Origin of the sequence: Algihabitans albus (assembly GCF_003572205.1) — a bacterium.
Lineage (GTDB): Bacteria > Pseudomonadota > Alphaproteobacteria > Kiloniellales > DSM-21159 > Algihabitans > Algihabitans albus.
In genome coordinates this window covers 615,023-727,252 of the sequence record NZ_QXNY01000004.1, presented here as the reverse complement: position 1 = coordinate 727,252, position 112,230 = coordinate 615,023, and the positions used below count along the sequence as shown (strand labels likewise).

Here is a 112,230-nt window from a genome sequence, read left to right as displayed (position 1 = left end):
CGCCAGCGTATCGCCCTGCGCAAGACCCGCTGCGAGACGCTCGGCGGTCTGGCCGTCGAGGGCGAGCGGCAACAGCGGATTCTGGAATCGCTGGGCTGCGACATCGGCGACGCCGGCGAGACCCTGCAGGTCACCACTCCGACCTGGCGTCCCGATCTGGAAGGCGAGGCCTGTCTGGTCGAGGAAGTGCTGCGCATCGTCGGCTACGACCAGTTGCCGATCACCCCGCTGGAACTCGACACCACTCTACCGTTGCCGGCGCTGAGCCAACGCCAGAGACGGGTAGCCGCCGCGCGGACCGCGCTGGCCTGGCGCGGCCTGGAGGAGGCGGTGACCTTTTCCTTCCTGTCCGCCAAGCAGGCTGTCCTGTTCGGCTGGACCGACGCGCAGTTAAGACTGCTCAACCCGATCTCCAGCGAACTCGACATCATGCGGCCCAGCGTATTGCCGACGCTGGTCGAGGCCGGCGTTCGCAACAGCGACCGTGGTTTTCCCGACGTCGGGCTCTTCGAGGTCGGTCCTCAGTACGACGACAACACGCCGGAGGGCCAAACCCTGGTCGCGGCCGGCTTGCGCAGCGGTCAAGCCCAGGCCCGGCACTGGGCAATTGAGGCGCGCGCCCTCGACACCTTCGATGCCAAGGCGGATGCCCTGGCCGTTCTGGAGGCGGCGGGCGCGCCCGTGGAGAATCTTCAAACCACGGCGGACGCCCCGGCCTGGTACCATCCCGGCCGCTCCGGCCGTCTGCGTCTCGGACCGAACGTCTTGGCGGCCTTCGGCGAGCTCCATCCACGGGTGTTGCAGGCCTTCGACCTGAAAGGCCCCGTGGCCGCCTTCGAAATCTTCCTGGAGCGAATTCCCGAGCCGAAGCGCAAGGATGCCGGAAAGACAAGACCGGCCCTCATCCTGTCGCCGTTTCAGCCGGTCGAGCGCGACTTCGCCTTCCTGGTGGCCGAAGAGGTGCCGGGCGAGAAGCTGTTGCGCGCGGCCAAAGGGGCCGACAAGCAGTTGGTCACCGCTGCCCGAATCTTCGATGTCTATCGCGGTCAGGGCGTCCCGGATGGTCAAAAGTCCATTGCGCTTGCGATCACCCTGCAGCCGACGGAACGGACCTTGACCGACGACGACCTGGAGGCAGTGGCGAAGAAGATCGTGGCCGCCGTCGAGAAGCAGACCGGCGGTAGCCTGCGCGGCTAGCGCGGATAGCGCCGCGGCTCACCGAGCCTTTGGGCCGTGCGCGATCAGGAACAGGCGAACCGCCGCTTCCGCAATCCGGTCGATATCGGCTCCGCTCGGCGCCTCTATGACGCCGAAAAGTACCTTGTGAAAGAGCTCGGCACGACAAAGTTCGGCGAACTGGCAGGCTGCCAGGTCGGCGTCTTCCACGACGAGTTCGCCCCTCTCCCTCGCCGCCGCCAGAAAAGCTGCGAGACGCGCCGTGCCGAGCTCCGGACCGGAAGCGTAGAAGACACGCCCCACCTCCGGAATGCGCTGCGATTCGGCCACGGCGATCCGGTACATGCCCAGAGCGAAAGGCGAAACGACGAAGCGCACGAACGACGTGGCGATTCTCGTCAAAGTCGCTTCGACGCTCTCACCATCGGTCTCGATGGTAAAGAGTCGCTGAGACAACTCCCGACATTCCTCATCGACGACGGCGGCGAAGAGCCTGCGTTTATCGGGGAAATAGTTGTAGAGCGTTCCCTTCGAGACTCGTGCCCGGCGCGCGATTTCGTCCACGCTCGCGCCCCCGTAGCCGCATTCCAGGAAGGTCGCGCGGGCACCTGCCAGAATCTGCCGGACCTTCGGATGACCAGGGTCGATGGGATGACCGGAATCGATTGGATGAACGGGGTCGGCGAGATGACCGGGGTGGGCCAGGCGGCCCGAATCGGCGAGACCGGAAGCATCGAGGTCACCGCTTGGCATCGTAGGAGCTCCAAAGCCGCAAAAAGCCGGAGGTCGTTCTTGACCTCTCGGGTTCTACCACCAATCTAATTACTGACTAAACAGTTCGGTTTATAAAACCGTTAAGGCGAAAGCTGCTGCGGAACCGGGCAGCCGGTCCCCAGCGCAAACCTCAATGGCCCGCGTTGCAGTCCATTTTTGGATGAGGCGCGCGTCATTGGCCGGCCCCGCCCCCAGTGGCCCCCTCCCCCCGCAGTCCCAGGGGCGGGACCGGCATCGTTCTCGGACGAGATCCTCATAAAGGGGCAAGGCGTTGCCCGCCGACGTCAGTTCCGGCTGGAGCCGAGGAGCCCGCGCGCGATGACGTGCGCCTGGATCTCGGCCGCACCCTCGAAGATATTAAGAATGCGGGCGTCGCAGAGCACGCGCGAGATCTTGTACTCGAGGGCATAGCCGTTGCCGCCATGGATCTGCAGCGCGTTGTCCGCGTTGGACCAGGCGACGCGGGCCGCCAACAACTTGGCCATCCCCGCTTCGATATCGCAACGCCGGTCGCTGTCTTTCTCGCGCGCGGCGAAAAGGGTGAGCTGACGCGCCACCATCGTTTCGACCGCCATCCAGGCAAGCTTGCCGGCGACCCTCGGAAAGGCCTGCAGCGCCTTGCCGAACTGCTTGCGTTCCTGGGCGTAGGACAGGCCCAGCTCCAGGGCATTCTGCGCAACGCCGACGGCGCGTGCGGCGGTTTGAATGCGGGCGGGCTCGAAGGTTTCCATCAGTTGCTTGAAGCCCTGCCCCTCCGCCTCGCCGAGCAGATTGGCGGCCGGCACCTCGAAACCGTCGAACCCGATCTCGTACTCCTTCATGCCGCGGTAGCCGAGTACCTCGATTTCGCCGCCGGTCATGCCATCGGCAGGGAAGGGTTCGGCATCGGTCCCGCGCGGCTTCTCCGCCAGGAACATGGAGAGTCCCTTGTACCCCGCCTCCTCCGGATTGGTGCGAGCGAGCAGGGTCATCAGATCGGTTCGGGCGGCGTGGGTGATCCAGGTCTTGTTGCCGGTCACGCGGTAGGCGTCGCCCTCCCGCACCGCCCGGGTGCGCAAGGCGCCGAGGTCGGAGCCGGTGTTGGGTTCGGTAAAGACTGCGGTTGGCAGGATCTCGCCGCTCGCAATCTTAGGTAGGTAAGCCCGCTTTTGAGCGTCGGTGCCCCCCAGGCGGATCAGCTCGGCCGCAATCTCGGAGCGGGTGCCGAGCGAACCGAGGCCGATGTAGGCACGGCTCAACTCCTCCGTCACAACGCACATGGCGGTCTTGCCCATGCCGAGGCCGCCCCATTCCTCCGGCACGGTGAGGCCGAAGACGCCGAGCTCGGCAAGCTGCCCGATCACCTCCAGCGGAATCAGCTCATCGGCTAGGTGCCAATGATGGGCGTCGTCGGCATAGGAGTCGGCCACCTTGCGGAACTGTTCGGCGATCATGGCCTCGGTTTCGTCGTAGCCGCGCGCTCCGAAACCTCCGTCCGCGATCAGCTCGGCGAGACGCAGGCGCACCGCGGCCGTGTTACCGCGCTCGATCAGCATCTCGACGGCCGGCGTCCGCAAGGCCAGCACCTGCTCCGCCGAAACACCGAGATCGTTCGGGCGGACGACCTCAACCTGGCTCATCGCCAGACCGCCGGTCATCTGCTGTAGGTACTCGCCGAACGCCGCCTGCAGCATCAACTGCTCGAGTTCGCCGAGGCCGCCCTCGTCCTGCAGCCGACGGGCCCAGCGGTCCATCTCCCGCAGGCTGGCGACATAGGTCGAAAGCCAGGCCAGACCATGGCCGGCAAACTGTTCGCGCTCGAGCGCGGCGGCGTCCACCTTGCCGGCGGGCGCAACGCGGCGCGCCAGCGCGTCCCGCGCAGCCGCCTCGAACGCTTCGGCGGCCGGAATCGCTTCGGCCGTCAGCGTCAGGAGATCGGGCAGCGTGAGAACGTCGTCTTCAGTCTGGGCAAGGGCTGCATCGGTCATGGGAGTCTTCCGTGCTCTTCCGTTAAGTCGTTCGTCGGTGCGGGTGTGTCGGTGCCGAAGTCTGAAATCTAGCACGTCCGCCGGAGAGACAAGAGACGCGGCGCTCTCAAGGCGATTCGAGGGGGCCACCTTTATGCCGGCGACCCCCTCGATAACGCACTCCCGCGTGAAATCTACGCCTCGATCGCATCCTCGAGGGTGCGGAGACCGGGGCGTTTGGCCTGCACCAGAACCGACATGTTGCCGGGCTTGTGCTCGTTCCTCAGCATCTTCATGTGCGCTTCCGGGATCTCGTCCCAACCGAAAACCTCGCTCATGCAGGGATCGATGCGCCGCTCCACCATCAGAGTATTGGCCTGGCTGGCCTGCATCAGGTTGGCGAAGTGGCTGCCCTGGATACGCTTTTGATGCTGCCAGACGTAGCGGGCGTCGAAGGTCAGGTTGTAGCCGGTGGTGCCCGCACAGAAGACGACCATGCCCCCGCGCTTCACGACGAAGGCCGAGACCGGGAAGGTCGCTTCGCCCGGATGCTCGAACACGAAGTCGACGTTGTTGCCCTTGCCCGTAATCTCCCATATCGCCTTGCCGAACTTGCGGGTCTCGGTGAACCAGGTCTTGTAGTCGTCGCTGTTCACCTGGGGCATCTGACCCCAGCAGTCGAAGTGCTTCCGGTTGATCACGCCCTTGGCGCCGAGCGACAGCACGAAGTCGCGCTTCGACTCGTCGGAAATCACACCGATGGCGTTGGCGCCTGCGGTCGCGATCAACTGGATCGCCATGGTGCCCAGGCCGCCCGACGCGCCCCAGACCAGAACGTTGTCGCCCGGACGCAGAATGTGGGGCCGATGGCCGAACAGCATACGATAGGCCGTCGCCAGGGTCAGCGTATAGCAGGCCGACTCTTCCCAGGTCAGGTGCTTCGGCCGTGGCATAAGCTGACGATCTTGCACGCGGCAGAACTGTGCAAAGGAGCCGTCAGGCGTCTCGAAGCCCCAGATCCGTTGACTCGGCGAGAACATCGGATCGCCGCCGTTGCACTCCTCGTCGTCGCCGTTGTCCTGGTTGCAGTGCACCACGACCTCGTCGCCGACCTTCCAGCGCTTCACCTTGCTGCCGACCGCCCAGACGATGCCGGTGGCGTCCGACCCGGGCACATGATAGCCCCAGTCGTGATAGTCCAAGACGGAGACGGGCTTGCCCAGGCAGGCGAAGACGCCGTTGTAGTTGACGCCGGCGGCCATCACCATGACGAGGACGTCGTGACTGTCGAGCTCCGGCGTCGGCACGACTTCGACCTGCATCGCCTTGTCGGGATCGCCGTGACGTTCCTTTCGGATCGCCCAGGCGTGCATCTGTTTCGGCACGTGGCCGAGCGGAGGAATCTCGCCGAGTTCATAGAGTTCCTTGGCGGACTGTCCGGGGTGCAACTGCACGACCTCCGCCGCCTCCGATGATGTCTGAGTCATGGGTGTGAAAGGTCCTCTGCCTAACTGGTTGGCCCGAATCGGTTATCGTCCGCTCGGTTGGCGCGGGGCCGCTCGCTTCGCTGGCGTGCCCTCGGCCGGGTCGTCGGTCCTCCGCTGTCGCTCCGTCACCACCGCCATGGAAACCGCCGGAAAGGGCGCCGCAGGGGTCACTCTCTCGACAGCTTGTACGACACCGGTGGTCTGGCTAGCATACCATTACTTCCAGCGGGGACTTGACTCTTACAAGCCAAACATGGCTTTTGCAATGCACAATAACACGTTTCTTTCGGATCTGGTCGTTCTGTAGCAACTTTAGGTCTGAAAAATATGCATGTAGGTAATTTGGTGACATTCCGGAGGATTGCATGACCGTTCAGAGGCTTAGCGCCGATGCAGCGCAGCAAGAATCCTCCCGCAAAAGCGAAGAGCAACGCGAGCGGGACAAACCCTGGCTGATGCGCACCTACGCCGGCCATTCGACGGCCCAGGCTTCGAACGCGCTTTATCGACGCAATCTGGCCAAGGGGCAGACGGGTCTGTCGGTCGCCTTCGATCTGCCGACCCAGACCGGCTACGACTCCGACCATCCCTTGGCCAAGGGCGAAGTCGGCAAGGTCGGCGTACCGGTCGGCCATCTCGGCGACATGCAGGCGTTGTTCGACGAGATCCCGCTCGACCGCATGAACACCTCCATGACGATCAACGCGACGGCTCCCTGGTTGCTGGCGCTCTATATCGCCGCCGCCGAACGCCAGGGCGTGCCCCGCGCCGAGCTGCAGGGCACGGTGCAGAACGACATCGTCAAGGAGTATCTCTCGCGCGGGACCTATATCTTTCCGCCCAAGCCCTCGCTCAGGCTGACCGCCGACGTGGTCGCCTTCACCTATCGCGAGGTGCCGAAGTGGAATCCCATGAACGTCTGCAGCTACCATCTGCAGGAGGCCGGCGCGACGGAGGTTCAGGAGCTGGCCTTCGCGCTCTCCACGGCCATCGCGATCCTGGATTCGCTGCGCGAACGCATCGACCCCGGCGACTTTCCGCGCGCGGTCGGACGCATCTCCTTCTTCGTCAATGCCGGCATCCGCTTCATCGGCGAGATCTGCAAGATGCGCGCCTTCACGCGCCTATGGGACGAGATCTGCCGCGAGCGTTACGGTGTCGAGGAGGAGCGCTACCGCCGCTTTCGCTACGGCGTGCAGGTCAACTCCCTGGGCCTGACCGAGCAGCAACCGGAGAACAACGTCTACCGGATCCTGCTCGAGATGCTGGCCGTCACCCTGTCGAAGGACGCGCGGGCGCGCGCCGTGCAACTGCCGGCCTGGAACGAGGCGTTGGGTCTGCCGCGTCCCTGGGACCAGCAGTGGTCCCTGCGCCTGCAGCAGATCGTCGCCTATGAGACCGACCTGCTGGAATTTGGCGACATCTTCGCCGGCAACCCGGAGATCGAGGGGCGGGTCGAATCGCTCTGCGCCGCCGCGCGCGAGGAGATGGCCCGGATCGAGGCGCAGGGCGGCGCCATCGCAGCGGTCGAATCGAGCTACATGAAGGAACAGCTCGTCGCTGCGGCGACGGCCCGCTTCCAAGCCATCGAGAGCGGCGCGCAGACCGTAGTCGGCGTCAACAAGTTCGTTGAGAGCGAGCCTTCGCCTCTGCTTGAAGGCGTCGACGGCGGCATCATGACGGTCGACCCGGCGAGCGAGCGCGCCACGGTCGAAGCCCTGCGGGCCTGGCGCGCCCAACGCGACGAAGCGGCCGCCCATAAGGCTCTGACTGAGCTGAGAGACGCCGCTGCCGAGAGCCGCAACATCATGGAGCCCTCGATCGCCTGCGCCCATGCGGGTGTCACCACCGGCGAGTGGGGCGATGCGCTGCGTCAAGTCTTCGGCGAATACCGCGCTCCGACGGGAGTCGGCAAGGCCGCTGCCCGTCCCGAGGCGGGAGAAGGCCTGGAGAGCCTGCGCGGACGCGTCGCTGAAGTTTCCGAGCGGCTCGGCCGTCGGATCAAGATGCTGGTCGGAAAGCCCGGCCTCGACGGCCATTCGAACGGCGCCGAGCAAATCGCCGTGCGCGCCCGCGACAGCGGTTTCGAGGTGGTCTACGAGGGCATTCGCCTGACCCCCCAGCAGATCGTCAACGCCGCCCTGGAGGAGGGCGTCCATGTGATCGGCCTCTCGATCCTCTCCGGCAGCCACGTGGCGCTCGTCCAGGACACCCTGACCGAGTTGAAGGCACAAGGCCTGGGCGACCTGCCGGTCGTCGTCGGCGGCATCATCCCGCCGGAGGACGCCAAGCTGCTGGGCGACGCCGGCGTCGCCGCCGTCTATACGCCCAAGGACTACGATCTGACAGCAATCATGGCCGATATCCTGAAGATCGTAGAAGGCAATTGCCGCGAGGCGGCCTAACTGCGATCGTTTCCTCAGACAAACTCTGGCGAACAGAGCGTTTCCAGATGCGCGGCTAGCGCGCGCGCCGCGGCGGGCCATATGAATGGCAAGGAGGACGCGCGCCCATGGCCAGCAACTCGCCCGCCGCCCAAGGACCCCCAACGTCACGATCCCCCGCGTCGGAAGACAGGACCGCCGCGGTGCAGACGACGCAGGACGACGCAGCGGGCTATACGGCCGGCGCGAAGATCTTCCACTGGCTGACCGCTCTACTGATGACCGGCAGTTTCCTTCTGGCTGTCATCATGGTCGAGCTGCCGCTCGGTCCGCTCAAGATCGATCTCTACAACTGGCACAAGACCGTGGGGCTGACGATTCTGGCTCTCGCCGTTCTGCGGCTGGCTTGGCGCCTCCGTCACCCTCCGCCCCCAATGCCGGCCAACATGGCAACCTGGGAGCGTCTGGCCGCCCACGCCGCCCACCTTGGCCTCTACCTCTTCCTCTTCAGCCAACCGCTGGTCGGATTGGTGATGTCCTGGGCTTCGGGTTTCCCGACCATCCTCTTCGGCAGCTTCATTCTGCCCAACCCGATCGGGACCGACCAGGCGCTCTTCGACACGCTCTCCGCCGTCCACTTCTGGTCGGCCTGGGTTCTCCTGACGCTGATCGCCCTGCACGCCGGTGCCGCCCTGCGCCACCATTTCATCAAGAAAGATACGGTGTTGCGCCGCATGTTGCCGCAGGCACGCCGGTAGCCTTTCCCGAACAGTAAGCGAGATCCGCCGCCCATGCCGTTTCTTACACCGTTGTTTCCCGTCGTCGCCGTCCTGGTGTTTCTGCTCGCCCTGCCGGCAGCCGCCCAAGAGGCGCCCATCTGGGTGGCGAACCATGACGAGAGCCGGGTCGGCTTCATCGCCATCCAGTCGGGTAGCGACGTGGAGGGATACTTCGACGAGTGGAGCGCCGACATCGCGTTCGATCCCGAGACCGCGACCGGCCGCGTGGAGATCGTCGTCCAGACGGCCAGCGTCGACAGCGGCGCACGCGACCGCGACGATTCCGTCAAGGGCGACGGGCTGCTGCATGTCGAAGCCTTCCCGGAAGCCCGCTTCCTGGCCGAACGCTTCGAGGCGACCGGAGAGGGAAGCTTCGAAGCACATGGCGATCTGACGCTGCGCGACACGACACGCCCGGTCGTTCTGCCCTTCACCCTCGCGGTGACCGGCGAGACGGCCGAGGCGGCCGGCGGGCTGGCCCTCGACCGCCTGGACTACGGCGTGGGACAGGGCCTGTGGGCCGACACCTCGATGATCGCGGCGGAAGTTCGCATCGTCTTCGAGATTCTGGCGACGCGGCGATAGCCGTCCGGAGCCGAAGTGCAAGATTTTCAATCAAGAGAAGGAGTCAAATCGATGATCCCTATCGCCTTTCCGACCGGCGCTCTCCTGGGCGCGACCGCCGTCGCGGTGCTCGCCGTTTCGTCCGTGCCGGCCATCGCCGCCGATACTTATGCCTTCGACAAGAGCCACACGGACGTCGTCTTCCGCATCGACCATCTTGGCTTCTCCGACACCATCGGCCGCTTCAACGATGCCGATGGCGTCATCGTGCTGGATGAAGCCAACCCCGACAACTCGCGCGTGGAGGTGACCATCCAGGCGGCCAGTCTCGATACCAACCATGAGGAGCGCGACGGTCATCTGCGCGGCGCCGACTTCTTCAACGTCGAAGCTCATCCGACCATCACCTTCGTTTCGACATCGGTCGAGCGCACCGGCGATGAGACAGCGATGGTGACGGGCGAACTCACGCTTCTCGGCGTCACGCAGACGGTCGTTTTAGAGACAACCCTAAACGCCCTGAAGGCGCACCCGATCCCCAGCTACGACGGTGTCATGACCGCCGGTTTCTCCGGCACTACGACAATCAATCGGTCCGACTTCGGAATGAATGCCTTCGTCCCAGCCGTCGGCGACGAGGTCGCGATCATCTTGGAGATCGAAGCCTTCAAGCAGTAGTCGAGCTGTCGGAGAGCCAGGAAACGGCGGCCGCCGGCGCGCGGCTGCCTTTCTACTTCGAGGTGACTTCCTAGTCCGAGGTCGTGTCGGCAGGCATTTCCAAGACAGGCATCTCCGCTTCTTTCGTCGTGTAGCCCGTTTCTTCGAAGCTGCTGTGGCCGACACTATGCAGCAGCATGTGGGCCGTTCGGTCGTCCAGGGCGCTCATCCGAAGAAACACCTGAGCCGACAGCAGCATATCGACACGCTCGCCGTCGTTCGACAGAGGCATCATCACCCGTTTGGTGAAGAGCGGACAATCGCGGTCCACACCGCCATAGCGCGACGTGGAGAAAATCGGACGCTTCTCGAAGACGGCGCGATGGTAGAGACCGGTCATGTAGACGAGGTAGTCGCCGAACATCAATTCCTCGAGTGTGCGACCGGTCATGGGTGCGCCGAAGCTGCGTTCGACTTCGGTGCCGACAAGGCGGTAGCGGTAGTGCCCGGACTCCAGAACGTCGGTCAACATCAGGTAAGGCAGCAGGTGCGGGATGTCGGCCGGATCGATATCCGCACGAGCCGGCATCCGGCGCCCTCTCAGATGGCGGCTCCAATATCCGTGGATTTCCGACAAGACCTCCTCGCCCATGGTCTTCCTGTAACCCTCTTCCGGGAACCCGTCGCCGCGATCCGCTTGCCGCTCCTTCGACCGCTTCCACGACCAGCCCGTCATACTATTAATTGGTATTTTATATTAGGTTAACTTATTCAAGGTTGTGGCCAGGGCCTGTTCAAGAGGGCGACGGCGGGGCCTCCGGAAAGCCGGCCCGAGCGCGGACCTCGGCAGGACTGAGACCCGCCTCGCGCAATGCAGCCAGAGAGAGGGCGTCGTGGCGTTTGGCCAGACGCCGGCCCTTGGCGTCGGAGAGCAGGTCATGGTGATGCCACCGGGGAACCGGGAGATCGAGCAGCGCTTGCAGCAGGCGATGGAGATGCGTGGTGACGAAAAGGTCGGCGCCGCGGGTCACGAGGGTGACGCCCTGAGCCGCGTCGTCCAGCACGACGGCCAGGTGGTAGCTGGTCGGGACATCCTTTCGCGCCAACACCGCGTCGCCCAGAAGTTCCGGCTGCGCTCTCTGCGTGCCTCTGCCGCAATCGTGCCAGGTCAAGGCGGGCGTTTCCGCGACGGCTCTAACCAGATCGAGACGCCAGGCATGAGGGTCTCCGGCGGCAAGACGCCGGCGACGCTCGGACGCGCTGCGGCTGCGGCAGGTCCCGGGATAGAGCGGCCCTTCGGGACCGTGCGGCGCGGCGCCCGCGCCGGCAATCTCGGCGGCGATCTCCTTGCGGGTACAGAAGCAGGGATAGACCAGGGCTCGCTCTTCGAGCCGGCGGAGCGCCGCATCGTAGACTGCGAAACGCTCCGACTGGCGCAGGACCGGCTGCGCCCAGTGGAGGCCTAACCAGGCCAGATCCTCGTAGATCGCCGCCTCGAATTCGGGCCGGCAGCGGCCGGCATCGATATCCTCGATGCGCAGCAGAAAGCGGCCCTGCCGGCCGGCAGCGCGCGCCGCGAAGAGCGCGGAGTGGGCATGGCCCAGATGCAAGCGTCCGCTCGGCGAGGGGGCGAAGCGACTCACGTCGCTACCGGTCGATGAGAAACTGGCGATCATATTTCGGAGAGACACGCCCTGGCTCAAGGTCGGATAATCTGCCGCGGAGCTTAGAGCAAGAGGACATCGTAGCTATCCCTTTGCTCTAAGCTCCGCGGCTGCGGGGCAGCCGACCGGGATCGAAACGAGTTGCCATGAAAAGAGACAGAGCTTTGATCGTCACGCAAGAGACCTTGCCCGCAGCGCTGGAGGCATTGGGCCGGATCGACGCGGATTTCCTCCGCGCCCTGGAAGAGGTCGGGCTACCGCCGCTGCGGTACCGGGCACCCGGTTTTGCGACGCTTCTGCGTATCATCATCGCCCAGCAGGTTTCGCTCGCTTCGGCCCAGGCAATCGCGGATCGGCTGGCCGCTCGGTGCGACCCCATCACGCCAGAGACCTTTCTGGCCCTGACGGACGAGGACCTGCGCGCAATCGGCCTGTCGCGTCCGAAGCAACGCTACGCCCGTGCGCTGGCCGAGACGGTCGGCCAAGGTGCCATCGATCTGGAGCAACTGACCACGCTCGACGACGAGGCGGCAATCGACTCCTTGACGCGCGCGAAGGGCATCGGCCGCTGGTCGGCTCAGGTCTATCTGTTGTTTTCTCTCGGTCGCGCCGACGTCTTTCCGGCCGACGATATCGGTCTGATGACGGGCGCACAGCTCCTCAAGGGACTGGAGGTGCGGCCGGACGCCAGAACCCTCGCGGGCCTGGCCGAAGCTTGGCGTCCCTATCGCGCCGTTGCCGCCCGAATGCTCTGGCACTACCGGCGCCAGGCCGATGCGATCCCCGACGACTGGGGATGAATTGGCGGCGGCGCAGGAAGCCTTCCGCGACCGCAAGGCGGTCCAAAAGGAATGGCGACGTCCCTCTTGTCCACTAGCGCGACCGGGTTCGGGATAAAGGGCTGACGCGCCTGACCGCATGCAGTAAGACTCGGCAACCGCGGCCTGAAGCCTCGGACCGATTGGCCATCGCTTGTTGTCGGACGGGCGATCGAACTTCGAAGATGGCGTGAGTCGCCACCATGGGACAGGCGCCAGGGGACAATCATGACCACCGCGAGTGACGACATCACGCTCGACGGACCGCGCGAAGGCCCACGCAGCGGCGCCACGCCGCGCCAGTTGGTGGTGCTGTTGCATGGCCTGGGCGCGAACGGCCAGGATCTGATCGCGCTGGCGCCCGTTCTCGGGACAGTCCTGCCGGATGCCGTCTTCGTGGCACCGGACGCCCCAAGTCCTTGCGATATGGCACCTTTCGGCTACCAGTGGTTCAGCCTGCAGGTTCGCACGCCCGAGTCGCTCTATGTCGGCGCCGAAGAGGCCCGGACCCTGCTCGACCGCTTCCTGGACGACGAACTGGCCCGCTACGGACTAGGTGACGAGAGCCTGGTGCTCGCCGGCTTCAGCCAGGGCACAATGATGGCGCTCCACACGGCACTCCGGCGGCGGAAAGCCTGTGCCGGCGTGATCGGCTACTCCGGCCTGCTGGTCGGCGGCGAGCGGCTGATGCAGGAGATCGTAAGCCGGCCGCCGGTCCTTCTGGTTCACGGCGACCAGGACGAGGTGGTGTCGCCGGAAGCCCTCGACGCCGCGGCCCAGGCCTTGAGGGCGGCGGGGGTCGAGGTGACGCCCGACCTGCGCCCCGGCCTGGGGCACGGCATCGACGAGGCAGGCGTTGCGATGGCCGCGAACTTCCTTCAAGAGCTGTTCGGCGAAGTCGAAGACTGACGCCAGGCCGGTGACCACAAGTCGCAGTGCGGTCTCGGCTTGTCCAAGGCAGGCGATCGCACAATCAAATCAGTATCTTCGCGCAGGCGCTTATGACAAGAGCATGAAGATTCCCGGCTAACCCGCACCACATCTTGTGTTCTGTCCGGGGCTGCTTTATGTAAAGACAGTCATTGCGGCCCGGGTGTCGCGATACTTCGACCGATAGGGAGACGGGCCTCAGATATGGCCGACAGTTATCCGTCCTTGGTCTTGAATGCGGATTTCCGTCCGCTCAGCTATTTCCCGCTTTCGCTATGGTCCTGGCAAGACACCATCAAAGCGGTCTTCCTCGACCGGGTGAACATCCTCGCGAACTACGAGCAGAAGGTGCACTCGCCCTCGATCGAGATCCAACTCCCCAGCGTGATCGCGCTGAAGGAATATGTTCATCTGGATCGCCGGCCCGCCTTCACGCGCTTCAACGTGTTCCTGCGCGACCGCTTCGCCTGTCAATACTGTAGCGACCGGCGGCGGACCGAGGAACTGACCTTCGACCATGTCGTCCCGCGCTCGCGCGGCGGGCGCACGACCTGGGACAACATCGTCACGGCCTGCCAAGGATGTAACCTGGTCAAGGGCAACCGCTTGCCGCGCGAAGTCGACATGTTCCCGCTCAATGCGCCGCATCAGCCGAGCACCTGGCAGCTTCAGGAAAACGGCCGCGCCTTTCCGCCCAACTTCCTCCACGAAAGCTGGTCGGACTTTCTCTATTGGGATTCCGAGCTGGAGTCCTGACGTCAGTCCAGACGCAGCCACTGCGGCGCGGCGGGCTCCTTCGGATCCTGGCGCGCGCGCTCGGCGGCGGCGCGGGCCAGAAGCTCGCGGCGTTCGGCCTGCTCCTCGCTATGTAAGAGATCATAAAGGAAGCCGGTCAGCTCCCGCCACCAACTTTTGGGACCTGAGGGGTCTTGTACGATAAGGGCCATGACATCCTGCCAGCCGCTGCGAAATGCAAGGCCGACAGACTGCGCCCCAGGTCGTAAAAAAATCGTATCTCGCGGATGAACCTTGCGGCCTTCGCGCCAGGCCAGCAGGACTGCGCCGATCACGACCGGCAGTGCCCTCGCAGATGCGACCGGCCCCCTCCGCGACGGGACCCATCCGCTCGCCGAGAATTGCCGGATCGTAAAGCGCAGCGAAGACCGGCGTGGCGCAGAAGACGGGGATGACGAAGCCAGCGTTGACCCGCTTCAGGGCCTGAATGAAGAAGGATTGGGCGATCACCGGTAGGACACGGTGTTGCCGGAGCCAACCGACGGGGTCTTGCAAACGGGCGGTCGCGCGCCGCAGCGCGGCGGTCTCAGTAGCGCTCGCTCAACCAAATGGCCAAGCGCGAACCGGTTTTGATGATGCCGGTCAGGCCTTCGTAGGCGACGGTTTCCTCGGCGCCATGGGCGATGCCGGTGTTCCGGTGCTCGATTTCGTCTTCGCGGAACTCGAGGATCGCCTGCTTCAGTTCGCCTTCCTCACCGTCGTCGGAGAGCTGCTCGGCCTGCCGGGCATAGTGCTCGTCGATCACTTCCTCGACCGCGACGGTACAGGCCATCGCCGCCTTCTCACCCATCAAGGCCGTCACCGCGCCCAAGGCGAAGCCGGCGACATGCCAGGCCGGCTGGAGGGCAGTCGGACGCACCCTATGCTTCGGCAGGGCCTTCTCAAAGTAGTCGAGATGCTTGGCCTCCTGCTCCCACATCTCGCGGATCGTGGGGCCAGCCCTGGAGCGGCCAAGCACCGCAAGTTGCCCTTCGTAGATCCGCCGGGCACCGTATTCGCCAGCCAGATCGACGCGCAGGAGCCGCTCGAGCCGCTCGCGGCGGTCGGGATCGCCCGGCAGGGCGCGCCGTCTTTCGGGTCGCTCGGGCTTTGCGGTTTCGCTCATGCTTCGCTCCTACGTTCTCCGAAGGCCGTGAGCCAAACAATGGCCGCCCCGGTGAAGGCCGACAAGAGCAGGTTCCAGCCAGCCATCGAGATCCCTATCAGGGACCAGGCGATCTCGTCGCAAGGAACCACCTCGGCCTGCATCAGAAGCTCGCGGAGCTGGGTCACATCGAGCCCCTGGATGTCAGGCGCACTGCAGCCGGGCAGGCCTGTCCACCAGCCCTGCTCGACACCGACATGAAAACCGGCGATGCCCGCCCCGACCAGAAAGGCCAGGGCCGAGGCGATCGTGGCAAAGCGTCGCGCCTGGCCCGTAAGCGGCAAGGCTGCCAGAGCCAGACCCAAGGCGGCGATATGGGCATAGCGCTGCCAGTGACAGAGCAGGCAGGGGGGATACCCGCCGATATACTCAAAAGCGAGGGCGCCAAGCAGTGCCGCCGCCGCCACGGCGGCGGCGAGCCACGGCGTGAACCGGGTCGCAATCTGGGGCGCGAAGCTCGAAGAGCGCGTACTCATGACCCGGAATATGGTCATGGCCGCGACCTCACACCAGGAAACGGGCTACCAGGAAGCCGCCCAGCAGCAGGGCGAAGAACAGCCAGGTAAGCAGCGGCAGGTTGTTCTCGATGAATCGGCGGATCGGCTGGCCGAACCACCAGAGCAAGGCGGCGACCAGGAAGAAGCGGCCACCGCGCGAAACCACCGACGCGATCATGAAAGTGCCGATATCGAGCTGCGTCACGCCGCTGGCGATGGTGATCAGCTTGTAGGGAAAGGGCGTGAAGCCGGCGCCCGCGACGATCCAGGCGCCCCACTCGTTATAGGACTCGGCAAAGGCCTCGAACCGGTCGATGTAGCCGTAGAACTCGAGGATCGGCTCGCCGATCCCCGTATAGAAGTAATACCCGATGGCATAGCCGGCGACCCCGCCCAGCACAGATGCCACGGTGCAGACGCCGGCGATCAGCCAAGCTCTGTCGCGTGCAGCCAAGACCATGGGGATCAGCAACACGTCCGGTGGAATTGGAAAGACCGAGGATTCGATGAAGGAGACGGCAAAGAGGACCGATAGCGCATAGCGCCGCTCGGCCTGCGCCATGGTCCAGTCGTATAGGCTGCGTACCCAGCGCACTGCCGAAGCCCCTCCCAGTTAAACTGCCGCCGCGCTGCTATAGCCGCACCGGCGGTGTTCCTTCAATCGCCGTCTGCCGTTCGGCCTGTTAGGGTGTTGTGACAGAGGGGGGATAGGCAACGAGGAAGAAACGGGAGACGCGATGAATCCGCTGGCCGAACTGCTGGAGGCGAACACGCGCTTCTATGACGCCTTCAACGACCGCGACCTTCTGGCCCTGGCCGAGCTTTGGGACGATTCCGGGCCTGTCGCCTGTATCCATCCGGGGTGGCGCGCGCTGACGGACCGTCACGAAGTCCTGGAGTCCTGGCGTGCGATCTTCGAGGGCGGCGGCCCCGCCAACATCGACTGCCGGGCCCCCGAGGCGCTGCTGATCGCAAGCGGCGACGGCGAACCGCTGGGCATGGTGGTCTGCTACGAGGCCATCGGCAACGCATTGCTGGTGGCCACCAACATCTTCCGAAAGTCGGAAAGCGGGTGGCGCCTGGTCCACCACCAGGCCGGTCCCTGCAACGAACCCCCCGCCGAAGCGCATACGAAACCGCCGCTCAGCCCCTTGCAGTAGCGTGGCACTTGCACCGCGCCCGAGAGCGACTATTCTGCGCCCCACGGTGCCCCTGTGGCGGAACTGGTAGACGCGCGCGACTCAAAATCGCGTTCCGAAAGGAGTGGGGGTTCGATTCCCTCCAGGGGCACCAGCGCGGCGATAGCTGCCGCCAAGCAATAAAGAGTCAGGTACGGCGGGCGGTTAACGGACGTGGGAAAATCAGGGTTTTTGATAGCCGGGCTGGCGGCGACGGCTCTGCTGGCTGGCTGTGGTTCGTCCGATTCCGAACTGCCGCAGGGCCTGGGACAGACCGCGAGCTACCAATGCGGCTCCGTTCTTCTGAAGACACAGCCGATCGACCGGGATCTGCTGGTGACGATCGACGACCGTGCCTACCGCCTGTCGCCCGGCCTGGCCGGGCAAGGCGTGAAGTATAGCGGCGGCACGACAGCGGCCCCGGTGGTGTTTCACACGGAGGATCGCGCGGCCAGCTTCAGCATCGGCTTCCGCCGGCTGCCCCCTTGCACGCTGATGACCACCGTAGATGCAGATGCCGATGGCGGGACCGCCGTCGCGAGCGATCCGACCGGCAACGCGGAGAGCGGCAGGGTCAGCACCGCCGTCACGCCCGTACAAGCCGCAACCCCGGCGACCTTGAGCGGGCCGCAATGGCAGGTCGAAGAGATCGCGGGCGTTCCTCTACTGGACCGCTCTCGCGCCACCCTGGAGTTCGGCGAGAACGGCTCTCTCGGCGGCTTCGCCTCCTGCAACAGCTATCGCTCGAGTTTCGAAAGCGCGGAGGGCGGCGAGCTGTCACTCGGCGAGATTGCAGCCACCCGGAAAGGCTGCCCGCTTCCGCTGATGCAGCAGGAGCGCAGCTTCCTTAGTCTGCTGGCGGGGGCCGCCCGCTACCAGATCCGCCCCGACGGCAAGTTGGCGATCGAAACTGTCGATGGCGAGACTCTGGTCGCGAACCGAAACTGATCGCCACGGAAGACTCGACAGAAGTCTGAGACGAGAGGTCCCCGGACGCGGGTGACCGCCGCAGGCGCAGGCTTGCTTGGGGGTCATCGGGGATCTAGCGTAGCGGGCAGTGTTATGAAATAACATAACGTGATACCTCCTACCTGAGATGGACGACGGCCCGCGGTCACGCCGGGCGCGTTGCTGGACAAGAGATGGCGCAAAGAGGGCTCTCGGACCCAAGACCCGACCCGTTGCCGGTCCCCGCCCCGGCCGCGGCCGACTCGCTGCTGACGCTCGCAGGCCTCGGCATTCGGCGCGGAGCGCCCGGACGCGAACGCTGGCTGCTGCGGAACGTCGACCTCTCCGTCGGACGCGGCGAGATCGTGACCCTGATCGGACCCAACGGTGCCGGCAAGTCGACGCTGGTCCGGGCCGCCATCGGCGTCCTGCGACCCGACAGCGGTCGAGTGATCCGCGCCCCGGGACTGCGCATCGGCTACGTGCCGCAGCGCCTTTCGATCGATCGCACCCTGCCCTTGACCGTCCATCGTTTCATGACGCTGACCGAGCGCCACCCTCCGGCGGAGATCGACCGGGCCCTCGCCGAGGTCGGCGTCGACCATCTCGCCGAGGCCGAACTGCAGACCCTGTCGGGTGGGGAGTTCCAGCGGGCCCTGATCGCCCGCGCGCTGGTGCGTCGTCCCGACCTGCTGGTCCTGGACGAGCCCGTCCAGGGCGTCGACTTCGCCGGCGAGATCGCTCTCTACGACCTGATCCGGAAAATCCGCGACCGGCTCAACTGCGGCATTCTGCTGATTTCCCACGACCTGCACATCGTCATGGCCGCAACCGATACGGTGGTGTGCCTGAACCATCATGTCTGTTGCAGCGGCACGCCTCACGCCGTTGCCGAGAGTGCCGAATACCGCCGACTGTTCGGCGCGCGGGCGGCCCAGGCGCTGGCGGTCTACGAGCACCAGCACGATCACGCGCACGACCATGAAGGCCGCGTCGTGCCGCTGCCGCTTCGCCCGGATGCGGAGCGGGAGCTGGACTGACGCCATGCTCGACGACTTCTTTCTGAGGGCCCTGCTGGCAGGCGTCGGGGTCGCCCTGGTCGCCGCGCCGCTGGGCTGCTTCATCGTCTGGCGGCGCCTCGCCTACTTCGGCGACACCATGGCCCATTCGGCCCTGCTCGGGATCGCCCTGGCCGCGCTGCTCGATCTCAATCTGATCCTGGGCGTCTTCTTCGTAGCCGCCGGCGTCGCTCTGGCCCTGGTGCTGCTGTCGCGGAGCGAAATCGTTCCGGCCGACTCCCTGCTCGGCATCCTGTCCCATTCGACCCTGGCGCTCGGCCTGGTTCTGATCGCCTTCATGACCTGGCTGCGGGTCGACCTGACGGGCCTGTTGTTCGGCGACATTCTCGCGGTCTCGCGCCAAGACCTCCTGCTCATCTACGGCGGCGGGCTGGCGGTGATCGCGGTGCTGATCGCCATCTGGCGGCCGCTGCTGGCGGGCACCGTCAATGTCGAACTGGCGGCCGCGGAGGGCTTGGCGCCCGAGCGCGCGCGTCTGATCTTCATGCTGCTGATGGCGGCGGTGATCGCCACGGCCATGAAGGTGGTCGGCATCCTCCTGATCACCGCGCTCCTGATCATCCCGGCCGCGGCCGCCCGGCGCTTCGCGACGACCCCGGAGGCGATGGCCGTGGTCGCCGCCGGTCTGGGCGGGCTGGCCGCCCTAATGGGCCTGTTCGGCTCGCTGCGCTTCGACACGCCCTCGGGCCCGTCGATCGTGGTCGCGGCCTTGGCGATCTTTCTTGTCAGCCTCACCGCCACCCAGCTTCGCCGGCTCGATAAACCGGCTGAGCCGAGTTAGAGCGTCCGAGACCTTCGATCGTTCGGCCAAGCGGTTGCGCCGCGCCCATACCTCCTTTATCAAGCGCTCGCCGTCTTCCCCGAAAAAGCAAGTCTGCCAGCGACCCATGAGCCTGCGCATCCAGCCGATTTCCGGCTTTCCCGAGTTCCTGCCCGAGCAGCAGATCGCCATCAACCGGGCGGTCGACGTGATTCGCGCGACATACGAGTCCTTCGGCTTTCTGCCGATCGAGACGCCGGCGGTCGAGCGCACCGAGGTCCTGCTGGCCAAGGGCATCGCGGAGAAGGAGGTCTACGGCCTGCGCCGCGTCCAGGAGGAGGGGGCCGAGGACAGCGCAAAGGAACTCGCGCTGCGCTTCGATCTGACCGTGCCGCTGGCACGCTACGTGGCACAGCACTACGGCAAGCTGCGCTTCCCCTTCCGGCGCTATCAGATCCAACCGGTCTGGCGCGGCGAGCGCGCCCAGGCCGGGCGCTACCGCCAGTTCGTGCAGTGCGACATCGACGTCATCGGCGACGAGGCGCTGAGCCTGGAGTACGACGCCGAGATCCCGGCCGTGATCTTTCAGCTCTTTCGCCGTCTCGGGATCGGCAAGTTCACCATCCGCGTCAACAACCGCAAGATCCTGACCGGCCTGTTCCAGTCGGTCGGGCTGACCGAGGACGTCGCGGTCCGCGCCGCGCTGAACGTCGTGGACGATCTGGAGAAGATCGGCGCCGGCAAAGTCCTGCATAAGCTGGGCGAACTCGGCCTCGCCGCCGAGCAGGCGGAGCGCATCCTGCATTTCTTCGATACCAAGGGCAGCAACGAAGAGATTCTGGCTCAGCTGAAGGCCCTGGACGTCAACGCCGGCTTTGCCGAGGGCGTCGCGGAACTGGAGGCCGTCGTCCGCTCCGCACCGGACAATGTTCTGCCGCGCGTCGACGACGGCGAACTGGTCGACGTTACCGACGAACGCGCCCTCTTCCCCGACTACTTCAAGATCGATCTCTCGATCGCCCGGGGCCTCGACTACTACACCGGCACGGTCTACGAGACGCGCCTGGACGACTTCCCGCAGGTTGGCTCGATCTGCTCGGGCGGTCGCTACGACGATCTGGTCGGCACCTTCGTCGACAAGACCTTTCCAGGGGTGGGGATCTCGATCGGGCTGACCCGGCTGATGAGCCGCTTGTTCGAGGCCGGCATCGTGACGCCGGAGGCGGCGGCCATCGCGCCGGTGCTGGTCACGGTGCAGGACCGCAACGCCCTGCCGGCCTACAAGGAGCTGGCCGCCCGGCTGCGCCGCGCCGGCATCGCCACCGAAGTCTTCCTCGACGACCGCAAGCTGAAAGCGCAGCTCCGCTACGCCGACCGGCGTGGTTTTCCCATCGTCATCATCGCCAGCCCCGAGGAGCTGGAGGCCGGCCAGGTGGTGGTCAAGAACATGCGCTACAACCAGGAAGACCGCGTCGCCATCGCCCAGATCGGCCCGGTCGTCCGCAGCCTCGTTCCGGTCGGCTTCGACTAGATCTCAATTGAGATCCACGTAGGGACCCACCGCTTGCAGGATCTCGCCGTCCAGCAGGGCACGGCCGAGCGATTGCAGCTCCCCCGACAAGACCCTGTCCTCGATGACCGGCGGGACATGGCGCTGTACGGCGGCGACGGCGGCCTCGCCGGCCGGGCTGAGGCGACGCGCTTCCGGCGGAATCGGGTGCCAGTCCACGGGCGTCTTGCCGGCCGCCGGATCGTCGCGGCCGGCGCGCGAGGGCAGATGCCGCATCTCCCGGCGCAACGCCGCGGCCTGGCTGGCATAGGCCAGTTCGACGGCCAGCGCTTCGGCCGCACGCGGCAGGGCCTCGTAGGCACGGATCGCGACGTTGACGCCCATGGAGACGTGATCCTCCTGCCCGCTGTCGGTCGACAGGCTCATCAGATGGCTGGGCAGCGCCTGACCCCAGATCCAGTTGGTCAGCGCCGCCGTCGCATACTCCGGAAGCATCATGCCCGAGCGAGTCGCCCGCTCGGCCAACAGCTCCGGCTTCTCGCTCAGGTCCCGGTCGGCCCCAGGCCACTTGAGCTGCGGCCCAAGGCCTTTGTTCCGATCCGCATCGACGTAGCGCTGGCAGCGCGCGTTGGTCAGGCTCGACAGAATTCCGAGCGCCTGCAGCAGGCCGTAGATGTCGACCGCCACTGGCATACCGTGAAAGTGGCCGCCGGAGACGATCTCGACCATCTGCCCGGCCCAGTCGCCCCAGCCCTCCCCGTTGTCCCGATGCTCGGCGGCCTGCAGCAGGATCGGGTTGTCGGTGACCGCGTTGATCTCGATTTCCAGGGTCTTGCGCGCGCGCTCAGCCAAGTCCCAGCAGGGACCAAGGATCTGCGCGGCGCAGCGCAGGTTGTAGGGGTCCTGGATTTCACCGTCGATCTCGTAAGGGCGATGCGCTTCGCGCAGCGGCGAGCCGGCCATCAGGGCATGGATCCAGCCGGCCAGCTTCACCGAACCGGGATGCGGTCTGAGCGCATGCAGATCAGCCCGGAAGGGCGTATCGGCCCCCAGCATGACCTGCGCCGACACCGCCGTGGACACCGCCGCGGTCCGCAGCAGCCGTTCCAGCCGCAGCGTCGCCAGGGCTCCGAAGGCAGCCGTGAACTGCACGCCGTTGTTGAGCGCCAGACCCTCCTTCATTTCCAGTTCGAGCGGCTCCAGACCGAAGCGGGACAAGGCCTCGGGGGTCGGCTGACGCCGACCCTCGACGAAGACCTCGCCCTCGCCGATCAAGCCAAGCGCCACGTGGCTGAGCGGCGTGAGGTCGCCGGAGGCGGAAACGCTGCCCAATTGCGGGACAACGGGCGCGAGGCCGGCATTGAGGAAGGCAACCAGCTGCGCGACCACCTGGGGGCGCACGCCGGAGTGACCCCGCACCAGGGACTGGGCCCGTAGCAGCATCGTGGCGCGAACGACCTCCACCGGCGCGGCCTCGCCCAGACCGATCGAGTGACTGCGGATCAGATTGACCTGCAGCCCCTTCAGGCGTGCCGAATCGACCTTGTCGCGCACGTTGCTGCCGAAGCCACGATTGAACCCATAGGCCGGCTCGTCGGTCGAGGTCACGTAGGCTTCGATCTGCCGCCGCCGCTGGGCCAAGAGGTCAAGCGTGGCCGAGCTCACCGAGACGGCCGCACCTTCGGCAACGGCGAATACCTCCTCAAGCGCCAGGCGCCGCTCGTGCCCGATCTCCACCGTCGCTGCCATCTTCGCCTCGCACCTCCTGCCCGACGTCTGCCGCGCACCCCGCAGCGACGCTACGCCAAGCGACCTAAAGAGGGAACGGGAAAGCACGCGACCAGGAAACGCCGCGAGACGCATCGATTCCGGTCCGATTGACGACGTCGTCGGCCGAGGACGGCCATCAGGCGGCGAAGGCACCCAAAGCCGGTGCCTCGCCGATAGCCTTGAACGTCAGGCGCATGGCCTCGACCTGTTCGGTCGCATCCTGCAGCACGGCAGAGCGCTCGAACAGCAGGCGGTCCGACAAGGCCTCGGCCCCGCCGTCGGACGGATCGAGGATCTCCGGGATATTGGACCAGGGCGCCTCTGCCTGCCGCGTCATCATCTGGCGGAAATCGACATAGCGCTGAAGCGAGTTGTTCATGGTTTCCTCCTGCCGAAGCGGCTGCCGCTGCTTTCGAACGCCCTATGGCCGCCGAGCAGCGTTTGGTTACGCTGCCCAGAGAACGGCGGAGTGCCCCGTTCTATTCCACGACGAGCGGACCACTCTGTCGGAAACCGCGATGGCGATCGGGAGGAAGGCCGTTTCAGCGATCTGTCGACCGTTCGACGCAAGCGCCGCACCGGACGCAAGCGGTGTCGCACCGCTTCCCGGAAACTTTTACGGACAGGCGCCGATCAGGGCCGAAACGGCGGGATGCGGGATGGAGATCGCAGGCAGGCAAGCGTGCCGGCACGACGATGGGCGCGTCGCCCGGGACGTTATGCCCCGCTTCACTATCCCGTTTCGGGCGCCGCTCCGTTTAAACGGCAGTCAGGCCCACGGGCAGTCAGGCCAGTTCCAGCGTTGCCGCCATGGGGCCCTTCTGACCCATGCGAGTAGTCACGCGAACCCGCTGGTCCGGCTCCAGGAACGCCAAGCCGCTCGACTGCAAGGTCCGCGCCGAGACGAAGATGTCCTGGGTGCCATCGTCGGGAACCACGAAACCGAAGCCCTTATCCGCGTTGAAGAACTTAACGGTTCCCTCGACGGGAGGGCCCGCCGGCGGAGGCGCCGGACGCCGCGGGCGATCGCCATACAAGCCACCGCCCCCGCCGCCAGCTCCATATCCGCCGCCGCCGAAGTCGCCGCCCGGACGGCCCTCCGGCAGGTGCTCTATCGAGGTGATCTGATGAACCTGAAGGCCCTTGCGGCCTTGGGCGAGGTCACAGATCACTTCCGTTCCCTCCGGCAGATCGGCATGACCGAGGCGCTCGATCACGGAGACGTGCAGGAAAGCGTCGGGTGAACCATCGTCGAACTGGACGAACCCGAAACCCTTCGTCGGGTTGAACCACTTGACCATGGCCTTGACGCCCGTGCGTTCGGGCGCCGAAGGAGCAAACTCACGCATGTCCGTTAACTAACTCCAAGAGGGTTGATCGCACCGGTCCTCCGGTGACAGTCCCGAAGTACCCGCAAGCTCCCCGCGCCTAACCGAAATAGCCAGATATTCTTCTACTCCCGGTCGAACCTCGGACGACAGGCTGTGCTCTCCTGATAGGCCGCAATCCCGCCTTGAAATGCGAACCAACACATCGATTTCCTGTACTGCAAGCACGGCAAACTCAACGATATCAGAGGGCCAGAGAGGGCGCACGCGATAATCTAATGACAGGCCCGCATGCACCCCGTAAGTGGTATTTCTCGGTGGACGGGACATAGCCGATAGCGACACGAACTGCTCGCCAACCGAGCAATTCTGTGTGCCAGGCTTCATATCTCCGATGAGACCTTCCCCTGACGGACGCACGTGGGACCCGGCTCGGTCCTGGTCGGCACAGCAATCTGGGAGTTCAACGGAGATCCCCGGAAGGTCACTGGTCCGTCTGGCGGATGCCTGTCCGACAAAGAGTCAGATGTCTGGGCGCGGATCCAGATCCGGCGGCGGCGGGTTGCTGCGCCTCAGATCGCTCTCCAGCCCGGTCACGCGCTGCAGATTTGCAATCTCCGGCTCGGCCTGCGCCGCCGATGCGGGCTCCGTGACGAAGCGGAAGCCCAGCACCCGCCACGCGATGTCCGCCTTCACGTAGATACGGTCGCCGGCTTTCAAGACAGCCTCGACCACATCGTCCTCCGCTCCGACGAGGTAGATGCGGTACCGCCCGGGCCGCGCATCCCGATAGAAGGTCTCGCCGTTGCGCAAGCGGCCAACGCGCTTTTCATTCACGATCACCTGGGGTTCGGCCGCCCACAGGAAAGCGGCCTCGGGCCGATAGAAGTGGATGCGCGCCAGTTCAGGCGCCTGAGCGCTCTCGGGCATCGGCTGCCAGTAGTCCCGGTCGGCCGAGGCGCAGCCTGAGAGCAGTACCAGGAGGGCACTGAGGACCGCGAGACGATACATGACCTGTTCCGCTTTCGGGTGGACACTCGGAAAGGCTAGCAACGCGCCGCGGGTCGGGTCCAGGCGTCGCGCCGACCAACTGGCCGAAACGAAGTACAAGGAACCGAAACCTACAGCGTCTCGAGATTGGCCAGCACGATTTCCCGCCAAACCCGCATCGGCGAGATCCAAGCGTCCCTCTTATTGTATCGTCCCGCGGTGATAACCGTGCAGAGGTCAGCCGAGGGCATGATCCAGAGTCGTTGACCGCCGTTTCCGAAGCCGGCGATCCAGCGTTGGGCAGCATCGAAAGCAGGAGCCCGGTCGCGACCAAGAAACCACTGGCGACCGTAGTCCAGCCCATCGCCGGTGGCGATCGCAGGCCGAAAAGACTCCAAAAGCCAAGCCTGGGACACGATTCGCCGGTCGTTCCAAAGGCCCTGCCGAAGAACCAGCGCTCCGATCCGTGCCAGATCGCGCGGACGCAGACGCAGCCCCGACGCGGCGGAGTGAACGCCGTCGCGACCCTGAGCCCACTCGAACTCCGAGATTCCAAGCGGCGCGAACAGGTTTTCGACAGCGAAATCGGCAAGCGTCTGTCCCGACCCTCTGGCGATCAGCAAACCCAGCAGGGCCGAGCAGCCGCCGTTGTAGGTCCAGCGCTGGCCGGGCTTATCCACCATGGGACGGTCGAGTACGAAGCGATACCGGTCCGCGGCACGCTCCATCATGAGCTCGCTGTTGGCAGGGTTCGTGTAAGGCGTCTGCTCGTTCCACTCGGTACCGAGCGTCATCGTCAGGACATGCTGGATCGTCAGGGCTGCCCGCTGCTCATCCGCCGCAAGATCGGCATACTCCAGGAACTGGCCGAGCAAGGGGGCCTCGGGCGGCGGGACCAAGTTCCTGTCCAGAGCGATGCCGTAGAGAATCGCGACGACACTCTTTGTGACCGAGCGCAGATCGTGCAGCGTCCACTTGTCGAAGACAACATGCCCCAGTGGGTCGCCCCAGCTCTCATCGGAGCCCTCGTAGTAGCGCTCTAACACCAGATTGCCGGATCGTACGACCAGAACGCTGTGAAGCTCACGCAGCAGGCCGGAGTTAATGCCGGCTTCCAGCTTCTCCCCCAGGTCTGTGGCAAAGCCAACCTCCGAGGGTGCAACGGATTTCCAGCTCTGGACCGGCAGTGCCGCAGCCATTGGCGAGAACATCAGGCCAGCGCCGACGCCAAAGACCACCTGACGTCGATCGAAGGTCCGTGCCAAGACGACCGCTCCCCGGATGAGTACCGACCGGTCTTCGCGCCATGGCCGATCTGTAGCAACAAAACTACAGCCTCGAAGAGAAGAAATAATAGCCGCAATCTGCAGGGTGCGGAGGTTGAACGCCAAACAGGCGCACATTGCCGCTGCCGAACGGCGCTGCTATGGTGCAGGTGCGAAGAGATTACGGCGCTGCAACAAGTGCGGTGCGGCAGAGTTGGGCTTGGGGAGCGGCGCGCGATGCAGGACTTGCACGGTTACTATCTCGAGGATTTGTCGGTCGGAATGTCGGCGAGCTTCGCGAAGACAGTGACCGAGGCGGACATCGTCAACTTCGCCGGCGTCTCCGGCGACACGAACCCGGTGCATCTGAACCAGGACTTCGCCGCAGGCACGATGTTCCGCGGCCGGATTGCCCATGGCATGCTCTCGGCCGGTTTCATCTCGACCGTCTTCGGAACTCGCCTTCCGGGCCCCGGCTGCATCTATCTGTCGCAGGACTTGCGCTTCAAGGCACCGGTCAAAATCGGCGAGACCGTGACCGCGACCGTCACGATCCGTGAACTCCTGCCGGAAAAGGCCCGCGTCGTTTTCGACACCGTCTGCAAGGTCGGCGAGACCGTGGTGGTTGAGGGCGAGGCCAAGCTGATGGTCGATCGTCGTGCGGATCTGAAGAAGGCGGCGGAGTAAGCGCGTAGAGAGCAGCCCAGCGCTACAGCCCGAGAGTAGCGCCCGCTGCCATAGCCGCTTATCTTTTCATCATGACGTCACGACTGCCTCACGGGCGACAGACCCTTCGCCGCTTTCCCGGGCGAATTATCGGCCCGGTCCTCTGAACGAGGGCCGGGACGCATCTGCTCGCCTGCGGCCTTGCGGATTTCAGAGATCCATCAGCTGACTGTCAGCGCGGGCTTTCCCCGAACGCCACGATCCGCTACCACAGCTTGCCTGCCACGCCCACGCGCCGAACAGATGCGCAAGAGGCCGTCCGTCGGGCACTGCAGCCGAAGGCCCAAATTCGATGAGCGTCGACTACCGCGAAACCGTTTTCCTGCCGAAGACCGACTTTCCCATGCGTGCCGGACTTGCGAAGCGCGAGCCGGAAATCCTGGCGAAGTGGGCGCAGATGGATCTCTTCGCCCGCCAGCGCGAAAGCGCGGAGGGACGCGAGAAGTTCGTGCTGCACGATGGGCCGCCCTACGCCAACGGCCACCTGCACATGGGCCATGCGCTCAACAAGGTGCTGAAGGACGTCATCAACCGCTCGCAACAGATGTTGGGCAAGGATGCCAACTACGTGCCGGGCTGGGACTGCCACGGCCTGCCGATCGAGTGGAAGGTCGAGGAGAGCTACCGCGCGCGCGGCGCCGACAAGGACGCCGTCGATAAGGTCGAGTTCCGCCGCGAATGCCGCGCCTTCGCCGAGAAGTGGATCGGGATCCAGATCGAGGAGTTCAAGCGGCTCGGGGTGATCGGCGATTGGCAGCGCCCCTATACGACCATGAACTACGCCGCCGAGGCGCAGATCGTGCGCGAGATCGGCAAGTTCCTGATCGGCGGCGGTCTCTATGCCGGCGCGCGGCCGGTGCTCTGGTCGGTGGTCGAGAAGACGGCGCTGGCCGACGCCGAGGTCGAGTACCACGAGCATAAGTCGGCCACCGTCTGGGTCCGGTTCCCCCTCATCGAGGCCCCCGCACGACTGCAGGGCGCGAGCGTGGTGATCTGGACCACGACGCCCTGGACGCTGCCAGGCAACCGCGCCGTCGCCTACGGAGAGGACGAGACCTATCTCTGCCTGGAGGTGGATGCCGTCGGCGAAAACAGCCGCGCGCAGCGCGACGAGCTGCTGATTGTGGCAGCCGATCTGGCGGAGGCTTTCTGTGAGGCGGCCGGCATTCTCGAACGGACGGTGATCTGGCAGGGTAAGGGGCAGGATCTGGCCGGTACGATCTGTGCCCATCCCCTGCGGGGCGAAGGCTACGACTTCGACGTCCCGCTGTTCCCCGGCGATTTCGTGACCATGGATCAGGGAACCGGCTTCGTGCACATCGCGCCGGGTCACGGCGCGGACGACTGGGCCTTGGGCCGCAAGAAGGGCCTCGAGATCCCGCAGACCGTCGATGCCGACGGCAGCTTCTTCGATCACGTCCCCCTGTTCGCCGGCACCCGCGTGCTGACGCCCGAGGGCAAGGACGGCGATGCCAACGGGGCCGTGATCCGCGCCCTGATCGAGGCTGAGAAACTGGTCCACAAGAGTAGCCTGCGGCACAGCTACCCGCACTCCTGGCGCTCCAAGGCTCCGCTGATCTTCCGCAACACGCCGCAGTGGTTCATCTCGATGGAGACGAACGAGCTGAGAGAAAAGGCGCTGAAGGCGATCGATCGGACACGCTTCGTGCCGGCGGGCGGGCAGACGCGCTTGCGGTCGATGATCGAGCAGCGGCCCGATTGGTGTATCTCGCGCCAACGCCTTTGGGGCGTGCCGCTGCCGCTCTTCGTGCAGAAGGCGACCGGAGAGCCGTTGCGCGATCAGGCGGTGATCGACCGCGTGGCCGCCGCCTTCGAGGAGGAGGGCGGCGATGCCTGGTTCGAGTCGCCGCCGCAGCGCTGGCTCGGCAACGACTACGATGCGGCCGACTACACGCAGATCTTCGATGTCGTGGAGGTCTGGTTCGACAGCGGCTCGACTCACGCCTTCGTGCTGGAGGCGCGCCCGGAACTGCAATGGCCGGCCTCGCTCTACCTGGAAGGCTCGGACCAGCATCGCGGCTGGTTCCACACCTCGCTGCTGGAGTCCGCCGGCACCCGGGGGCGGGCGCCCTACGAGGCGGTGCTGACCCATGGCTTCGTGCTCGACGAGGACGGCCGCAAGATGTCCAAGTCCCTGGGCAATGTCGTCAGCCCGCACGACATCGTCGGCCAGGACGGCGCGGATATCCTAAGGCTCTGGGTGGTCGCCTCCGACTATTCCGACGACATCCGCATCGGGCAACACATCCTGAAGCAGCTCAAGGACAGCTACCGGCGGTTCCGCAATACGCTGCGCTACCTGCTGGGCGCCCTGGAGGGTTACGACGAATCCGAAAGCCTGCCGCTCGACCAGTTGCCCGAGCTGGAGCGTTGGGTTCTGCACCGCCTGTGGGACCTCGACAAAGCGGTGCGCCGCAATGTCGAAAACTTCGACTTCCATGCTGTCTACCAGGATCTGCACAGCTTTTGCGCCGTCGATCTCTCCGCCTTCTACTTCGACGTCCGCAAGGACAGTCTCTACTGCGACCGGGCCGATGCGCTGCGACGACGGGCCTGCCGGACGGTTCTGGATCTGGTGTTCGATCATCTGACCGCCTGGCTGGCTCCGATCCTCTGCTTCACCGCCGAAGAGGCTTGGGAGCATCGCGGCAAAGCGCCGGACTCCATCCACCTGCGCCTCTTCCCCGACCTGCCGGACGACTGGCGCGACGAAGACCTCGCTGCCAAATGGGCGAAGATCCGACAGGTTCGCCGCGCCGTCACCGGCGCGCTGGAACTGGAGCGGGCGGAAAAACGGATCGGCGCTTCCTTGCAGGCGCACCCGAAGGTCTGGGTCGAGGAGGCCGCGGCCAAGGCGGCGGTCGACTCGATCGACTTCGCCGAGGTCTGCATCGTCTCGAACATCAAGGTGCTGGAAGGCGACGGACCGAGCGACGCCTACAGCCTGGAGGAAGTCCCCGGCGTCTGGGTCGTGTCGAAGCCGGCCGAGGGCGAGAAGTGCGAGCGCTGCTGGAAACTGCTGCCCGAGGTGGGCCGGGTGCCCGAGGCGCCGCAGACCTGTCGGCGCTGCGCGGACGCAGTCGCTCAGCTCAAGGCCGCGGAGTAACCACGCCGTGTCGACCAGCCTGCCCCACCAACCCGCGTGGAAGCGGCTCTTGCCGCCCGTGACCCTTGGACTGGCCACGGTGGTGATGCTGGCGGATCAGGCCACCAAGGGATGGGTGCTCGCGACCCTCGAGCATGGGGAGCGCGTGGCGGTCACCGGCTTCTTCAATCTCGTGCTCACCTATAATCGCGGGGTCGCCTTCGGTCTGCTGGCCAGCGACTACTGGTGGAAGCCATACCTTTTGGTCGGCATTGCCCTCCTGATCGTCGGCGGACTGCTGCTGTGGCTCCGCAGCCAGGCCCAGCTTCTGCCCCGGCTGGCCACGGGTTTGATCGTCGGCGGCGCCGTAGGCAATGTCATCGACCGCTTCCGCCAGCCCGGCGTGGTCGACTTTCTGGACTTCCACCTCAACGGATATCACTGGCCTGCCTTCAACCTGGCCGATTGCGCGATCGTGATCGGCGTCGGCCTGCTATTGCTGGACGGCTTGTTCACACCGGCCTCCAAGAGGTAAAAGAAGCGTGGCTGGAACTCATAGGGATACGAATCGAAGATGCGCAGAGCAGGAGTCTTCTGCCTAGCGCTGGCGGCACTGGCACTTGCCGGATGCGAAAGCGCACGTGAACAGTTGGGGCTCGAAAAGCAGGCACCCGACGAGTTCCGCGTGGTTTCGCGTGCGCCCTTGACGGTACCGCCCGAGTTCGCGCTGCGTCCGCCGCGCCCCGGCGCGCCCCGCCCGCAAGTGGGCACGCCGACAGACCAGGCCAGGCGCACCGTGTTCCGTTTGGGCGATCAGCAGCCCAGCGTTCAGGAAATCATGCCCGACGACGGTCGCTCCCTGGGCGAGCGTGCGATTCTGCTGGAGGCCGGAGCGAACCAGGTGCAGCCGGACATTCGCCAGGTGGTGGACCGCGAAACGCAGCAGGTCAACGAGGAGAGTCAAGACTTCCTGGAGGATCTGATCTTCTGGCGGGACAGCTTGCCGAGCGGAGACATCGTAGACGCCGAGTCCGAGGCGCGACGCCTGCGTGAGGCGAGTGCGATCGGTGAGCCGGTGACCGGTGCCGGAACCCCGACGATCGAACGTCGCCAGCGCGGGATCTTCGAAGGCATTTTCTAGAAACGCCGGCGCCCGAGCGAGGGCGGCCTGCGACGGACGATTTTTTACTGTCGCGAAGAGCAGAACAAACGCACCGAAGATTGCGTCGGTGGGCCTGATAACGCGGCGTTTCATCGCTTGGGCGAATTTCACACAATCACCCCTTGATCTTCGGCGGCAAAGACGTCATATCCGCCCGCTTGCTCGCCGGCCGGTCCGGCGAAGCTCATCTGCTGGTTGGGGAGGACGAGATGTCTCGCGATGCCGCCCTCTTCCAATTGGGGATGGACTTGGATCGAGGTTCAAGCACCACCCAGGAGGAAGTGTCCGTTTCTGCCGCTGTTTCCGAGACCGCCGTTGCGGCATCGGAGGAGCGCAAAGATCACTTCATTTTGCGTGACGGCCAGGAGTATGCCGGTACGCATTTGATTGTCGACCTCTGGGGTGCGAAGCGCATCGACGAGCTTGCACATGTCGAAGCGGTGCTGAAGCGCTGCGTCGAAGCGGCAGGCGCAACGCTGCTTCATATTCATCTGCACCATTTCACCCCGAACGACGGCATCTCCGGCGTCGCGGTGCTGGCCGAGTCGCACATCTCGATCCACTCCTGGCCGGAGCGCGAATATGCGGCGCTCGACATCTTCATGTGCGGCGACGCCCAACCGCACAAGGCGGTCGATGTCCTGCGCGACGGCTTTTCTCCCTCCTACGTCGCGGTCACGGAGCATCTGCGGGGCCGGGAGCTGTGAGCTCCTGGTTCCGGGAAACACTGCACCGGGACTACGAGAGCGGACTGAGAATCGAGGAGGTCCTGTTCGAGGCGAAGTCCGAGCATCAGCACCTCCTGCTGTTCCGCAACTCCACCTTCGGACGGGTGCTGACCCTGGACGGCGTCGTACAAACCACCGAAGCCGACGAGTTCATTTATCACGAGATGCTGGCCCATCTGCCGATCCTTGCCCATGGCGGGGTCGAGCGGGTGCTGATCATCGGCGGCGGCGACGGCGGCATGCTGGAGGAGGTGCTGAAGCACCGCGGCGTGACTCAAGCCGTCCAAGTCGAGATCGACGCCAGTGTGGTGGACTTCGCCAAGACCCATCTGCGCGCCATTTGCGGCGCAGCCTATGAGGACCCGCGCACCGAGCTGGTGATCGCCGACGGCCTGACGTACGTGGCCGAAACGGAGCGTCGCTTCGATCTGATCATCGTCGATTCGACGGACCCGATCGGCCCCGGCGAAGTCCTCTTCACCGAGCGGTTCTACGCCGACTGCAAAGGCTGTCTGGCCGCCGGCGGCGTTCTGGTCACGCAGAACGGCGTGCCCTTTCTGCAGCCCGAAGAGCTTAAGCAAACGCTCGGTTTCTTCCGCCGGCTCTTCGCCGATACGACCTGCTACCTCGCGACCGTGCCGACCTATGCCGGCGGGCCGATGGCCTTCGGCTGGGCGACCGACGACGCCAGCCTGCGCAAGGTGCCCCTGGAAACGCTGCAGGCGCGCTTTTCCGCCGCCGGGATCGACACCCGCTACTACACGCCGGCGGTCCACCTGGGCGCCTTAGCCCTGCCGCCTTACGTCGCCGAACTGGTCGGTTGAGCCAGGCTTGTCGGAGCTTCGGGCCGGAAAACTGGCGAAAGGTTGGAGCGGGTGATGGGAATCGAACCCACGACACGTAGCTTGGGAAGCTACTGCTCTACCACTGAGCTACACCCGCGCCGCGCCTTCATGTAAGCGGGCGGCGACCCTGCGCGCAAGCGTCGGATGTACGATCTTGCCAGGCTGGCTCTCCGGCCGCTGGATGACCCGATAATCATGAAGACGGTCACGCCTGCGTGAGACGACGCCTCCATGGGCTGACAGGGCCGGAGCAGGACCCTAGCTTGCCGGCTGGCTTCCGGCGCCGGGCGGTTTAAACTCCACCGGCCGGCTAAACAGCAGAGAGTCGCCGATGTTCCCACTCCGCTCGATCGCACTCCTTCTCGGTTGCGGGCTGCTCGCCGCATCCCCGCTTGCGGCCGAGCCACGGGCCGTTCCTCGGTTCGACGAGGCGATGACGGCGGCGCAAGGCCAGACCGTCTACTTCAACGCCTGGGGCGGAGACGAGCGGATCAACGCCTATCTCGACTGGGTCGGCGCGCAGATGGACGCGCGCCACGGCATCACGCTGGTGCACGTCAAGCTGTCGGACACCGCCGACGCCGTTGCCCGCGTGCTGGCGGAACGGGCAGCCGGAAACCTGGAGGCCGGCAGCGTCGACCTCATCTGGATCAACGGCGAGAACTTTGCCGCGATGAAGGAAGCCGATCTGCTGTTCGGACCCTTCGTCCCCGAATTGCCGAACTTCGCGCTGGTCGATACCGAGCGCAAGCCGACCACCGTGATCGACTTCACCGTGCCGACCGACGGGCTGGAAGCGCCCTGGGGCATGGCCAAATTCAACTTCATCTACGATTCGGACCGCATCTCCGCGACTCCCGCCAACGCCGGAGAACTGGCGGACTGGGCGGCGAGCCAGCCCGGGCGCTTCACCTACCCGGCGCCGCCCGACTTCATGGGCTCCACCTTTCTCAAGCAGTTGCTGATCGAGCTGACTGAGGACGCGGACCTTCTGCAGCGGCCGGTCGAGAGCGACGATCTCTTCGCGCAGGCCACCGCCCCGCTCTGGTCTTATCTGGACGGGCTCCATCCGCATCTCTGGCGCAGCGGACAGGCTTTTCCGACGAACGGTCCCGCACAGCGCCGTCTGCTCGACGACGGCGAGGTCGATATGGCCTTGTCCTTCCATCCCGGCGAAGCCTCATCGCTGATCGTAGCCGGGCAACTGCCGGACAGCGCGCGCACCTTCGTCTTTCCCGAGGGCACGATCGGTAACACCCACTTCGTGGCCATTCCCTTCAACGCGCGGTCGCCCGAGGCCGCGATGGTCGTCACGAATTTCCTGATGAGCCCGGAGGCGCAAGCGGAAAAGCAGAATCCCGAGATCTGGGGCGATGACACGGTGCTGGCCTTGGACCGCCTGAGCGACGAAGCTCGCGCGCTGTTCGAAGCCGTTCCGCGCGGTGTCGCGACCCTGGCGCCGGAAGCGCTGGGCCCCGTCCTGCTGGAGCCGCATCCGACTTGGATGACCGCACTGGAGGACGATTGGCGCCGGCGCTACCTGAGGTAACGCCCTGGTGCAACTGCGCCGGCTCGCCGCATCTCCTCTGGCCTTGGTTCCGACGCTGACCTTGGCCCTCTTTCTCTTGCCGATCGCAGCCGGACTGATCGGGACATGGTTGCCGGCCTTCGGCATTCTCCCCAGTCTCGGCGGGACGGGTCCGACGCTCGAACCTTGGGCGCGGCTGCTGGCAGACCCGGCTCTGCCCGGCGCCGTGACCGCCACTCTGGTCTCCGGGTTCGGCTCGACGCTGCTCGCCTTCGCACTCACCGTCGGCTTCGCGGCGGCGGCCCAGAAGACCTGGGCCTATCGTCAGGCGACTCGGCTGCTCGCGCCCTTGCTGGCCGTGCCGCATGCGGCGATTGCCATCGGCATTGCCTTCCTGCTGGCACCCAGCGGTTTCCTGCTGCGCCTCTTCTCTCCCTGGGCGACCGGCTTTGAGTTGCCTCCCGACGTCGCGACGACCCAGGACCGCTACGGCATCGCCCTGGCCCTGGCCCTGGCGGTCAAGGAAACGCCCTTTCTGCTGCTGATGCTCTTGGGCGCCTTGGGTCAGGTACAGAGCCCCCAACGCCTCGCCACCGCCCGCGCGCTCGGCTATGGCCCGGTGACGGCTTGGCTGAAGACAGTCCTGCCCGCCGTCTATCCCCAGCTGCGTCTGCCAGTCTATGCCGTGCTCGCTTTTTCACTTTCGGTCATCGATATGGCCCTGATCCTGGGACCGACGGCGCCGCCGACACTAGCTGTCCTGGTGTTCCGCTGGTTCAACGATCCAGACCTTGCCTTGCGCTTCGTCGGCGCCGCAGGCGCCACCCTGCAGCTCCTGGTCGTGGTGACCGGCATCGCACTCTGGAGGCTAGCGGAAATCTGTGTCGCCCGGCTCGGCCGGCGCTGGATCGCCGGAGGCGCCCGCGGCGGCACAGGAGGGGTTGCCCGAGGCGGATGGTCGGCCGGTATTTTCATCCTGTTGGGCCTGGGGCTCGCCAGCCTGCTGCTGATGGCCCTCTGGTCCTTCGCCGGCCGTTGGCGCTGGCCGGAGGCCTGGCCCGACAGCCTGACGGCGGCGACCTGGGCGCGGCAGCTCGAACCCGCGGCAGAGACCGGCTGGACCACGCTACTGCTCGGCCTGGCGGTCGCCGGGCTGGCCCTGGCGTTGGTGCTCGGTTGTCTGGAACAGGAACAGCGCAGCGGGCGCCGACCGACTCGTGCACTCTGGCTGCTCTATCTGCCGCTGCTGGTACCGCAGGTCGCCTTCCTCTTCGGCGCCCAGGTTCTGGCGATCCTTACCGGACTCGACGGCAGCTTCGCCGCCTTGGTTTGGAGTCATCTGTTGTTCGTGCTGCCCTACGTCTTCCTGGCTCTGGCCGAACCCTGGCGGCGGCTCGACAGCCGCTATCTGCGCAGCGCGCGCTGCCTGGGCGCCACGCCGCTCACGGTCTTCTGGCGGGTCAAGCTCCCGATGCTGCTGCGTCCAGTCCTCTTCGCCGCTGCGGTCGGATTCGCGGTCAGCGTGGCGCAGTACCTGCCCACCCTCTTCGCGGGCGCCGGCCGCTACAGCACCCTGACGACCGAAGCCGTGGCTCTGTCCGCCGGCGCGGCTCGGCGGGTGGTCGGCGTCTATGCCTTCCTGCAAGCCCTTCTGCCGCTCGCCGCCTTCGCTGCCGCCGTCGGCATTCCGGCCTGGTGCTATCGAAACAGGCGCGCCCTGCAATGACCCTGGAACTGCAGTCCGTGTCGTTGCGTCTCGCCGGACGCCGCCTCTTCGCACCGCTCAGCTTCACCGTGCCGGACGGAGAGATCGTAACCGTCATGGGCGCTTCGGGCAGCGGCAAGTCGAGTCTGCTGGGTTTTCTCTGCGGTACGCTCGAACCCGGCTTCACGGCCGAGGGGCGGGCCCTGCTAGATGGCGGCGATCTGGCCGCTCTACCGCCCGAACGCCGCGGCGTGGGCATTCTATTCCAGGACGACTTGCTGTTCCCCCACCTGAGCGTCGGGGAAAACTTGGCGTTCGGCTTGCCGTCGGAGGTGCGGGGACGGGCGGCACGCCGGGCCGAAATTCTCGGCGCCTTGGCCGAAGCGGGACTGGAGGGCTTCGAGCAGCGCGATCCGGCGACCCTCTCGGGCGGCCAGCGGGCGCGGGTCGCCCTGCTGCGAACTTTGCTGGCGCGGCCACGCGGTCTTTTGTTGGATGAACCTTTTGCCAAGCTCGACGTTAGTCTACGCGACAGGATACGCGCTTTCGTTTTCTCGCACGCCCGCGCTCGCGGTTTGCCGACCTTGTTGGTGACCCACGACCCGGACGATGCGGAGGCGGCGCGTGGACCCGTCGTGGCGCTCGCCGCTGTCGAGGGTGGCTCGGGACCCGCCTCCGCGATCTAACGAAGTGCCGGCGGCGCAGACTACGTCTTTAAGTGGAGAGAGGTCGGCAAACGACACTGCTGATGACCCCTAGGATCTCTACTCCGAAAGTGGTTAAAAGATGCCGCAAGCTCTCGATTTTGCGGCAAAAAATTGGCTTGGCGTCATAACATGGTCTTTTGACAATGCCGCGAAGCTCAACTATGGTTCGCGCCGAAGTTCTGACTTGGAGGGGGGCATTCCTCCAAAGGTTCAGGGCCCCATTATCAAGGACCGGGGCGCTTTTTGCGTACCCGGAGGTCGAAACAAGCCTTGAGACCCTCACCGCGTATGGAGGACTAGCTTTATGTTCCGCATGAAAGTGGTTGGCGCCTTTGCCGCCCTCGGCATGCTTGCTGGCTGCGCCAGCTTCTCCGATATGAATGACGTCGACGACCTGCGGGGAATGGATGCCGTCGGCGGCACGCCTTTCAACCAGGCGCTCTTTTCCGAGTATAAAGAGCTGACCCTGTTCGAAGCCGACCAGATGTACGATTGGCCGGACGCCGGCCTCTTCGCACGCAAGGCCATGGCGGCGGCGAACAACGACGTCGTTCTGCCCGAGGAGTTGGGCAACTGGGATCTGCCCGACGAAAGCATCGGCGAGTTGACGGCAGCGCGGGCGCGCTTGACGTCAGCCCTTGACGCGACCGCGCGCGTGCAGGCTCCGATGGAAGCCGCCCACGCACAGGGTCGTTTCGATTGCTGGGTCGAGCAGCAGGAAGAGAACCATCAACCCGATCACATCGCTGCCTGCCGTGAGGGCTTCTATGCTGCCATGGAAGCCTTGGAAGCCGCGATGCAGAGCGAGCCGGCGCCGATGGGAGCTCCCGAGCCCTACATCGTCTTCTTCTCGTTCGATAGCGCCCAGATCGATGCCGGTGGCATGGGCATCGTCGACGACGCCGTCGCCGCTGCTCAGCAGATGGGCATCATCGACTTCTCCGTCACCGGTCACGCTGACCGCGCCGGTGCCGAGGCTTACAACCTGGCTCTGTCGTTGCGCCGGGCCAATGCCGTCCGCGATGCGCTGGTTGCCAGGGGTATCCTGAGCCAGAACATCTCGGTTGCCGGTCGCGGTGAGGCCGAGCCGGCCGTGCCGACCCCGGACGGTGTGCGCGAGCCTGCCAACCGTCGTGTCGAGATCGTCATCCAGTAAACGATCCCGACATAGCCGTTACGATTGGGGCGTCGTGGGAAACCGCGGCGCCCCAAGTCGTTTCCGAGGTCTTATTCTTTGCGGGTTCTCGTGGTTTCGGGGCTCGCACGCCGCCGGCCGTGCAGCTCGCAGGCAGCGCTCTGCCGGGTAGGGCCCGGACCAAGCCCTAGGCTTGTGAAGCACCGACGTCGGTCAGGCGCGCATGGAGGGCCTTGCCTGCGTCCCGGATGTGGTCGCCCAGTCGCTCGCAAGCCAGGGCGCCATCGCCGGCGCGGAGAGCCGCCAGCAGTGCACGATGCTCCCGGTCGGAGCGGGGCTGCCAGTCCAACTCTTTCCAGGTCGCGTAGAGGTAGCGGGCGGCGGCCCTGTTCAGGTCGTCGAGCGTCGCCAGCAGGCGTGGCATCCCGCAAGGGCGCCAGAGCGCGGCGTGATAACGGCGATTGGCCGCTTCCCAAACAGCGATGTCGTCACTCGTCTCTCCCGCCTCCAGGGTGGCCTGGGCTTCCGCTAGATCCGCCTCGGTCAGTTTCGGGATCGCGTGGACCAGCGCCAGCACCTCCAGAGCCGCCCGCATCTCCGTGATCTCCAGCAGAGCGGCCGGGTTCAAGAGCGTCACGCGCACGCCGCGCCGGGGCGCGCCGGTCACGAGGCCCTGGGCCTCAAGCTTTCGAAAGGCCTCGCGTACCGGAACGTGGCTGGCCCTGAACTCGCCGGCGACATGGTCTTGGCGAAGCGGCGTTCCCGGCGCCAATTCGCCCACGACGATCCGTCGCGACAGTGTGCGTGCGATCTGTCCCGCCAGAGAGCGATCGTCCTCACCGTCGTCTTGCCCTTTGAGATTCGTCATGTTTTCATAGATTATCTATTATCTAGGAAATTGCCATGCCCCACACCGATCCATCGTCCGCTACCGCGACTCGCCGGCGTCCGGCACGCCTACAGTCTATCGCGGGAATCGGCGTCGACCGCATGGGATCGCGCGCCGACGGCGCTGACTGCGACGTCCTGCGGCTCGAAAATCTCGATGTCGACATTCCGCCCGATCCGGAGGTCGTCGCACGCACCCGCCGCGCCGCCGAAACCGATTCGGACAACAGCTACCTGCCTTTTGTCGGGCAAGAGCGGCTGCGTGAGGTGGCGGCTGATCATGTCTCGAAGATCGCTGGCGTGCCCTATGACGGCCAGCGCAACTGCGTGATCTGCGCCGGCGGGCTGTCCGGCATCCTGAACGTCCTGCTCGCCACCACCGAGGTGGGCGACGAGGTGATCGTCACCGACCCGACCTACGCCGGACTGATCAATCGAGTCCGGCTGGCCGGCGGCGAGCCGCGTTTCGTTCCCTTCGTCTTCAAGCCCGGCGCTGCGTGGAAGCTGGATCGAGAGGCGCTGCGTCGGGCCGTCGGCCCCAAGACCCGCTCCCTGCTGCTCATGTCGCCCTCCATGCCCAGCGGCGGTCTGCTGGACGAGGACGACTGGCGCCTCGTGGCCGAGCTTTGCGTTGCGCGGGATCTGCTGCTGATCCTCGACAGTGCCATGGAACGGCTGCTGTTCGACGGTCGGAAGCCTCTGCATCCCGCCGGTCTGCCCGGCATGGCGGAGCGCACCGTCACGGTCGGCTCGGCCTCCAAGGAGCTGCGGATGATCGGCTGGCGGATTGGCTGGATCGTCGCACCCGAGGCCTACCTGCCCGACCTGACCGCCGTCTCGCTCGCCAATGTGGTCGTCCCCGTCGGCATCGCGCAGGAAGCCGCGGCCATTGCGCTGGAGCGTTCGGCCGAAACCTTGCCACCCTATGTGGCCGAGCTGCAGGCACGCCGCGACCTTCTGATCGAGGAACTGAAGGGCTTACCGTTCGGCGTGCCGGCAGGCGGTTGGTCGCTGTTGCTGCGTGCCTCCGACTTCGGCCTCGACGGCGCCGAGCTGTCGGAGCGCCTTTTCGAGCAGGGCGTCTGCGCGACGCCCATGACCGGCTGGGGCATCGAACACGGCGCACAGTACCTTCGTTTCGTCTACGCCAACGAGCCGGTACCGCGACTGCGCGGCCTTGGCGAGAAAGTCCGCAGGGCGTTGCGCTGCTAAGGGGGCCCTGAACTGGCTAGGCGCTTTGCCGTCGACGCGACCTGCCCGCTTCCCGGACTCGCCGCAATTCTCTAGAACCCTCTTCCCATGGCATTGATCCGCGCTTTCGCCACGGTCGGGGGCTACACAGCGGTCAGCCGAGTGCTCGGCTTTATCCGCGACGTGCTGATCGCGGGCACGCTGGGCGCCGGTCCACTGGCCGACGCCTTCTTCGTCGCCTTCAAGTTCCCGAACCTCTTTCGCCGCCTCTTCGCCGAAGGCGCCTTCAACGCCGCCTTCGTGCCGCTCTTCGCCGGCAGGCTGGAGGCCGAAGGACAGGAACCGGCACGGCGGTTTGCCGAGGAAGCCCTGGCCTTTCTGCTGTTCTGGCTTCTGCTGCTGACCGCCGCCGCCATGGCCGCGATGCCCTGGCTCATGCCGGTGATCGCGCCCGGCTTCATCGGCGACGCGGAGCAGTTCGATTTGGCCGTCGAGCTGACGCGCATCTGCTTTCCCTACCTTCTGTTCATGGGACTGGTGGCACTGCTTTCGGGGCTGCTGAACTCCATGCAGCGCTTCGCGGCGGCGGCGGCGGCGCCGATCGTACTCAACCTTTGCTTCGTCATGGCGCTGCTCTTCGTCGTGCCGCAGGCCGAACAGCCGGCGCATGCGCTGTCCTGGGCGGTGGCCGTAGCGGGCGTGCTGCAATTCGGACTCTTGCTGCTGGCGGCGCGGCGCGCCGGCATGTCCCTGCGCTTGCCAGTTCCCCGCCTGACTCCCGGGGTCAGACGGCTACTCAAACTGATGGGGCCCGGCCTGCTGTCGTCGGGCGCCATGCAGATCAACCTGCTGATCGGCACCATGATCGCGACTCTCCAGGCCAGCGCCGTATCCTGGCTCTACTACGCCGACAGGGTCTATCAGTTGCCGCTCGGGCTGATCGGCATCGCCATCGGCGTCGTGCTCCTGCCCGACCTGGCGCGCAAACTGCGCGGCGGCGCGCCCGAGGCGGCTCTGCAGTCGCTCAACCGGGCGCTGGAGCTGGGTCTCTTCCTGACCCTGCCGGCCGCGGTTGCCTTGGCCGTCGTGCCGGGTCCGATTATCACGGTGCTGTTCGAACGCGGCGCCTTCGATCTGGCCGACGCCCAGAACACGGCACTGGCGCTGACCGCTTTCGCCCTCGGTCTGCCCGCCTTCGTGCTGGTCAAGATCCTGCAGCCCGCCTTCTTCGCCCGCGAAGACACGGTGACGCCGCTGCGTTTCGCGCTGGTCAGCGTGGCGGTCAACATCGTCCTCAGCCTGGCGCTGTTCTTCCTCATCGGCTTCCTGGGCATCGCGCTGGCCACCACGGTCTCGTCCTGGGTCAACACCGGGCTGCTGGCCTGGAGGCTGCGCCGCGACGGGCATCTCGCACTGGATGCCCGGGCCAAGCGGCGTCTGCCGCGCGCCCTTCTGGCCAGTGCCGCCATGGGCCTCGCCGTCTGGGGCGCCGCCCTGGGTTTGGAGACCTGGCTGGCCGGGCCGGAACTCGTGCGTTTCCTGGCCTTGGCGGGCTTGGTGGGAGCCGGCCTCGGGGTCTATGCCCTGCTGGCTCTGGCGACCGGTGCGGTGGAGCTGCAGGACCTGCGCGGCCTCCTGCGGCGCAAGCGGGAGAGACCGGCCTGACCTGCGTCGCTACCCCGATAGCTTGACCCGATCTGGTGCAGCGGCGATAAGGCGCGCCGCAGTCCTTGCTTCTCCTTGCTGAGCGAACCCAAGCACGATGAAACGCATCTTCTCGGGCGTCCAGCCCACCGGAAATCTGCATCTCGGGAACTACCTCGGAGCCATCCGACAGTTCGTAGCGCTGCAGCACGACTACGACTGCATCTACTGCGTCGTCGACCTGCATGCCATCACCCAGTGGCAGGAACCGGGCGAGCTGCGCAATCAGATCCGCCAAGTCGCGGCCGCCTACCTGGCCGCCGGCGTCGATCCGCAGCGCTGCATCATCTTCAACCAATCGCAGGTGCCGGCCCATGCCGAGCTGGCCTGGATCTTCAACTGCGTCGCGCGCCTCGGCTGGCTTAACCGCATGACCCAGTTCAAGGAGAAGGCGGGCAAGCACCGCGAGCAGGCCTCGGCCGGGCTCTATGTCTATCCCAACCTGATGGCCGCGGACATCCTGGCCTACAAGGCGACCCACGTGCCCGTGGGCGAGGACCAGAAGCAGCACCTGGAGCTGACCCGGGACATCGCGCAGAAGTTCAACCACGACTACGGAACAGAGTTCTTCCCGATCGTCGAGCCGCTGATCCTCTCCGCCGCCGCCCGTGTCATGTCCCTGCGCGACGGCAGCAAGAAGATGAGCAAATCGGACGCTTCCGACGCCAGCCGCCTGAACATGACCGACGGCCCCGACGAGGTCGCTCAGAAGATCCGCCGGGCCAAGACCGACACGGAGCTTCTGCCTGGCCCGGACGTGCTGGACCCGGAGGGCAATCTACCGGACGAACTCCGCAAGGCCCGGCCCGAGGCCTGTAACCTGCTGGGCATCTACGCGGCCTTGTCGGACCGCTCCTGGGTCGAGGTTCTGGCGGAGTTCGAGGGCCAGCAGTTCAGCCACTTCAAACAGGTGCTGACCGACCTGGCCGTGGCCCTCCTCGGGCCCATGGGCGAGGAAATGCAGCGCATGGCCGGCGACCCGGCCTATGTCGACGGCATCCTCAAGGCGGGTGCGGAGAAAGCCAACGCGATCGCCGCGCCGATCCTGCGCGAGGCCCAGGACATCGTCGGCTTCCTGCGGCCCTGAGCTTCGTTTCCGGCAGCCTGAGTCTCAAAAAAAAAGAGGCCCGGCAGGTGTCCCTGCCGGGCCAGTCAGGCGGAGGATCGCCGTTAAACTCGAGAAAACTCCGAAATCTCCGGGGCACCCTGCGTCCTGCGCGACACCCCGGAAATTTCTCGTGCTGCTTTACGAAAGGGTCTGAGAGCCGTGCCCGAATTCGGGGTAGGCCTCCATGCCCAGTTCCGACTTGTCGAGGCCCATTTCCTCTTCCTCGTCGGAGACCCGGATCCCAACGGTGTACTTGAGGGCCAGCCACACGGTGCTCGTGGTGACCACCACGAAGGCACCGATGGCGACGATGCCGACGATTTGCGTCCCGAGACCGCCGCTGCCGAAGATGCCGACGGCCAGAGTGCCCCAGATGCCGGCAACCAGGTGGACCGAGATCGCCCCGACCACATCGTCGACCTTGAGCTTGTCGAGAAGCGGCACGGCGAAGACCACCAGCCCACCACCGATCGCACCGATGATCAGGGAGACGAGGTGGTTGGTCTGATCCGGACCGGCGGTGATCGAGACCAGGCCGGCCAAGGCACCGTTGAGCGCCATGGTCAGGTCGATCTTCTTGAAGAGCACCTGGGTCAGGATCATGGCCGTCACCACACCGCCGGCCGCGGCGATGTTGGTGTTGGCATAGACCACCGCGATCGCGGCCGCATCCAACGCCGAGCCCAGCGCCAATTGCGAGCCGCCGTTGAAACCGAACCAGCCCATCCAGAGGATGAAGGTGCCCAGCGTGGCCAGCGGCAGGTTCGCCCCCGGCATCGCATTGACCTTCCCGTCGGGACCATACTTGCCCTTGCGCGCGCCCAGGATGATGGCGCCGGTCAGCGCCGCCCAGCCGCCCACGGAGTGCACGATGGTCGAACCGGCGAAGTCGCTGAAGCCCATCTCGCTCAACCAGCCGCCGCCCCAGGTCCAGGAGCCCTGAATCGGGTAGAGGATGCCGGTGAGGATCGCGACGAAGATCAGGAAGGGCCAGACCTTGATGCGCTCGGCCAGGGTGCCCGACACGATCGAGGCCGTAGCCGCGACGAAGACCATCTGGAAGAACCAGTCGGACATGATGGAGTAGGTGCCTTCGCCGACGATCGCGGCCGCGTCACCCGTGCCCTCCAGCAGAGCCAACTCATCGCCCGTCGTATTGTAGAGCAGGCTGAACGACCCGATGAACCCACTCACATCGGTGTACATGAGGTTGTAGCCGACCAGGTAGTACATGATGCCGGCGATCGAATAGAGCGCGATGTTCTTCAGGCAGATCGAGGCAGTCGACTTTGACCGCACCAGACCCGATTCCAGCATGGCGAAACCTGCGGCCATCCACATGACCAGAACGCCGTGGAACATGAACGAAAGCGTGTTGAAGACATACTGAGACTCGGCCGAAACCTCGGCATGCGCCGGGCCCGTCATCACCAGACCGGTCACGCCGGCCAAGGCTATCAAACCGAGAGACTTACGCCAGAGCTGCATCTCTAGCCCCTCCTTCATAGATCTGCTGCTTTACAGTGCTTCGGCGTTGGTCTCGCCGGTGCGGATCCGCACGACCGAGTTCACGTCGAGTACGAAGATCTTGCCGTCGCCGATGCGGCCGGTGTTCGCCGCCTTCTGGATGGCTTCCACCACCTGCTCGGCCTGATCGGCCGTCACGGCGACCTCGATCTTCACCTTCGGCAGGAAGTTCACCGAGTACTCCGCACCGCGGTAGATCTCGGTCTGGCCCTTCTGCCGACCGTAGCCCTTCACCTCGCTGACGGTCAGGCCCTCAACACCGAGTCCGGTGAGTGCCTCACGCACATCGTCGAGCTTGAAGGGCTTGATGATGGCCATAACCAATTTCATCGCGCCTCTCCCCCTGTTGTCTCCGTCGAACCTCGCGCCGTCTGTCGGAGACCGAAGCCGACGGCGCTTCTCAGTTTTCGGTACTACAGCCGCGGCCCCTTGCGGGTGGCGAGCTGTCCCAGACCGGATATTTTCAAGAACCATGCCAGTTTGCAGTGCAGCATCGAAGAACCCCAGGACTCCGCTGCGACTCGGGACGTTCGACGACAAGCGCGGCGCAGACGGACGAGGGGCAGAGCGGTCACGGAACAGTCATCGGCTGCCTAGATTTTGACCATAGAATGCTTGCTGGTCAGATTCCGTGCAGCACAATCGGTCGCAGTGTTCAGCGGGTCGCGAAGGCTGGACAGCGTCCCGACAAGCCTAGATCTTGGCGCTCATGGAGGGTGGCCTGCAGAGTCGAGACGACGGAGAGGTGGGCGGCGCCGACGCGCCGGCCAGGGCCGAAGTCGCGGTCGCCGGCGGTGGCCTCGTCGGGTTGACGCTCGGCATCGCGCTCGCCGAAGCCGGAGTCGAGGTGGCCGTTATCGACGCTCAGGCTCCCGAGGCGCTAACCGACGCGGCCTACGACGGTCGTTCTTCGGCTATCGCCGCCGGCTCGGCCAACCTGCTGCGCAGCCTTGGGGTCTGGGCGCATCTCGAGCCAGATGCCCAACCCATCCTGGACATCCGTGTGTCGGACGGACAAGTGGGGCGCCGCGCCGCGCCGCTGTTCCTGCATTACGACAGCGACGATCTGGGCCGCGGTCCCTTCGGTTGGATCGTCGAAAACCGCCGCCTGCGCCAGGCGCTCTTCGCTCGATCGAAAGAACTGGAGCCGCTACGGCTGATCGCGCCGGCCGGCGTGGCCGCCGCCGAGCGCGCCGATGCCCGCTATGGCGCGGGTAGTATCCTGGCGCGGTTGGCCGACGGACGCGGCATCTCCGCCCAGCTCCTGGTCGCCGCCGACGGACGCAACTCGCCCCTGCGTAAGGCGGCCGGCATCCGCACGGTGACCTGGGACTACCCCCAAATGGGCCTGGTGGCGACCCTGACTCACGAGCGGCCGCACGATGGGGTGGCGCACGAGCACTTTCTGCCCTCGGGACCCTTCGCGGTCCTGCCGATGACCGACTCGCCGGAGGGCCAGCATCGCTCCTCTCTGGTCTGGACCGAACGCAAGGATCTGGCCTCGGCGATGGTCGATCTGGACGACGCGGCCTTCGCCGCCGAGTGTCAGCGCCGCTTCGGCGACAGCCTGGGCCGGATCAGCCTGACGGGCCCCCGCTGGGCTTATCCCCTGTCGCTGCATCATGCCCAGCGCTATCGCGCCGGCCGCCTGGTGCTGGTGGGCGATGCCGCCCACGGAATCCATCCCATTGCCGGCCAGGGACTGAACCTCGGCCTGCGCGACGTGGCGGCTCTGGCGGAATGCCTGATCGATGCCCGTCGGCTCGGTCTGGACCTCGGCGCGGCCGAACCGTTGATTCGCTACGAGCGTTGGCGCCGCCCCGACACGCTGATGCTGATCGCGGTCACCGACGGGCTCAACCGCCTCTTCTCGAACGACCTGCCGCCGCTGCGCTTGCTACGCGACCTTGGCATGGCCGCGGTCGACCGCGCGGGGCCGCTCAAGCGCCTTCTGATGCAGCATGCCATGGGCTTGGTCGGCGACCTGCCGCGCCTGCTGAAAGGCGAGCGCCTCTAGAGCAGGATCGCCTGAGGTGGAATCGCTCCGGCGAGACCGCCTCAGGCGTGATTCACACTCTCTCATGAGATCGGAGGCGGGCATAAGTTCGGAGCCGGGATCGCAAATCCCTCAGCTCGAGGCGGTCTCCGCGTAGAGAGACTGGCCCGTCTGCAAGGTCCAGTGCACTAGGGCGCGGAGGGAGCTTCCCAAGGCTTCGTCGAAGGCGCGGACGATCGACGGCAAGGTATCGCTCTCGGCCGGGAACCGGACGTCGAAGCTCTCACTCGCCACGATCTCCCGCCGCGGCATCCGCACCAACTTGACGTTCAGCCCGACATGAGCCATCGGCACCGGTCCATCGAAGTATTCGGCCTGAAACTCGCGCAGTTCGCTCTTGATCACGAAGTCGGCGCGCAAACCGAGGGATTCACGGCCTACCGATACGATCCGCCGCGAGTTCTCGAAAGACTCGATCATCAGCGTCTGGACCATCTGCGGCGCCTGATCGGTCCAGTTGGCGCGCGCGTAGTACTCCACCTCCATGGGCTCGCGCATCAGCGCGATGCGCACGGTATCGAGTGCCGCATTGGCGATCGGCGGTTCCAGAATCAGCTGCCAGTCGACGGGCGACAGGTCGGGGTCGAAGGTGCTCTTCGGCGAGAGGCGAAAGAACTGCGGCGGCGGGCGCTGACCCGGTACCAACTGAGCACAGCCGCCGAGTGCGCCCAGTGCGGCAAAACCTCCGGCTGCGCGCAGCAGCCGTCGTCGCTCGGACTGGACGGGCGGCATGACATCATCGCGGCGCTTCATAGCCCTCCTGCTGATCTCCAAAGATAAAGCGGGCGGGATCCCGCTGAACCTCCAGCGAAACCCGGTTTAGGTTGGTGACCAGGCTGCGTGCCTCGGTCAAGAGATTGGCCAGTTCATACAATCCGGTAGAGGTGAAGTCGCGGATCGGCTCGCGATTCTCCTGAACCAACCCCTGCACCTCCAGCGACATCGCGTCGAGCGAACGCGCCGCCCCCCGCAGCTCGCCGATCATCTGGTCCAGACTGTCCGCCGAGGTATCGACCTCGCCTTCCAGGCGTTCCGCCAGTCGCTGAACGGCCACCAGGGTCGTGTTGGTCTGGGCGGTCAGCGTGCCGAACTGATCGCGCGCATCCCGCGCCAGATCGGCTGCCACTCCGCTCGCCTCGTTGAGATTGGCGAGCGTTCCGGACGCATCGTCGATCAGCCGCGCGACGTCCTCGCGCCGACCGGCCAGGGTCGTGGCCAGAATCTCCACACTGCTCAGCGTGTTCTCGATGCTCTGAAGATTGGTGTCGCTCAAGAGCAGATTGACCCGCCCCATGGTGCCCTGCAGCGCCGCGACCGCATCGGGCACGCCCTGCAGGACCTGGTCGAGCGACGAGGCCTCGGTCGTGATGGTCGGCACATCCGCCTCGGCCGTGTCGCGCAGGTCGGGCGTCCCCGCCGTACCGCCCTGAAGCAGCACGTAGCGCCCGCCTGTCAGACCCTCGAGTTCCAAACTCGCGATCGTGTCGGCCTTGACCGGCACGTCCGACTCCAGCTCGACCATGACGCGGACCGTGCCGGGATCGTCCGGCTCCAGCTGAATGTCGACGACGTCGCCGACCCGAACCCCCGAGTAACGGACCGGACTGCCGACCGCCAGGCCGGTGACCGAATCCGAAACGAGCAGATCGTAGCGTTGGAAGGTCGTATCGACCTGGAACTTCGCCAGCCAGATGATGAAGGCGAAGCTGCTAAGGAACAGCGCCAGAACGAAGCTGCCGACCAGGACGTAGTTGGCTCGGGTTTCCATCTGCCTCTAACGCTCGCTCGTTTCGGACAGGCTGCTCTCCGGACGAGAAGCCCAAGGCCTCCTCAGATATGAGGCTGCCGAGATGGTTGTGAAGCTTGAATCGTCCCTACCGCTCATCTTCGGACCTGCCATCTCAGCGCGCCTGCTGGTCCGCTTGATGCCTTGCCCCCGCAGCGGCCCGGCCGCGCGGACCGAGAAAGTAATCTTGGATCCAGGGGTCGGACTCGCGTTCCAGCTCCGCAATCGTGCCGACTTTAACACGCTTGTCGACCAGCACGGAGACCCGATCGCAGATGGCGTAGAGGCTGTCCAGATCGTGCGTGACCATGACCACCGTCAACCCCAGCGCCTTCTGAAGATCGCCGATCAAGAGATCGAACTGGTTGGCGCCAATCGGATCCAGGCCAGCCGTCGGTTCGTCGAGAAACAGGATCTCCGGGTCCAGAGCCAAGGCACGGGCCAAGCCGGCGCGCTTGCGCATGCCGCCGGACAGCTCGCTCGGATACTTGTGCGCGGCTTCGACAGGCAGGCCGACCAGATTCACCTTCAGTTCGCTGACCTCCCGGCGCAAACCGGACGGAAGCGCACTGTGTTCGGCCAGGGGAACCTCGATGTTCTGCGCCACGGTGAGCGATGAGAAGAGCGCGCCGTCCTGAAACAACATGCCGGACCGCCGCTGAAGGGTGCGCAGATCGGGGTCGCCGGCGCCTTCGATCCCGTGTCCCAGGATATCTATTCGGCCCGCCGCCGGACGCATCAGGCCGACAAGGCAGCGCAGCAGGACCGACTTTCCGGTGCCTGAGCCGCCGACCAGCCCCATAACCTCACCGCGCCGTACGGAGAAATCCAGGTCGTCGTGCACCACATGAGATCCGAATTGGGTCCTGATTCCCGTCGCCCGGATGACCAGATCCTGCGCACCGTTCCCCCTGCCGGCAGCTTCCATCATACCCCGATCACCGAATAGAAGACGGAGAAGAGAGCATCGAGCAGGATCACCAGGAAGATCGCCTCAACCACGGCCCGGGTGGTGCGGAGACCGACCGACTCCGCATTCGAGGACACCTTGAGACCCTCGTAGCAGCCGATCAAGGCGATGACGAAAGCGAAGATCGGCGCCTTGATCATGCCGACCCAGAAGGTGCTGAGTTCCACCGCATCGCGGAGCTGACGGGCGAAGGCCAGAAGATCGATGTCGAGAACCACTGTCGCCATCACGGCGCCGCCGAGCAGACCCATGACATTCGCATAGAACGTCAGCAAGGGCAGCGCGATCACCAGCGCCAGAACCCGCGGCAGAACGAGAACCTCCAACGGATCCAGGCCGATGGTGCTCATGGCATCCACCTCCTGATTCACCTTCATGGTGCCGATCTGCGCGGTGAAGGCCGAGCCCGAGCGGCCCGCGACGATGATCGCCGTAATCAACACACCCATCTCGCGCAAGACCGCGACCCCGACCAGATTGACAGTGAAGATCTCCGCGCCGAAGCGCGCGAGCTGATCGGCGCCCTGGTAAGCCAGCACCACGCCGATCAGAAAGGCCAGCAGGCCGACGATCGGCAGGGCGTCCAGGCCGGTTTTCTCGAGATGATAGACCAGCGAAGTGCCGCGCAGCCGCTTCGGCCGCGCCAAGCTGCGCAGCAGCACAACGACGGTTGCGCCGAGAAAACCGATCACCTCCCTGACGGTATGCCCCGTCTCCACGGTGGCTTTGCCCAGATCGGTCAGAATCGTGATCAAGGCGCCGGGACGTTTCGGCGGTTCCGGGCAAGGTTGGCGTTGCTGGATCTTTTGCAGCAAGGCCTCGCGTGCCGGCCCGACGCCGGCCAGCGACACCGCAAGCCCCTGCTGCGCGAGCTGCTTCCGGGTCCGGTCGACCAGCCAGGCACCGGCCGTGTCGAGTCGCTTGACGGCCGAGAGGTCCAGCACCGCTTCCGTCGCGCCGCCCGCACCCATCGCCGCCAGGGTAGCGTCCTGCGGACCGACGGTGGCCGTCACCCAGACGCCCGAGAGACGCACGGCCAGGACCGCGCCCTCCTGCGCCACGTCCAACCGCGCCGCCTCCAGCTCGCTCGAACCCTCTTCGACAGCCGCCATCCGGCTTCACAGACCCCCTCGGCAAGAAGAAGCTCGAGTTAAACATGCACGCGGCGACCGAGCCAGTGCCGGAGGCCGCCCGGCCGCGGTCACGCACGCCCCCACCAGGTCCAGGCCGCCTCCAATTCCGCACGATGGGCGGCGACGGCCTGTGGGCCGCGTTCGGCACCGGCATAGCGCCCGAGTTCCGTCAGAAGCTGGAAGAACCCCGGCGCGGGCGTTGCGTCGTCACGGCGGGAAACCGCGAGCGCCGAGAGCAAAGGCCGACCGGCCGCATGGTCTTCCCGCATCAGGTCCTCCAGCAAGTCCACCGTCTTATGGATCGTATGAGGCGCCGGCACCTGGGCCGCGCGGGCCAGATCGGCGTAACGCAGCGTCTCACGCCGGCGCGCAACCTCGGTCAGGAGGCGGCGCAGCTCCAGCTTCAGGGTCAGGCGGGCCAGATCGGTCATCGAGGGGCTTTCGGACTGCTGCCATGTCAAACTGTTGCGAGATCGAACGAGAGTCACATGACTCCACCCTAAATATCTGATGCCCAACCGAAGTCGTCGGATTATCCGGGATCGCTCTGGTTCCGAACCGTCGCGATCCGGTCTAGTCTGCGATCCCGTCCGGTCTGCGGCGGGGACATCGGCACCGGCAAACACGACGCCCGAAGGGCGTGACTTGGGGAGGAGATGGACGGCATGAGCGCGACGATCAACCATTTCATCGGCGGCAAGATCGTCGCCGGCACCAGCGGGCGCAGCAGTCCCGTATTCAACCCGGCCACCGGCGAGGAAAGCCAACGCGTTGCCCTGGCCTCCGCCGACGAGATCAATGCCGCCGTTCAGACCGCAAAGGCAGCCTTTCCAGGCTGGGCCGGGACGACCCCGCTCAACCGCGCCAGAGTGATGTTCAAATTCAAGGAACTGTTGGAGGCGAACCGCGACAAGCTGGCCACGCTGATCGGCAGGGAACACGGCAAGGTATTGGCAGACGCGGCCGGTGAAGTGACCCGGGGGATCGAGGTCGTGGAGTTCGCCTGCGGCATCCCGCAACTTCTGAAGGGCGAGTTCACCGAGAGCGTCGGCACCGGCGTGGACAGCTACTCGCTGCGCCAGCCGCTCGGTGTGGTCGCCGGAATCACGCCTTTCAACTTCCCGGCCATGGTGCCGATGTGGATGTTTCCGGTCGCTCTCGCCTCCGGCAACTGCTTTCTCCTCAAGCCCAGCGAGCGCGATCCCTCGGCCCCCCTTCTGATGGCGGAGCTGTTGCTGGAGGCGGGACTGCCGAAGGGCGTGTTCAACGTCGTCAACGGTGATAAGGAAGCGGTCGACGCCATCCTGCGGCACCCCGACATCGAGGCGGTCAGCTTCGTCGGCTCCACTGCTATCGCCGAGTACGTCTATCACCAGGGCACCGCGCACAATAAGCGCGTGCAGGCGCTGGGTGGCGCCAAGAATCACATGATCGTGCTGCCCGATGCCGATATGGATCAGGCGACCGACGCCCTGATGGGCGCGGCCTATGGTTCGGCCGGCGAGCGCTGCATGGCCATCTCGGTCGCCGTCGCCGTCGGCGATGCGGGCGACGCCCTGATGGAACGCCTCGCCCCCAAGGTGCGCGGCCTCAAGATCGGCCCCTACAGCGACCCCGAGGCGGAGATGGGACCGCTGGTGACCAAACAGGCGCTGGAGCGGGTCACCGGCTACGTCGACTCCGGAGTGCGGGAGGGCGCCAAGCTGGCGGTCGACGGTCGCGGGCTGCAGCTTCAAGGCTACGAGGAGGGCTACTTTCTCGGCGGTTGCCTGTTCGACCAGGTCGAGCCCGAGATGAAGATTTATAAGGAAGAGATCTTCGGACCCGTGCTCTCGGTGGTCCGCCAGCCGGACTACGAGTCGGCGCTGGCTCTCGTCAACGGCCATGAGTACGGCAACGGAGCCGCAATCTTTACCCGCGACGGCGACGCCGCGCGCAACTTCACCAGCCGCTGCAACATCGGCATGGTCGGGATCAATGTCCCGATTCCCGTGCCCATGGCCTTTCATTCCTTCGGTGGCTGGAAACGCTCGCTGTTCGGCGATCACCACATGCACGGGCCGGAGGGCGTCCGCTTCTACACGCGCATGAAGACCGTAACTTCCCGCTGGCCCACCGGCCTTCGCAGCGGCGCCGAGTTCGTCATGCCGACGATGAAGTAGCGCGGGGACGGGTGCGCTGTGCGCCGTCCTTATCGCAGCAGTGGGCTGACGTAGCCTGGCGGCTTGACCGCAACGACCGCGCAGTCGACCGCGTTCAAGACGTCTTCGGCGGTATTGCCGATGATGACGCCGGCCACACCGCTGCGCGCAAGCGTACCGATGACGAGCAGTTCGGCACCCAGTTCCTCGACCGCGCGCGGCAGCGCCTCGCGCGCCGAGCCGGCGACCAGATGCGGCAACAGTCGCACGCCGGACAAACCCTCCCCGGCCAGCCAGTCTTCCGCCGCAGCGATGAGGGCCTGGAGCTTGGCTTGAGCCTGAGCCTCGGCCGTCCGGGTCGAGTCGGCAACCCTCGCCTCCACCTCGCCGCCGGCCCACTGGCGGACGACAGCGGCCAAGGGGTCGCTCCAGGCATGCAGCAAGCGCAGCGGCCGTCCGCCCAGAGCCGCAATGCCCGCGGCAGTGCGCAGGATCTCCCGGTTCAGGCCGTCCAGCGCTCCGTTGTCGCCGCCGTCGTCCGGAAGATCGACCGCGGCGACAACGGCCACCGGCGCCGCCGCGGCGTCGCGCAACAACCAGACCGGACAGGGGCATTTGCGCAGCAGATGCTGGTCGATGCTCGCGAATAGCGGGATCGGCGGTCGGGGCGAGGGGTCGGTCGTCTTCATGACCAGATCGGCGCCAAGGCGATGAGCGGCCCGCACGATCTCCAGATAGCGCCGCCCGACGACGACCGTGACCTGCGGCAGGCGCGCAGCCGGCAGATCGGCGGCCAGCGCCGCCAGGTTCGCCTCCAGACGTTCGCGCTCGGCGGCGGTCTCGGCCTCGACATCTCCGACACTGAGGCCCTCCGGCGGTTCCAGCAGACCCAGCAAGCTGAGCGTTCCTTCTTGGCCGACCAGAGAACACGCCAGTTCGGCAAGGGAACGATCCTGCGCGCCGCCGCGGCAGATGACCAGGACATGCCGGAAGAGAGTCACTCGGCAAACTCCCGCTGACCTTCGGGTTCCGGCAACGGTCGGTCGGGGACCCGCACGGCGGTTTCGCCGAGCAGAAGATCGACGGCCTGATCGGCCGCGTCGCGGAAGGGCAGCAGCACCAGATCCGCCCCCTCGGCCTCCAGCCGTTTGGCGTCCTCCTCGCGATGCGCCGTCAAGGCGACACGGCCTTGGTAGCCGGCGTCGCGGAGGGCCGCCATCATGGCCAGACGCGGATCCATATGCGTCAGTCCGGTGTCGTGATCGGGCACGGCGGAAACCACCCACTTTACGCCGGAAAGCGGCAGGTGACCGACCAGTTCCGGGTCGGTGACATCGCCGTAGCGGGCCGGCAGACCTGTCTCGCGCCAATAGCGCACGGAGGCTGGGTTGAAGTCGACGCCAAGCACCCGGTGACCGGCCTCGGTCAAGTTCTGGGCGATTGCGCCGCCGAAGCGTCCGAGGCCGAAGATCAAGACATCGGCCTGACCGCCGGCGCCGCTCTGCGCTTCCGCCTCGGCCTCGCGATAGGGCCGGCGCCGCTCGAAGAGGCCGAGAAACGGCTCGCAGATAGCGTAGAGCCGATGCGAATAGGTGATCATGTAGGTCGAGAGCGAAATCGTGATCAAGCCGACCAAAGTGACCAGACCCAGCGCCTCCGGCACCACATGCCCGAGTTGGACACCGACCGCGATGAAGATGAGGGAGAACTCGCTGATCTGCGCCACCGTCAGTCCGGCCAGGAAGCCGGTCCGCTTGCGGTAGCCCATCAGCCCCATGATGACGAGAACGATCAGCGGATTGCCGATCAGAACGAAGAAGGCGAGGACCAGAGCCGGGATCAGGTTGTCGCCGAGCAGCCCCAGGTCGAGGCCGGCCCCCAGCGCGACGAAGAAGAACAGCAGCAGGAAGTCCCGCAGGCTAGCCAGCCGCGCCGCGATAGCCTCGCGAAACGGCGTCGAAGCGAGGCTGACACCGGCGAGAAGGCCGCCCAGCTCCTTGCCGAAACCGAGGTAGTGACTGACGGCGGCCAGGAGCGCAGCCCAGCCGATCGCGAAGCAGACCAGTAGCTCCGGGGCGCGGGCCAGGCGTTCGACCAAGGGATTGGCGGCATAAAGCACGAAGAGCGCGACGCTGCCCAAGAGCGCCGCGCCGGAGAGGAAGACCAGAGCGATATCGGCCAGGCCGGTCTCCTGACCCGCCCCGACTCCGGCGGCCGAGAGCGCGATCATGGCGATCACCACGACCAGGTCCTGCACGATCAGGAAGCCCAGCGCGATTCGACCGTGCAGCGCGTCGATCTCCTTCTTGTCGGAGAGCAGCTTCACGATGATGATCGTCGAGGAGAAAGTCAGGGCAACGGCGACGTAGAAGCTGGTGGTCGCATCCAGCCCCAAGGCAAGACCGAGCAGAAAACCGATCACCGAGGTGAAGAGCACCTGACCGAGGCCCGTCGTCAGCGCCACCGGACCCAGCGTGCGGACCAGCTTGAGGTCGAGCTTGAGCCCGACCAGGAAGAGCAGAACGGCGATCCCCAGTTCGGCCAGCAGATCGATGTGCTGGTCCGAGCGCGCGATATCGAGAACGCTCGGTCCGACCAGGATGCCGACCGCGATAAAGCTGACGATCAGCGGCTGGCGGGCCAGCAGACCGAGAAAGCCGATTGCCGCCGCCAGCACCAGAATCGCGGCGATCTCGTAGAATAGATAACCCGTGATGACTTCTTCCATCGCGGGCGCTCAGACCGTGACATCGATTTTATCATGCATGGCGGGATACTAGACGCCCTGCACGAGAGCGCGCCTTGCGACAAATCAACCTTACCGGCGCGCGTTTTGCCGCAATTTCCCGGACGGCGAACCTAGAGCTCCGGCTCCTCCGCCTCGGCCAGGGCCTTTGTATGGCGCACGGCGTCGCGCAGAACCCCCTGCAGATGCTCGCCGCCGCTGTTGGCGCCGCCGAACTCGCGCCAGTCGATGGTAAAGGTCAGGCGATTGGCTTCGCCGGCACGGCCGGGTTCGATGCGGTTGGTCACCGAACCGACATAGCTGGGGTGATCGACCAGCGTGAAGACGACCTCGAGCCGACGGGCATCGCGCGTGATCCGCTCGGTCAGATCGAGCTGCTCGGTGACCATATGCCGAACTACGTGATCGGCCGCGCGCTTTAGGATATCGACCGAGCGGACCCCCGGCACGTAGGGCCCGGGATTCTCGATCTTATCGACCAGCAAGCGCCAGATCGTCGCGACGGAAGCCGCGACCTCTTCCGTATGAGTCGCGTAGGGCATCGAGGCAACTTAGCGAAGGCCCGTTACAGAATGAACTTGCTGAGATCCGCATTCTTCGCCAACTCGCCGACCCGCTTGCGCACTTCCTCGGCGGTCACCGTGACGCTGTCGCCGGCGCGGTCGGTCGCGGTGAAGGACAGCTCCTCCAACAACTTCTCCATGACCGTCTGCAGCCGGCGCGCGCCGATGTTCTCGACGGAGCCGTTGATCTCCGCCGCCAGGTCGGCCAAGGCATCGATCGCATCGTCTTGAAACTCGAGGGTCACACCTTCGGTCTGCATCAGGGCCTGATACTGGCGGATCAGGGAGTTCTCCGGCTCGGTCAGGATGCGCTTGAAGTCGTCACGGGTCAGCGCCTGCAATTCGACCCGGATCGGCAGGCGGCCCTGGAGTTCCGGCAGCATGTCGCTCGGCTTCGCGATATGGAAGGCACCGGAGGCGACGAAGAGGATATGGTCGGTCTGGACCTGACCGTGCTTGGTGGCGACCGTGGTGCCCTCGATCAGCGGCAGCAGATCGCGTTGGACCCCCTCTCGGCTGACGTCGCCGCCGCCGCGAACCTCGCTGCGTGCCGTGATCTTATCGATCTCGTCGAGGAAGACGATGCCGTTGTTCTCGACGGCCCGAATCGCCTCGGCCGTGACCCTCTCCTGGTCGATCAGCTTATCGGACTCCTCCGCCATCAGCGGCTCGTAAGCCTCCGAAACCTTCAAGGTCTTGGCCTTGGTGCGCCCGCCGAAGGCTTTGCCGAAGATGTCGTTGAGGTTGACCATCCCCATCTGGGCACCCGGCATTCCCGGGATATCCATGGTCGGCAGCTGCATTCCGCCGGCATCCTGGATCTGCAGCTCGACCTCGGCGTCGCTCAGTTCGCCGTTGCGCAGGCGCCGGCGGAAGGTTTCCCGGGTCTCGGACCGCGCGTTCGGACCGGCCAGGGCGTCGATGATCCGGTTTTCCGCGCCGAGTTCCGCGCGGGCCGTGACTTCCCGACGCAGGCGCGTGCGGGTCATGTGCAACGAGATCTCGACCAGATCGCGAACGATGGACTCGACATCCCGGCCGACGTAGCCGACCTCCGTAAATTTGGTCGCCTCGATCTTGATGAAGGGCGCCTGGGCCAGCTTCGCGAGACGCCGGGCGATCTCGGTCTTGCCGACGCCCGTCGGCCCGATCATCAGGATGTTCTTGGGCAGAACCTCCTCGCGGAGGTCTTCGGGCAACTGCTGCCGGCGCCAACGGTTGCGCAAGGCGATGGCGACGGCCCGTTTGGCGTCGGCTTGCCCGATGATATAGCGGTCCAGCTCGCTGACGATCTCACGCGGGCTGAAGGCGGCGGCCGTCCCACCGGACTCGGGGGCGGCCTCAGAGGCTTTCGAGAGTGATGCTGTCATTGGTATAAATACAGATCTCTGCAGCGATGTGCATGGCACGCCGGGCGATGGATTCGGCGTCCATATCGTCTCGGTCGATCAAGGCGCGTGCGGCGGCGAGGGCATAGGATCCGCCGGAACCGATGCCGACAATGCCGTCCTCGGGCTCCAGAACATCGCCGGTCCCGGTCAGGATCAGGGTCGTTTCGGTATCGGCAACGGCCATCATGGCCTCCAGACGGCGCAGATAGCGGTCCATGCGCCAGTCCTTGGCCAGCTCGACGCAAGCGCGGGTCAACTGTCCGGGATGCGCCTCGAGCTTGGCTTCCAGACGTTCGAACAGCGTAAAGGCGTCTGCGGTGGCCCCCGCGAAGCCGGCGACGACATCGCCTGCGACGCCGCCCTTCGGCGCGCCCTTGCCCGGCAGGCGGCGCACCTTGCGGGCGTTGGACTTCATGACGGTACTGCCGAAGGAAACCTGACCGTCGCCGACGAGGACGACATGGTCCGCCTTGCGCACAGACAGGATGGTGGTGCCGTGCCAGGGGCCGGCACCCGAAACATGCGGGGAGGTGTCTGACATCCCGCACAAATGGCAGCGGTCGTTGGTGGGGTCAAGGAGGGCTTGGAGGGGCGCCTGGACAACGGCGGGCCTCTCGGCCTGCTACGCTGACTCGCAACCGAAGAGTCTCACCGTCCGTTTCCAGTACCGATCTCGAATCTCCGCGAGTTCGCCGTCCCGCCGGCGGTCCCTCGGCCGCGACCAGAGGCGCTAGGCCGAGATGCGGCGCTGGCGAACCTCGCCATGCCCGGCATCCGCGTGTCCCTTGTCGGTGGCCGCCGCGCGGAAGTAGCTGATGATGAAGACACGCACCGCAGCCGTCAGACTGGAGGCGGCACGGCGGTCCGAGATGCGGGTGACCAGTTCGTTGGCCGAGGTGTCTTCACGCCGCACGATCTCGCCTAGTGCCTCCCACATCAGACGCTCCAGCCGCAGGGAGGTACGCCGGCCGTTGACTGTGACGTTGCGCGACAGCAGCGTCGACTCCGCTGCTTTCTCCGCTGCCGCCTGAACACCTCTGGACATCTCGTTCAGCCTCGGATCGGGTGTTCCCGTTTCCTCGGATACTGAGCTGCCGCCGCCCTGGCCAGCAGTCCAGCAATCGGGGCAAACGGGGTCTCAGGTTTCACGCGCCGAAATTGACGAAAGCCATGAGGTAGCGCAACCCCGAAAGACTGTCGGCGCGCGTTCTTCAGCTTCAGCGTGCAGAGTCCGATGTCAAGCCCTCCGAGGACGGAGGCGCCCGACCCTAGTCTAACGACCGGCAGCTAGATCGGTTCCGAGGGGTCGCGGTCCGGTGTCGCTTCCTGATCTCTCCGGGGATCTTCCTCGGGCGCGAAGGTGCGCAGCGTAAGGGCATGCACACGCTCTTCCAGTTCCTCGGACAGCGCCTGATACACGAGGCGTTGCCGCGCGACCCGGGACTGGCCGATGAAAGCCGCCGCCACGATATCGACACGGAAGTGGGTTTCGCCGCCGGGCTGCCAGCCGCTGTGACCGGCATGTTTGTGCGACTCGTCCACGATCCGCAGACGCTGGGGATCGAATTCCCCCTTCAGCTTATGCTCGATCCGCGCCGCGATCGTGGTCTGCCCGCCATCATCTTTCATTGCCTTGTCCGCCTCGCTCGTCGTTAGAGTCCGATCCTACAGAAACTGCGGTCTCCGAAAAAACCGCTCCTCGCCTTCGTGGTCCCTGTCTCACTTCCGGCTCCGACATATGGCACGAACTCCCCTTCCCGGCGGTGCCGCCGCTGTCGACTCCGGCAGAGCCGCTCTACTGTTGATCGCGGTCATCGTCCTTTGGGGCGTCAACTGGCCGGTCATGAAGGTGGGGCTCGACTCGATTCCGCCTTTCTGGTTCGGAGCGGCCCGCATGGCCCTGGGTGCGGCGACACTCTTCGCGGTGCTGCTCTGGCGTGGAGACCTGAGGCTGCCGGGCCGCGGCGACCTGCCAGTGATCGCGAGTGTCGGCCTGCTACAGATGGCGTTGTTTCTCGCCTGCATCAACACCGGCCTGCAGGTGGTCGAGGCCGGTCGTTCGGCCTTGCTGGTCTACACCACACCGCTTTGGGTCACACCGGCGGCCATGCTGTTGTTCGGCGAGCGAATGGGCGCGCTCAAGACGCTGGGCTGGCTGCTCGGCGTTGGCGGACTGGCCGTCCTCTTCAACCCCTTCGGCTTCGACTGGCGGGACTCCGACGTCTTGCTCGGCAACGGCCTGTTGCTGCTCGGTGCCCTGGCCTGGGCGGTCGCGATGCTGCATATCCGCGGCCACCACTGGCGGCTATCGCCCCTGCAACTGGCGCCCTGGCAGATGCTGCTCGCCCTGCCGCTGCTGCTGAGCGTCGCTCTGTTCACCGAACCGCTTCAGGCCGTCGAGCCGAGCTGGGAACTGGCGACCGTACTGTTCTACAACGGTCCGATCGCCACGGCCTTCTGCTTCTGGGCGGCGGTGACCGTGACACGCAGTCTGCCGGCGATCACCACATCGCTCGGCTTCCTCGGCGTTCCCATGGTCGGAGTTGCCGCCGCGACCCTGTGGCTGAGCGAACCGATCACGACAACGCTGGCCATGGGGCTGCTGATGATCCTTGCCGGTCTGGCGGTGGTCAACCTGTCGGAGCGGCGTAGATAACGCTGCCGGTCAGTTACTTAGGCATGCAAGGCGCGGCGCCTTCGGCTTGCTTCGCTTCCGCCCAGTTCCCATACTCAGCCTCGCCATGGAGCCTTCCACGCCCACACAGCCACGCACCTCCGAAGACGCGACAGGCGCCAGTGCGACCGGGCGCATCTGCGACCATCCGGCCTGCGCGGAGACCGGCCTGCACCGCGCACCGCGCGACCGCAATCAGCCGGGGGCCTTCTATTGGTTCTGCCTGGAGCATGTGCGCGCGTACAATCTCTCCTGGGACTGGTTCGCCGGCATGAGCGAAATGGAGATCGAGGCACAGCGCCGCCGCGATCAGATCTGGGACCGGCCGACCTGGTCTTTCGCCGGAAGCGACCAGGTGGAGGACTGCCAGGATCCCTTCGACCTCTTCGCCGAGGAACGGGAAGCGAGCCGCCGCCGCCGTGCCGAACGCCGGCGTCGCGCGCGCAGCGAGGAAGAGTTGGCCTTGGCCGAGTTGGATTTGAGCGCTCCGGCGACCCTGGCCGAAGTCAAAATACGCTACAAGTTTCTAGCCAAGCGCTTGCATCCCGATGCCAATGGAGGGGATCCGGCGGCGGAAGACCGCCTGAAGAGCGTCAATCGGGCCTACGCGACCTTAAAGACTCTTTACGCGCCCAAGGTCAGGGGCTAGGCCCGGGCTCAAAGGATCAGACCTCAAAGCGAACCCGCGACAGCAAGGACTATAGATGAGCGCCGATACGCACAGCCACGGTCCCGAAGCCGGCCATCAGATGCCGAGCGGCGGCCCAGACATCACCATCTCGGTGCGTCAGACCTTCGGGATCGACAGCGAACTGCAGGTCCCGGCCTTCAGTCAGGCCAGCGACTATGTGCCCGACCTTGACGAGGCCTACCGCTTCGACCGGGACACCACGCTCGCGATCCTCGCCGGCTTCGCCTACAACCGCCGCGTCATGATCCAGGGCTACCACGGAACCGGCAAGTCGACCCACATCGAGCAGGTCGCCGCCCGACTCAATTGGCCCTGCATCCGCATCAACCTGGACAGCCACGTCAGCCGCATCGACCTGATCGGCAAGGACGCCATCGTGCTGCGCGACGGCCAGCAGGTGACCGAGTTTCGCGAAGGCCTGCTGCCCTGGGCGCTGCAGAATCCCTGCGCTCTCGTCTTCGACGAATACGATGCGGGCCGGGCCGACGTCATGTTCGTGATCCAGCGCGTCCTGGAGGTCGAGGGCAAGCTGACGCTGCTCGACCAGAACAAGGTGATCCGGCCCCATTCGGCCTTCCGACTCTTCGCGACGGCGAACACCGTCGGCCTCGGCGACACCACCGGGCTCTACCACGGCACCCAGCAGATCAACCAAGGGCAAATGGACCGCTGGAACATCGTCGCCACGCTCAACTATCTGGAGTACGACGAGGAGGTCGACATCGTCCTGGCGAAAGCCACCAGTTACGATAGCGCCGAAGGCCGCAAGACCATCGCGGCGATGGTCGCCTTGGCCGACCTGACCCGCAGCGGTTTCATCAACGGCGACATCTCCACCGTGATGAGCCCGCGCACCGTGATCACCTGGGCCGAAAACGCGGAGATCTTCGACGACGTCGGCTTCGCTTTCCGCATCACCTTCTTGAATAAGTGCGACGAGATCGAACGTCCGATCGTCGCCGAGTACTACCAGCGCTGCTTCGGCAGCGAGCTGCCCGACAGCGGCGTCAAGGCGACGCTGGTCTAGAGGACTCTCGCCCTTTTCGAATGACCCAGTCCGCCGACACGCCGATCGAACGCTTCAAACGCGCCACCGCCGCGACGCTGCGGTCGATTTCGCGCGACGCCGAACTGACGGTCGGTTTCAGCGGCAACCAGCCGAGCCAGCCGCCGGTTCAGCCCGACGACAAGGCCGAGGTGCGGCTGCCGCTGCCCAGTAGGGACCTGCCCTTGGAGGAGGTGCTGCTGGCCCGCGGCGAATGCGACGCCGCAGCGCTTCGACATCGCTATCACAGCGAGAAGGTCCACGGGCGCAGCCGCCCCAACGAACAGGTTGCGCGCGAGATCTACGACGCCGTCGAACAGGCCCGCTGCGAGGCCTTGGGCGCCCGTCGGATGACGGGCTGCGCCCTGAATTTGGACGCGGTGCTGGACGACCGCTATCGGGCCCGCGGTTATGACCGCATCCGCTCGCGCGAGGAGGCCCCGCTGTCGGAGGCCCTTCGGCTGCTGGCCCGCGAAGCCATGACCGGCCAACCTCCGCCGGCCGCCGCACGGGCTCTGGTCGACGTCTGGCGTGAGGCGCTGGACCCGCGCATCCTGCAGGAGCTGCACGACCTGAAGACGGTGATCGGCGACCAAGGCGCCTATGCCAAGGCCGTGCGCCAGATGATCGCCGATCTGGATCTGGAGGCGACCAGCGACGAAGAGCTGGAGGACGACGATCAGGAAGACGACGGCGGCGAGGATCAGTCCGAAGACGCGCCGGATCAGATGCGCGGCGAGGGCGGCGAGCAGGACAGCGGCGAGAGTGCGGCCGCCAGCGACGGCGACCAAGCCGACCTGTCCGACGCTGAGGCGGCGGAGCAGGAGGTGGCGGAAGCCGACGGCGACATGATGGATGGCGGCGCCGACGAACAACCGGGCCAACCGGGCCGCCGCCCCGAACACGACCGCCACAATACGCCTGAAGATGAACTCTACCACGCCTTCTCGACCAAGCACGACGAGGTGATCGAGGCACCCGACCTTTGCGACGCCGACGAGCTGGCGCGCCTGCGCCAGATGCTGGATCAACAGCTCAACCATATGCAGGGCGTCATCGCACGGCTGGCAAACCGCTTGCAGCGCCGCCTGATGGCCAAGCAGACCCGCGCCTGGGATTTCGACCTGGAGGAAGGCCTGCTCGACACGGCCCGGCTGGCCCGCATCGTCGCCAACCCGACGCACTCGCTTTCCTACAAGATGGAAAAGCAGACCAACTTCCGCGATACGGTGGTGACCCTGCTGATCGACAATTCCGGTTCGATGCGGGGCCGGCCGATCTCGGTCGCCGCCATGTCCGCCGACATCCTGGCCCGCACGCTGGAGCGCTGTGGCGTCAAGGTCGAGATTCTGGGTTTCACCACCCGCATGTGGAAGGGCGGCCAGTCACGCGAATCCTGGATCGCCGCCGGCAAGCCGTCGCTGCCCGGCCGGCTCAACGACCTGCGCCACATCGTCTACAAATCCGCGGACACCCCCTGGCGGCGGGCACGGCGCAATCTCGGCCTCATGCTGCGCGAGGGCATCCTGAAGGAAAACATCGATGGCGAAGCGTTGCTCTGGGCCCACAACCGCTTGCTCGCTCGGCCGGAGCAGCGGCGGATCCTGATGGTCATCTCCGACGGCGCGCCGGTCGACGACTCCACCCTCTCGGTCAATCCCGGCAACTACCTGGAGAAACACCTGCGCGAGGTGATCACCTACATCGAGGGGCGCAGCCCGGTCGAGCTGATCGCCATCGGCATCGGCCACGATGTCACCCGTTACTACCGCCGCGCGGTCACCATCGTCGATGCGGAACAACTCGGCGGAACGATGCTGGAAAAGCTGGCAGAGCTGTTCGACGAGGAAGGCCCGCAGGTCGGGCGGCGCCCGACACGACGGCTCGCCGGCTAGCAGAGCGGCAAAGGGGCCCCGTTCCATCACGAACCAGAAATCGTGTTCGGCCAGCTTGCAGATAGCGGCATTGGCGAGGGCGGCATGAAACGCCTTCTTTCGATCGGTCTTTCGGCCCTGCTTCTCTCTGCTCCGGCGACGGCCAGCGCCGGCGCGGCCGCCGAAGCAGGCGAGCCGATTCCCCTGCGCGTCACGGCCCTGAAACTCAATGTCGAACGTCCGGCTCAAACCGAGGTCGGACGCTTGCTGTGGCGCGGCGGTCTGGAACTGATCAGCGAAGACGACCGGCTGGGCGGACTTTCGGCGCTCTGGCTCTCACCCGATGCGGAGCGAGCGGTCGCCGTCTCGGACGAGGGCCACTGGGTCACCTTCGCCATCGGGTACGATGGCGAAGGCACGCTCGCGACCGCAAGCAACGCCCGACTCGGGCCGCTGCGGGAGCCGGACGGCCGCTCCCTCGCCGGACTGAAGGACTGGGGCGACGCGGAGGGTATTGCCGTTCTGCCGAGCGGCGAGGTGCTGGTCGCCTTCGAGCGGCACCATCGGCTCAATCGCTACGACGCTCTGCCTCCGACCGGTCGGCCCACGCAAGCTCCGGTGCCGGGGAACCACGCTCCAGGCGCCAACGCTGGCGTGGAGTCTCTCGCCGTGCTGCCCGGGGGCGGCTTGCTGGCCATCAGCGAAGGTCTGACGGCAAGCTTCCGAGAAACGGAAACCTGGCTGGGCTTCGTCACCAACGACGACATCCAACCGGAATGGCAGAGTTTTCACATTCCGAAAGACGCCGACCTGGCGCCCGTCGATGCTCAGATCGATCCCGGGATGCGTTATCTCTATTGGCTGGAACGCGGCTTCTCGATCGTCGGCGGTGTCCGCGTCAAACTGAAACGCGCGCCGCTGGCCACGATCTCCGCCGGCACGCTGTTGCAGCCCGAGGAACTCGCCTTCTTCAAGGCACCGCTGACCGTGGACAACATCGAGGGGCTTTGGCTGCGCGAAGGCCCCGACGGCGAGACGCTGATCACGCTGCTGTCCGACGACAATTTCAGTCGCCTGCAGCGTACCCTTTTGCTCCAGTTCGAACTGATCGAATAGTCAGCTCCGGTTACGCCAGACCCGTCAGGCAAGCTCGCTGTAGCGGAAGCACTGCGTGGTGTGGTCCATGACCAACCCCGCCGCCTGCATGAAACTGTAGACAATGGTCGGACCGACGAAGCGAAAGCCGACCGCCTTCAGGCGCTTAGACAGGCCGCGGGCAGCCGGAGTTTCAGCCGGTACCTCGGCGAGACTCGCGAAACGATTGATCTGCGGCCTGCCCTCCACCGCTTCCCAGACGAACGCCGCGAAGCCGCCGGGATGAGACTCCTCCAGGTCGAGGAAAGCCCGGGCATTGTCGAGCGTGGCGGCAACCTTGAGACGGTTACGCACGATGCCGGCGTCGGCGAGCAGCCGTGCCTGCTCGGCCTCGCCCCATCCGGCCAACAGCGTCGGATCGAAGCCGGCGAAGGCCCGGCGGAAGTTCTCGCGCTTGTGCAGAATGGTCCGCCAGGACAGCCCCGCCTGAAACCCCTCCAGGTTCAACAGCTCGAAGAGTGCGCCGGCATCGCGCAGCGGCACGCCCCACTCTTCGTCGTGATAGCTGCGGTAGAGCGGATCGCCGGGCGGCAGCCAGCCGCAGCGCCGTCGCCCATCTTCATGGGACTGTGCGGTCATCGGGATGTCTCATGAAGGGCCAAGGGGAGGTAGTCGTCCGGCTCCAATCCAGCGCTCCGGCGGGCCGCTTCGTTGAAGGGCGGTTTCAGGACGCCGCGGAAATGGCGGCGCACCAGATCGTGCCAGGTCGCCTGCGGCTCCAGCCCACGCCGGTCGCAGAGCCAGAGATACCAGCGGCGGCCGACGGCGACGTGGCCGATCTCTTCTTCATAGATCGTCCGTAGGATAGCGGCAGAGGCCGGATCGCCGACCCGCTCCAATTTGGCGATCATTCCAGGTGTGACGTCGAGGCCCCGTGCCTCGAGAACTTGCGGCACCACCGCCAGCCGCGCCAGCAGATCGTGGGCCGTCTCCTCCGCCGCCTGCCAGAGGCCGTCATGGGCGGGCAGATCGCCATAAGCAGCCCCCAACTCCGCCAGACGATCGGCCAGCAGCAGGAAGTGCTTACCTTCCTCGTCGGCGACCTGAAGCCAGTCGTCGAAGAAAGCCTGCGGCAGATCCGGACAGGCGAAACGCGCCACCAGATCGACGGCGAGATCCACCGCGTTCAATTCGATGTGCGCCAGCGCGTGCAGTAAAGCGACCCGTCCGGCCACGGCTGTATTGATCCGGCGGCGCGGGACCTTGGTCGGCGACAACAGCTCCGGCTTCTCAGGGCGCGCAGGCCGGTCCGGCGCACCGCTGGAGCCGAGGCCCGCAAAGACGGCGTTTCGCCAGTCGGCCACCAGACGCCGGGCCGAAGCGGCCTTGGCGGCGGCATCAGCCGTGGCCAGGACGTTGCGGGAGGCGTCGGTGAGGGTCGGCGTCGTCATGACTCGGAGAGAACGCTTTTGCAGGGACTAAAGCAAGAACAGAATTATCGAGTCCAGAGGCGGAGAAGGTCAGCGTTGCGCGCCGGAAGGCGGCAAGGCCTCCAGCGCTTCCTCGCTTCCGTCGATCTTGCCGCTGAAGATTCCGCGCAGGAAACCGGGCGCCAAGGCCGAGAGGGGATTCACATCCACATCCGGATCGTCCAGGGAGCCGGACACGGAGTAGGTCACGCCCAGGACGCCCTCGCCTTCGCCACCGGTCAGGAGCGGCCCGAGGATCGGGATCGCGCCCAGCACCTGATTGATGGCATAGGCCGGCACCAGCGTGCCCTGCAGATCGATGGCGTCGGCCTCCGTGTCCAGCGTGCCCCGTGCGGTGATGCCGAGGGCCGGGCCGTAGGCCCGCAGCAGGTCGGTGGAGAGCACGCCCTGCTCCAGGACCAGTTCCCCGACGCCGCGCTCGAAGGTGATGCCATTGTCCTCGGCCAGCATGCCGCCGAGACCGCCGAGCGAAGCCCCGGCAACGATCCGGCCGAGCAGCGGCGCATCGACCAGAGTGTATTGGCGCAACTCCAGCTCCGCCTCGATCGGCGCAGACAAGAGCGGGCCAGGGCTGGTACCGACAATTCTCGTCTGACCGCCCTCCATTTCGTCCACCCAGCCGAAGACACGCAGGACAGCGCCCAGATCGTCGGCGCCCAACTCCAAAGCGTAACCGCTGCCCTCGGTCACCGGTCCCCAATCGAACCGGATCAGCTTTTGTGGGATTTCGGCGTCTCCGTCGCGCAGTTGGCCGTTCCGCCGCCACCAGAGCCGTGGCACCTCGGCGGAGGCGCTCAAGCGCTCCCAACCGCGCGGTCCACGCTCTCCCTCCAGAGCGACGGCCTCCAGACCGCGGTCTTTGCCCAAGTGCAGAAACTGAAGCTGCGCGACCTGAAGTTTCAGAGGCGTTTGCGGAGTGTCCGGCTCGGCCTCGTCCGGCTGGTCGGACGACTCTTCGTCGTCCAACCAGGGGGCAGCGTCCAAACGTCCGCCGCCGACCTGCACCTCCCAGCCTTCGCCAGCGGGAGTCGGCCAGGGACGGACGCTGATATCGTCCAAACTGCTTCCACCGAGCGTGACGTTGTTGAGGTTGGCGAGAATCAGGCCGCCGTCGTCAGGCGAGAAGGTGGCCGCACCCGTGACCGCGAGATCGCCCGCGAAAACCTCGACGTTGCGCAGAGCGACCAAACGCTGTCCCCAGAGCTGTGCGACGAGCCTCGCCGTGCCGGCGACACCCGCCGGTTTGCGCCATGCAAGCCTGGGAATGTCCATCTCGGCCTCGACGAGCTGCAAGGCGATCTCGACATCCGACGTCTCGTCGACCAAACCCACGAGTCGCAGGTCGGCTGCGACGGGCCCGCGAATCTGCTCCGCCAAAGGAACGCCGAGTTGCGCGCGGGCCGCCGCGTCCAGCGCGTCAGTGCTGGCGGTCACCTCCCGCCGAACCCCATCGCGCGCCTCGAAATACTCGGTCCAATCGAGATCCAGAGGAAGGCCGCCGAGGCGGAGCGGCCCGGACAGGGTCATCGAGCGGACGTCGAGATCGAGCGCCAGCTGACCCTCGGTGACATCGAGCCCCGAGACGGCATCCATAAGCATCACGTCGGAGAGCTCGGCGGTAGCCGTGATATCGATTTCCTCGTCCGTCAGGGCGTCGATCAGCGGGAAGGCGAAGCCGACACGGGCCGCGAAGGCACCGCCGCTGCCCTCCAGCGGCACGCCCAGCTTATCGATCAACAGCAGCCTCGGGTGATTGAGCACCTCCAAGGCCGGCTTCACACCGCCGCGGACATCGGCGTCGATGGCGAGCCGATGATCCTCACCGGACAGCCCGAAGATCTCGACCGAACCGGAGTCGAACTGGAGCTCCTGCAAGCGGCCCTGCTCGACATCGAAGCTCAAGCCATCGCTATCGAAGACGGCCCGCCCAGACGCCTCGGTCACCGGCGGCATGGGTCGGTTGTAGTGGATCTCCAGCCCGGAGAAGTCGAAACCGCCCTGAAAGCTGTTCAAAATCGGCTCTTGAGAGAGATCTTCCGGCGGATCTTGTGCCTGAGAGTCTGGAAAGCGCAACGAAGCGACGACCTCCAGGTTCTCGGCCGCACCGGCCGCGATGTTGCCCAGCACCCAGGTGCGGCCGTTCTCCGACGCGCCGGCCGGCCAGTAACGCTCCAAGTCCGCAACGTCCACCCGGTCGACCCGGGCACCGATACCGAGGTCGTGAAAGCCCTCGCCGAGATCGAGATTGAGCCGGGCGCGCAAGTTCGGCCCGACGGCGGTCTGATTTCCGAACTGAAGGGAGAAATCCTCCACCGCGATCCGCCGAGTCGCGGCCTCGTAGGTGCCGACCGCGGCAACGGCCGCCAGCTCGAGGGGGCTCGAATAGAACGCAGGCAAAGACAGGCGGCCGGCACCGGCGGCGAAATCGAAAGCGAGCCGGTCGATGCGCCCGTCCGCGTCCAAAACCAAATCGACCAAACCGTCCAACGACAGGTCGGCCTGCGACAGCGGCTCCAGATCCGGCGCCAGCCGTCCCAGCCGTGACAGATCGAGGTCCTGGAAAGCGGCCGCGATCCGCAATCGGCCGTCGGCAGCTCCATAGTCCAGGGTCGCTTCAAGCATCATCGGCCGGTCGGCGATGTCGAGCGACAGACCCGCCGTCCCCGCGATGCCATCGTCTTGGCGGAACAGCTCGATCGATCCGTTGCGTGCGGTAAGAGTCGTTCCGACGGCCCGATCGATCAGCGTTACGGTGAGATCCCGACCGCGCAGCGAGTTCAAGAAAGACAAGGGGTCGGACGGATCGGCCGGCGCGAGCAGCCTTGCTGCCAGCTCCGGCAGCAAGGCCGCGATCTCGGCCGGCGTTTCCTCCGCGTCGAACCCTGCGCGGTTCTGGGACGTGTCCCGGTCGGACCGGACCTCTTGCGTCATGGGCAGCCTGTCCGGAACCGCTGTCTCCGCCACGCCGAAGCGTCCTTCGCGATCGCGCTCCAGCGTGAGACTGGCCCCACTGACCTCGACGGAGGTGGGCGCGATCACGCCTTGAGCCAAGGCACGCAGGCTTAACGCGATGTCGACCTCGGGAAGCTGCGCCACCCTTTGGCCATCCGGACCGTTGACGCGCCAATCGCGGGCGCGCAAACCCACCGTGCGGTCCCAGCCGCCCCAAATCAGCTCGGTCGAACCGACATCCACGGTCAAGGGGCTATCGGCCGCGGCGAAGGCCCGCTCCAGTTCCGGAGTCAGGAAATCGACCGAGACCGGGCCATCCGATAGGCGCCACAGCAGGGCCGCCGCGATCAGGACGGCAGCGAGCAGCAGCCCGACCAGCACCTCGAGCGCAATACGGGTGGAACGGCGAATCATGAGTGCGACATTACCGGAGCCGATGGCGGCGAAACCAGTGAACTCCGAGTGAGTCTGACATTCGTGCCCTGCTTGACGCTATGCGGCGGCGCGGCGCAGTCTGGTCCGCCAATCAGGCTCCGATCATACCCATGCGTTACGCCTTCCTGCCTGCCGCCGAATCCCTGCCGCGCGTTTTCGATTCCGTCCAGGCTGCCAACGGCCTGGAAGATCTGGCCGAACGGGCCAGGCGTGCCGGACCCGAGACGATCGAGGCGATTGCGCATCTGATCGACGAGCCGGCCGGCCGAAGACTCCTGGAAACGGTCTTCGGCAACAGTCCTTTTCTCGGCAACTGCATCCTTGCCGATCCCGCCGGCTTTCTGACGCTGCTGATCGAGGGACCGGATCGGCGGATCGCGGCGCTTCTCGAGCAGACCCGGGCGGCCGCTTTCGCCGAGGACGCCCGGACAGCGGGCATTGCGCTCCGGCAGGCCCGTCGGCACTGCGCGCTGACGGTCGCGCTGGCCGACATCGCCGGGACCTGGCCGCTGGAACAGGTCACCGGCGCGCTGTCGGGCTTTGCGTCAGCGGCGATCGATGCCGGGCTCGGTCTGCTGCTGCGCCGCCTCCACCAGCGCCAGGAGCTGGCGCTGCCCGACCCGGAACGGCCGACCGAGGGCTGCGGCTATCTGGTGCTGGGCATGGGCAAGCTGGGAGCCGGAGAGCTCAACTATTCGTCCGACGTCGACTTGATCGTCTTCTACGATCCCGACCGGATCGATTGCCGCAGCAAGCGCGGCACGGCGGAGACGATGACGCGTCTCACCCGCGATCTGGTCCAGTTGCTGGAGGAACGCACGGCCGAGGGCTACGTCTGCCGCACCGATCTGCGCCTGCGCCCCGACCCCGGCGCCATGCCGGTCGCGATGTCCTTCGGCGCCGCCATGACTTACTACGAGTCGCTCGGCCAGAACTGGGAACGGGCGGCCATGATCAAGGCGCGGCCCGTCGCCGGCGACCGAGACCTGGGCGACCTCTTCCTGCGCGAGATCCGGCCCTTCGTCTGGCGCAAGCACCTGGATTTCTGGGCCATTCGCGACATCCATTCGATCAAGCGCCAGATCGCCGCGCACAAGGGCGGCAACCACATCGCGGTCGAGGGACACAACGTGAAACTGGGTCGGGGCGGCATTCGCGAGATCGAGTTCTTCGCTCAGACACAGCAGTTGATCTTCGGCGGCCGCAATCCCGAACTGCGCAAGCCGCAGACGCTCGTCGCACTCGACGGATTGGTCCAGTTCGGCCGGGTCAAGCCGGAGACCGCAGAGGACCTGAACAAGGCGTACCGCTACCTGCGCCGGCTCGAGCACCGTCTTCAGATGATCGGCGACCAGCAGACGCATCTCATTCCAGGCGACGCCGAGGGCGTGGAGCGCGTCGCCGCCTTCCTCGGCACGAGCGATTCGACCGCCTTCCGACAGGAGTTGGTGAACCATCTCGAGCGCGTCGAGCAGCACTACGCCGAACTGTTCGAGGAGGCTCCGAGCCTGTCCGGGCCTGGCAACCTCGTCTTTACCGGCGGTGAACCGGAACCGGGAACTCTCGAGACTCTGGCCAAGCTCGGCTTCGCCGATGGAACGCGGGTCTTCAACCTCGTGCGGGCCTGGCATCACGGCCGCTATCGCGCCACCCGCACAACCCGCGCGCGGGAATACCTGACGGAGTTGATGCCAAGTCTGCTTCAAGCCCTCGGCCGCACCGCACAGCCCGACGATGCCCTGCTGCGCCTGGACACCTTTCTGGCCGGACTGCCGGCAGGCGTTCAGCTCTTCTCGATGCTCCACGAGAACCCCAAACTGCTCGATCTGCTCGCCGAAATCATGGGCGACGCGCCGGCCCTGGCACAGCACCTGGGACGCCGGCCGAGCCTTCTGGAATCGGTGGTTGAGCCTGGATTCGGCGACGCGCTGCCGGACGCAGCGGGTCTCGCCGCGGAACTGGAAGAGGCGTTGGGCCAGGCTCGCGACTTTCAGGAAACGCTCGATCTGGTTCGCCGCTGGGCGGGCGATCGCCGCTTCCAGGTCGGTTTGCGTATCCTGCGCGGCGACTGCGATGTCACGGGTGCGGGCCGGTCCTACACCGCCATTGCCGAGGCGACGCTGCGGGCTCTGCTTCCGCGCGTCCAGGCGGAACTGGCCCGTCAACACGGTGAGATGTCGGGTCGCGGCCTGGCCGTCCTGGCGCTGGGCAAACTCGGCGCGAGGGAGATGACGGCGACCAGCGACCTCGATCTGGTCTTCGTCTACGAGGTCGCGACGGGAACGCGCGAGTCCAGCGGGCCCAAACCCCTCGACCCGTCGATCTACTTCGGCCGGCTGAGCCAACGCCTGATCACCGCGCTGACGGTACAGACGGCCGAGGGCAGCCTCTACGAGGTCGATCCGCGCCTGCGCCCCTCCGGCGCGACGGGTCCCATTGCCGTCTCTCTCGCCGGCTATCGCCGCTATCTGGACGAGGACGCTTGGACCTGGGAAGAGATGGCACTGACCCGGGCTCGGCCGATCGCCGGCGATCCGGGCCTGGCCGCAGATCTGAAGCGGACGATCCAGTCCGTTCTGACGCGTCCGCGCGACCGCGAGAAAACCTTGATCGACGTGGCCGAGATGCGCCGCCGGATCGATAAGGAGCATCCGGCCAGAGGTCTCTGGGACCTGAAATATCTGCGCGGCGGACTGTACGACCTCGACTTCCTCGCTCAGGGTCTGCAGCTGCTCTCGGGACAGGACAGTCCCGCCGTGCTGAAGACCTCGACGGTCGAAGCCCTGGAGGCGCTGGGCCTGGCCGAAGTCATCGGCCCGCACCGCTCGACGGGACTGATCGAGGCGGAACGACTGCTGAGCGCGCTCCAACAGGTGCTCCGCCTCACGGCCGGGGAAACCTTCGACGAGCAGCAGGCGCCGGAGGGCCAGAAGCGCGCGCTCGCGCGCTTCGCCGGCAAGGCCGATTTCGGCCTGCTGCGCGACGACCTGATGGCCGCCGTCGAGCGGGTCTGCGAGAGCTATGCCGAACTGATCGAGGAACCAGCCCGTGTCTTGATCGCCCAGCGCGACGCAGTGGTAGACGCCAAGGGATTCAAAGGCTCTGAGGGCCAGAAGCCTTGAGCGGACCGCGCAGCGGTGTCCCACCAGCTTGACTTTCGGCGCCCCGAGGTCACCTTTGCCGCGACCACAGCGAGATGGAGAAGGCCCCTATGAGCGTTGAAGTTGGCAAGCCTGCCCCGGACTTCACCCTGCCCACGGATGGCGGCGGCTCGGTTTCCCTCAAGGGATTGCGCGGCAAGAAGATCGTCCTCTACTTCTACCCGAAGGACGACACCCCCGGCTGCACCAAGGAGGCTTGCGGCTTCCGGGACAACCTGCCGGACTTCAACGGGCTCGACGCGGAGATCATCGGCGTGTCCAAGGACACTGTCGCCAAGCACGATAAGTTCAAGGCGAAGTACGACCTGCCCTTCACCCTTGCATCGGACGAGGACGGCAAGACGGTCGAGGCCTACGGGTCCTGGGTCGAGAAGGCGATGTACGGCAAGAAATACATGGGAATCGACCGCTCCACCTTCCTGATCGACGAAAAGGGCGTGCTGCGGGCCGAATGGCGCAAGGTGAAGGTGCCGGGCCACGTCGAGGAGGTCCTGGCGAAAGCGAAGGAGCTCTGACACCGGGCCTTTTCGGAAAGCGGGCATCTGCCGCGGAGGAGTTGGCTGCGGAGGCCAATGAACGGACACGCTCCAATCGGCTCCGGTCTCTGCGCGGACCCGGTTTTGCTTAGCCCCTCGCGGAATGTCCTCGCGCCGTCGGGAAGACTTGCGTCATGAAAAAAGGCGGCGCCCCGAAGGACGCCGCAAGAGTTACCGCGAAGCAACCTCTCAGCTAGGGTGCCGATCCGTCTGACGGGGAGATCCGCAGGACTGCGGACGACGAACCGACATATTGGTCGTGCCGAGACCGGTGATCGACGGCCCAACCAATTCAACCTCGACCTTCGGACGAGACCGACCCTGCAGAGAGGGCGCACGTCCGCCTGCCGAAATTCCTTGCGCGTCTCGGTGGATTTACCAATTTGCGCATTGTCTATGCGGAAATGTGTGTATCTGTTGCGCGGTTGCAAGAGGGATGGCGAAAAAAAGTCCACGCCTGTCGGGACGCTTGATTCCACGGGGTTTCACGCCGACGCTCGCAATGCGTCGTGGCCTGCTCGACAGGCGCCCGATTCCGAACTGGACCGCCTGTTTTCCCGCAAGGCCTGCGCTAAAGGTTCCCGGCGATGATTACTGCGCTTGCCGCCACCTGGAGCCTGTTCATCGGCCTGTGGCTCATCATGGCCGCACACGGCCTTCAATCGACATTGTTGGGCGTGCGCGCGGGGTTGGAAGGCTTCAACGAAACGATCACCGGCGTGATCATGGCCGGCTATTATGTGGGCTTTCTGATCGGGTCCCTGGTGACGCCTCTGATGGTCAGGCGGGTTGGCCACATCCGGGTCTTCGCAGCGGTGGCATCAGTGGCTTCGGTCGCCGTTCTCGCGCACTCGGTGATGATCGAGCCGATCAGTTGGACGGCCATGCGCATCGTCACCGGCTTCTGCGTGGCAGCCCTCTACATCGTCGCCGAGTCCTGGTTGAACGACAGGGCGACCAACGAAACCCGCGGCCAGGTTCTGGCGATCTACATGATCGTCGTCATGCTCGGCATGGCCGCCGGCCAGTATCTTCTGGTCCTGTCCGACCCGAGCGGCTTCGTGCTGTTCATCCTGGTGTCGGTCCTGCTGTCCGTTTCTCTTGTCCCGATGCTGCTTTCGGCCAGCCCGGCGCCCTACTTCGACGCCCCTCAACCGGTCTCCCTGACGGTGCTCTATACCACCTCGCCCTTGGCCGTGGTCGGAGCGGCCCTGCTCGGCGTCGCGCAAGGGGCGCTGATGGGCATGAGCGCCGTCTACGCCACCTCGGCCGGTCTGACCGGGGCCGAGATCTCGATCTTCGTCTCCGCCTTCATGATCGGGGGCGTGCTGCTGCAGTTTCCGATCGGGCAGCTCTCCGACCGCTTCGACCGGCGGCTTGTCATGACCGTCGTCACCCTGATCGCAAGCGGTGTCGCAGGGCTGGCCTGGTGGGTCGGCGACCTCGATCGCTGGCCCCTCTACGGGCTCGCGGCGGTCTTCGGAGGGTTCTGCCTCTCCATGTACGCGCTGGTTTTGAGCCACGCCAACGATCATCTGGAACGCGAACAGATGGTGGCGGCCTCTTCGACGCTTTATCTGGTCTATGCGGTGGGCGGCATCCTCGGACCGCCGGCTGCCGGGGCGGCCATGGGCGTCATGGGGCCGAGCGGTTTCTTCGCCACGGTCGCCCTGCTGCATCTGCTGCTCGGCGGCTTCGCACTCTACCGCATGGCCAGGCGCCCGGCGTTGCCACTGGAGGAGCAGGGCGGCTGGGTCGCCGTGTCGCAAAGTTCGGCCTCGATCGCTGCGGCGATGGCCGCCGACGAGTACGCGGAGAGCCAGTCCCAACAAGACAGCTAGAGTCGCTCTTCAGAGCGCCGTCGAGGCGCGCCGCAGGCTGTGCAGCAGGAAGACCGTTGCTGCGATCAGACAGAGCGCCCCGGCCTGGTGCAACGCCCCGAGCCAGACCGGCACGGCCAGCAACAGCGTGACGATCCCAAGCCCGGTCTGTACGAGAGCTACGCCGGCAACGGCAACGAAACCTTGCCGCATCGCCGGTGCCAGGTCCCGGCGGCGAGACCCCAGCCACAGCAGCAACGCCGCGCCCGCCGTCGTGACGGCCAGAAGACGGTGATTGAACTGAATCGCCGCGATGGTCTCGAACCAGTTCATCCACCAAGGCTGCAGGGCCGCGTATCCGGCCGGGATCAGTTGTCCGTCCATCAAAGGAAAGGTGTTGTAGGTCATCCCGGCGTTGGTCCCGGCGACGAATCCGCCCGAGACGACCGTGACGGCCAGAAGCCCCGCGAAGGCTTTCGCCGCTAGGCGCAGAGGCACGGCCTCCGGCGCCGTCGCTGAACCTCTCAAGAGGCTGAGCGCGAGCCACAGCAGATAGGCATAGATGATCAGCGCGAGGGAGAGGTGGAGAACCAGGCGGTACTGGCTGACGTCTGTGCGCTCGCCGAAGAAGCCGCTGGCCACCATGAACCATCCCATGAAGCCCTGCAGCGCGCCGAGGCCGAGCGCGAACAGCAGGTGCGGTTTGATCCAGCCCGGCAGCCTTCCGCGCAGCCAGAACCAGGCCAGCGGCAGGGCATAGGCCAGACCGATCAGACGGCCCCACTGGCGGTGAATCCACTCCCACCAGAAGATCTCCTGAAACTCCGACAGCGTCATGCCGCGATTGATCTGCTGGTACTCGGCAGTCCGTCGGTACAACTCAAGCAACCGCTCCCATTCCGCCGCGCTCAGCGGCGGTAGGAATCCCGAAACCGGCGCCCACTCCATGATCGAGAGGCCGGATTCGGTCAGCCGGGTGATGGCGCCGATCACCGCCATCGCAAAGATCAGCGCCGCCACGCCCAGAAGCCAGAGGGCAACGGCACGCGGCGTCGCCAGCGCCTCGGAAGGGGCGGCTGACCTGGGGGAAGACAGAAGGGAAAAGGTCACGGTTTCCGGAGGTCGACTGTTGCGATTAGGATTAATCCACAACCTATGTGCCGCAGCGCTTCGGTCCAAGCGGCGAAGCGTCACTCCCAACGCACGCCCTCTTGGATCACCCGGCGGCCTTATCGGGCAAAGACGGCTCCAGAGCCTGTTGTGATCGTATGGACTCGCTTCGCGGTTCCGCCGATCCTAGGAAACAGACCCTCACACTTTGAATCGAGACTGGATTCAACAGAATCGCCGGACCCGATACGTGGGTCCGACTGATCACTACCTGGTCTAGTGAAGCGTCAGCAAGGCATCGGCGACGCGTGTTTCCGGCGGGACGATCAGCTTCTGGCCGGCCACCTTGACCGAATGCAACGGCCCATCCAGCTCGCGGATCCAAAAGTCGAGGAACTGGCAGAGCACGGGATACCGCGGAGCCCGATCATAGTCCTGCCAGACGTACGTCTGAAGCAGACCCGGATGGTCAGGCATGTGATAGAGGATCTCCGCCGTGGTCAGACGGTAGTCGTTCAACAGCAATTCCAGGCTCACGGCACCAAACCTCCTGTCCCAGTGACCGTAGTCGGAACCGGAATCCTGCCGCGCGCTCCATCGCCAGCGCAATGTAAAAATGCAATGAAACCAGCATATTAGCAGCAGCCTCTCGAGACTGCTGCCTAAACTTGGGTGGGTGCTACAGCGTCTGGTGGCGCGCCCGCGCCGCGCGCTCTATTGCCGCGGCAGGCAGGCGGCCGACCCGCAGGCGGTAGCGGATCAGTTCGAGCAGACGCATTTCCTCCTGCGCCACCTGACCATCGGCGGCGGCAACGTCGCAGGCAAGCGCATAGGCCGTCTCGCGCAAATGGTCGGGCAGAGCCGTCTCGATGGCATCCATCGCCTTGTCCAACCCGTCTTCGTCGCTGAGCAGATCGGCGCAGGAATCCGCGATCGCGGTCAGGCGCTGAGAGTCGAAACCGCGAAAAACCGGCAGGTAGCGCACGATCTCGCCCATGGTTTCGAGTTCCGCATCGGTCATATCGTCGTCGGCGGCGGAAACCAGAACCATGACGTAGACCAAGGCGGAATGGGGATCGATCTGCACCGGTGAGCCTCCAGGTTTAGTGAGTGCGCCAAGTGATGCCTAGCAGGCAAGTCCGCGTCAAGCGGAGCGGCGGAGCGGGCGCAAAACCCGCCGTTCCGCAACGGCATCGCCGCAAGGGAGTCACAGCACCGCAAAAAACTGTGAATATCCAAACGGCCAGGAGATAATATGGTAAATTGATCCTTAACCTTATCGGGCGAAGCAGCTGGAACCCAAGCACCGCGTCTTGATTTTGGACCGGTCCCAGTCGCGTCGACCCCTACGCTTCGCGGAGCAGCGAAGCGGCGCGAACGATGGAAGCAGTGCGGACCACTCGAAACGTGAGGACCGACTATGGCTACCATACGCAATCCCATCGAATGGGGCGTCGAACAGTTCAAATCGGCGGCACAGCACGCGGACTCCATGAGCCGCTCTGCTAGTCGAGAGGATCGCCCCGCGCAGGTCTTCGCTCCGGAGGTTCGAACCATCCGGGTTGCCGACCTGCGAGACGCTCTGACCAAAGGTGTCGAAGATTTTGCCGCCTATCGCAGTGACATCATTCTGCTGTGCCTTCTCTATCCCATTGTCGGCTTCGTTCTGGCGCGGGTCGCCTTCGGGTACGACCTTCTGCCCCTCCTCTTTCCGCTCGCCTCCGGCTTCGCCCTGGTCGGACCGGCGGCGGCCATCGGTCTCTACGAGATCAGCCGCCGACGGGAGCAAGGTCTCAAGACGACCTGGGCCGATGCCTTCGCGACACTGCGCGCGCCGGCCTTCGGCGCGATCGCGCTGCTGGCCCTTCTGCTCTTCGCGATCTTTTTCGTCTGGCTGGCGTCGGCACAGTGGATCTACGGCGCGACTCTCGGCCCCGAGCCGCCGGCCTCGCTGAGCGGATTCCTGCGGGACGTTTTGACGACGGGTGCCGGCTGGACCCTGATCCTGGCCGGGGTCGGTGCCGGTGCCGTCTTCGCTGTCGTGGTTCTCACAATCAGCGTCGTTTCCTTCCCGCTGCTGCTCGATCGCAACGTGAGCCTGCTGACGGCCATCTCGACCTCGATCCGCGCGGTACGTCGGAACCCCGGACCCATGGCAGTCTGGGGACTGATCGTCGCGGGCGGGCTGGTGATCGGATCCGTCCCGCTGTTGCTCGGCCTGATCTTCGTGATGCCCATCCTCGGACATGCCACCTGGCATCTCTATCGCAAGGTCGTTCGGCACTGAGGAACGCTTCCGGACCGAACGGTTCCGCCCGGTTCGCGGTTCGGTTGCCTATCCGGTCTGCAGGAGCATAGGAGCATTGCCCTCGGCGGTCTGGACTGACCCCGTCCGGCCGGGCTACTTGCGGCCGCCATGGAGGCTATCCTCAACATCGTCCTGCCGGTCTTCGCGATCATGGGCTGCGGCTATGCCGTCGGCCGGGCCGGCCTGCTCGGCGAGCAGGCATCCGGAGCCCTCAACGCCTTCGTTTTCTATGTGGCTCTGCCGGCGCTGTTCTTCGGCACCATGGCCCAGCTCGAACTCTCCCAGATTCTTCACTGGCCCTTCATCGTGGCGTTCGGCGGCGGATTGATCGGAACCTTCGGACTGGCGGTCCTGGTTGCCGCCTTCGTCTTCCCCGGCCGCCTGGCGATTCTGACACTGCATGGCGCGGCGGCGATTTTCTCCAACACCGGCTACATGGGCATACCGCTGCTGCTGATCGCCTATGGCGAGGCCGGGCTGCCGGCCGGCATCATCGCCACGGTGATGACCGGGGTGGTGGTGATGGCGGTCGCCACGATGCTGATCGAGCTGGACGGCAACGGCGACGAAGCGGCCCTGCAACTGGCCAGGAACGCCTTGGCGGCCGTCGTCAAGTCGCCGCTGCTGCTCTCCGCCGCCGCCGGCATCCTCTGGGCTTGGTCGGGTCTGGATCTGCCAACACCGGTCGCGCGCTTCTGCGACCTCATGGGCTCGACCGCGGGTCCCTGCGCGCTGTTCGCGATGGGGCTTTTCATGGTGGGCAAATCCCTGACCGCCGGAATCGGAGAAGTGGGATGGCTGTCCATGCTCAAGCTCCTGGTCATGCCGGCGGTGACCTACTGGCTCGCCTTCCATGTTATGACGATGGAACCGATCTGGGCCCAGGCGGCCGTGATTCAGGCCGCTCTGCCGACCGGCGCCCTGGTTTTCGTCCTGGCGCACCGTTACGGCCTTTACATCCAGCGCGCCACCGCCGCCATCGTGATCTCGACGCTGCTGTCGATCGGCACGATCTCGGCGATCTTCATCTACTTCGGAGTCGGTTAGTCTCGCCTTGCAGGAATGCCTGCGTCTCCGCGACGGCCTCCGCGAGACCGACGCGGACGAAGTCGACGCTCTCGGGAAAGGCGCTGGCGAAACGCGAGGGCACCATGGGATCCAGCAGGACGAAGACGCCGTGATCGTCGGCGCGCCGCACCAGCCGGCCGTAGGCCTGGCGCAGCTTCAAGCGTGTGATCATGTCGTCGTAGCGTTTGCCGCCGAAGGCCGCGCGCCGCGCCTTGTGGCGCAAGTCCGGCCGTGGCCAGGGCACGCGGTCGAAGACAATCAGACGCAAGGCCCTGCCCGGAACGTCCACGCCGTCGCGTACCGCATCAGTACCGAGCAGACAGGAGTCGGGCTCGGCCCGGAAGATCTCGACCAATGTGGCCACGTCCAGACCGTCGAGATGCTGGGCATAGAGCTCCAGCCCCGCCTGTTCCAGTGGACGACCGAGCCGCGCATGCACGGCGCGTAGCCGGCTGATCGCAGTGAAGAGACCCAGCGCGCCGCCCCCGGCCGCCAGGAAGAGCTCGCGCACTGCGGACGCCACCTGATCGAGGTCGTCCTTACGCACGTCGGTGACCACGAAGATCCGCGTCTGAGCCGCATAGTCGTAAGGCGAGGGCACCTGAGCGCGAATCGCCGGGCGCGGCAGGTGGACGCTGCCGCTGCGCTGCGCCGCGACCAACCAGTCCAGCTCGGAATCGCCCGATTTGTCGGTCAAGGTCGCGGAGGTGACGACGGCTCCGTGAGACGGCGCAAGGACAGCTTGAGCAAAAGGTTCGGTCGGATCCACCCAGTGGCGGAAGAAGCCGACGTCGATGTCGCGTCCTTCGATCCGTTCCACCGCCAACCAGTCGACGAACTCCGGCGGCGAGGCGTCGGAGTCCAACACGCGCAGCATTTGACGCCAGGCGCGCAGCGGCCGCACCGCGCGGCGTTCCAGCGATCGCATCGTCGCTTCGATCCGGCGGCGCGTATCGCCGTCCAATGTGTCGGCGTCTCTATCGAGCCGTGCCGCGAGGCCGTCGCGCAGCTCCACCAGCGGCTGCTCCAACTTCTCCAGCGCGGTCTCCAGGTCCTTGGCCGCCGCGACCAAACCTTCGGCCACCGGGCGTACCTCGGTTTCCAGGCTGTAGCCTTCGCCGCGCTGCGGCGCCCGGGCGTAGACCTGCTGGCGAACGCGCGCCAGAAAGCGCTCGGTCGGTCCTTCGCCGCCATCGGGATCGGCCACCCGCTGATGCCAGCCTTCCGCCGCGAGCACACGGGCGCTTCGCAGAGCCCGTTGAAGCAGGGTTTCGAGATGATCCTGCCCGGTTACCAGATCCTCGATGCGGCGTTGCAGTCCCCTCTGCCGGCTCGAGCCGCCTCGGCGCGTCGCCTCGGCACCCAGCAGCCAGCGGCGCAACTCCATGGTTTCCTGGCCCGAGAGGTGAGCGGCAAAGGCGCTATCCGCCGCATCGAAGAGGTGATGCCCCTCGTCGAAAACGTAGCGCTGCGGCAACTGACCGTCTTCGCTGCCGCCAAGCGCCGCCTGGACCATGACCAGCGCATGGTTGGCCACCACCAGCCGGGCCCGGCGGGCCCGGCGTACCGAACGCTCGATGTAACACTTCCTGTAGTGCGGGCAGGCGGCGTAGATGCATTCGCCGCGCCGGTCGGCCAGCCCGAAGGTGCGCCCGCGACCGGTCAGATCCGCGAGCCAGCCGGGCAGATCACCGCCGACCATGTCGCCGTCGCGCGTCGCCAGCGCCCAACGCGCCAGCAGGCCGAGCGGCACGGCGCTGGCGGGCCGCGCCGCCAGACCGCGCACCGCCTCCTCGTAATTGAGCAGGCAGAGGTAGTTCTCCCGCCCCTTGCGCACGACGACCTGCCGGATCTTCTCGGCGCGGTGAGGAAAGAGCCGGTCCAGTTCGCTGTCGATCTGCTGTTGCAGATTGCGGGTGTAGGTGGAGAGCCAGACGGCGCCGCCGTTCTTTTCCGCCCAGAGGCTGGCTGGCGCGATATAGCCGAGCGTCTTACCGACCCCAGTCCCGGCCTCCGCCAGAACCAGGTGCGGGTCTTCCTCCCGGTCGCGCGGCGCGAACGCGGCCGCGACGGCGCTGGCATAGTCCGCCTGTTGCGGCCGCGCTTCGGAGTCCGAATCGAGCAGATCGGCCAGGCGTCGGCGCGCCTCCTCCGGATCGACCGGCTCATTGCCGGCCGGCGGTTCCGGCGCATGCTCGGACCACTCGGACAAGCGCTCCCAAACTTGGTATCCGCTGGACCGGCGCGGCGCGGTCTCAGCCTTGCCGAAGTCGAGGGCCCCCAGGACGGCCTGGCCCCAGGGCCAACCGGCCTGCGTCATGGTCCAGGCGATGGACAGAGCCTGACCGTTCAGCCCCTCGCGCGCGGCCAACTCCGCCAAGAGGCGGTCGGCCACCTGGCCCAGTGCGACCGCCTGCGCCTCCAGGCTGCGCGGGTCGCCGAGATCGAGCGCCTGCGCCAGCCCGCGCGGCGTCGGCGCGCAGAAGCGGGCGGGCCGCACGAAGGCGAAGAGTTCCAACAGGTCGAAGGCCGGAAAGGGATCGATGCCCAGCCGCGTCGCCGTTGCCCGCCGATGACAGACCAGCGGGGGCTGCCGGCTGGCCCGCTGGGCGGCTTCGGCTGGACTCAGCGAGTCCACCTCTCCGTCGGGGGTCAACCAGACGGCGGCGGTAACGGCGGCAACAAGAGAAGGAGGCGATTCGCGCATGGCGCGCGGAGTATAGGCGGCCCCGCCCGGCATGGCACCGATTCGGACTGGCGGGTTTCATAGCTGCTGCTTCCAGGCTGGGACTCCTGCGGAAAACACCCGGCGAAAACTGCCGTACAGGGCTTTGCAGGCTGGCCTCGCGCCCTCGCAGGCTTTATTGCCTAGCCGTGACATGTCCGGAGATCCGCATCAGATCAAACAGCTCGTGCGCGGCGACAAGCCGGCATGGGACGGATTCGTCGCCGACACGGCAGCGGTGGTCTATGCCGCCGTGCAGAAGCGCCTGGTGCCCGCCGGTCGCGGCGACGAGGCCGACGACGTCGTGCAGGAGGTCTACCTCAAGCTCTGCCGGAACGACTACAAGCTGCTGCGCGGCTACGATCCGGGCAAGGCGAAAATCACCACCTTTCTGACCGTGATCGCGACGACGACGGCCATCGACACTCTGCGCCGCGGCCGCCCCACCGGCGTGCATGCCGAGGCGATCGACGACGTCCCGGAGTATCGGCTGGCGGTCGATCCGGTCGAGCCCGTGCAACCGGTCCGCATTCCCGAGGGTTTGCTGTCGGAGCGCCAGGCCGCGGTATTGCGCATGCTGTACGACGAGGAAAAGGACGTCGCCGAAGCGGCAACGCTGCTGGGCGTCGAGGCACAAACGGTGCGGTCGATGCACCACAAGGCACTGACCAAGCTGCGTCAGCATTTCGCTGAGGTAGATAAGGGATGACCGCCGTGGACGGGACGTACAAGTTTTCGTGAGATAGGGGTGTTGCGAGATGACTGGGGAGCAGGAGTTCGAGATCGGAGGCGCCGCAGCGCGGCAGCTCTTGGCACGCTCGGATCGTGGCAGGGGCGCGGTCGAGCGACCGGGGCCGGTCGTCCTGGCCGCTTGGCTGGAAGGGCACCTGAGCGAGACCGAAGCCGCGGAGGTCGAAGCCTGGATCGCCTATGCGCCGGAGGCGGCCGAGGACGTCGCCTTGTTGCGTGAAGCGCTCAAGCCGGACGCGCGAGATCCGCTGGCCGCGCCTGCGCCGCTGGTCAGCCGCGCGCAGGCCATCGTCCGGGCACCGCTCAAGGCACGCCCCGAAGCCGGTGCCTGGATAGAAGGCCTACTGGGCCAACCGCTTCTGCGCTGGGGTGCAATGGCGGCGCTGGCGCTGGTCGTAGGCGTCGGAGGATTCGAGATCGGCAATCAGGGACTGGCACCCTCGCTCGCCCCCCTTCAGACGTCGCAGGTGACGGTGGCCGATTTCGGCGCTCAACCTGCCCCCTTCCTCTAGGCGGCCCGCGATGCGCGCTCCGCTCTTAACGACGGCCCTCGTCCTCTCCCTGTTGCTCAATCTGGGTTTGCTCGGCGGCGCCGTCTTCGGCCACTTTGCCGCAAGTGACGAAAGACCCGATCCGCAAGCGCATATCGACAGTGTCGCCGAACGGCTTGCACTCACGCCTCAAGAAACCGAGGGTCTGCGGAATTTCCGCCAACGCACGCTCGACGGACTCGCTAGCCAATACTCGGAGGGCACATCGACCCGCGACGAGCTGGTCGATATGCTGAACGACGAGGTCTACGATACGGCACGCGTGGAACAGATTCTCAACACGCGCGATGGGGACCGAAACGCCTTCTGGGCAGGGGTCGGCACCGACCTGCACGGCTGGGCCGCCGATCTGAGCCCCGATCAGCGGGTCCAGTTCGTCGAGATGGCGAAGGAGCGGGACTTCTTCCGCCACCTCTTCGCGCGCACGGATTAAACCGGATTGCACTTAGGCGCCCTGCTCCGGCGCGATCATCATCATGAAGGGAATGGCGGGCGGGTGCTTGAGAATCAGGTGGCCCATGGCGGTCACCGTCTTGTGCTCGCCGTAGGTCGTCATTCGCGTTCTCCCCAAGAAAACTAAGGCCATATCGATCCAGCCGTAACAGGCCTGCATGACACCCCCGTTGCAATCGCATCGAGGGCGCGTTGACGGCTATCCATCGCCCCCCTAGCTTGCGCACCCCTCCTGTGGAGGTTCTTGGTGTGGGAATAGCAGAACGATGACGAGCGAACGCGCGCTGGCGGAGACGGCGAAAGCTTGGCCTTTCGACGAGGCCCGCAAGCTACTCAAGCGTCTGGACGGCAAGACACCCGATAAGGGATATGCCCTGTTCGAGACGGGTTACGGCCCCTCGGGCCTGCCGCATATCGGCACCTTCGGCGAGGTGGTGCGCACCACCATGGTCCGTCACGCCTTCCAGAGTCTGTGCGACATCCCCACGCGCCTCTTCTGCTTCTCGGACGATATGGACGGCCTGCGCAAGGTCCCGGACAACGTTCCGAACAAAGAGATGCTGACCCAGCACCTGGGCAAGCCGCTGACCTCGATCCCCGATCCCTTCGGTGACGAACACGAGAGCTTCGGTGCGCACAACAATGCACGCCTGCGCGCCTTCCTGGACGCCTTCGGCTTCGACTACGAGTTTAAATCCTCGACCGACTTCTATCGCTCGGGCCGATTCGACGCCGCACTGCTGACAGTGCTGGAGCGCTACGAGGAGATCATGCAGGTCATGCTCCCGACGCTCGGGGAGGAGCGGCGGCAAACCTACAGCCCCTTTCTGCCGATCTCGCCGAAAACGGGGCGGGTGTTGCAGGTCCCGATCCTGGAGCGCAAGGTCGAGGCTGGAACGATCGTCTTCGAGGACGAGGACGGCGGCAAGGCCGAGCTGCCGGTCACCGGCGGTCACTGCAAGCTGCAATGGAAGCCCGATTGGGGCATGCGCTGGGCGGCCCTGGGCGTCGACTACGAGATGTCCGGCAAGGATCTGATCGAGTCGGTACGCCTGGGCGCGCGCATCTGCAAGATCCTCGGCGGCCAACCGCCCGAAGGCTTTACCTACGAGCTCTTCCTGGACGAGCAGGGCGAGAAGATCTCGAAATCCAAGGGCAACGGCCTGTCGGTCGAGGAGTGGCTGACCTACGCGCCGCCGGAGAGCCTGTCGCTCTTCATGTACCAGAAGCCGCGGGCCGCAAAGCGGCTTTACTTCGATGCCATTCCCCGCACGGTGGACGACTACCTGAGCTTCCTCGCCAAATTCGAGGAGGAACCGGCGGGCAAGCAAGTCGAAAACCCGGTCTGGCACATCCACGGCGGCGAACCGCCGCGTGAACCCGCCCACCTCTCCTTCAGCCTGTTGCTGAACCTGGTGGGCGCCTGCAACGCGGACGCGCCGGAGGTGCTCTGGGGCTTCATCAGCCGCTACGCGCCGAGCGCAAGCCCGGCGAGCGATCCGACTCTGGCGAAGCTGGTCGACTACGCGATCGTCTACTACCGGGATTTCGTCAAGCCCGCCAAGCGCTACCGGGCGCCCACGCCGGAGGAACGCCCGGCTTTCCAGGATCTGTTGACGGAACTGGAAGCACTACCCGACGGCGCCGATGGCGAGACCATCCAGAACCGGGTCTACGAGATCGGCAAACGCGAGACCTTCCCCTCCCTACGCGATTGGTTCAGGGCCTGTTACGAAGTACTTCTGGGTCAGGAGCAAGGGCCGCGGCTCGGTAGCTTTTTCGCACTCTACGGCCTGCCGGAGAGTCGGGCCCTGGTCGCCCGCGCCCTGGCCGGCGAGGACCTGGCACGGACCTAACCGGCAGCCTCATTCAACGAGAAAAGTCGTCACCGCCTGCAAGAAGGCATCCCGGCCGCGTTCAGCGCGATCGAGATGCACGAAATGGGTCGCCTGCGGAATCTCGACGACGCGCAGCTGGCCGCGGTCACGCGCGCCGAGGTGTGCTGACAGCAGCGTCACATCCTCGGGACGCGACCAGAAATCGATCTCCGACCGGACGACCAGGACGTCGGCGGCGATCAGGCGCGCATCCCACAGAGCGGCGCCGGTGGCGAGCAGGAAGCTGTCGGCCATGGCGCCGGAGGGCGCCCGAAAGCTCGGCGGATCGCGCTGCTCGCTCGTGGGATCGCTGTCCAGCGCCGCCTCTACGTAGGCTTCGGCAACCGCGGGTGCACGCCAGGCCGCCTTGTCATCGATCGGGATGGACCGGTCCCAGCCAGGCAGAAGGCTGTCGGCGGCGTTCAGCCGGTAGTTCTGGAAGCGCTCGATGTTGAAGCGTTCCGGATCGTTGGGATCCGCGACCCGCGAACCGCGCCCGATGGTGGGATGATCCGATGTGTAGCCGTAGAGTGCGTTGTAGAGAACGAGTTTCGAGACTCTCTCCGGGACGAGAGCCGCATAGGCTCCGGCCCAGTGTCCGCCCGTTGCCCAACCTAGGATCGCGACCTGTTCGGCACCGCTGCGCGTCAGAACGGCGTCGACGGCGGCTGCGAGGTCCCGCACCGCCGCACCCGTCCGCACCAGGGGCTCGGCGGGATGCCGCGGCGCATTCATGGCCGCCGGCCGCGTCGAGGCTCCGTAGCCGCGAAGATCGACGATGTAGACGGCCAAGCCCGACGCGGCGAGATCGGCGGCCAGACTGCCGCCCGTCACCTCGAGATCGAAGGACGGCACACCCGGGACACGGGCACCATGCAGAAGAATAACCGGATGGCCGACGGGCGGAACGGTAGGATCGACGACTTCGCGAACGGCGATTTCGACGCCAGGGTCCGAGGTTACCGTAAAGGACGCGCGTTCCGTGCTGGCGAGCGCCGTGCAAGATGCGAACAGAAGAGCAGCGGCGAATAGGACCGTAGGTTTCACATCGGCAGGTTTCATATCGGCAGTTCCCGAAATCGTGCATCTTCAAAGGCAGCTGTGACGCACTATATGATCTGCTGAAAATACTATCTCTGGCTCATATGATACGGTAAGGCTATCGCATGTCGGCTCTCGATCATCGGGTGCTGCGGCAATTTCTCGCCGTTGCCGAACAGGGAACCGTGAGGGCCGCCGCCCGCGCCCTTAACATGAGCCAACCGCCCTTGACGGCCGCCATCCGGCAGCTGGAAGAGCGATTGGGCCTGCAGCTCTTCGCGCGCAGCGTCGCCGGAATGACTCTGACGGATGCCGGGCAGGCTCTTGCGGACGAAGCCGCCGCCATTCTCGGGCGGTTGGAGCGCACGGAGGCGCTCCTGCTGGAAGTCGCTGGGCGCCCGAAGCCTCTCCGCATCGGTTTCGTCTCGGCCGCCTTGAACGGAGCGCTGCCCGCACTCCTGCGTAGTCTCAAAGCTCAGAGCCGACCAGCGCCCAAACTTCATGAGATGACGACGCCACAGCAACTCGATGCGCTGAAGCACGGCAAGATCGATGTCGGGTTACTGCATCCGCCGATCCCGGCACTTTCGGACTTCGACAGCCGGTCGCTTGGACGTGATCCCTTCTGGGCCGCACTTCCGGCCGACCATCGCCTGGCCCGCCGTAGGTCGTTGCGCTTCGCCGAGATTACACGGGAGCCCTTCATTCTCTTTCCGGAGTCTCAAGGCCCCGTCCTCTACGACAAAATCCGTACGCTCGTGCACGGCACGGGACGGGACTTTCAGATCGCTGCCGAGACGGAGCGTCTCCACAGCCAAATGGCACTGGTCGCCGGCGGGCTGGGCGTCGGTTTGATCACACGACTGACGGCAGCGAACCTGACGATCCAGGGCGTCAAAGCGATTCCGCTGAAGGATACCCAGGACCGGCTTTTCACGGAACTATGGTTGACGGCGGATAGCGGGCGGACGCCGGAGTTGCTCGAGATGGTTTGCCATCATCTCCATCGGAGGCGATCAAAACTCTAGAAGGGCCGATATCCGATTGAAATCGCCCGATCCGCAAATTGAATTTCTCTCTTTTCCACGCAGCGCCCATTTCTCCTTCAACACATTTCGACGGAGAAATGCTATGACCCGGGGCTTCCTCCTTGTTCTACTGACCGCTGCGGCATCTATCTTTTCGGTCAGTCCCGCGCTCGCTCAATCGGATGCGGCAGAACCAGGCCGCGCGATTCTCTTGAAAATCGATGGGCTGCACCCTGCTTCCATCGATCGCTTCGGCCTTTCCAACATTCAGGCCCTGCGGACGCGCGGAACCTCGGTGGAGACGGCTGTTCTGCTGTTCCCGGCGCATCCAACGGTCGGAGACTACGGAGATTGGCACAGCACGTCCTTCCCCAACGTCTCGACCCTGGCCGGGACCGCGTTTCTGAGGGAGGAACCGGTTTTTCTTCAGCAGGTTTTCCGCAGCCGCGGAAGAACACTGCACGCCGCCGGAAGCGCAGCCTACCGATCGCTCAACGAGGGGTTCGACTATGCGCTGACCGCATCGGGCGTGACGGACGCGGAGGTCATGGATTTCACGATGTCTGCCTTAGAGGCCGAAGGAGACATCGTCTTCATGCGTATCATGCTGCAGGAGACAGGCGCGGCCGGTCGCGTTCGCTCCGGCAAGAACCTGTCCGACGAGCCCTGGGCGCAGAGTATCTTTCATCCCGAGTCACCCTACCGTGCGGCCGCCGAAAACGCCGACCGCCAAGTTGGCCGGCTGATCGCATTCCTGGAGTCTCGCGGGCAGCTTCACGACACGCTCTTCGTCGTCATGGGCGACGGCCAGTCGCCTCACGGCTGGCACCTCACATTGGATGAGGAGGCCGCGCTTACCCCCCTCATCTTCGCCGGACCGGGCGTGGCTGAGGGTCGGGTGCTCGACTACGCGGAAAGCATCGACGTGGCACCGACGATCACCGCCTTGATGGGACTGTCTCCTCCAACCAGCGACGGGGGAGCCGGGCGCGTGCTTTCCGGTGTCTTGGCGCTAGGCGAGGCAGGCGATCATCCGCGTCAGCTCGCAACAATCAACCGGCAGATCAGAACCTACCGGCAGCTCCATGCTCAGGCCGTCCTCGCAGCCTCGACGGAGCCGAGAATGAACTTGCTGCTGATGGAGCTGACCCACGCGCTTCTTTCGGAGTATCAGTTCTTCACGCCCGAACGCATCATGGAATGGCACGAGGCGGAAGACCTGGATCGGATGATCGAGGCGAACGACTGGGTCCTGGAGACGCTGCGCCTGGCCTTGAACGAGAGTATCTACCGCTTCGGCGAATTCTAGGGCAGTTTCAGCCAAGGGCCCTGGAAGCGAAGAGGCAGCAGTTGGAGAACGAAATGATCAATCAGCTTCGCATCTACGAGATTTTCGAGGAGAACAAGACGGCTTTCCATGAGCGGTTCCGCGATCATGCGCAGCGGATCATGCAGACCTACGGGTTTTCCATCCTCGCCATGTGGGAAACGCGAAAAGAGGATCGGACGGAGTTCGTCTACCTGTTGGAATGGCCCGACGAGGCCGCGAAGGATGCGGCTTGGAACGCCTTCATGGCGAATCAGGAATGGAAGGACATCAAACAGGAAACAGCCGCCCGGCACGGTAATCTCGTGGGCGACATCGAAGACCGGATCCTCTACGCCACAAGCTACTCGGCAGTCTTGGCGCGCCCTTGGGCGGCATCGGCCTCCTGACCGCACCGACTGCGACGAGCGGAGCGCTGTCGTTCGAACCGCGATAGGACGAGCAGATCCGGGCCCCTAGCCGCCGCACATCGGACAGGTGAAGCCACTACCCTGGGGCGCCGCCGGATGGCTGGTGTTCTCCAGGCTGCGGTCCTCGCCGAAGGCATGGTAGTTCCGGCACTGCTTCTCGTAGGCCGCCTGTGCGTTGCTGGCGTAGGAGAACTTGAAGGCGTTCGCCACCGGCTTGCCGCCGAGCATGCGGTTGAACAATCCAGGTTTGCCGACGCCGCGACTGACTGCGGTCAGCAGAGCGTTCGCCACGTTCTGGTCGTCACGGCCGACATACTGAACCTGGAAACGGCCGGACTTGTCCTTGTGGCCGATCGCGAAGGTCCCCGGAAGGGGTTGCGTGACGGAGGCCTCCACGACTCGCCGGTCGAGGTCGAAAGGGCCGTCCATATCGAGCTTGGCCAAACCAGGCGCTCCCTGACAGAGAAGTCTCAAATCAGAGTGCAGTAAACCCGATCCACATTTCCGCTTGGTTAATATCGAGTCAGCCCGCCGCGCTCTCACTGGAAAGCGGCCCTCTCGACCGGACAGTGATCAGTCGGACCACGTATTGGATCCGGCGATTACGTTAAATCCAATCCAGATTCAAAGTGTTAGAGTCTGTCTCCTGTGATCGGCAGAACCGCGAAGCGATTCCATACGATCGCAACATGCTCTAAACCGGCGAAGTATCGTGCGCCCACTGCCAGTAGAGTTCACGGGCACGGCGGTAGATCGGGCCTGGCTGCAGTTCGCGCTCCTCGATCCGGGTGATGGGCATGACCTTGCCGTAATTGCCGGTCGAAAAGATCTCGTCGGCCTTGAGAAAGTCCTTCCAGGTCAGAGGCCGCTCATGGACCTCGATGCCGGCCTCCTGCATCAACTTGTGGCTGCGCTGCTTGGTGATGCCGTTGAGGAAGGTCCCGTTGGGCATCGGCGTGTGAGCCGCGCCGTCGAGGCCCAACCAGATATTGGCCGTGGCCAGCTCAGCCACGTTGCCGAGCGCGTCGCAGAGCACGGCGTTGTCGAAGCCCCGGCTTTTCGCCTCGAGCATCGCCCGGCCGCTGTTGGGATAGAGGCAGGCGGCCTTCGCATTGGTCGGCGCCATCTCCAAGGTCGGACGGCGGAAGGGGCTGAGTGTGATCGAAAAGCCGTTCGGCTCGGGCAAGGGCGACTCGTGAATCGAAAGGCAGAAGCGCGTCGTCTCGGGATCGGCGGCGACGAAGCCGGCCTCGGCCCAGTACATGGGGCGGACGTAGAGTTCGGCCTCCTTCGAGAACTTCTTCAAGCCCTCGGCGACCAGCTCCAGAAGCTCTCCCTCCTGATGCAACGGCTTGAGGCCGAAGGCGGACGCGGAGGCATTCAACCGGCCGCAATGCAGATCCATATCGGGAATGACCCCTTCGAAGGCGCGCGCGCCATCGAACACCGTGGAGGCCATCCAAAAGCCATGGGACATCGGCCCCATGATTGCCGGGTTGCCCTCATGCCACTGCCCGTCGAAGAAATGCCAAGCGGTCATTGCCGTCCTCGTTCCAATGCATTGCGATCCGTGCGAGGAAACGACTTGTCCCCGACCCGGCACGCGGTCAAAGGGCAGCATAGCGGGCGATGCGGCACGCGCAATGCCGCGCGACACCAGCCGGCGCGGATCGCGGCATCATGCCCCCCGCAGGCACTGAAGCCCGAGGCTCCGTCGTATCGGAAGCGGGAAGGCTGCGACCCCAAGCCGCCGTCGTCCGCACCCAAGACCGCCGTCTGGCGGACGCAGGACGAAACGGCGCGCGGCCCCGCTCACGATCCGCCTAGTGGCGATTGAGAAAACGCTCGGTCAGGCTCTCAGTTACGATACCCGCGGCGAAGGTGAACACGACAGCCACGGCGGTAATCAGACTGGCGATTTGCAGGATGCTGAGATCTTCGAGCATTGCGGTAGAGGTCCCGTTTTTACCGGTCGAGCGACGCTCATGAGTCGAAATTGATATGACCATTTGGAAAGTGGTCATACCAATTTCAAGTGAATAGCGTTGCGACGCGCTTGCAGTTTGCGCGGATCAGATTTGCATTGATCGATTTTCGGGCGAGTGATTCGAGCTGGTCCGTCGGTCGCGGCCGAGCTGCAGGTGCTATTCCGCTAAGCGGACCATGGCACGATAGATCCGCTCTGCCGTGGCACGATCCACTCCCGCCACCGCGGCACCGGTCGCAATCATCAAGGCATCGGGCTCACGCGGCACCGTGACCACGTCGCCGTTCTTCGGTCCGGCGAGGGCCTCCAAAGCCGCCGACAAGGCCGGGCTGTCGACGGTCCGGCCGAGAACCGCCAGTTCGTCTGCCGCGAGGCCGGCGAGGGTATCGAGATCGACGGCCAGATCGCGTGCCTGCATCGGACCGTCGCCGAACGGCGAGGCCTGCAACGCACTGCCAGTGGAAACCGAGCTTAGACCGCCCTCGATGACGCGGAGAGCGGGCCAACCAGCGGCCCTGCCTGAGGTGGAACGGGACATGTTCCTTCAACTCCCAACTACAAAACTGACGCGAATGCGGCACAGACAACCGCCGAACCACTATCGGCGCAGTTTCTAGCCCGAAAATTAAAATCGCTTACGAGCTTAATGAATCTTTATGTAAACGAATACATTGCCACTCGATCTTGAACAGGTCGGCGGTCTTCGTCTAGATCGGATCCACATGACTCTAGGGATGGCGCAGAGTGCCGATGCGGCGATTCCATTACGTCACGATCTGCTCTAGAAGCCGTTCAACCTTCTCCGGACTGGACCGCCATGTCGTTGATCTTTCACGTCTGCCCGCGCGAGGCCTGGACCGCCGCCGAGACGGACGGCCGCTATAGGGGCTCCGCCGACGACGAGCGCGACGGCTTCATTCACTTCTCCATCGGCGACCAGGTGATGGACTCCGTCGCCAAGCATCGAGCCGGTCAGGACGGACTTGTCATCCTGGGTGTCGCCGCCGACGTGCTGGGACAGGCTCTCAAGTGGGAACCCTCGCGCGGCGGCCAGCTCTTCCCGCACCTCTACGGCACCTTACCGGTCGAGGCCGTCGTCTTCGTGAGGGACCTGCCACTGGGCGCCGACGGCCGTCATCTTTTCCCTTCGCTCGATCCATGAGTCTCTACACAGCCTTTCGCCCGCTGCTGTTTCGCCTACCGCCGGAGCGCGCCCATGCCTTCACCCTCTGGGCGCTGAAGTCGGGGCTGCTGGGCGTCGGCGGAAATGCCGGCGACCCGGTTCTGGAGACCGAGGTCTGGGGCAAGCGCTTCGCCAACCCGCTCGGCATCTCGGCCGGTTTCGACAAGAACGCCGAAGTCATGGCCCCACTCCTGCGCCTCGGCTTCGGGTTCGTCGAGGTCGGCTCGATCACCCCGAAGCCGCAGGCGGGCAACCCGCGTCCGCGCGTGTTCCGCCTGCCGCAGTCTCACGCCGTGATCAATCGCCTGGGCTTCAACAACGAAGGCATCGCCGGAGCCGAACCACGGCTCAGAGCCTTTCGTGCCGACCCGACGCCCGGCGTCCTGGGCGTCAATCTCGGGAAGAACAAGCAGGGCGAGGCGCGCGCCGACTACGGCGCCGGAACCCGCGCACTGGCGCCCCATGCGGATTATCTGGTGATCAACGTGTCCTCGCCGAACACACCGGGCCTGCGCGCCCTGCAGGGCCGCGCAGAGCTGGAAGGCCTGATCGCCGCCGTACGCGCGGAACTGCCGGATCCGCCGCCGCCGCTGGTGCTGAAGATCGCGCCGGACCTGACCGAAGCCGATAAGCGCGACATTGCAGAGGTTGCGCTGGCCAGCCTCGACGGCTTGATCGTCTCCAACACCACCCTGGCCCGGCCCGAGAGCCTCGATGACGAACAACGCCAGGAAAGCGGGGGACTGTCGGGCCGACCGCTGTTCGACCCCTCGACCAGACTACTTGCCGAGATGTACCGCCTGACCGAGGAGCGCATTCCGCTGATCGGCGTCGGCGGCGTCGAGGACGGTGCGACCGCCTACGCCAAGATCCGCGCCGGCGCCAGCCTGGTTCAGCTCTATACCGCCTTGATCTATCAGGGTCCCGACCTGGTTCGCCGCATCAAGCGGGAACTGGCCGATCTGCTGAAACAAGACGGCTTCGCCCAGGTCGGCGAGGCCGTCGGCGCGGATGCGGGCAAGGGCTAGAGGATTTCCAGCACCTGCTCCGGCGGGCGGCCCAGAGCGGCCTTGCCGCCGCTGACCACGATCGGGCGCTCGATCAGGATGGGGTGGGCCGCCATGGCCGCGAGAATCTCCGCGTCGCTTTTGGCCGGATCGGCAAGCCGCAGTTCCTTGTAAGCTGCTTCCTTGGGGCGCAGCAGGTCTCGCGGTTGGAGACCGAGCTTCTTGAGCAGAGCGCGCAAAGTGGCGACGTCGGGCGGTGTCTCGAGATACGCGACAACCTGCGGCTCCACTCCCTGCTACCTCAGCAAGGCCAAGGTTTGGCGTGATTTCGAGCACCGCGGGTTGTGATAGATGGTGACGCTCATGCCCTTGGATCTTTCATAAGACTGGGAGCCCTCGCAAGACAGATATTCTGGCCGGCTCGTGGTTAACGCTTGTGCAAGCCCTAGGGGCGCAGTCTCGCAGTCATGCTGCGCGCCTGTCTTTTCCTACTGGTCCCGCTGGCGCTCGCCGCCGGACTCTGGTTTCTGCTACCGAGCCTGCTGCCGGACCTCGAACCGAGCCCGCGCGGCTGCCTGGCGGCCGGCCTGGCGCTTCTGCTGAGCGCCGGACTGACGATGGTCTGGCAGGCTCGCCAAGTCACAACGCTTCGCCACGAACTCAACGACCTGCGGCACAGCTTTCACGGCGCCGAGCAGGAAATGCTCTGGGCTCGCCGTGAACTTCAAAGCCTGATCGAGGCACTGCGGGCACGCTCGGCGACCCAGGTGGCCCAGCCCGAGCGTGCGCTCAACGAAGCACGCGCCGAGGTCAAGCTGCTGCAATCGGTGGTCACCCAGCTCGAAGGGCCGCAAACCCCGGCGGCTGTCGCGCCCGAGACTCCCGAGATCGCGCTCCGCCGCGCAGATACGCCTGAAAGGAAGTCAACCGGCGGGGCATCGACCGGCGGGAGCACAAGCAATCGGGAGATCGATCGACTCGATTCCAAGAGTGCGCTGACGGCCGTCCGCGATGCCCTGAAGCACGACCGCATCGAACTGGTGTTGCAGCCGATCGTCAGCCTGCCGCAGCGTCGTCGCCGATTTTACGAATGCTTCTCGCGCTTGCGCGATGCCGAGGGGCGCACGTTGCTGCCGAAGACCTATATCACGGTCGCGGAGCGCGCCGGTCTGATCGCGGCGATCGACAATATGCTGCTGCTTCGCTGCATTCAGCTCGTCCGACGTATTCAGAGGAAGGGGGAGCGGGCGGGCTTCATCTGCAACCTTTCGCCCAACACGCTGAAGGACGCCGAATTCTTCGGCGACTTCGTCGACTACCTGGATGCCAACGTGGAACTGGCACCCAGCCTGATCTTCGAAATGAACCAGACGGACTTCAACGAGCTGGCCCCGGAGGCGGAGGACTACCTGCTGCGCCTCTGGCACCTGGGTGCAGGCCTTTCGATCGACGGCGTGCAGGATCTCTCCTTCGATCCGGCCAAGCTCGGGGCACGACATGTCGGTCTGATCAAGATCTCGGCGGACGCTCTGCTCGGCACCTCGCCGAAGGCCGTGGCGAAACTGCGCCAGGGCCTGGCCGAAGCGGACATCGACTTGATCGTCGAGCGCATCGAGAGCGACGCGCAACTGGTCGAACTGCTGGAACTCGGCATCGACTACGGCCAGGGTTACCTCTTCGGCGAACCTCGCCCAGCCCGCGAGGCGGCCTGAGGGCTCCTGCCGAGAGACGGCCTCGGTTGAGCGGGAGGGGCCGCTTCCCTCCACAGCGTCGGCTGTGGCACAAGGAGGCCGCTTTCCTTCAAGCTCACGAGCGGCCTCCCCATGACGATCCCTCTGCACGCCGGCCTGGCGCCCTTGGCCACGGCCTACGACGCCTACATCTGCGACCTTTGGGGCGTCCTGCACGACGGCGTGCGGGCCTTCCCCGAGGCCATCGACTGCCTGGAGCGCCTGCGCGAACGAGGCGCCAAGATCGCTGTCTTGTCGAACGCACCGCGCCGCGCCGCCGAGGTGGAGGCCAGGATGAACGAGCTGGGAGTTACGCCCGGCCTTTACGACCTGGTGCTCTCCTCGGGCGAGATGACCTGGCGGCATCTGGCGGAGCGTCGCGAGCCCTGGCACGCCCAACTCGGGCGGCGCTGTTATCACATCGGCCCGGAGCGGGACCGTGGCATCCGCACGGGACTCGATTACGAGTTCGTGGCGGAGGTGTCGGCCGCGGACTTTCTGCTCAATACCGGAACGCACAGGACCGATTCGACGCTCGAGGACTACGCGGACGAGCTGCGGGCCGGCGCTGAGCGGTACCTGCCGATGGTCTGCGCCAACCCCGACCTGGAGGTGATCCGCGGCGGCCAGCGGGAGATCTGCGCCGGCCTGCTGGCCCAGCACTACGAGAGCCTGGGCGGCGAGGTCCGCTATCACGGCAAACCCTATGCCGAAGCCTACGAGATCTGCCTCACGGGGCTGGGACTGTCGGACCGCAGCCGCATCGCCGCACTCGGCGACTCCCTGCGCACCGATATCGCAGGAGCGAAGGCAGCCGGCATGGCTTCGCTTCTCGTCGCGGGCGGAATCCACGCAACGGCGCTAGAGATCAGGGAAGGCGAGATGCCGACACACGCGGCCGTCGACCGCCTTTGCGCGGACGCCGGTTTAGCGCCCACGGCCTGTCTGCCGGTCCTGCGCTGGTGACGGAGGGGCGAGTGGCCGCTCTTTACTGCGGGCCGTCGCCGTCGGACGGAGGAAGTTGGACCGTCCCTTCCTCACGCACGTCCTGGACGCCGGCGATCCGGGCGGCCTGAGGGAAGAGGTCGCTGTCGCCGGCGCCGAAAATTGCGCCAATCTCCGGCCGGACGTCCTCGACCTTGAAACCCAGCTTCTCGAGCTCCGCGCCGATGGCCGCCGTCTGGCGCAGGTGCTTCGCATCCACCGTCACCGCAATCGCGCACCAAGCCATTCGATCTCGCCTTCCGATCCAGCTTTCTGCCGCCGCTTTCGGCTCCGGGCGGCGGGCCAGGCCGTTTCCGAACTTACAACAGGCGTCGATTTAAGACAGCGCCGGCTGTGCTTCAATCGGGGCCTGCACGAGCCCTCGGCCGACATCGCGTTCCGCTGCCGAAAGCGCCGCGGCACTAGACAACAGCCTATCCCACAGCGCGCGGCCCCGCAAAGCAGGGTCGCTCTGCGCCCAGAGCGCGGCACAACCGGCCACATGCGGGCAGGCCATGCTGGTTCCGCGCAACGATCCATAGGTCTGAGGCAAGGGCAGGGAGGAGAAGACGCCGACGCCCGGCGCCGCGAGGTCGATCTCCCCGCCGTCGCCGTTGATGCCGCCGCTCGAGAACTCAGCCACATCCAGCGCCTGATCCAGAGCGGCGACCGCCAGGATCGAGGGCGAGTTCGCCGGCATGCCGACGGGGGCAATGTAGCCGGCCCCCCGCGCGCTCTCGTTCCCGGCCGCCGCCACGATCAGACTCCCGGAACGCAGCGCTGCCTGGGCTTCGCGCTCGTAGAGCATGTTGTAGGTCTCTCCGCGCCGGACCGCGGCCCCGAGGGACATGGAGACGACCTCACAGCCCTCGCCCACCGCCCAGGCCATGCCCGCAAGAATGTCCCGCTCCCGACCGGCCCCCCTATTGTCGAGCACCTTGCCGATGTAAAGCTCGGCCTGCGGCGCAACACCATAGCGCAGGGCCTGTGGGTCCGCCGGGCGCCCGGCCGCCGTGCCCGCGCAATGGGTGCCGTGGCCTTGCAGGTCGTCCGCCTCCTCGCCCGGCACGAAGCTGCGGTTGACGACGCTGCGCCCGCTGTAGTCTGGATGCTGCAGATCCAGGCCGGTATCCAGGACCGCGACCTTGATCCCCTCGCCGGTAAAACGGCTGTCGAAGGCGCCGGTCGCCGCGACACCCCAGGTGCGCTCCTCGGTGTCCTGAAAGGGCGCGGTGGCGAAGAGATAGAATTCCGGGCGCGTGTCCGCGACGGCCGCCTGGTTCGCGAGCAGGCCTATCAGGTCTCTGGCCCGGTCCGGGGCGCACTCCGGCACGAAGGCCACGCCCAGCTCGGTCAGAACCGCACAGACCTCGCGCTCCGTCGCCATGAAGTCGGTGAGGTCGGCGATGGCCGACAGGGACGAGGCCCGCAGACCCCCGGCCTCCAGCGCCCCGATCTGGGCGACCGTCTCGGCCCCCTCCTTGAAGATCACCACCAGACCTCCGGTCGGCACCGGTCGCTGCCGGTCCAGCAAAACGTCGACTTGAACTTCTCCGGAGGCACCATCGGACATGCTGTCGTCGCTCCTTCTGTGGTTTCGACTAAGCGGTAAGGGTGTCAAGGCTCTGCTCGCCACGGAAGAGACCTTTTCGCCTCATCGCCACCGTGAAGCGATCACAGAAGATCCGCAATCTCGCCAACCTCACCTTGCCGACCGGAGCCGCCGCGTGGACAGCCCACGCGCCTGCGTGGTTATATCCGACGGAACGAACAGAGGTCTGACGACAAGACCGGCGCGGCGTGACGGCGGGTACCAAAGCAATGGCGGATTTTCCGAAGAAGAGCCTTGAAGACTGGCAGGCGCAAGCGGCCAAGGATCTGAAGCGGGACTCGGTCGAGGGCCTGACCTGGACCACACCCGAGGGCATCGAGATCAAGCCGCTCTACACGGCCGCGGACCTGGAGCAGATCGCCGGCGCCGAGGCCTTGCCGGGCTTCGCGCCTTTCACGCGCGGTCCGCGCGCGACGATGTACGTCGGGCGGCCCTGGACCGTGCGGCAGTATGCCGGCTTTTCCACCGCCGAACAGTCCAACGCCTTCTATCGGGCCAATCTGAAGGGTGGGCAGAAGGGCCTGTCGGTCGCTTTCGACCTGGCGACCCATCGCGGTTACGACAGCGACCACCCGCGCGTGGTCGGCGACGTCGGGAAAGCCGGCGTAGCGATCGATTCCGTGGAAGACATGAAGATCTTGTTCGACGGCATCCCGCTGGATCAGATGTCGGTCTCCATGACCATGAACGGCGCGGTGCTGCCGGTGATGGCCGGCTATATCGTCGCCGCCGAGGAGCAGGGGGTGGGACCGGACAAGCTGAGCGGCACGATCCAGAACGACATCCTCAAGGAGTTCATGGTCCGCAACACCTACATCTATCCGCCCGAACCCTCGATGCGGATCGTCGCCGACATCATCGAGTACACCGCGAAGCAGATGCCACGCTTCAACTCCATTTCCATCTCCGGCTACCACATGCAGGAGGCTGGCGCGACGGCGGTGCAGGAGTTGGCCTTCACCCTGGCCGACGGCCTGGAGTATGTCCGTGCGGCTCTTTCGAAAGGGCTGCAGGTCGATGCCTTCGCCCCGCGCCTGTCCTTCTTCTTCGCCATCGGCATGAATTTTTTCATGGAGGTGGCCAAGCTGCGGGCCGCACGCATGCTCTGGGCGCAATTGATGGCCAAGCACTTCGGACCGCGGGACGCCCGTTCGCTGATGCTGCGCACCCACTGTCAGACCTCCGGCGTGTCGCTGACCGAGCAGGACCCCTACAACAACGTCGTGCGCACGACGGTCGAGGCCCTCGCTGCCGCCTTGGGCGGAACCCAGTCGCTGCACACCAACGCGTTGGACGAAGCCGTCGCGCTGCCGACTCCTTTCTCCGCGCGCATCGCGCGCAACACCCAGTTGATCCTGCAGGAGGAGACCGGCATCACCAACGTCGTCGACCCCTTGGGCGGCAGCTACTACGTGGAGAGCCTGACCCACAGTCTGGCCGCCCATGCCCAGGCGTTGATCGACGAGGTCGAAGCGCTCGGCGGCATGACCAAGGCGGTCGACACCGGCATGCCCAAGATGCGCATCGAGGAATCGGCCGCCCTGCGCCAGGCCCGGATCGACCGCGGCGAGGAGACCATCGTCGGCGTCAACAAATATGCCGCCGAAACGGCCGAGGAGATCGACATTCTCTCCATCGACAATGCCGAAGTTCTGACCAAGCAGGTCGAGCGGCTGAAACGGGTGCGCAAGAACCGGGACGAGGCGCAGGTCAGGGCGACACTCGACGCGCTCTCGACGGCGGCGGAAACCAAGACCGGAAATCTTCTGGAACTTTCGGTGAATGCGACGCGGGCCCGCGCCACGGTCGGCGAGATCTCCGATGCTCTGGAGCGAGTCTTCACCCGCCACCGCGCCGTCGTCCGCTCTATCTCCGGCGTCTACGGCTCGGCCTACGAGGGCGACGAAGGCTTCCGGCGCATCTGCGGCGAGGTCGAGGACTTCGGCAAGGAGGAAGGCCGCCGCCCGCGCCTGCTGGTGGTCAAGCTGGGGCAGGACGGTCACGACCGCGGCGCCAAGGTCATCGCCACCGCTTTCGCCGATATCGGCTTCGACGTCGATGTCGGCCCGCTGTTCCAAACACCGGACGAGGGCGCGCGCCAGGCGATCGAGAACGACGTACACGTGGTGGGCATCTCGAGCCAGGCCGCCGGCCACCGCACGCTGGTTCCGAGCTTGATCGACGCCCTCAAACAAGAGGGCGGCGAAGACATTCTGGTGGTCTGCGGCGGTGTAATCCCGCCTCAGGACTATCAGTTCCTGATGGACGCCGGCGTTTCGGCTATCTATGGCCCCGGCACCAACATTCCCCAAGCGGCGAGCGAAATCCTCGGCCTGCTGCGCCGTGCCCGCAAGGCAGCTTGACCGCCACGATGAAGACCCGGACCGGGACACGCGGCCCAAAAATACGCGGCTCAACCATAAGCGACCCAGGGAAATCCCGCTCGGCGGCACCCTGCCCAGGGTGGCCGCAGACCGCGAAAGGATGCCTGTGACATGGAGCACTGGCGCCGCACCCTTCCGATCTTCACCGTCGCGGCACTGGCCTCGCTGACCTGGGCCGGGTTCGTCGCCTGGTACCTCGAACGCACGCTGGGGTGGGCCAACCTGGGCCAGCTGCTGCCGACCGATCTGGCGGCCGGTCTCGGCGGAGTCCTGCTGCCGCTCGCCCTGATCTGGCTGATTGCTTTCACGCTGGTCAGCGCGACCAGCCTCCGCGCCGAAAGCCGCGATCTGCTGAAGAAGCTCGACGCGCTGGCCTACCCGCCGGATACGGCGGCGGTCCAGGTTCGCGACATCACCCGGCAGTTGGCCGAGCAGGGAGAGGTCCTTCGCCAGACGGGCGCTGAAGTGGCCGAGAAGCTGGAAACCGTGCGCGTGGCCTTCGCAAAGCAGAGTCAGGAGCTGACCGGTGCCGGTGTGCGCGCCTCGTCGCAGGCCGAGCAGCTCCGCGAAGCGCTTTCCGCACAACAGATGGAACTGACGGAGGCGCGCGGGCATCTCGCCGCCTTGGTGGCGGAGAGCCGCTCGGCCAGCGAGACCGAGATCGCCGCCTACGACGAAGTGCTCGAGCGGGCGCGCAAGACCGCCGGGGAAATCGCCGCCACCCTGCGTCATCCCGCCGAGGCCTTCGAAGGCGCCATAGAGCGGGCCCTGGGCGACAGCGGGCGCGCCGCCGAGCAGATGGCCGACCATGCCCGTGCCATGGCGGCGGCCACCGAGGAAGTGAAGGGCGCGGCCGTCTCGCTGCGCGCCGATCTGGAGGGCGACAGCAAGGCCGTGATCTCCGCGGCAGGGCGCTTGGCCCGCGAGGCCAAGGCCTTCTCGGACGAAGTGCAGGACTCCCTCGCCCGCCTGACGGGGGCGTTCGAGCGGACCACGGCACAGGCCGACTATCTCAAGGCGACGCTCGACCAGGAAGCCGAGGCCATGCGGGGCCTCTCGAGCGAAATCGAGGATAAGGCATCGGGAGTGACCGAGAGGCTGACCGAGGGCGGCGAAGCGGCGCGCGAGACTTTTGCGGCGGCGGCAAGCGGCGCCAAGGAGATGACCGTCCTCTTCCGGGCGCAGGGCACGGAGCTCGCCGGGATCGCAGAGCGCTCCGGCCAGCGTCTGCGCGAACAGGTCGAGCAGTCGACGGCGGAGTTGACCGCCTTGGCCGAGGCCAATTCCGAGAGTTTCACGGAACTGGCCGCCTATGCCGGACGCAAACTGCAGCAGGCCGGCGAACTGGTTCGGCCCCATGTCGAATCGCTGAACGCAGCCTCCGACCGCGCGGTCGAGAAAGCCGAACGAGCCGGTCAGGCCTTCCAGACGCGTGCATCGGAACTGCGGGCCGCAGCGGAGGAGACCGGGCGGCGGGTCGGCGAAGTGGGCAGCGGCTTGCGGGGCCTCTCGGCCGAACTGCGCGAAGCGGCAGGCCTGGCAGAACGGCGGGAACTGCAGGCCGCGGCCGAGTTGCGCGCCCAGAACGAGGTGCTGGCCGCGTCGGCCGCCGGCGCTCAAAAGGCCGCCGGCGCCCTACGCAGCGCGGTCGAAGAGGAACTCGCCCGCCTGCAGGTGCTCAGCGGCGAGCTGAATCGCCTGACCCTCTCGCTGCAGGACGAGCTGACCGGGCAGACCCGCGCCCTCAACGATGCGACGGCTGGCGCCAAGGCCGCCGGCGCCGACTTGCGCGAGGAAGCCCATGCGCAACTGGCGGACCTGCGGGACGTCTCGGAGAGCTCTTTGCAGTCGCTCACCAGGCTGGGCGATCTGGTGGCCGAACGCAGCCAGGCCCTGGGCAGTTCCGCCGAAGTGGCCCTGATCAAAGCCGGCGAACTGGGACAGCTGCTCGATCGCCAGAGCAGCCAGTTCGATACCTCGGTCAAGAAACTGGCCGAGCGGCTGGAGGAGATCAGCGGTCAGTTCCAGCAGCGCAGCGGCGAACTGCGCCAGGCTGCCGACGAGGCCGGACAGCAGGCCTTGAGCCTGAAGCAATCGGACTTGGAAACCCGCCGGGATCTCTTCCTGCGCAGCGCGACCGTGATGATCGAGGATCTGAATTCCCAGGCCATCGATCTGACACGGCTGTTCGAAGGCGAGGTGCCGGAGGATCTCTGGAAGCGCCATCGCAGAGGCGACCGCTCGATCTTCGCGCGCAGGCTTGCCCGCCAGAAGGACGAGAGCTACATCGCACCCAAGATCGCCGAGCATTTCAAGGAAGACGAGCGTTTCCGCGAGCAGGCGACGCGCTATATCAACCAGTTCGAAAGCCTCATGAGCCAGGCTTCAGCCTGCGATCCCGAGCACGTCTTGAGCGCCACCTTCCTGACCGCCGACGTCGGCAAGCTCTATCTGCTGCTGTCGCGCTCACTCGGACGCACCCAGTAAACCAGGCTGCGGCGTTCGGCTCTAGATACCAAGCGGAGCACCTCTCGATGCCGTCCGATCCCGTCCCGGCGAAGGTCCCGGGCGCGCGCAGTCAGTGGCAGACCCTCAAGGATCTGCTGCCCCATCTCTGGCCTGCCGACCGGCCGGACCTGCGGCGCCGCGTCGTTCTTGCCATGGTTTGCCTCTTCGCGGCCAAGGGCGCGATCGTCGTGGTTCCTCTGCTGTACAAGCAGGCGGTCGACGCCCTGACCTTGACCGGCGCCGCAGGCGGCCCGCCGCCCGAGATCGTTGTCCCGGTCTTCATCATCCTGGCCTACGGCGCGGCGCGGGTTTTCAGCCTGTCGTTCCAGGAGTTGCGGGACTTCTTCTTCGCGAAAGTCGGTCAGCGGGCGATCAGGCAGGTCGCACTGGGCACCTTCAAGCACCTGCACGGGCTGTCGCTGCAGTTCCATCTCGATCGCCAGACCGGCGGGCTCAGCCGCGTCATCGAACGCGGCACCAAGGCGATCGACACGTTGCTCAGCTTCGCGCTCTTCTCGATTCTTCCGACCTTCGTCGAGCTCGGATTCTCCGTGGCCATCCTCTGGGCGCTCTACGGGATCGAGGTGGCCGCCATCACCCTGGTCACGGTCAGCAGCTATATCGTCTACACCTACCGCGTCACCGAATGGCGCCTGCAGCTGCGCCGTGAGATGAACGAGAGCGACCAGCAGGCCAACACGCGCGCGATCGACTCTCTGATCAACTACGAGACGGTGAAGTACTTCGCCAACGAGGCCCACGAAGCGGCGCGCTACGATGTCGGGCTGCGCGCCTACGAGACCGCGGCCACCGCCTCCAAGACCTCGCTTTCGATCCTGAACATCGGCCAGGCCGCGATCATCGCCGCCGGCGTCACCGCGCTGATGCTGCTATCCGCCATGCGGGTCGCGGAAGGCACCATGACCGCCGGCGACTTCGTCGCGGTCAACGCCTACATGATGCAGCTTGCCCAGCCGCTCAACTTCTTCGGCTTTGTCTACCGCGAAGTGAAACAGTCGCTGGTCGACATGGAGACCATGTTCCAGTTGCTGAAGGTCGACACCCAGGTGAAGGACAGCCCCAGCGCGCCCGACCTGCACCTTCAGGGCGGACGGATCGAGTTCAAGAACGTGCACTTCGCCTACGATTCGGAGCGCCAGATCCTGCGGGGAATCGACTTCGCCGTTCCGCCGGGTCACAGCGTCGCGGTCGTCGGCCCTTCGGGCGCGGGCAAGTCGACGCTGTCGCGGCTGCTCTTTCGCTTCTACGACGTCACGGAGGGCCGGATAGAGATCGACGGACAGGATCTGCGCGAGATTACGCAGGCCTCTCTGCGCCGGGCGATCGGAATCGTGCCTCAGGATACGGTGCTGTTCAACGACACCATTGGCTACAACATCGCCTACGGCAATCCGACGGTCGGTCCGGCGGAGGTCGAGCGTGCCGCCGATCTGGCGCATATCGGGAGCTTCGTCCGCGGTCTGCCCAAGGGTCTCGAGTCCCTGGTCGGCGAGCGCGGCCTGAAGCTGTCGGGCGGCGAGAAACAGCGCGTGGCCATCGCACGCACCATCCTGAAAGCGCCTGCGATCCTGCTGTTCGACGAGGCCACCTCCGCTCTCGATACCCAGACCGAGCGGGAGATCCAGGCCAACCTGCGCGAGGTCAGCCGCGGCCGCACCACCTTGGTGATCGCTCATCGCCTGTCGACCGTGGTGGAGGCCGACGAGATTCTGGTTTTGGAGGCCGGCCAGATCGTCGAGCGAGGGCGCCACGCCGACCTCCTGGCCGCTGGCGGCGTTTATGCGGCCATGTGGCAGCGCCAGCAGGAGGCCGAGAAGGGGCCGGCCGAGGACTCGGTTCACAGCCCGGTTTAACCGGGCCGCGGCGGCAAGACGTCACAAAGCGGGGCGGCACAATCGGATGACGCGATCCTGTCTAGACCCTGTCGAGCACGGCCTGCAGCAGAGTTCGGAGCGCCCGGTCGCCGAACGCGCGGTCGAAACCGTTCAGAGCCACCGCCATCACCAGATCCCTCTCCGGCACCATGCCCAAAACCGCATACCAGAGGGTGTTGGAGCCGTTGGCCCAAACCAGCGTCGCCTGATGGTTCGGCAAGGACTGGAGCGACCAGCCTAGGCCATAGTCCTCGACCACGGGCCTGCGCATTTCGGTGCAGCTTTCGCGCGACAGGAACGCGGGGAACGCATCGTTGCAGGCCGCCAGATGCGCCTGTCCCCAGGCCACCAGGTCCGCAAGATTCAGATGCAGACCGCCGGCAGGACCCATCCAGGCCGGATTGTCCGCGCCTTCCCTCCGGGGGTCCTTCGCGTGCAACAGGCCAAAATAGCTCTGGTGCCCCCAGGGTGCCGCAGCGTCGGTCGGGGCGCCGAACCCTAGGGAGGGGAGGCCCAGCGGCCTCGCGATCTCGCTGACAATCAGGTCTTCCCAAGACCGTCCGGCGACGACTTCGGCAACGGCACCGGCAAGCACATACCCCAGGTTGGAGTACACGAACCGCCCCGGCTCTCCGCCAGGTGCGCTGACCCAGAGCCTCCGAAGCCGCGTCAACCGCTCCGCGATGAGGTCGTCCCCGACGGCGCGCAGCAGTTCGACGGTCGAGACGTTCGCGGCAAGGCCGGCTGTATGGCTCAAGGCCTGCCGCAGAGTGATCGCACGCCAGTCCGCCTGCATCTCCCCCGCGTATTGCGGCAGCAAGCCCCCAATCGGCTTGTCCAGCGCGAGGCGGTCTCGCTCGACCAGCTTCAGTATCAGGGAAGCTGTGAAGGACTTGGTGATCGAGCCGATATGCCAAGGCGCCCCGGGACCAATGGGATCTTGGCTGCGCTTGTGCCGCAGTCCGGACACCAGCGTCACAGGTTCGCCGCCGCCTCGGGCGACCGCCGCGCCGACCGCAAAGCGCGTTTGCTCTGCGGCAAGCAGGGCGAAACTCGTGCGAAAGGGATCCTCGATCGAGTTGACCATGACTGTCTTCTGATGAACTGACTTCTTATGAACTGAGACGTTCCAGAGGTTGGCGGTCATACCGATCGACCGCTCGGACCGCCAGGCCGATTTAGTGGCTGTGGATTGGAGAGGCACAGCCGGGCCTTTCGCCTCCAACCTGCCTCCGCTAGCTTGCTGGGCGTCATGCCCGAGTCGAACGCCACGGTTTCCCTCTCCCTCGCGCAGGATCTCCTTGCCGGCAAGCGCCGGGCCCTGGCGCGCGCCATCACCTTGATCGAATCGACGCGACCTGACCATCGCGCCGTGGCCGAAGCCATGCTCGCCGAGGTGCTCCCGCAGACCGGCCGGTCCATGCGACTCGGAATCTCAGGCGTGCCGGGCGTCGGCAAATCGAGCTTCATAGAAGTGCTTGGCGGGAAGTTGATCGAAGCGGGGCATAAAGTGGCGGTACTCGCGATCGACCCCTCCAGCCGGCGCACCGGCGGCTCCATTCTGGGCGACAAGACCCGCATGGAGGAGCTGGCACGCAACCCCTCTGCCTTCATCAGGCCCTCGCCGACCGGCGGCTCGCTGGGCGGTGTTGCGCGACGCACCCGGGAAGGCATGCTGGCCTGCGAGGCCGCCGGCTTCGACGTGGTGATCGTGGAAACCGTCGGCGTCGGACAGTCGGAGACCGCCGTCGCCGACATGGTCGATCTCTTTCTGCTGCTGTTGCTGCCCAGCGGTGGCGACGAACTGCAGGGCATTAAGAAGGGTGTCGTGGAGATCGCCGACCTGCTGGTGGTCAACAAGGCCGATGGCGAGATGGCCGAGGCCGCCGCGCGCGCCGCAGCCGAGTATCAGTCGGCGCTGCGCATGCTCCGGCCCCTGTCGGATGCCTGGCAGGTCCCGGTTCTCCGCTGTTCGGCCCTGACCGGCACCGGGGTCGCGGAAGTCTGGCAGGCCGTCGAACGGTATCGCGATGCCCTGGGAGAGCCGGGGCTGGCCCGGCGGCGCGCCGACCAGGCGCGGGCCTGGCTCTGGAGTGAAATCGACGACACCTTGCTGGCGCGCTTCCGCCGCCATCCCGCCGTCGCGGAGGCCCTGCCGGCAGCCGAACGCGCCGTCATGGCAGGAGAGACCACCCCCGGCCTCGCCGCCGACCGGCTGCTCAAGACCTTCGGCGTCGAGCCGAAAGAGCCGCGATAGAAGTCTAGAAATCGCGAGGCCCGCTTGGCGCCCGCCACTTGACGTGGCTGCGCGACCTCCCTACAACACCGCCTCGCGCGGTGGCTAGGAAGGCTGCCTGTCGCATCCCGTCTGGAAACCCTAGAGTCTTAAGCTTCGAGGAAGAGATCGATGGCCCGCCGTTGCGCTTTTGTCGGCAAGTCGGTGATGTCCGGCAACAACGTCAGCCACGCGAATAACAAGACGCGCCGGCGCTTTCTACCCAATATGCAGTCGACGGCGCTTTACAGCGACGCGCTCAGTAAGATGGTGCGGCTGCGTCTCTCCACAAGCGCGATCCGGACCATCGAACATAAGGGCGGCCTGGACAGCTTTCTGACCGGCACCGCCGATGCGAAGCTGGGCCTCGAAGCGGTTCGCATCAAGCGCCAGATCGAGAAGGCCAGGGCGCGTCGAGAAGCGGCGGCCTAAGCCACCCGACATTCATGAGCCTTCGCCAAGGCCCGCCTTTTCCGCGGGCCTTTTGCGTTGTGGGCGGGAAGCCGCGTGCCGGGGTCGCACGCCTCCCCATGCAACATTAGAATTCTGTATTTATTTTGCAATTCCATTAGAAATACAAATTAAGTGAGACTGTCTTTGATAAAAATCGGCTTTCTCTAATCTTGATTGATGCTCCCCTCACCACAACATGTCAGTCATCACAGATAAAGCCAAGCTACGGCATGATCTGTACGAACCATGACTGTATACACCCTCGGAGGAGAGAGATTTGGAAAGCCAAATGAAAAAGTTCGACTTAGCCACAATAAAACAATGGTTGGCCGACGATGTCACGGTTCGGCTGCCTGGCTGGGCTTTGGCTCTTTGCAGCTTGGTCCTGCTCGCGCTCGTTCTGGACTAGCTCGATCTCCAAGGCCACGCGCAGGATCTGAAGAACCGGCCGACGGCCGCTTCGCCGCGAACGGTCCCAAATTACATAGTCACCCACAAACGACAGGAGGTTTTCCAGTGAGAACCCACGTGTTCTCTGCGGCCCTGATTGCGGCGCTCGCCGCACCGTCGGTTCTGCAGGCTCAGGACATAACGCCGATCGCAGACCTGCAACGCGGTACCATGGCGACGGTCGCCGGCACGGTCGAACGACTGCTTGACGAAGACGAGTTTCGCCTGGCCGATGAGAGCGGCAGCATCGCCGTCTATGTCGGCCCCAACTGGGTTCCGGCCGACGTTGGCGAGGCGGTCACAGTGGAGGGATTTGTCGACGACGGATTGATCAAGGAGTTCTATGCCCGCGAACTGACCCGGGCCGACGGCTCGGTTGTGACCTTCGAGCGCCGCTACGACTGATCCGCCGAGAACCTCAGACGCGCCGTCGTCGCAACAGATTGAGCGATCCCAGGACCGCACCGCTGATGATCAATGCGCAGGCCAAGGCGACGTGCCAACCGGCCTCGCCTTGGCCGACCGCGATCAGCGTGACGGTCGAGAGCAGCGGCGCCGAGTAGGCGAAGGCGGCCAGCGCCTGGATGTCGCCGTGTTTGGTGCCGAAATCCCAGACGAAAAAGGCAAGGCCGACCGGCCCCAGACCGAGCAGCAGCACGGCGCCCCATTGGCACCGGTTCGGGGGAACCCAGCTCTCGAACAGCAGGTGGCAGACAAGGCCCAGCAGCGCTGCGCCCGCGCAGAATCCGGTGACGGTCTGGGTCGGCACGCCACCGAAGCGTCGGTTCATCACCGAGTAGAGCGCCCAGGTGAGGGCGCAGGCCAGGGCCGCCATGTATCCCAGCGCGAAGCAGTCATCGAAGTTGAAGCCCTGACCCTTGGTCACCAGAAAGCCGGCACCCGTCAGACCCAGCAGGACCGAGAGGAGATGGAACCAGCGCAAGCGCTCGCCTGGCAGCAAGGCCGAAAAGAGCAGCGTCAGGAGCGGCCAGAGATAGGTGAGCAGGCTCGCCTCGACAGCCGGGGCGTTCCCGAGCGCCAGGAAATAGAAGACATGGCAGCCGAAGAGACCGGACACGCCGAGCATCCAGGCTTGCCAGGGCTGCTGCAAGCAGTGCCAAGCCGCCCGCCCCTTCAGGAGCAGTGCGACAAGGCCGACGGCGGTGCCGAGCGAGAAGCAGAGGAACGCCAGCTGGAACGGTGGAATTCCGTCGGCCCAGGTGGTGAAGAGCGCAAGCAAGGCCCATAGCAGGACCGCAGCGCCTCCGGCGAGCGTGGCAAGGAGGCGCTTCGCCTCGACCGTTCGAGCCAGAGTCATGTTCGAACGACTCCCAGCAGCGGCCGCGGCTCAAGGGATCCGCTCCGCGAGCGGTCAGGCCGGGCGGCTAGGGTCTTCAAGCAACAGAAGAGGGCGGGTCTCGGGCGGCCTCGGCGAGGTCGCCGATCGCAGAAGCGCTCTAAGGCGGGCTATGGAGCTGCTCGTGCAGCGATGCACTTAGGACCTGCGGATTGGCGCATTTCCGATCCGGCTCAAGCCTGATTTGACAGCATCGCCGACCGCGCCGCCGCAAGGCGGACGGCTGATCGGGCTCGCCGACAGCGATAGCGAAATCCCTCGGCGCGACTGCGGCGCGGAGACTGGATGAGAAGAACCGCGTGATCATGAAACCCCCGACGAATGGCTGATTGAACTGGTCGTCCATCAACTCTTGAATCAGTCGATTGCCTTAGAAACAAAACCAATTAAATATGCATATGAAATATATATTTAATTACGTCAAAGGGCAAAATTGGGCCTTACGACCTTTCGCCAAACACCTGACAGGGAATTCGAGATCCGTGAGACTTGCGAAGTCGCCCGTGTCACAGCACACAAGGGGCTATGAGACAGACGTCGGGTGATTTCCCGAACGGGGAAAGAAAGTGGTAGTTTCAGTCAATACAGTCGGGCAAGAGCTGTTTGCGGTAGAAATAATATGTATATTGCATTCATAAATAGGTAGACGAAGATGCGGTTGAACGTCCAAACGGACTATGCACTGAGGCTGCTGACCTTTCTGGCGGTTGCGGAGGAGACACGCGCGACCACGGCCGACATCGCCGATCGCTTCGGGATTTCCAAGACGCACCTGACAAAGGTCGCAAACACGCTCGGGCACGAAGGATTCGTCGAGACGGTAAGAGGCCGGGCGGGCGGCCTTCGACTGGCGCAACCGGCCGGACAGATCGTCATCGGCAAGGTCGTGCGGCGCATGGAAGCTGACTTCGCCATCGCCGAATGCTTCCAAAGTGGAACGGGCGGCGAAAAGAGCGGTTGCCTGATCTTTCCCGCTTGCCGGCTGCGGGGCGTCCTGCAGCAGGCCTTGGAGGCCTTCATGGCCACGCTCGACGCGGTCACCCTGCACGACCTCGTCACGCTGAACCCCGATCTAAAGGGGCTCTTGAGTCCCGAAGAAGCCTGATCGGATCGGTCTCAAGACAGGCGAATCAAGACAGGCCGACCTTGCCCATCTCCAGGAACTTGGCGCGGCGCTGCTGGCGCAACTCGCCCGGCGCAACCGCCTTGAGGCTGCCCAAGGCGGACGACAGAGCGTCGCCGACCGCCGCGATGATGGTGGAAGGGTCGCGATGCGCGCCGCCGATCGGCTCCTCGAGCACAGCATCGGTCACGCCGAGGCGATAGAGGTCCTGGGCCGTCAGCCGCAAGGCTTCGGCCGCTTCCTTGGCCTGATCCGAGGAGCGCCAGAGAATCGACGCACAGCCCTCCGGCGAGATCACGGAGTAGACCGAGTGCTCCAGCATCAGCACCCGGTCGGCGGTGGCCAAGGCCACGGCACCGCCGGACCCGCCTTCGCCGATCACCACGGCGACCACTGGCACCTGCAGGCCGAGCGAAACCTGCATCGACTTGGCGATGGCCTCGGCCTGACCCCGCTCCTCGGCGCCGATGCCGGGATAGGCGCCGGGCGTATCGACGAAGGTCACCACGGGCAGACGAAAGCGCTGGGCGAGCCCCATCAAGCGCTGCGCCTTGCGATAACCCTCGGGACGAGCCATCCCGAAGTTGCGGACCTGACGGCTTTGAAGGTCCTTGCCCTTCTCCTGCCCCAGGATCACGCAGGCGTAACCGCGCAAGCGGCCGAGACCGCTCAGAATCGCTGCGTCTTCCCCATAGAGGCGGTCGCCCGCCAAGGGGACGAAGTCGTCGACCAACTGGGCGATGTAGTCGCTGGCTTGAGGCCGCTGCGGATGGCGAGCCACCTGAGTCTTCTGCCAAGCGGACAGCTTGGCATAGGTGCTCCGCAGCAGGCGGTCGGCCTTCGCCTGGAGGCGCCCCACCTCCTCGGCAATGTTCAGGTCGCCGGCGTCGGAAAGGTGCTTGAGCTCTTCGATCTTGCCTTCCAGCTCGGCGACCGGCTTCTCGAAATCCAGATAATCACGCATGGCGCGGGGGATAGCACAGGGCTTCGCAATCGCACAGATGCAAAACTCCATGACACTTATCCGCCAAGCCTCTTTCACGAAGCATTGCAAGACGGCGCGGGACGGTTATTCTGATTCCGACGTTCCTAGGGGTGTCCCTGCCGGTCGCGGTCGCGGCCGGCCCGGGGGCTGAGATACCGTCCGGCAAGGCGGTGACCCTTCGAACCTGATCCGGATCATGCCGGCGCAGGGAAAGGACGGTCGGCATCGCCTCGGAAGCGCTCCGGGCAGAGGGTCGGCACCCTTCCTTCCGTTCGGCCGGGAGGAGATGCCAGATGATGTTCCGCTTTGCCTTTTGCCTTGCCATCTCGCTGCTGACGGCGGCTTCGCCTGCCAGGGCCGAGACGCTGACGGTTCTGTTGGACTGGTTCGTCAATCCGGACCACGCGCCGCTGATCGTGGCCCTTGATCGCGGCTACTTCGCCGAAGAAGGGCTGGAGGTCGAGTTCCTGGAACCGGCCGACCCCAACGATCCCCCGAAACTGGTTGCCGCGGGGCAGGTCCCGATCGCCATCTCCTATCAGCCCCAGCTCCACATGCAGGCGGCTCAGGGCCTGCCGGTGGCGCGC

General features: G+C 65.6%; 103 protein-coding genes, 2 tRNA genes, 1 pseudogene and 1 riboswitch (2 of these 107 only partly in view). Of the genes and pseudogenes, 58 read left to right on the top strand and 48 right to left on the bottom strand.

What is annotated here, in order from left to right; all coding sequences use genetic code 11:
* Positions 1–1,197, top strand: partial view of a phenylalanine--tRNA ligase subunit beta gene (gene pheT / locus DBZ32_RS13545; RefSeq protein WP_119167641.1) — the final stretch only. Its footprint begins 1,221 nt before the window's first position; the window shows 1,197 of its 2,418 coding nt (coding positions 1,222–2,418); the start codon falls outside the window, past its left edge; it ends in the stop codon at positions 1,195–1,197.
* 18 nt (positions 1,198–1,215) lie between these two features.
* Here pheT and DBZ32_RS13540 read toward each other — a convergent pair whose 3' ends face one another.
* From DBZ32_RS13540 to ccrA, 3 genes are all read right to left on the bottom strand, one after another.
* The gene (locus DBZ32_RS13540; protein WP_119167640.1) at positions 1,216–1,929 is read right to left on the bottom strand and encodes a TetR/AcrR family transcriptional regulator; all 714 of its coding nucleotides are present in this window, start codon (positions 1,927–1,929) and stop codon (positions 1,216–1,218) included.
* A gap of 305 nt (positions 1,930–2,234) precedes the next feature.
* Entirely contained in the window at positions 2,235–3,917 is a 1,683-nt protein-coding gene (locus DBZ32_RS13535) for an acyl-CoA dehydrogenase family protein (protein WP_119167639.1), read from the bottom strand.
* Positions 3,918–4,090: 173 nt separating this feature from the next.
* Entirely contained in the window at positions 4,091–5,383 is a 1,293-nt protein-coding gene (ccrA, locus tag DBZ32_RS13530; protein WP_119167638.1) for a crotonyl-CoA carboxylase/reductase, read from the bottom strand.
* Between the two features lie 365 nt (positions 5,384–5,748).
* Between ccrA and DBZ32_RS13525 the strand changes: the two genes are divergently transcribed.
* The 4 genes from DBZ32_RS13525 to DBZ32_RS13510 all read left to right on the top strand — a co-directional run bounded on the left by DBZ32_RS13525 (position 5,749) and on the right by DBZ32_RS13510 (position 9,788).
* Positions 5,749–7,788, top strand: coding sequence for a protein meaA (locus DBZ32_RS13525; protein ID WP_119167637.1), 2,040 nt, complete (start codon positions 5,749–5,751; stop codon positions 7,786–7,788).
* A gap of 182 nt (positions 7,789–7,970) precedes the next feature.
* Entirely contained in the window at positions 7,971–8,525 is a 555-nt protein-coding gene (locus DBZ32_RS13520; RefSeq protein ID WP_208539217.1) for a cytochrome b, read from the top strand.
* Between the two features lie 33 nt (positions 8,526–8,558).
* Positions 8,559–9,131 carry a YceI family protein gene (locus DBZ32_RS13515; RefSeq protein ID WP_119167635.1) on the top strand — a complete coding sequence of 191 codons (573 nt, stop codon included), beginning with the start codon at positions 8,559–8,561 and terminating at the stop codon, positions 9,129–9,131.
* 51 nt (positions 9,132–9,182) lie between these two features.
* On the top strand, positions 9,183–9,788 hold the full coding sequence (locus DBZ32_RS13510) for a YceI family protein (protein ID WP_119167634.1): 606 nt from the start codon (positions 9,183–9,185) through the stop codon (positions 9,786–9,788).
* Positions 9,789–9,858: 70 nt separating this feature from the next.
* Here the strand turns inward: DBZ32_RS13510 and DBZ32_RS13505 are convergent, their stop codons facing one another.
* Together DBZ32_RS13505 and gluQRS are read right to left on the bottom strand one after the other, a co-directional pair.
* Positions 9,859–10,419: a PAS domain-containing protein gene (locus DBZ32_RS13505; protein WP_268877947.1), complete on the bottom strand. Its 561-nt coding sequence runs from the start codon at positions 10,417–10,419 to the stop codon at positions 9,859–9,861.
* Between the two features lie 142 nt (positions 10,420–10,561).
* A complete protein-coding gene (gluQRS, locus tag DBZ32_RS13500; protein WP_119167632.1) occupies positions 10,562–11,443 on the bottom strand; it encodes a tRNA glutamyl-Q(34) synthetase GluQRS in 882 nt (293 codons plus the stop codon).
* Positions 11,444–11,577: 134 nt separating this feature from the next.
* On the opposite strand from gluQRS, the gene DBZ32_RS13495 reads away from it, so the two are divergent.
* The 3 genes from DBZ32_RS13495 (at position 11,578) to DBZ32_RS13485 (ending at position 13,935) form a co-directional block, all read left to right on the top strand.
* Complete coding sequence (locus DBZ32_RS13495; protein ID WP_119167631.1) at positions 11,578–12,231, top strand: DNA-3-methyladenine glycosylase family protein; 654 nt, start codon at positions 11,578–11,580, stop codon at positions 12,229–12,231.
* A 246-nt stretch (positions 12,232–12,477) separates the two neighbouring features.
* Entirely contained in the window at positions 12,478–13,158 is a 681-nt protein-coding gene (locus tag DBZ32_RS13490) for an alpha/beta hydrolase (protein ID WP_119167630.1), read from the top strand.
* Positions 13,159–13,383: 225 nt separating this feature from the next.
* Positions 13,384–13,935: an HNH endonuclease gene (locus tag DBZ32_RS13485; RefSeq protein WP_119167629.1), complete on the top strand. Its 552-nt coding sequence runs from the start codon at positions 13,384–13,386 to the stop codon at positions 13,933–13,935.
* A 2-nt stretch (positions 13,936–13,937) separates the two neighbouring features.
* Here the strand turns inward: DBZ32_RS13485 and DBZ32_RS22485 are convergent, their stop codons facing one another.
* The 4 genes from DBZ32_RS22485 to DBZ32_RS13465 all read right to left on the bottom strand — a co-directional run bounded on the left by DBZ32_RS22485 (position 13,938) and on the right by DBZ32_RS13465 (position 16,210).
* A complete protein-coding gene (locus DBZ32_RS22485) occupies positions 13,938–14,249 on the bottom strand; it encodes a hypothetical protein (RefSeq protein ID WP_235830189.1) in 312 nt (103 codons plus the stop codon).
* Positions 14,250–14,500: 251 nt separating this feature from the next.
* The gene (locus DBZ32_RS13475; protein ID WP_119167627.1) at positions 14,501–15,079 is read right to left on the bottom strand and encodes a demethoxyubiquinone hydroxylase family protein; all 579 of its coding nucleotides are present in this window, start codon (positions 15,077–15,079) and stop codon (positions 14,501–14,503) included.
* A complete protein-coding gene (locus DBZ32_RS13470) occupies positions 15,076–15,612 on the bottom strand; it encodes a disulfide bond formation protein B (RefSeq protein WP_235830188.1) in 537 nt (178 codons plus the stop codon). Before DBZ32_RS13470 ends, DBZ32_RS13475 begins: the two co-directional genes overlap by 4 nt.
* A 10-nt stretch (positions 15,613–15,622) precedes the next feature.
* A complete protein-coding gene (locus tag DBZ32_RS13465; protein ID WP_328587490.1) occupies positions 15,623–16,210 on the bottom strand; it encodes a YqaA family protein in 588 nt (195 codons plus the stop codon).
* Between the two features lie 142 nt (positions 16,211–16,352).
* Between DBZ32_RS13465 and DBZ32_RS13460 the strand changes: the two genes are divergently transcribed.
* From DBZ32_RS13460 to hisS, 6 genes are all read left to right on the top strand, one after another.
* Positions 16,353–16,775: a nuclear transport factor 2 family protein gene (locus tag DBZ32_RS13460; protein WP_119167624.1), complete on the top strand. Its 423-nt coding sequence runs from the start codon at positions 16,353–16,355 to the stop codon at positions 16,773–16,775.
* 48 nt (positions 16,776–16,823) lie between these two features.
* Positions 16,824–16,908 (top strand) — tRNA-Leu (locus DBZ32_RS13455).
* A gap of 77 nt (positions 16,909–16,985) precedes the next feature.
* Entirely contained in the window at positions 16,986–17,741 is a 756-nt protein-coding gene (locus tag DBZ32_RS13450) for an META domain-containing protein (protein WP_119167623.1), read from the top strand.
* Between the two features lie 233 nt (positions 17,742–17,974).
* Complete coding sequence (gene znuC, locus DBZ32_RS13445; RefSeq protein ID WP_328587489.1) at positions 17,975–18,781, top strand: zinc ABC transporter ATP-binding protein ZnuC; 807 nt, start codon at positions 17,975–17,977, stop codon at positions 18,779–18,781.
* Between the two features lie 4 nt (positions 18,782–18,785).
* On the top strand, positions 18,786–19,601 hold the full coding sequence (locus DBZ32_RS13440) for a metal ABC transporter permease (protein WP_119167621.1): 816 nt from the start codon (positions 18,786–18,788) through the stop codon (positions 19,599–19,601).
* A gap of 106 nt (positions 19,602–19,707) precedes the next feature.
* On the top strand, positions 19,708–21,111 hold the full coding sequence (gene hisS, locus DBZ32_RS13435) for a histidine--tRNA ligase (RefSeq protein WP_119167620.1): 1,404 nt from the start codon (positions 19,708–19,710) through the stop codon (positions 21,109–21,111).
* Between the two features lie 3 nt (positions 21,112–21,114).
* On the opposite strand, the gene DBZ32_RS13430 is transcribed toward hisS, so the two are convergent.
* The 5 genes from DBZ32_RS13430 to DBZ32_RS13410 form a co-directional block, all read right to left on the bottom strand.
* Positions 21,115–22,839: an HAL/PAL/TAL family ammonia-lyase gene (locus DBZ32_RS13430; RefSeq protein WP_162906746.1), complete on the bottom strand. Its 1,725-nt coding sequence runs from the start codon at positions 22,837–22,839 to the stop codon at positions 21,115–21,117.
* Positions 22,840–22,996: 157 nt separating this feature from the next.
* Positions 22,997–23,239 carry a hypothetical protein gene (locus DBZ32_RS13425; RefSeq protein WP_119167618.1) on the bottom strand — a complete coding sequence of 81 codons (243 nt, stop codon included), beginning with the start codon at positions 23,237–23,239 and terminating at the stop codon, positions 22,997–22,999.
* 406 nt (positions 23,240–23,645) lie between these two features.
* Complete coding sequence (locus tag DBZ32_RS13420; protein ID WP_119167617.1) at positions 23,646–24,209, bottom strand: cold-shock protein; 564 nt, start codon at positions 24,207–24,209, stop codon at positions 23,646–23,648.
* A 501-nt stretch (positions 24,210–24,710) separates the two neighbouring features.
* Positions 24,711–25,199 (bottom strand): DUF2846 domain-containing protein, encoded by a 489-nt coding sequence (locus DBZ32_RS13415; protein WP_119167616.1) that lies wholly within the window; start codon positions 25,197–25,199, stop codon positions 24,711–24,713.
* A gap of 110 nt (positions 25,200–25,309) precedes the next feature.
* Positions 25,310–26,443 (bottom strand): serine hydrolase domain-containing protein, encoded by a 1,134-nt coding sequence (locus tag DBZ32_RS13410; RefSeq protein ID WP_208539215.1) that lies wholly within the window; start codon positions 26,441–26,443, stop codon positions 25,310–25,312.
* Between the two features lie 237 nt (positions 26,444–26,680).
* Between DBZ32_RS13410 and DBZ32_RS13405 the strand changes: the two genes are divergently transcribed.
* The 6 genes from DBZ32_RS13405 (at position 26,681) to speE (ending at position 32,989) form a co-directional block, all read left to right on the top strand.
* Positions 26,681–27,130 (top strand): MaoC family dehydratase, encoded by a 450-nt coding sequence (locus DBZ32_RS13405; protein WP_119167615.1) that lies wholly within the window; start codon positions 26,681–26,683, stop codon positions 27,128–27,130.
* A 331-nt stretch (positions 27,131–27,461) separates the two neighbouring features.
* Positions 27,462–30,296 (top strand): isoleucine--tRNA ligase, encoded by a 2,835-nt coding sequence (gene ileS, locus DBZ32_RS13400; RefSeq protein ID WP_119167614.1) that lies wholly within the window; start codon positions 27,462–27,464, stop codon positions 30,294–30,296.
* A gap of 7 nt (positions 30,297–30,303) precedes the next feature.
* Positions 30,304–30,810, top strand: coding sequence for a signal peptidase II (gene lspA / locus DBZ32_RS13395; RefSeq protein WP_235830187.1), 507 nt, complete (start codon positions 30,304–30,306; stop codon positions 30,808–30,810).
* Between the two features lie 39 nt (positions 30,811–30,849).
* On the top strand, positions 30,850–31,416 hold the full coding sequence (locus DBZ32_RS13390) for a DUF3035 domain-containing protein (RefSeq protein WP_119167613.1): 567 nt from the start codon (positions 30,850–30,852) through the stop codon (positions 31,414–31,416).
* Positions 31,417–31,646: 230 nt separating this feature from the next.
* The gene (speD, locus tag DBZ32_RS13385) at positions 31,647–32,144 is read left to right on the top strand and encodes an adenosylmethionine decarboxylase (protein WP_119167821.1); all 498 of its coding nucleotides are present in this window, start codon (positions 31,647–31,649) and stop codon (positions 32,142–32,144) included.
* Positions 32,141–32,989: a polyamine aminopropyltransferase gene (speE, locus tag DBZ32_RS13380; RefSeq protein ID WP_119167612.1), complete on the top strand. Its 849-nt coding sequence runs from the start codon at positions 32,141–32,143 to the stop codon at positions 32,987–32,989. The genes speD and speE overlap by 4 nt, the downstream gene beginning before the upstream one ends.
* Positions 32,990–33,032: 43 nt before the next feature.
* On the opposite strand, the gene DBZ32_RS13375 is transcribed toward speE, so the two are convergent.
* Positions 33,033–33,107 (bottom strand) — tRNA-Gly (locus DBZ32_RS13375).
* A 234-nt stretch (positions 33,108–33,341) separates the two neighbouring features.
* Between DBZ32_RS13375 and DBZ32_RS13370 the strand changes: the two genes are divergently transcribed.
* The 4 genes from DBZ32_RS13370 (at position 33,342) to DBZ32_RS13355 (ending at position 38,106) form a co-directional block, all read left to right on the top strand.
* Positions 33,342–34,559, top strand: a complete 1,218-nt coding sequence (locus DBZ32_RS13370; RefSeq protein ID WP_119167611.1) for an ABC transporter substrate-binding protein — start codon at positions 33,342–33,344, stop codon at positions 34,557–34,559.
* A 7-nt stretch (positions 34,560–34,566) separates the two neighbouring features.
* The gene (locus tag DBZ32_RS13365; protein WP_235830186.1) at positions 34,567–36,264 is read left to right on the top strand and encodes an ABC transporter permease; all 1,698 of its coding nucleotides are present in this window, start codon (positions 34,567–34,569) and stop codon (positions 36,262–36,264) included.
* The gene (locus tag DBZ32_RS13360; RefSeq protein ID WP_119167610.1) at positions 36,261–36,929 is read left to right on the top strand and encodes an ATP-binding cassette domain-containing protein; all 669 of its coding nucleotides are present in this window, start codon (positions 36,261–36,263) and stop codon (positions 36,927–36,929) included. The genes DBZ32_RS13365 and DBZ32_RS13360 overlap by 4 nt, the downstream gene beginning before the upstream one ends.
* A 325-nt stretch (positions 36,930–37,254) precedes the next feature.
* A complete protein-coding gene (locus DBZ32_RS13355) occupies positions 37,255–38,106 on the top strand; it encodes an OmpA family protein (protein WP_119167609.1) in 852 nt (283 codons plus the stop codon).
* Between the two features lie 166 nt (positions 38,107–38,272).
* On the opposite strand, the gene DBZ32_RS13350 is transcribed toward DBZ32_RS13355, so the two are convergent.
* Positions 38,273–38,953: a GntR family transcriptional regulator gene (locus DBZ32_RS13350; RefSeq protein ID WP_119167608.1), complete on the bottom strand. Its 681-nt coding sequence runs from the start codon at positions 38,951–38,953 to the stop codon at positions 38,273–38,275.
* Positions 38,954–38,988: 35 nt separating this feature from the next.
* Between DBZ32_RS13350 and DBZ32_RS13345 the strand changes: the two genes are divergently transcribed.
* The 3 genes from DBZ32_RS13345 to trpS all read left to right on the top strand — a co-directional run bounded on the left by DBZ32_RS13345 (position 38,989) and on the right by trpS (position 42,955).
* Positions 38,989–40,185 (top strand): pyridoxal phosphate-dependent aminotransferase, encoded by a 1,197-nt coding sequence (locus DBZ32_RS13345; RefSeq protein WP_119167607.1) that lies wholly within the window; start codon positions 38,989–38,991, stop codon positions 40,183–40,185.
* A gap of 87 nt (positions 40,186–40,272) precedes the next feature.
* Entirely contained in the window at positions 40,273–41,829 is a 1,557-nt protein-coding gene (gene murJ / locus DBZ32_RS13340; RefSeq protein ID WP_119167606.1) for a murein biosynthesis integral membrane protein MurJ, read from the top strand.
* Positions 41,830–41,926: 97 nt separating this feature from the next.
* The gene (gene trpS / locus DBZ32_RS13335) at positions 41,927–42,955 is read left to right on the top strand and encodes a tryptophan--tRNA ligase (protein WP_119167605.1); all 1,029 of its coding nucleotides are present in this window, start codon (positions 41,927–41,929) and stop codon (positions 42,953–42,955) included.
* 159 nt (positions 42,956–43,114) lie between these two features.
* On the opposite strand, the gene amt is transcribed toward trpS, so the two are convergent.
* Positions 43,115–44,464 carry an ammonium transporter gene (gene amt, locus DBZ32_RS13330; RefSeq protein WP_119167604.1) on the bottom strand — a complete coding sequence of 450 codons (1,350 nt, stop codon included), beginning with the start codon at positions 44,462–44,464 and terminating at the stop codon, positions 43,115–43,117.
* A 30-nt stretch (positions 44,465–44,494) separates the two neighbouring features.
* Positions 44,495–44,833, bottom strand: coding sequence for a P-II family nitrogen regulator (locus DBZ32_RS13325; RefSeq protein WP_119167603.1), 339 nt, complete (start codon positions 44,831–44,833; stop codon positions 44,495–44,497).
* A 379-nt stretch (positions 44,834–45,212) separates the two neighbouring features.
* Here DBZ32_RS13325 and DBZ32_RS13320 point away from each other — a divergent pair, with 379 nt between their 5' ends.
* A complete protein-coding gene (locus DBZ32_RS13320) occupies positions 45,213–46,520 on the top strand; it encodes a UbiH/UbiF/VisC/COQ6 family ubiquinone biosynthesis hydroxylase (RefSeq protein ID WP_119167602.1) in 1,308 nt (435 codons plus the stop codon).
* 111 nt (positions 46,521–46,631) lie between these two features.
* Here DBZ32_RS13320 and DBZ32_RS13315 read toward each other — a convergent pair whose 3' ends face one another.
* The 5 genes from DBZ32_RS13315 to DBZ32_RS13295 form a co-directional block, all read right to left on the bottom strand.
* A complete protein-coding gene (locus DBZ32_RS13315; protein WP_235830185.1) occupies positions 46,632–47,312 on the bottom strand; it encodes an ABC-type transport auxiliary lipoprotein family protein in 681 nt (226 codons plus the stop codon).
* Positions 47,296–48,327 carry an MlaD family protein gene (locus tag DBZ32_RS13310; protein WP_119167601.1) on the bottom strand — a complete coding sequence of 344 codons (1,032 nt, stop codon included), beginning with the start codon at positions 48,325–48,327 and terminating at the stop codon, positions 47,296–47,298. Before DBZ32_RS13310 ends, DBZ32_RS13315 begins: the two co-directional genes overlap by 17 nt.
* A 133-nt stretch (positions 48,328–48,460) precedes the next feature.
* Entirely contained in the window at positions 48,461–49,276 is an 816-nt protein-coding gene (locus DBZ32_RS13305) for an ABC transporter ATP-binding protein (protein WP_235830184.1), read from the bottom strand.
* Complete coding sequence (locus tag DBZ32_RS13300) at positions 49,273–50,427, bottom strand: ABC transporter permease (RefSeq protein WP_119167599.1); 1,155 nt, start codon at positions 50,425–50,427, stop codon at positions 49,273–49,275. Before DBZ32_RS13300 ends, DBZ32_RS13305 begins: the two co-directional genes overlap by 4 nt.
* A gap of 89 nt (positions 50,428–50,516) precedes the next feature.
* A complete protein-coding gene (locus DBZ32_RS13295) occupies positions 50,517–50,879 on the bottom strand; it encodes a hypothetical protein (protein ID WP_119167598.1) in 363 nt (120 codons plus the stop codon).
* Positions 50,880–51,113: 234 nt separating this feature from the next.
* On the opposite strand from DBZ32_RS13295, the gene DBZ32_RS13290 reads away from it, so the two are divergent.
* Complete coding sequence (locus DBZ32_RS13290) at positions 51,114–52,610, top strand: CoA-acylating methylmalonate-semialdehyde dehydrogenase (RefSeq protein WP_119167818.1); 1,497 nt, start codon at positions 51,114–51,116, stop codon at positions 52,608–52,610.
* A 29-nt stretch (positions 52,611–52,639) separates the two neighbouring features.
* Here the strand turns inward: DBZ32_RS13290 and DBZ32_RS13285 are convergent, their stop codons facing one another.
* The 7 genes from DBZ32_RS13285 to DBZ32_RS13255 form a co-directional block, all read right to left on the bottom strand.
* A complete protein-coding gene (locus DBZ32_RS13285) occupies positions 52,640–53,590 on the bottom strand; it encodes a universal stress protein (RefSeq protein ID WP_119167597.1) in 951 nt (316 codons plus the stop codon).
* Positions 53,587–55,317 (bottom strand): cation:proton antiporter, encoded by a 1,731-nt coding sequence (locus DBZ32_RS13280; RefSeq protein ID WP_119167596.1) that lies wholly within the window; start codon positions 55,315–55,317, stop codon positions 53,587–53,589. Before DBZ32_RS13280 ends, DBZ32_RS13285 begins: the two co-directional genes overlap by 4 nt.
* A gap of 131 nt (positions 55,318–55,448) precedes the next feature.
* On the bottom strand, positions 55,449–55,877 hold the full coding sequence (locus DBZ32_RS13275; RefSeq protein WP_119167595.1) for an AtaL-like protein: 429 nt from the start codon (positions 55,875–55,877) through the stop codon (positions 55,449–55,451).
* Positions 55,878–55,900: 23 nt separating this feature from the next.
* Entirely contained in the window at positions 55,901–57,268 is a 1,368-nt protein-coding gene (gene hslU, locus DBZ32_RS13270; protein WP_119167594.1) for an ATP-dependent protease ATPase subunit HslU, read from the bottom strand.
* Positions 57,240–57,830, bottom strand: a complete 591-nt coding sequence (hslV, locus tag DBZ32_RS13265; RefSeq protein ID WP_119167593.1) for an ATP-dependent protease subunit HslV — start codon at positions 57,828–57,830, stop codon at positions 57,240–57,242. The genes hslU and hslV overlap by 29 nt, the downstream gene beginning before the upstream one ends.
* Positions 57,831–58,019: 189 nt before the next feature.
* On the bottom strand, positions 58,020–58,334 hold the full coding sequence (locus tag DBZ32_RS13260; RefSeq protein WP_119167592.1) for a ribbon-helix-helix domain-containing protein: 315 nt from the start codon (positions 58,332–58,334) through the stop codon (positions 58,020–58,022).
* 242 nt (positions 58,335–58,576) lie between these two features.
* On the bottom strand, positions 58,577–58,918 hold the full coding sequence (locus DBZ32_RS13255) for a BolA family protein (protein WP_119167591.1): 342 nt from the start codon (positions 58,916–58,918) through the stop codon (positions 58,577–58,579).
* Positions 58,919–59,027: 109 nt separating this feature from the next.
* On the opposite strand from DBZ32_RS13255, the gene DBZ32_RS13250 reads away from it, so the two are divergent.
* From DBZ32_RS13250 to DBZ32_RS13230, 5 genes are all read left to right on the top strand, one after another.
* Positions 59,028–59,945, top strand: a complete 918-nt coding sequence (locus tag DBZ32_RS13250; protein ID WP_119167590.1) for a DMT family transporter — start codon at positions 59,028–59,030, stop codon at positions 59,943–59,945.
* A gap of 85 nt (positions 59,946–60,030) precedes the next feature.
* Entirely contained in the window at positions 60,031–60,612 is a 582-nt protein-coding gene (locus DBZ32_RS13245; RefSeq protein ID WP_119167589.1) for a J domain-containing protein, read from the top strand.
* A gap of 55 nt (positions 60,613–60,667) precedes the next feature.
* Positions 60,668–61,681, top strand: a complete 1,014-nt coding sequence (gene cobS, locus DBZ32_RS13240) for a cobaltochelatase subunit CobS (RefSeq protein WP_235830183.1) — start codon at positions 60,668–60,670, stop codon at positions 61,679–61,681.
* 20 nt (positions 61,682–61,701) lie between these two features.
* A complete protein-coding gene (gene cobT / locus DBZ32_RS13235; protein WP_119167588.1) occupies positions 61,702–63,594 on the top strand; it encodes a cobaltochelatase subunit CobT in 1,893 nt (630 codons plus the stop codon).
* A gap of 84 nt (positions 63,595–63,678) precedes the next feature.
* Positions 63,679–64,689, top strand: a complete 1,011-nt coding sequence (locus tag DBZ32_RS13230) for an esterase-like activity of phytase family protein (protein ID WP_162906745.1) — start codon at positions 63,679–63,681, stop codon at positions 64,687–64,689.
* A 24-nt stretch (positions 64,690–64,713) separates the two neighbouring features.
* Here the strand turns inward: DBZ32_RS13230 and DBZ32_RS13225 are convergent, their stop codons facing one another.
* The 3 genes from DBZ32_RS13225 to DBZ32_RS13215 all read right to left on the bottom strand — a co-directional run bounded on the left by DBZ32_RS13225 (position 64,714) and on the right by DBZ32_RS13215 (position 69,524).
* A complete protein-coding gene (locus tag DBZ32_RS13225) occupies positions 64,714–65,307 on the bottom strand; it encodes a DNA-3-methyladenine glycosylase I (protein ID WP_119167586.1) in 594 nt (197 codons plus the stop codon).
* Positions 65,304–66,119: a ferritin-like domain-containing protein gene (locus DBZ32_RS13220; RefSeq protein ID WP_119167585.1), complete on the bottom strand. Its 816-nt coding sequence runs from the start codon at positions 66,117–66,119 to the stop codon at positions 65,304–65,306. The genes DBZ32_RS13225 and DBZ32_RS13220 overlap by 4 nt, the downstream gene beginning before the upstream one ends.
* A gap of 69 nt (positions 66,120–66,188) precedes the next feature.
* Entirely contained in the window at positions 66,189–69,524 is a 3,336-nt protein-coding gene (locus tag DBZ32_RS13215) for a YhdP family protein (protein ID WP_119167584.1), read from the bottom strand.
* Between the two features lie 131 nt (positions 69,525–69,655).
* On the opposite strand from DBZ32_RS13215, the gene DBZ32_RS13210 reads away from it, so the two are divergent.
* The 3 genes from DBZ32_RS13210 to DBZ32_RS13200 all read left to right on the top strand — a co-directional run bounded on the left by DBZ32_RS13210 (position 69,656) and on the right by DBZ32_RS13200 (position 75,083).
* Positions 69,656–72,667 carry a bifunctional [glutamine synthetase] adenylyltransferase/[glutamine synthetase]-adenylyl-L-tyrosine phosphorylase gene (locus tag DBZ32_RS13210; RefSeq protein WP_119167816.1) on the top strand — a complete coding sequence of 1,004 codons (3,012 nt, stop codon included), beginning with the start codon at positions 69,656–69,658 and terminating at the stop codon, positions 72,665–72,667.
* A gap of 89 nt (positions 72,668–72,756) precedes the next feature.
* Positions 72,757–73,221 (top strand): thioredoxin-dependent thiol peroxidase, encoded by a 465-nt coding sequence (gene bcp / locus DBZ32_RS13205; RefSeq protein ID WP_119167583.1) that lies wholly within the window; start codon positions 72,757–72,759, stop codon positions 73,219–73,221.
* Between the two features lie 608 nt (positions 73,222–73,829).
* Entirely contained in the window at positions 73,830–75,083 is a 1,254-nt protein-coding gene (locus DBZ32_RS13200; RefSeq protein WP_119167582.1) for an MFS transporter, read from the top strand.
* Between the two features lie 9 nt (positions 75,084–75,092).
* Here the strand turns inward: DBZ32_RS13200 and DBZ32_RS13195 are convergent, their stop codons facing one another.
* From DBZ32_RS13195 to DBZ32_RS13185, 3 genes are all read right to left on the bottom strand, one after another.
* Positions 75,093–76,172 (bottom strand): COX15/CtaA family protein, encoded by a 1,080-nt coding sequence (locus tag DBZ32_RS13195; protein WP_235830182.1) that lies wholly within the window; start codon positions 76,170–76,172, stop codon positions 75,093–75,095.
* A gap of 276 nt (positions 76,173–76,448) precedes the next feature.
* Positions 76,449–76,709 (bottom strand): usg protein, encoded by a 261-nt coding sequence (locus DBZ32_RS13190; protein ID WP_119167581.1) that lies wholly within the window; start codon positions 76,707–76,709, stop codon positions 76,449–76,451.
* A gap of 142 nt (positions 76,710–76,851) precedes the next feature.
* Positions 76,852–77,259 (bottom strand): tellurite resistance TerB family protein, encoded by a 408-nt coding sequence (locus DBZ32_RS13185; protein WP_119167580.1) that lies wholly within the window; start codon positions 77,257–77,259, stop codon positions 76,852–76,854.
* A 333-nt stretch (positions 77,260–77,592) separates the two neighbouring features.
* On the opposite strand from DBZ32_RS13185, the gene DBZ32_RS13180 reads away from it, so the two are divergent.
* A complete protein-coding gene (locus tag DBZ32_RS13180) occupies positions 77,593–78,459 on the top strand; it encodes a DUF2189 domain-containing protein (RefSeq protein WP_119167579.1) in 867 nt (288 codons plus the stop codon).
* Between the two features lie 129 nt (positions 78,460–78,588).
* Positions 78,589–79,527 (top strand): AEC family transporter, encoded by a 939-nt coding sequence (locus tag DBZ32_RS13175; protein ID WP_119167578.1) that lies wholly within the window; start codon positions 78,589–78,591, stop codon positions 79,525–79,527.
* On the opposite strand, the gene DBZ32_RS13170 is transcribed toward DBZ32_RS13175, so the two are convergent.
* Complete coding sequence (locus DBZ32_RS13170; RefSeq protein WP_208539214.1) at positions 79,505–82,288, bottom strand: ATP-dependent DNA helicase; 2,784 nt, start codon at positions 82,286–82,288, stop codon at positions 79,505–79,507. The two genes, DBZ32_RS13175 and DBZ32_RS13170, sit on opposite strands and share 23 nt — an antisense overlap.
* A gap of 139 nt (positions 82,289–82,427) precedes the next feature.
* Here DBZ32_RS13170 and DBZ32_RS13165 point away from each other — a divergent pair, with 139 nt between their 5' ends.
* The 4 genes from DBZ32_RS13165 to DBZ32_RS13150 all read left to right on the top strand — a co-directional run bounded on the left by DBZ32_RS13165 (position 82,428) and on the right by DBZ32_RS13150 (position 85,883).
* Positions 82,428–82,982, top strand: coding sequence for an RNA polymerase sigma factor (locus DBZ32_RS13165; protein ID WP_162906744.1), 555 nt, complete (start codon positions 82,428–82,430; stop codon positions 82,980–82,982).
* 49 nt (positions 82,983–83,031) lie between these two features.
* The gene (locus tag DBZ32_RS13160) at positions 83,032–83,535 is read left to right on the top strand and encodes an anti-sigma factor (RefSeq protein ID WP_119167576.1); all 504 of its coding nucleotides are present in this window, start codon (positions 83,032–83,034) and stop codon (positions 83,533–83,535) included.
* 10 nt (positions 83,536–83,545) lie between these two features.
* A complete protein-coding gene (locus DBZ32_RS13155) occupies positions 83,546–84,007 on the top strand; it encodes a periplasmic heavy metal sensor (RefSeq protein ID WP_119167575.1) in 462 nt (153 codons plus the stop codon).
* Positions 84,008–84,293: 286 nt separating this feature from the next.
* Complete coding sequence (locus DBZ32_RS13150; RefSeq protein WP_119167574.1) at positions 84,294–85,883, top strand: lysine--tRNA ligase; 1,590 nt, start codon at positions 84,294–84,296, stop codon at positions 85,881–85,883.
* A gap of 9 nt (positions 85,884–85,892) precedes the next feature.
* On the opposite strand, the gene DBZ32_RS13145 is transcribed toward DBZ32_RS13150, so the two are convergent.
* Positions 85,893–86,966, bottom strand: coding sequence for an alpha/beta fold hydrolase (locus DBZ32_RS13145; protein ID WP_119167573.1), 1,074 nt, complete (start codon positions 86,964–86,966; stop codon positions 85,893–85,895).
* Between the two features lie 104 nt (positions 86,967–87,070).
* Here DBZ32_RS13145 and DBZ32_RS13140 point away from each other — a divergent pair, with 104 nt between their 5' ends.
* The 3 genes from DBZ32_RS13140 to DBZ32_RS13130 all read left to right on the top strand — a co-directional run bounded on the left by DBZ32_RS13140 (position 87,071) and on the right by DBZ32_RS13130 (position 89,689).
* On the top strand, positions 87,071–87,973 hold the full coding sequence (locus tag DBZ32_RS13140; protein ID WP_119167572.1) for a LysR family transcriptional regulator: 903 nt from the start codon (positions 87,071–87,073) through the stop codon (positions 87,971–87,973).
* Between the two features lie 211 nt (positions 87,974–88,184).
* The gene (locus DBZ32_RS13135; protein WP_208539213.1) at positions 88,185–89,282 is read left to right on the top strand and encodes a sulfatase-like hydrolase/transferase; all 1,098 of its coding nucleotides are present in this window, start codon (positions 88,185–88,187) and stop codon (positions 89,280–89,282) included.
* A gap of 53 nt (positions 89,283–89,335) precedes the next feature.
* Positions 89,336–89,689, top strand: coding sequence for an NIPSNAP family protein (locus DBZ32_RS13130; protein ID WP_119167813.1), 354 nt, complete (start codon positions 89,336–89,338; stop codon positions 89,687–89,689).
* 66 nt (positions 89,690–89,755) lie between these two features.
* Here the strand turns inward: DBZ32_RS13130 and DBZ32_RS13125 are convergent, their stop codons facing one another.
* The 4 genes from DBZ32_RS13125 to DBZ32_RS13115 form a co-directional block, all read right to left on the bottom strand.
* Positions 89,756–90,154, bottom strand: a complete 399-nt coding sequence (locus tag DBZ32_RS13125) for a hypothetical protein (RefSeq protein WP_119167570.1) — start codon at positions 90,152–90,154, stop codon at positions 89,756–89,758.
* 250 nt (positions 90,155–90,404) lie between these two features.
* Positions 90,405–91,250: a branched-chain amino acid aminotransferase gene (locus tag DBZ32_RS13120; protein WP_119167569.1), complete on the bottom strand. Its 846-nt coding sequence runs from the start codon at positions 91,248–91,250 to the stop codon at positions 90,405–90,407.
* Positions 91,251–91,533: 283 nt separating this feature from the next.
* Positions 91,534–91,656 (bottom strand): hypothetical protein, encoded by a 123-nt coding sequence (locus tag DBZ32_RS22655; protein ID WP_268877945.1) that lies wholly within the window; start codon positions 91,654–91,656, stop codon positions 91,534–91,536.
* Between the two features lie 198 nt (positions 91,657–91,854).
* Entirely contained in the window at positions 91,855–92,235 is a 381-nt protein-coding gene (locus DBZ32_RS13115; RefSeq protein ID WP_162906743.1) for a hypothetical protein, read from the bottom strand.
* A 279-nt stretch (positions 92,236–92,514) separates the two neighbouring features.
* Between DBZ32_RS13115 and DBZ32_RS13110 the strand changes: the two genes are divergently transcribed.
* Together DBZ32_RS13110 and DBZ32_RS13105 are read left to right on the top strand one after the other, a co-directional pair.
* Positions 92,515–92,859, top strand: coding sequence for a DUF952 domain-containing protein (locus tag DBZ32_RS13110; RefSeq protein ID WP_119167567.1), 345 nt, complete (start codon positions 92,515–92,517; stop codon positions 92,857–92,859).
* Positions 92,856–93,908: a quinone-dependent dihydroorotate dehydrogenase gene (locus DBZ32_RS13105; protein WP_119167566.1), complete on the top strand. Its 1,053-nt coding sequence runs from the start codon at positions 92,856–92,858 to the stop codon at positions 93,906–93,908. The genes DBZ32_RS13110 and DBZ32_RS13105 overlap by 4 nt, the downstream gene beginning before the upstream one ends.
* On the opposite strand, the pseudogene arsC reads toward DBZ32_RS13105, so the two are convergent.
* Positions 93,905–94,252: pseudogene (arsC, locus tag DBZ32_RS13100) on the bottom strand (arsenate reductase (glutaredoxin)). The gene DBZ32_RS13105 and the pseudogene arsC sit on opposite strands and share 4 nt — an antisense overlap.
* Positions 94,253–94,354: 102 nt before the next feature.
* On the opposite strand from arsC, the gene DBZ32_RS13095 reads away from it, so the two are divergent.
* On the top strand, positions 94,355–95,599 hold the full coding sequence (locus DBZ32_RS13095) for an EAL domain-containing protein (protein WP_119167565.1): 1,245 nt from the start codon (positions 94,355–94,357) through the stop codon (positions 95,597–95,599).
* 111 nt (positions 95,600–95,710) lie between these two features.
* Positions 95,711–96,583, top strand: coding sequence for a TIGR01459 family HAD-type hydrolase (locus DBZ32_RS13090; RefSeq protein WP_119167564.1), 873 nt, complete (start codon positions 95,711–95,713; stop codon positions 96,581–96,583).
* Between the two features lie 22 nt (positions 96,584–96,605).
* Here DBZ32_RS13090 and DBZ32_RS13085 read toward each other — a convergent pair whose 3' ends face one another.
* Positions 96,606–96,848 carry a hypothetical protein gene (locus DBZ32_RS13085; RefSeq protein WP_119167563.1) on the bottom strand — a complete coding sequence of 81 codons (243 nt, stop codon included), beginning with the start codon at positions 96,846–96,848 and terminating at the stop codon, positions 96,606–96,608.
* Positions 96,849–96,938: 90 nt separating this feature from the next.
* Positions 96,939–98,174 carry a S8 family serine peptidase gene (locus DBZ32_RS13080; RefSeq protein ID WP_208539212.1) on the bottom strand — a complete coding sequence of 412 codons (1,236 nt, stop codon included), beginning with the start codon at positions 98,172–98,174 and terminating at the stop codon, positions 96,939–96,941.
* Between the two features lie 248 nt (positions 98,175–98,422).
* Between DBZ32_RS13080 and scpA the strand changes: the two genes are divergently transcribed.
* The 3 genes from scpA to DBZ32_RS13065 all read left to right on the top strand — a co-directional run bounded on the left by scpA (position 98,423) and on the right by DBZ32_RS13065 (position 104,979).
* Positions 98,423–100,576, top strand: a complete 2,154-nt coding sequence (scpA, locus tag DBZ32_RS13075; RefSeq protein ID WP_119167562.1) for a methylmalonyl-CoA mutase — start codon at positions 98,423–98,425, stop codon at positions 100,574–100,576.
* A 132-nt stretch (positions 100,577–100,708) separates the two neighbouring features.
* The gene (locus tag DBZ32_RS13070; protein WP_119167561.1) at positions 100,709–103,084 is read left to right on the top strand and encodes a coiled-coil domain-containing protein; all 2,376 of its coding nucleotides are present in this window, start codon (positions 100,709–100,711) and stop codon (positions 103,082–103,084) included.
* A gap of 47 nt (positions 103,085–103,131) precedes the next feature.
* Positions 103,132–104,979, top strand: coding sequence for an ABCB family ABC transporter ATP-binding protein/permease (locus tag DBZ32_RS13065; RefSeq protein ID WP_119167560.1), 1,848 nt, complete (start codon positions 103,132–103,134; stop codon positions 104,977–104,979).
* A gap of 61 nt (positions 104,980–105,040) precedes the next feature.
* Here the strand turns inward: DBZ32_RS13065 and DBZ32_RS13060 are convergent, their stop codons facing one another.
* Positions 105,041–106,087 (bottom strand): serine hydrolase domain-containing protein, encoded by a 1,047-nt coding sequence (locus tag DBZ32_RS13060; RefSeq protein WP_162906742.1) that lies wholly within the window; start codon positions 106,085–106,087, stop codon positions 105,041–105,043.
* Positions 106,088–106,252: 165 nt separating this feature from the next.
* On the opposite strand from DBZ32_RS13060, the gene meaB reads away from it, so the two are divergent.
* From meaB to DBZ32_RS13045, 3 genes are all read left to right on the top strand, one after another.
* Positions 106,253–107,257 (top strand): methylmalonyl Co-A mutase-associated GTPase MeaB, encoded by a 1,005-nt coding sequence (meaB, locus tag DBZ32_RS13055; RefSeq protein WP_119167558.1) that lies wholly within the window; start codon positions 106,253–106,255, stop codon positions 107,255–107,257.
* Positions 107,258–107,407: 150 nt separating this feature from the next.
* Positions 107,408–107,707, top strand: coding sequence for a 50S ribosomal protein L28 (rpmB, locus tag DBZ32_RS13050; RefSeq protein ID WP_119167557.1), 300 nt, complete (start codon positions 107,408–107,410; stop codon positions 107,705–107,707).
* Positions 107,708–108,244: 537 nt separating this feature from the next.
* Entirely contained in the window at positions 108,245–108,583 is a 339-nt protein-coding gene (locus DBZ32_RS13045; RefSeq protein ID WP_119167556.1) for a hypothetical protein, read from the top strand.
* A gap of 13 nt (positions 108,584–108,596) precedes the next feature.
* Here DBZ32_RS13045 and yddG read toward each other — a convergent pair whose 3' ends face one another.
* A complete protein-coding gene (gene yddG, locus DBZ32_RS13040; RefSeq protein WP_119167555.1) occupies positions 108,597–109,496 on the bottom strand; it encodes an aromatic amino acid exporter YddG in 900 nt (299 codons plus the stop codon).
* 691 nt (positions 109,497–110,187) lie between these two features.
* Between yddG and DBZ32_RS13035 the strand changes: the two genes are divergently transcribed.
* Positions 110,188–110,640, top strand: coding sequence for an Rrf2 family transcriptional regulator (locus tag DBZ32_RS13035; RefSeq protein WP_119167554.1), 453 nt, complete (start codon positions 110,188–110,190; stop codon positions 110,638–110,640).
* 25 nt (positions 110,641–110,665) lie between these two features.
* On the opposite strand, the gene DBZ32_RS13030 is transcribed toward DBZ32_RS13035, so the two are convergent.
* Positions 110,666–111,622, bottom strand: coding sequence for an acetyl-CoA carboxylase carboxyltransferase subunit alpha (locus DBZ32_RS13030; protein WP_119167553.1), 957 nt, complete (start codon positions 111,620–111,622; stop codon positions 110,666–110,668).
* A gap of 117 nt (positions 111,623–111,739) precedes the next feature.
* Positions 111,740–111,872, top strand: a riboswitch (TPP riboswitch).
* Positions 111,873–111,936: 64 nt separating this feature from the next.
* Between DBZ32_RS13030 and DBZ32_RS13025 the strand changes: the two genes are divergently transcribed.
* On the top strand, positions 111,937–112,230 hold the 5' end (the start) of the coding sequence (locus DBZ32_RS13025; RefSeq protein WP_407923496.1) for an ABC transporter substrate-binding protein. Its footprint extends 645 nt past the window's final position; the window shows 294 of its 939 coding nt (coding positions 1–294); the start codon lies at positions 111,937–111,939; its stop codon lies beyond the right edge, outside the window.

Excerpts from the sequence above, each read along its gene's own strand:
- DBZ32_RS13525 (WP_119167637.1), top strand. The coding sequence starts at position 5,749 with ATGACCGTTCAGAGGCTTAGCGCCGATGCAGCGCAGCAAGAATCCTCC.
- DBZ32_RS13160 (WP_119167576.1), top strand. The coding sequence starts at position 83,032 with ATGACTGGGGAGCAGGAGTTCGAGATCGGAGGCGCCGCAGCGCGGCAG.
- DBZ32_RS13095 (WP_119167565.1), top strand. The coding sequence starts at position 94,355 with ATGCTGCGCGCCTGTCTTTTCCTACTGGTCCCGCTGGCGCTCGCCGCC.
- cobT (WP_119167588.1), top strand. The coding sequence starts at position 61,702 with ATGACCCAGTCCGCCGACACGCCGATCGAACGCTTCAAACGCGCCACC.
- DBZ32_RS13320 (WP_119167602.1), top strand. The coding sequence starts at position 45,213 with ATGGAGGGTGGCCTGCAGAGTCGAGACGACGGAGAGGTGGGCGGCGCC.
- DBZ32_RS13030 (WP_119167553.1), bottom strand. The coding sequence starts at position 111,622 with ATGCGTGATTATCTGGATTTCGAGAAGCCGGTCGCCGAGCTGGAAGGC.
- DBZ32_RS13260 (WP_119167592.1), bottom strand. The coding sequence starts at position 58,334 with ATGTCCAGAGGTGTTCAGGCGGCAGCGGAGAAAGCAGCGGAGTCGACG.
- DBZ32_RS13485 (WP_119167629.1), top strand. The coding sequence starts at position 13,384 with ATGGCCGACAGTTATCCGTCCTTGGTCTTGAATGCGGATTTCCGTCCG.
- DBZ32_RS13115 (WP_162906743.1), bottom strand. The coding sequence starts at position 92,235 with ATGTCCCGTTCCACCTCAGGCAGGGCCGCTGGTTGGCCCGCTCTCCGC.
- DBZ32_RS13460 (WP_119167624.1), top strand. The coding sequence starts at position 16,353 with ATGAATCCGCTGGCCGAACTGCTGGAGGCGAACACGCGCTTCTATGAC.
- DBZ32_RS13110 (WP_119167567.1), top strand. The coding sequence starts at position 92,515 with ATGTCGTTGATCTTTCACGTCTGCCCGCGCGAGGCCTGGACCGCCGCC.
- DBZ32_RS13490 (WP_119167630.1), top strand. The coding sequence starts at position 12,478 with ATGACCACCGCGAGTGACGACATCACGCTCGACGGACCGCGCGAAGGC.
- DBZ32_RS13180 (WP_119167579.1), top strand. The coding sequence starts at position 77,593 with ATGGCTACCATACGCAATCCCATCGAATGGGGCGTCGAACAGTTCAAA.
- DBZ32_RS13515 (WP_119167635.1), top strand. The coding sequence starts at position 8,559 with ATGCCGTTTCTTACACCGTTGTTTCCCGTCGTCGCCGTCCTGGTGTTT.
- DBZ32_RS13120 (WP_119167569.1), bottom strand. The coding sequence starts at position 91,250 with ATGACCGCTTGGCATTTCTTCGACGGGCAGTGGCATGAGGGCAACCCG.
- DBZ32_RS13370 (WP_119167611.1), top strand. The coding sequence starts at position 33,342 with ATGTTCCCACTCCGCTCGATCGCACTCCTTCTCGGTTGCGGGCTGCTC.
- ileS (WP_119167614.1), top strand. The coding sequence starts at position 27,462 with ATGAGCGTCGACTACCGCGAAACCGTTTTCCTGCCGAAGACCGACTTT.
- hslU (WP_119167594.1), bottom strand. The coding sequence starts at position 57,268 with ATGACAGCATCACTCTCGAAAGCCTCTGAGGCCGCCCCCGAGTCCGGT.
- DBZ32_RS13495 (WP_119167631.1), top strand. The coding sequence starts at position 11,578 with ATGAAAAGAGACAGAGCTTTGATCGTCACGCAAGAGACCTTGCCCGCA.
- meaB (WP_119167558.1), top strand. The coding sequence starts at position 106,253 with ATGCCCGAGTCGAACGCCACGGTTTCCCTCTCCCTCGCGCAGGATCTC.
- DBZ32_RS13300 (WP_119167599.1), bottom strand. The coding sequence starts at position 50,427 with ATGGCGGCTGTCGAAGAGGGTTCGAGCGAGCTGGAGGCGGCGCGGTTG.
- yddG (WP_119167555.1), bottom strand. The coding sequence starts at position 109,496 with ATGACTCTGGCTCGAACGGTCGAGGCGAAGCGCCTCCTTGCCACGCTC.
- speD (WP_119167821.1), top strand. The coding sequence starts at position 31,647 with ATGTCTCGCGATGCCGCCCTCTTCCAATTGGGGATGGACTTGGATCGA.
- DBZ32_RS13080 (WP_208539212.1), bottom strand. The coding sequence starts at position 98,174 with ATGTCCGATGGTGCCTCCGGAGAAGTTCAAGTCGACGTTTTGCTGGAC.
- DBZ32_RS13105 (WP_119167566.1), top strand. The coding sequence starts at position 92,856 with ATGAGTCTCTACACAGCCTTTCGCCCGCTGCTGTTTCGCCTACCGCCG.
- DBZ32_RS13350 (WP_119167608.1), bottom strand. The coding sequence starts at position 38,953 with ATGACGAATCTCAAAGGGCAAGACGACGGTGAGGACGATCGCTCTCTG.
- gluQRS (WP_119167632.1), bottom strand. The coding sequence starts at position 11,443 with ATGATCGCCAGTTTCTCATCGACCGGTAGCGACGTGAGTCGCTTCGCC.
- DBZ32_RS13220 (WP_119167585.1), bottom strand. The coding sequence starts at position 66,119 with ATGACGACGCCGACCCTCACCGACGCCTCCCGCAACGTCCTGGCCACG.
- DBZ32_RS13035 (WP_119167554.1), top strand. The coding sequence starts at position 110,188 with ATGCGGTTGAACGTCCAAACGGACTATGCACTGAGGCTGCTGACCTTT.
- hisS (WP_119167620.1), top strand. The coding sequence starts at position 19,708 with ATGAGCCTGCGCATCCAGCCGATTTCCGGCTTTCCCGAGTTCCTGCCC.
- DBZ32_RS13065 (WP_119167560.1), top strand. The coding sequence starts at position 103,132 with ATGCCGTCCGATCCCGTCCCGGCGAAGGTCCCGGGCGCGCGCAGTCAG.
- DBZ32_RS13215 (WP_119167584.1), bottom strand. The coding sequence starts at position 69,524 with ATGATTCGCCGTTCCACCCGTATTGCGCTCGAGGTGCTGGTCGGGCTG.
- amt (WP_119167604.1), bottom strand. The coding sequence starts at position 44,464 with ATGCAGCTCTGGCGTAAGTCTCTCGGTTTGATAGCCTTGGCCGGCGTG.
- ccrA (WP_119167638.1), bottom strand. The coding sequence starts at position 5,383 with ATGACTCAGACATCATCGGAGGCGGCGGAGGTCGTGCAGTTGCACCCC.
- DBZ32_RS22655 (WP_268877945.1), bottom strand. The coding sequence starts at position 91,656 with ATGCTCGAAGATCTCAGCATCCTGCAAATCGCCAGTCTGATTACCGCC.
- DBZ32_RS13295 (WP_119167598.1), bottom strand. The coding sequence starts at position 50,879 with ATGACCGATCTGGCCCGCCTGACCCTGAAGCTGGAGCTGCGCCGCCTC.
- DBZ32_RS13245 (WP_119167589.1), top strand. The coding sequence starts at position 60,031 with ATGGAGCCTTCCACGCCCACACAGCCACGCACCTCCGAAGACGCGACA.
- DBZ32_RS13415 (WP_119167616.1), bottom strand. The coding sequence starts at position 25,199 with ATGTATCGTCTCGCGGTCCTCAGTGCCCTCCTGGTACTGCTCTCAGGC.
- DBZ32_RS13085 (WP_119167563.1), bottom strand. The coding sequence starts at position 96,848 with ATGGCTTGGTGCGCGATTGCGGTGACGGTGGATGCGAAGCACCTGCGC.
- DBZ32_RS13165 (WP_162906744.1), top strand. The coding sequence starts at position 82,428 with ATGTCCGGAGATCCGCATCAGATCAAACAGCTCGTGCGCGGCGACAAG.
- DBZ32_RS13225 (WP_119167586.1), bottom strand. The coding sequence starts at position 65,307 with ATGACCGCACAGTCCCATGAAGATGGGCGACGGCGCTGCGGCTGGCTG.
- DBZ32_RS13430 (WP_162906746.1), bottom strand. The coding sequence starts at position 22,839 with ATGGCAGCGACGGTGGAGATCGGGCACGAGCGGCGCCTGGCGCTTGAG.
- cobS (WP_235830183.1), top strand. The coding sequence starts at position 60,668 with ATGAGCGCCGATACGCACAGCCACGGTCCCGAAGCCGGCCATCAGATG.
- DBZ32_RS13310 (WP_119167601.1), bottom strand. The coding sequence starts at position 48,327 with ATGGAAACCCGAGCCAACTACGTCCTGGTCGGCAGCTTCGTTCTGGCG.
- DBZ32_RS13280 (WP_119167596.1), bottom strand. The coding sequence starts at position 55,317 with ATGGAAGAAGTCATCACGGGTTATCTATTCTACGAGATCGCCGCGATT.
- DBZ32_RS13325 (WP_119167603.1), bottom strand. The coding sequence starts at position 44,833 with ATGAAATTGGTTATGGCCATCATCAAGCCCTTCAAGCTCGACGATGTG.
- DBZ32_RS13210 (WP_119167816.1), top strand. The coding sequence starts at position 69,656 with ATGCGTTACGCCTTCCTGCCTGCCGCCGAATCCCTGCCGCGCGTTTTC.
- DBZ32_RS13145 (WP_119167573.1), bottom strand. The coding sequence starts at position 86,966 with ATGAAACCTGCCGATGTGAAACCTACGGTCCTATTCGCCGCTGCTCTT.
- DBZ32_RS13305 (WP_235830184.1), bottom strand. The coding sequence starts at position 49,276 with ATGATGGAAGCTGCCGGCAGGGGGAACGGTGCGCAGGATCTGGTCATC.
- DBZ32_RS13535 (WP_119167639.1), bottom strand. The coding sequence starts at position 3,917 with ATGACCGATGCAGCCCTTGCCCAGACTGAAGACGACGTTCTCACGCTG.
- DBZ32_RS13200 (WP_119167582.1), top strand. The coding sequence starts at position 73,830 with ATGATTACTGCGCTTGCCGCCACCTGGAGCCTGTTCATCGGCCTGTGG.
- DBZ32_RS13540 (WP_119167640.1), bottom strand. The coding sequence starts at position 1,929 with ATGCCAAGCGGTGACCTCGATGCTTCCGGTCTCGCCGATTCGGGCCGC.
- hslV (WP_119167593.1), bottom strand. The coding sequence starts at position 57,830 with ATGTCAGACACCTCCCCGCATGTTTCGGGTGCCGGCCCCTGGCACGGC.
- DBZ32_RS13470 (WP_235830188.1), bottom strand. The coding sequence starts at position 15,612 with ATGACCATATTCCGGGTCATGAGTACGCGCTCTTCGAGCTTCGCGCCC.
- DBZ32_RS13175 (WP_119167578.1), top strand. The coding sequence starts at position 78,589 with ATGGAGGCTATCCTCAACATCGTCCTGCCGGTCTTCGCGATCATGGGC.
- DBZ32_RS13060 (WP_162906742.1), bottom strand. The coding sequence starts at position 106,087 with ATGGTCAACTCGATCGAGGATCCCTTTCGCACGAGTTTCGCCCTGCTT.
- DBZ32_RS13290 (WP_119167818.1), top strand. The coding sequence starts at position 51,114 with ATGAGCGCGACGATCAACCATTTCATCGGCGGCAAGATCGTCGCCGGC.
- bcp (WP_119167583.1), top strand. The coding sequence starts at position 72,757 with ATGAGCGTTGAAGTTGGCAAGCCTGCCCCGGACTTCACCCTGCCCACG.
- trpS (WP_119167605.1), top strand. The coding sequence starts at position 41,927 with ATGAAACGCATCTTCTCGGGCGTCCAGCCCACCGGAAATCTGCATCTC.
- DBZ32_RS13345 (WP_119167607.1), top strand. The coding sequence starts at position 38,989 with ATGCCCCACACCGATCCATCGTCCGCTACCGCGACTCGCCGGCGTCCG.
- DBZ32_RS13425 (WP_119167618.1), bottom strand. The coding sequence starts at position 23,239 with ATGAACAACTCGCTTCAGCGCTATGTCGATTTCCGCCAGATGATGACG.
- DBZ32_RS13355 (WP_119167609.1), top strand. The coding sequence starts at position 37,255 with ATGTTCCGCATGAAAGTGGTTGGCGCCTTTGCCGCCCTCGGCATGCTT.
- murJ (WP_119167606.1), top strand. The coding sequence starts at position 40,273 with ATGGCATTGATCCGCGCTTTCGCCACGGTCGGGGGCTACACAGCGGTC.
- DBZ32_RS13155 (WP_119167575.1), top strand. The coding sequence starts at position 83,546 with ATGCGCGCTCCGCTCTTAACGACGGCCCTCGTCCTCTCCCTGTTGCTC.
- DBZ32_RS13070 (WP_119167561.1), top strand. The coding sequence starts at position 100,709 with ATGGAGCACTGGCGCCGCACCCTTCCGATCTTCACCGTCGCGGCACTG.
- scpA (WP_119167562.1), top strand. The coding sequence starts at position 98,423 with ATGGCGGATTTTCCGAAGAAGAGCCTTGAAGACTGGCAGGCGCAAGCG.
- DBZ32_RS13420 (WP_119167617.1), bottom strand. The coding sequence starts at position 24,209 with ATGCGTGAGTTTGCTCCTTCGGCGCCCGAACGCACGGGCGTCAAGGCC.
- DBZ32_RS13440 (WP_119167621.1), top strand. The coding sequence starts at position 18,786 with ATGCTCGACGACTTCTTTCTGAGGGCCCTGCTGGCAGGCGTCGGGGTC.
- DBZ32_RS13510 (WP_119167634.1), top strand. The coding sequence starts at position 9,183 with ATGATCCCTATCGCCTTTCCGACCGGCGCTCTCCTGGGCGCGACCGCC.
- DBZ32_RS13505 (WP_268877947.1), bottom strand. The coding sequence starts at position 10,419 with ATGGGCGAGGAGGTCTTGTCGGAAATCCACGGATATTGGAGCCGCCAT.
- DBZ32_RS13090 (WP_119167564.1), top strand. The coding sequence starts at position 95,711 with ATGACGATCCCTCTGCACGCCGGCCTGGCGCCCTTGGCCACGGCCTAC.
- DBZ32_RS13170 (WP_208539214.1), bottom strand. The coding sequence starts at position 82,288 with ATGCCGGGCGGGGCCGCCTATACTCCGCGCGCCATGCGCGAATCGCCT.
- DBZ32_RS13275 (WP_119167595.1), bottom strand. The coding sequence starts at position 55,877 with ATGCCCTACGCGACTCATACGGAAGAGGTCGCGGCTTCCGTCGCGACG.
- DBZ32_RS13390 (WP_119167613.1), top strand. The coding sequence starts at position 30,850 with ATGCGCAGAGCAGGAGTCTTCTGCCTAGCGCTGGCGGCACTGGCACTT.
- DBZ32_RS13230 (WP_162906745.1), top strand. The coding sequence starts at position 63,679 with ATGAAACGCCTTCTTTCGATCGGTCTTTCGGCCCTGCTTCTCTCTGCT.
- DBZ32_RS13130 (WP_119167813.1), top strand. The coding sequence starts at position 89,336 with ATGATCAATCAGCTTCGCATCTACGAGATTTTCGAGGAGAACAAGACG.
- DBZ32_RS13315 (WP_235830185.1), bottom strand. The coding sequence starts at position 47,312 with ATGAAGCGCCGCGATGATGTCATGCCGCCCGTCCAGTCCGAGCGACGA.
- DBZ32_RS13150 (WP_119167574.1), top strand. The coding sequence starts at position 84,294 with ATGACGAGCGAACGCGCGCTGGCGGAGACGGCGAAAGCTTGGCCTTTC.
- DBZ32_RS13475 (WP_119167627.1), bottom strand. The coding sequence starts at position 15,079 with ATGAGCGAAACCGCAAAGCCCGAGCGACCCGAAAGACGGCGCGCCCTG.
- DBZ32_RS13360 (WP_119167610.1), top strand. The coding sequence starts at position 36,261 with ATGACCCTGGAACTGCAGTCCGTGTCGTTGCGTCTCGCCGGACGCCGC.
- DBZ32_RS13140 (WP_119167572.1), top strand. The coding sequence starts at position 87,071 with ATGTCGGCTCTCGATCATCGGGTGCTGCGGCAATTTCTCGCCGTTGCC.
- DBZ32_RS13250 (WP_119167590.1), top strand. The coding sequence starts at position 59,028 with ATGGCACGAACTCCCCTTCCCGGCGGTGCCGCCGCTGTCGACTCCGGC.
- DBZ32_RS13405 (WP_119167615.1), top strand. The coding sequence starts at position 26,681 with ATGCAGGACTTGCACGGTTACTATCTCGAGGATTTGTCGGTCGGAATG.
- rpmB (WP_119167557.1), top strand. The coding sequence starts at position 107,408 with ATGGCCCGCCGTTGCGCTTTTGTCGGCAAGTCGGTGATGTCCGGCAAC.
- DBZ32_RS13255 (WP_119167591.1), bottom strand. The coding sequence starts at position 58,918 with ATGAAAGATGATGGCGGGCAGACCACGATCGCGGCGCGGATCGAGCAT.